This is a genomic window from Dietzia sp. NCCP-2495, assembly GCF_026011735.1.
Classification (GTDB): Bacteria; Actinomycetota; Actinomycetes; order Mycobacteriales; family Mycobacteriaceae; genus Dietzia.
Window position 1 is genome coordinate 115,344 of sequence record NZ_BRVN01000004.1, and the last position, 107,518, is coordinate 222,861.

Sequence of the window (107,518 nt, forward strand, 5' to 3'; positions counted from 1 at the left end):
CGAGCCCGCGCTTGACCTCGGGCAGGCCGAACTTCGCGTGGTCGGCGGCCACCACCAGGTCGCTGGCCAGCGCGAGCTCCGTCCCGCCACCCAGCGCCGTGCCGTTGACCGCGGCGATCACCGGGACGGAGACATAGTGCTGCGCCATGCCGGCGAAGCCCCACTGCCGGTTCTCGGCCGGGAAGATGTCCTCGCCGCGGGAGATCGCCTTGAGGTCGGCGCCCGCGCAGAACGACTGGTCCCCGGCGCCGGTGAGCACCACGACACGGATCTCGGGATCGGTGTCGGCCTCGTGCAGCGCGTCTCCCAGCAGCGTGCTGACCTCGCCGTTGACGGCGTTGCGGGCCTCGGGGCGGTCGATCGTCACGAGCAGGACGTTGCCGCGGCGCTCGCTCCGGACGGCGGGGGACTTCTCAGAATCTGTCATGGGCCCAGTCTCACCCGCCGCGGCGTCTGCCCGCAGGCTCTTCCCGCCTTGCGCCCCGCGCCGGGCCCCCGTCGCCCGCCCTGACCTCCGCCGACCGGGCGCGGGCCGCCGGCGGTCGCGACGGCCCGGACGTCCGGTTCCGGGGGCTGCGCGACGGCGCCGACGGGGACGACGACGAGGGCCGCCGCGGCCAGCGCGAGGGCGGACAGGATGGTTCGCACCTGATCTCCTCCTGGTTGTGGGGCGATCAGGCCGTGGTGGCGCCGGACCGCTCCGGTGGGGCGGTCACCCCCGAGGGGGATTCGTGCGCCCATTTCGGATATATTTGATTTGAATCATGGCTCACGGCGCCCTCCAGTGGTGCTCCTTCTCGTGAAATGAGGTGGCGGACTTGACCCCCACTCGACTCTCCCCGCGTCCGCAGCTCTCTGAGGAGGTCGCCGACCACGTCCGGACCCGCATCATGAGCGGGGAGGTCCGGCCGGGCGACTTCATCCGACTCGACGAGACCGCGGCCGCGCTCGGAGTGAGCGTGACCCCGGTCCGCGAGGCGCTGCTGACCCTCCGCGGCGAGGGCCTGGTGGATCTCGTCCCGCGTCGCGGGTACCTGGTCTCGCCGATGAGTCGGCAGGACATCGAGGACATCTTCTGGCTCCAGGCCGAGCTGACCAAGCGGATCGCCGACCGGGCGGTCGACCTGTTCGACGCCGCGGGGTTCGACGCCCACGAGCGCCTCATCGACGAGTTCGAGGCGGCCTCCGCCAACAACGACACCGACAGCGTGGTGCAGTCGCAGTACGCGATCCACCGGTCCATCAACCGCGCCTCCCGCTCGGACAAGCTGTCACGGTTCCTGTCCAATGCGGCCCGGTACATGCCGTACCGGCTCTACGCCCAGGACCCCGCGTGGCGCGAGCACGCCCTGGTGAACAACCGGCGGATGCTCGAGGCACTCCGCGCGGGCGATCAGCAGACCGCCCACGCCGTGGTGGACGAGGAGTTCACGGCAGGTGCCCGGCTGCTGATCAAGCACCTCGAGAAGGCCGGCGTCTGGGATGAGGTGTCCGAAGACGGCTCACGGCCGGTGACGGTGGCCGCCGCCGAGGCCTGAGGCCTTGCCTCCCGCCGGGGCCTGAGGCCCGGCCTCAGGCCCGGCCTCAGACCAGCGGCCGCCCGGTGCGCACCCGCCACCGCATGTCCAGCAGCAGGAGCCGGTAGGTGATCGTGCGGACCGGCTCGGGGAGAGTCCCGTTAAGCCGGGCGGTCACGGCGAGGAACCTCTCGAACCGGCGCTGGTCCCGTGGCGTCCACGGCAGGCCGATCTCGTCGCGGAACTCGCGGTGCAGGAACCCCGAGGTGATCCACCTGGCGGTCCGACCGAACAGCAGGGTCGCGGGCTGCGGCAGCATTCGCAGCTCGGTCAGCCCCAGCAGGTGCTCGCGGACGGGAGGGTCGAATCGCACGTGGGAGATGCCGTCGCGCCAGTAGTCGTCGAACTCCGCGCGCGTGGCCGGCCACTGGTCCCGTCGCACCTGCAGGGTCGTGCCCAGTGTCGGAGCCGAGGCGTAGAAGGCCTCCCGGTCGGAGTCGGTCATCGGGCCGTGCAGCCACTCGAAGACGTCCTCGAACCCCACATACAGGCAGGCGGCGACCCACATCTGCAGCTTGGGGTCCATCGCGGAGTACTTGACGCGACTCTCGGGCGTGGAGTGCACGAGCTTGTGGACGCGGTCCACGGCCTCGCGATAGAGGCGCTTGTCCTCGTCGGTGCCGATCGTGGCCACCGCCAGGTACTGGAACGTGGTGCGGGCCCGCTTCAGCGGTCGCTTGTAGACGTTGCCGGTGTCCACGCGGCTCTCGCGGACACCCCAGCCCACCTGCGGCCAGGACAGTTGCATGATCACGTTCGCGATGCCGCTGGCGGCGCCGAGTGAGTCGATCGCGTCGGTGAGCTGCGGCGGGGCCGGGCGGGCCACCGCCGGTGCGGGTGCGCGGTGCAGTTCGTCGAGCATGGGTGTGTCTCCTTGGGTGGTGATCGCGCCCGGGTCCGGTGTCCGGCTCAGGCGAGTTGGGCGTCGTCGAGCAGCCAGCGGTCGCCGTCGCGGACGACGGTCACGACCATCCGGCTGGAGTCGACGCGTCCGTCCGGGACGGTGACGTTGGTGACCTCCTGGTCGAGGAAGACCAGCACCACCGCGGTGTCGCCGTCGATGCTCTCGACAGCGGAGTGACTGACGGTCCCCGTCGAGGTGCCCTCCCCGCTGGCCAGCAGGTCACGTAGTCCGTCCGAGACCTCGCGGTACCGGTCGGCGAACCCCGGGGTCGCCTCAGCCACCACGGCGTCGAGGTTGGCGTCCACGTCGGCGTGGTCGTAGGTCGCCAGCTGCACGACCAGCCGCGAGGCCTCCTCGGCGGCGCTCCGACGCAGGTCGTCCTGCCGGTGCTCCTGCTGGAGCAGAAAGCCCAGCACTGCCGCCGCGACGGCGAGGAGGACGACGACGGCGACGCCGACCGTGGCCCGGCCGGTTCGCGGCCGCGCGGTGCCGCCGTCTGAGACAGCAGCCGGGTCGCCGTCCGGGGCTGTGGCCGGGGCGTCGGAGCCTCCGGTTCGGGTATCAGCGTCCATGGGCGTTCAGTCCTTCCATCATCGTGGTCCAGTACGCGGCGATCTCTTTGCCGGTGGGGATGAGCGCCGGGTCCTCGGCCATCTCCGGGCCGATCCGGGTTCCGGGTTCGGTGGCGTTCGCCAGGCCCTCGTCGTTCGGTCTCGGCGCCGCCCGCGAGCCGCGTTGCTCGAGGTCCTCGCCGGGCGGGCAGTACATCCGCAGGTTCGGCTCCCGCCAGGAGTCGTCGGCGATGTCGCGGGGCTCATACGGGTAGACGCAGACGGGTCCCTGCGTGGCGACCAGCTGGAAATCGGCCCGCCCGTTCCGCACCGTGCCGGCCAGGGACCGCAGTCCGCGCTCACCCTGGGTGAGGCCGGCCTCCCACGCGGGTCCACGCTCGGCGAACACCGGCGTCACGACCAGTGTGTTGGCCAGGAGCCCGGCCGCGTTCTCGCGGTTGGCGTCCAGCAGTCGTTGGGCCCGCAGCATCGCCTCGGGCGAGGTGTCGAGCAAGTAGACGAGGGTGTCCTCGCGGCGGGCGAGCTGCCCGGTCACGTCGCGGGCGACCGTCGCCGCACCCGTGGCCGGAGCGTCGCGTTCGGCCAGCGCTCGCACGGTGACCAGTCCGTCGTCGACGATCCCCCGCAGGGTCGGCGCGGTGTCGGCCAGGACCGTGGACAACCGTGCGGTGTCCTCGATGATCTGCCCGAGGCGTTCCCCGTTGCCCGCGAGCGCCTCGGCGTTTGCCTCACCGATCGTGGCCAGGGCCGCCGGATCGATCGCCTTCAGGGAGGTCTCGATGTCCGCGATGAGGTGCTCGAGCTTGGCCGGCTGGTCCTCCGGCCGGATCGTCAGCACGTCCCCGTCCTGTAGGTATTGCCCGGCATCGCTGACCGGTCGCACGTCGAGTCGGTTATCGCCGAGGGCGGTGCTGGTCACCACCTGGGCCGGCGCCTCCGCGGGGATCCGCGTCCCGTCGACGATGCGCAGGTGGAGGTCGACCCCACCGGAGCCGTCCAGAACCGCGTCCTGGATCACGCCCACGTCGACGCCGCGGTACGTCACACGCACGCCGGGACCCAGGCCGCGGGCGTCCTCCATGTGGGCCATCACCTTGAATCCGCGGGCGACGTCGGCGTCCTCAGCGATGTAGCGGATGCCGAACCCGATCGCGACCACCGAGATGATCGCGAAGAGCACCACTTGCATGGCGACGTGTCGGTTCACGGCGCACCTCCCTGTCCCGGACCGGCGGGCGGCTGCCCCACCGGCGGTTGGGCGTCCGGCGGGCCGGTCGCGCCGAGCGGCAGCGGCCGACCGGCCCGCGCCTCACCACCGGTGCCGAGCGCGTCCAGGGAGCCGGGCAGGTCCAGGGCGCCATCGAACATCATCTGGTCGCCGCGGACGGCCTCGTCGAAGTAGCCGACGAACGACTCCAGCGCCGCCAGCGTCGGGGCAACTTCGTCGCCGAAGCCCTCCATGTCCTCGAGCAGGACCCTCAGCGTCGCAAGCGACGGGGCGATCCGGCCGTCCGTGCCGGTCGTGAACTGCTCGACCTGCACCGTCAGTGCGGCGGTGGTGTCCATGAGCGCGAGGATGGTCTCGCGGCTGGCCGCCGCCTCGGAGACCAGGTCGGCCGAGACCTCCATACCGCGGTCGATCAGATCGCGCCGCGCCGCGAGCGCGGAGTTGACTCGGTCGAGCGCCACGACCGTCCGGTCGATGTCGTCCCTGTGCAGTTCGTACAGCTCGAGCGCACGGTCCCCGCGGTCGCGGATGCGGCCGATCTCCTCGCCGCGCCCGTCCAGCGCGACCGTCAGCTCCTCCATCACGGTGCCCAGCTGGTCGATCCCGCTGCCGTTGAGCAGCAGGCCGAGCGAGGCCAGGCTCGACTCGAGGTCGGGACCCACCCCGGTGTGGGACAGCGGCACGAACCGGGTGTCCTCGAGCAGCCCGGAGGACTCCTGCGACCGCTGCTCACTCGGCGGGGTCAGTGCGATGAACGGGCTGCCCAGCGCGGTGGGCAGGCGGATCTCGGCGAACACGCCGTCGGGCACGCCGGTGTCGCCGGCGAGCCGCACGCCGATCACGGCGTCTGAGCCGTCGGTGTCCACCGAGCGGACGCGCCCGACCAGGCTCTCCCCGTATCGGACCTCGGCGCCGGGCGCCAGCCGGTCGGCACGGGAGAAGCGCATCTCCACATCTGCCGATCCCTCGCCGGTGTCCATGCCCAGCGGCACGGCCTGCAGCGACAACCGCGGCGAGTTGAGCGCGACAAGGGTCGCGAGCACGAGTAGCACCACCCCGACGAGCACGAGCGCGCCCCGCCGCACGTGGGGCGCCACCCTGGTCTCACGCATCGTCAGCCACCCCCGGTGATCTGCTCGAGTGCACCGACGACCCCGATCGGATCGTCCTGTTCGACGGGGAACATGAGCGGGTTGGTCAGTCCGGCCCCCGTGCACAGCGGCAGGGGCTGGCGGGCGCACAGCTCGCGGCCGCGCGCGAAGTGGGTGATGTTGGAAGAGACGTCGAGCCGGATCCGCGCCCGCCCGTCCGGCCCGATGCTGTCGGCGAGATTGCCCATCATCAGCGGGTACAGGTCGAGGAACTCGGCGAAATCCGTGCGATGCTCGGCGTACAGGGCGGTGACGTCGCGGGTCGCGTCGGTGGCGGCGGTGATGTCCTCCCCGCGTTCGGCGACGATCGCGTCCAGTTGGTCGAGGATCACCCGCAGGTCCTCCGCCGGGGCGGCCACGTCGATCTGGTCCTGCCGGATCTGGCGACCGAGGTCGTCCAGGCCCAGCACGAGGTCGCGCATGGTCTCGTCCCGCGCGCCGGCGGCGTCCATGAGCACGGCGATCTCGGTGATGATCGCCTCCAGGTCCTCGGCCCGGTCGCCGCCCACGGCCGAGACCGTCGACAGGTTGCGGATCGCCCGGTTGAGCGTGGCGCCGCGGCCGTCGAGCGCCTCGGCTCCCCGGTCCAGTCCGCGGGCGATCTCGTCGGCCCCGGGCGCGAACGCCGAGCTCAGGGTGTCGATGCTGGAGACGAACTCGTCAAAGGCGAGCGGCGCGCGGGTCCGCTCGGCGGGGATGGTCCCGTCCGCGGGGAACTCGGGACCGCCCTGGTAGGCGGGGGTCAGTTCCACGAACCGGTCGGCGATGACCGCGGGGTTCATGACCACCGCGCCCACGTCCTCGGGGAGCGTGGTGCCGGGGTCGAGCGACAGCTGCACCCGGACCACGTCGCCCGCCGGCTCGACCTGCTCGACCAGCCCCACCTCGACGCCCACGATCCGCACCTGGGAGCCGACGTACACGCCGTCGGCGTTGGTGAACTCCGCCGTCAGTCGGACGCGGTCGTCGGTGCGCGCACCGGACAGGAGCCAGGCCAGGACCACGACGGCGACGACGACGACGAGGGACAGCACCGACAGAGCCCGTGTGCGTGTCAGTTGCATCCGTCCAGCACCCCCAATGCGCAGAGCGCCGAGTCCGGGATGGGGCCCGACGGTGCGCCGACGTCCGTCCACGCGCCGTTACCGGTCGCATCGGTGACGGCACGCAGGCCGGGCGGCATCCGGGTGAGGACCTCGTCCATCACGTCGATGTTGCGCTGATAGGTCTCGCTGATCGAGCGCATGTTCACCAGTAACTGGTCCACGTCGGCGGACTCCTCCTCGAGCAGCGAGCGGACCCGGACCGCGAGGTCCTGCAGGGAGGTGACCATCGCGCTGAGGGCCTCGCGTCGCTGGGTGAGCACGGTGACCAGCACCCGTGACTGGTCGGTCAGAGCGTTGATGCTGGCCTCCTGCGAGACCAGCACACGGGTCAGCTCGCGCGTGGTGGTGACGACCTCGGACATCCGGTCCCCGTCGCGGGCCATCAACCCGAGCGCGGCGGAGATGTCGTCGATCGCCTCGCCGGTGCCCTCGGCGTCCTGGGGCAGGATGCTGTCGAGGTTGTCGATGAGGACACTGACGGCCTCCACGTCGAGCCCCTCGGCGAAATCGGTGAGCTCTCCGCCGATGTCGTCGATCATGTACGGCGAAGTGGTGCGCGCGACCCCGATACGCCGCTCCGGCCCCAGATCGCCGCCGCCGGCCGGGACCACCGCGAGGAAGCGGTTGCCCAGGACCGACTTGAGGCCGATCGTCGCGGTGCTCGCCTCGCCCAGCTCCTGGCCCCGGTCCAGGCGGAACTCCACCACGGCCAGGCCGCCGCCCATCGACAGGGAGTCCACGCGGCCGGTGGGGACGCCGGCCACCAGGACCGGGTCGCCGGCGCGCAGGCCGCCGGCATTGTGGAACTCGGCCGAATAGTGCTGGGTCCGCAGCGTGTACCAGAGTCGGGGCAGGGCCAGGCTGGCCCCGAACAGGGCGATCACCAGCAGGATGGACACCGCCCCCACGAGGACGGTGTTGCCCCGCCGCTCGTGTCGGGGGTCGCGGAACAGGTCGACCAGGCTCTCGCGGATCAGGGTGACGGTTCTCATCGGCAGGCCTCCGAGTTCCGGTAGCCGAACAGGCTGGTCTCCCAGTCGTCCCACTTCACGGTGAAGTTGCACATGTAGAGGGCGAGGAACCCACCCTTCTGGGACATGGCGTTGACCTCCCGCGCGAACACCGGCGCCTGCCGCAGCGCGGCGTCGAACGCGGGCGTGTTGGGGATCCAGCCGTCGGTCGTGTGGCGGGTCGCGCTGACGCTCGCCCGCAGGTCGGCATCGGTCTCGTCCAGCATCGCGGCCAGCGTCGCTGCGGAGCTTCCCCCGCGCTCGATGAGCAGCGCCAACTCCTGCCCGTCACCGTCGGCCAGTGCACCGGAGACCGTGTCGAGACCGCGGATGAGTTCCTGCAGGTCCGCGCCGCGGTCTGTGAGCGTGGTGTTGAGGGCCTCGATGTTGTCGGCCAGCCGGACGTAGACGTCCTCGCGGCCCACGATGTCCCGGCTCAGCAGCGCCAGCCTGGACAACAGGACGTCCATCGCGCCGGGCTCGCCTTGGAAGGCGGCCACGACGGTGGTCGACAGGCTGTTGACCTCCTCCGGTTCCACCGCCTCGAACAGGGGCTTGAATCCGTTGACCAACGCGGTCAGGTCGACGGGGTCGGTGGTCCCGTCCAGCGGGATGGTCGACCCCTCGGCCAGCTCCGCGTGGCCGCCCACCGCGGGCTCCCCGTCGGCGGTGGGGTCCAGCGACAGGTAGCGGATGCCGAGCATGTCGCCGTAGCGGACGGACGCGCGTGCGCCGTCGGTGACCGGGTGGGTGCGCTCCACCTCGAAGTCCACCACCGCGATCACGTCGCCGTCCGGACCGAGTTCCCGACGGACGCCCTGCACCACACCCACGCGGACACCGGCCACCGTGACCTCCGAGCCGGCGCCCATGCCGCCGACGTCGGTGAACTCGGCGCTGTAGGTACGCGAACCCCACCCCACGGGCGGGCGCAGCGTGTTGACCACGAGGACGGTGCACAGCACACCCACGAGGCAATAGGCGAACAGCTTCAGGGCGGGCATCATGCCGGAACGGGAGGTCATCGGATCGTCACCTCGGTCCCCCGCACGAGCGGGGCGAGCATGGTCCACGCCGCCGCGGCGGGATCCGCCTCGACGGACGGCGGCACCGGCGAGCCGGGCTCGGAGGCCGCGGCCGACTGCGGCTCCCGAAGGTACTCCCTCTCGGCGGCGGCGTTGATCGTGCGGCTGACCTCGGACGCCGCCCCGGGCACAGGTGCAGGACCCGCCGCGAGCTGGGCCGGGGTGTCGTGCCCGGGATCGGCCCCGGCCCCGGCGGCAGGCGCGGGCGCGCCTGTGCAGGTCGAGCCGTCCAGGCCCGGGTACCGCGGGCAGTCCTGTGGCCCGTAGGGCATCGGGTCCGCGAACGACGGCACGGCGGTGATGTTGAACCGGCCCGTCTGGAACACCGTCGTCCCGGCCTCACCCATCGGCCGCATGGCGTACAGCGTGCGGATCACCCCGTGGGGATTACGCGCGGTGCGGTCGAACACGACCCCGGTGTCGTTGACGAGTCGGATCGCCCCGGGGACGGTCTGATCCGCCATGAGGACACCGGAGCGGGTGGACGCCAGTCCGGCGTCGAGCAGGCGGCTGATCGAGCCGGGCCGGTCGAGGACGATCTGCGACAGCCGCGTGGCCTCCTCCACGGTCGCGAGGATCTCCGGCGTCGCGTCGGCCAGGTCCTCGGTGAGCCTCGCCAGGTCCGGCGAGGCGTCCGCCGCGTTCTCCAGGGCCGGGGACAGGTCGGCACCCGCCCGGTCGGCGTCGGAGATCGTCCGTCCCAGAAGCTCCCCGCGGCCGTCCAGCGCGCGGGCCAGAGCGGTGAGTGTGACCTGCAGGTCCTGCGGCTTACTCGCGGCGAGAAGGTCGCTCGCCCGGGTGAACACGTCGTACAGCAGCACGGCCTCCTCCGAGGTGTCCGCGTGCAGTTCCGCGCCGCTGGTGAGGGGCGCGTTGCCCGTCGCTGCGTCGGGGGAGACCAGGTCCAGCCGGATGTCACCGAACAAAGTCCGCGGCACCACGCGCACCAGCACATCCGAGGGGATGCGCTCGGCGAACTCCCCGCCGATGAGCATCTCGACGCGGGTGCCCGGCACGGTGACGGTGTCGTCGTCGTCATCACCACCACCGGCGACCCCCGACCCGGCGGGAACCCTCGTGCCCTCCGACTCACGGACGTCGCCCACCTTCACACCCAGGTGGTACACGGGCGCGTCCACCGGCACCCGGCCCGCCTCCGCCGGCAACATCACGGTCGCCGTGGCGCCGGTGTCGAACACGCCCGCGCCGCGCCCGACCAGCAGGACCGCCGCCACCACCGCGACCACGGAGAACACCACCCCGCGGACGATCAAGGTCCGCCGCGGGGTCGGCCCCGCCACGCGCCGCCTCACGTGATCCCCAACGCCGGGACCTCGGGCACCAGGCCCCACAGGGCGAAGGTCAAGACGATGTCGAGGAAGCCGATCGCGAGGATCGACGTCCGCAGCGCGCGGCCCGCCGCCCGGCCGACCCCCTCCGGACCGCCCGTCGCGTAGTAGCCGTAGCTGCAGTGCACCAGCACGATCACCGCCGCGAACACGATGGCCTTGATCAGCGAATAGACGACATCCTCGGGGCCGAGCGCGATCTGGAAGAAGTGGTCGTAGGTACCCGCCGAGCCCCCGTTGACGTACACCACCACGACCCGGGTCGCGATGTACGTGGCCACCAGGCCGATCGCGTACAGCGGCACGATGCAGATCATCGTGGCGATCAGGCGCGTGCCCGCCAGGTACGGGATCGTCGGCACGGACATGGAGTCCAGGGCGTCGATCTCGTCCGAGATCCGCATCGAACCGAGCCTGGCGGTGAAGCCCGTGCCGACCTTCGCGGCGAGCGCGATCGACGCCACCACCGGCGCGAGCTCGCGCGTGTTGGCCATCGCCGAGAGCATCCCCGACAGGGTGGTCATGCCGATCAGATCCAGGCCGCGGTACGTCTCGACCCCCACCATGATCGCCGCGACGGCCGACATCGCCAGCACGATCCCCACCGTGCCGCCACCGGCGACCAGCGACTTGGAGCCGAAGCCCACGTCCACGACCTCGCGGAGCACCTGCCCGCGGTAACGGACGAGTGCCGTCGGCAGGGACACCAGGACCTTGCCCGCGAACGTGACGTGCCGGCCGACCTCGGCCATCGCCGTGCCGACCCGGCCCGCCTGACCGGCTGCGCGCATCGCGCGCACGCGCTGCCACGCGGTGGTCTGCGCGACCCCGAATCCCCCCATGGCCCCGCTCCCCCTAATACTTTCCGACCGAGGGCACGACCAGGCCGTACACGGCGGAGAACACCGTGTTGATCACGAACACCGTGACGAAGGCCAGGACAACTGTCTCGTTGACCGCGTCCGCGACACCACTCGAGCCCCCACTCGCGTGCAGTCCCTTGAACGTGGCGATGAGCGCCGAGACGATCGCGAACGCGACCGACTTGACCATCGCCATCCACAGGTCAGACGGCCGGCCGTACGCGCTCAACGTCTGGAGGAACGCGCCGGCCGACTCCCCCTGCCCGTACACCTGGTAGATCAGGCACGCGACCACGCCCATCGCCGTGACCAACGCGCACATCACCACCGACACCAGGACAGTCGCGATCACCCGCGGCACCACGAGCCGCTCGACCACGTCCAGTCCCATGACCTCCATGGCCTCGACCTCCTCGCGGATGGTCCGGGACCCCAGGTCCGCACAGATCGCCGAGCCCCCGACCCCGGCGAGCATCAACGCGCAGACCAGCGCCGAGGCCTGGCCCACCACGACGAAGGCCACCACGGCCCCCGCGTAGCCGGCCGCCCCCAGTCGGCCGGCCATCTCGCCCACCGACACCGCGACCAGCACGCCCACCGGCAGCATGAGCAGCAGGGCCGGAATCGAGCAGACACGGGCGATGAACAGGGCCTGGTCGCGGGTCTCGGTGAGCGAGAGCCGGCCGCGGACCACGGTCGTCACGCACGAGGTCAGCGTGAACACCGAGAACCCGACGAGCGCGCCGACCTGGCCCGCCAGATCGGTGACCGGGCCGCGGCCGGTGGGCAGGTGGAAAGTCATGAGACTGGGCCTGCCCTACCCGGTCAGACGCCGACCGAGCCGTGCTCGGCGCGCAGCGTGCCCTTGACGACCTTGCCGCTGGCGTTGCGCGGAAGCTCGTCCAGGATCACCAGGTGCTTGGGGAGCTTGAAGCCCGCGAGCTTGTCCCGCAGCCAGCCGTTGAGCTCGTCGAGCGTGAGGTCCGGGCCCTCGGTCTCGTTCAGCGCGACCACCGCGACCGGCACCTCGCCCCACTTGTCGTCCTTGCGGCCGATCACCGCGACCTCGCGGATGGCGGGGTGGCCGGCGATGATGTTCTCCACCTCGGCGCAGTAGATGTTCTCGCCGCCGGAGATGAGCATGTCCTTCTTGCGGTCCACCACGTAGACGAAGCCCTCGTCGTCCATACGGACCAGGTCGCCGGAGTGGAACCAGCCGCCCTCGAACGCCTCGGCGGTCTCGGCGGGCTTGTTCCAGTAGCCGGACATCATGGTGGGCCCGCGGTAGACGATCTCGCCCACCTCACCGGGGGCGACCTCGTCGCCGAGCCCGTCGATCACGCGCGCCTGGACCGTGGGGATGACCTTGCCGACGGAGCCGAGCTTGCGGATCGCGTCGTCGCCGTCGAGGGCGCAGGTGATGGGACTCATCTCGGTCTGGCCGAACACCGCACAGTTGAGCGCGTCGGGGAAGGTCTCCGCCATGGCCCGCAGGATGGTGTCGGTCGACGGGGCGGCACCCCAGGAGATGTTGCGGAGCTCCAGGCTGCGCGGGCGGGCCTGCTGCTCGGCGCAGACGGCCTGCCACTGCACCGGGACCAGGAAGATCGAGGTGATCTTCTCGGCCTCCAGGGTGTCCAGCAGGGCGGCCGGGTCGAAGGCCTGCAGCGGGTGGATGACGGTGGTCCCGCCCAGCTGGAGGCTCGGGGCGATGGATCCCAGGGCCGCGATGTGGAACATCGGGGCCGCGCACAGGGCACGGCCGTCCTCGTCGAAGAGCCGGAACACGCGGATGCAGGTGAGCGACTGGGCCGTCAGGTTCTCATAGGAGAGCATCGCGCCCTTGGGGCGGCCCGTCGTGCCCGAGGTGTACATGATGAGCGCGGTGGCGTCCTCGCGGACGTCGACCGGCGGGTGCGCCTCGGGGTGGGCCTCGAGGGCCTCGGCGTAGGTGGTCTGGTCTGCCGTCCCCGGCTCTCCGCCGATCACGATGTGCTCGCCGGGTTCCTCACCCTGGGCGCGGATCGCCCCGACGAGCGGCGCGAGCATGGCATCGGTGATGACGACCGTCGGCGAGCAGTCGCTCACCAGGTAGGCCAGCTCACCCGGGGTGAGGCGGAAGTTCACCGGGACGGCGATCGCGCCGAGCTTGTTGATGCCCAGCACCGCCTCGACGAACTCCGGGTTGTTCAGCGTGATGAGCATGACCCGGTCGCCCTCACCCACGCCGCGGGAGGCCAGGGCCGCAGCGAACCGGCCGGAGCGCTCGTCGAGCTGCGACCAGGTGGTGGTCTGGCCGAGGTAGCGCAGCGCCTCGCCCTCGGGGTTCATCTCGGCGTGAGTGGCCACCCACGTGTTCCAGTTGTTGCGTCGCGCCGCGTGCAGCTCGACGATGGGATCAGTGGCAGTGCTCATGATCTCGGCCTTTCGGAAAATGCGGTGTGAGCGGGGGTCGACGGGTCAGGAGAAGGTGGGGCGGCGTTTTTCGAGCATGGAGGCGACGCCTTCGGCGAAGTCGGCGGATTGGAGGAGTTCGACCTGGCCTTCGTGTTCGCGGGCCAGTGCGGCGTCGAGTTCGGCGAGTGTCGCGCCGGTGACGGCCTTTTTGGTCAGTTCCAGTGCGCGGCGTGGGCCGCGTGCCAGGCGGCGGGCGGTCTTGGCGGCCGCGGCGCGCAGCTCGCCTGAGGGCAGCACGTCGATCGCGAGTCCGACCTGCTTCGCCTCGGCGGCGGAGACGGCGTCGCCGCGCAGCAACATTCGGGAGGCCACCGACCGTCCGACCTGAGCGGGTAGCAGGACGCTGGCGGCGCCGTCGGGCATGAGGCCGATGTTGGTGAACGCGAACAGCAGGTAGGCGTCCTCGGACATGAGCACCAGGTCTGAGGCCAGGGCCAGGGACACGCCGACGCCGGCGGCGGGGCCGTTGACCGCGGCGATCACCGGCACCGGCGTGGTGAGCACTGCCCGCACGAGTGCGGCGGCGTTGTCCATCGTCTGGTCCGGGGTCGGGGCGTCGTCGCCGGCCTCGGCGATCGCCTGCAGGTCTGCGCCGGTGGTGAACGCGGGGCCTTCCCCGGCGAGGACGATGACCCGGGTGTCGGGGTCGGTGCCGTGCCCGGTGATCAGCTCGATCAGTGCGGTGACGGTGGGGGCGTCCAGTGCGTTCATCCGGTCGGGGCGGTTGATGCTGATGGTCACCACCCCGGCGTCGTCGGTGTCGACTCTGAGCGCGTCGGCTCCTGTGGGGGTCATCGTGCTGCCTCCTTCGTGGCGACCATCCCGGCCAGGCGGGAGGTGATGATCTCTTCGGCCTCGTCGATCATGCGGTCGACGAGCTGGGCGGCGGTCGGGATGTCGTCGATGAGGCCCTGGCACTGCCCGGCGGTCCAGATCCCGGCGTCCAGGTCGCCGTCCTCGAAGACCTTGCGGCCGCGGGCTCCGGCCACGAGGTGCGCGATGTCGGAGAACTCGACACCCTCGGCCTCGCGGGCCACGACCTCGGTGGAGATGGCGTTGGCGGCCACGCGGGCGGTGTTGTGCAGGGTGCGGAAGATGAGCTTGGTGTCCAGCTCGGTGTTGGCGACGATCTGCTCCTTGACGGCCTGGTCCACGGGGGATTCGACCGTCGCCATGAAGCGGGTGCCCATGTTCGCCCCGTCGGCGCCCAGTGCCAGGGCGGCGACCAGGCCGCGGGCATCGGCGATGCCTCCGGAGGCCAGCATCGGGATGGACAGTTTCGCCGCGGCGGCGGGGATGAGGACCAGGCCGGGCACGTCGTCCTCACCCGGGTGGCCGGCGCACTCGAAACCGTCGATCGAGACGGCGTCCACGCCCAGTTGCTCGGCCTTGAGTGCGTGCCGCACCGAGGTGCACTTGTGGATGACCTTGATCCCGGCCTCGTGGAACACCGGCAGGTGCTCCTTGGGGTTGGATCCGGCGGTCTCGACGATCTTCACGCCGGACTCGACGATCGCCTGCCGGTACTCGTCGTACGGGGGCGGGTCGATCGCGGGCAGGATCGTCAGGTTCACCCCGAACGGCTGGTCGGTCAGCTCCCGACAGCGGGCGATCTCGCGGGCCAGGTCCTCCGGGGTGGGCTGGGTGAGTCCGGTGAGGATGCCCAGCGCCCCGGCGTTGGAGACGGCGGCGGCGAGCTCGGCCCGGCCGACCCACATCATCCCGCCCTGCACGATGGGGTGCCGGACCCCGAACTCCTCGGTGAATCGGGTGCGCATCACGGCTGGACCTCCTCGTAGGTGCCACCGTTGGCGGCCTTGTCGCGCAGGGAGGCCGGCGGGGTGAACCGCTGGCCGTAGGCGGCGGCGAGTTCGTCGGCGCGCGCGACGAATCCGGGCAGTCCGCCGGGGTACTGGTCCATGTAGCGGGCCACGCCGCCGGTCCAGCCGGGGAAGCCGATCCCGAGGATGGAGCCGACGTTGGCGTCGGTGGTGGTCTCCAGCACGCCCTCGTCCAGGCACTTGACGGTCTCGATCGCCTCGGCGAACAGCATCCGGTCGATCGCGTCCTGCAACGGGATCTCGGTGGCGGGGCCGAACGCCTCGGCCAGGCCCGGCCACAGGCCGGCGCGCTTGCCGGCCTCGTCGTACTCGTAGAACCCGGCGCCGGTGGAGCGGCCCTTGCGGTCGTGGTCGTCGATCATCCGGTCCAGGACCGTGTCAGCGGGATGGGCCGGCAGTGGCGTCCCCTCGGCCTCGGCGGCCTGTCGGGTCTCGTCCCGGATCTTGCGCGGCAGGGTCAGGGTGAGCTCGTCCATCAGCGCCAGCACCGGGGCCGGGTATCCGGCCTGCGAGGAGGCCTGCTCGATCGTCGGCGCCGGGACGCCCTCGGCCAGCATGGCCATGCCCTCGTTGGTGAAGGTGCCGATCACGCGGGAGGTGAAGAAGCCACGCGAGTCGTTGACCACGATCGGGGTCTTGCCGATCTGCGCGACCAGCGCCAGCGCCCGACCGAGAGCATCCTCGGAGGTCTTCTCGCCCTTGATGATCTCGACCAGCGGCATCTTGTCCACGGGCGAGAAGAAGTGCAGGCCGATGAAGTCCGCCGGCCGGTCGACGCCGTCGGCGAGCATCGTGATGGGCAGGGTGGAGGTGTTGGAGCACAGCAGCGCATCCGGGGCGATGTGGGGCGCGATCTCCGCGAACACCTGGGCCTTGACCTTCGGGTCCTCGAACACGGCCTCGATCACGGCGTTCGCGCCTGCAGCGTCCGCCGGGTCGGTGGTGGGCGTGATGCGGGCCAGCAGGGCCTCGCCCTTGGCCTGCGCCTTCTGGCGCGCCTCGCCCTCGGCGGCCCGGGACACGGTCTTGGCGACCAGCTTCTCCGAGTAGCCCTTGCCCCGCTCGGCGGCCGCGGAGTCGATGTCCTTGAGCACCACCTCCATGCCTGCCTTGGCGCACACATAGGCGATCGCGGCGCCCATCATGCCGGCGCCCAGGACGACCACCTTGCCGACCGGCTCACGCTCGGCGGAACCATGCTTCTTGGCCAGACCGTTGGCCTTCTGCAGGTCGAAGAAGAACGCGCGGATCATGTTCTTGGCGGTCTGACCGGTGGCCAGCCCGGCGAAGTAGCGGGCCTCGATCGTCGAGGCGGTGTCAAAATCCACACCGGCGCCCTCGACGGCCGCCGACAAGATCGCCACCGGCGCCGGGTAGGGCGCGCCACCAAGTTGCTTGCGCAGCATCGCCGGGAACGCCGGCAGGTTGGCGCCGAGCGACGGGCTCGACGGCGTGCCGCCGGGCATGCGGTAGCCCTTGCGGTCCCACGGCTGGGTGGCCGCCTCCGGGGTGCCGGCGTTGGCGGTGATCCACGCCTTGGCCGCCGGCAGCAGGTCCTCGGCTGATGCGACCAGTTCGTCGACCAGGCCGATCTCCAGTGCCTTGCCCGGACTCAGTCGCTTGCCCTCCAGGAGGACGCCCATCAGTGCGTTGGCCACACCCAGCATCCGCACGGTGCGGATGATCCCGCCGCCTCCGGGCAGCAGGCCCAGGCCCACCTCGGGCAGGCCGAGCTGGATGGCCGGCGAATCCACCACGATGCGCCGGTGGGTGGCCAGGGCGATCTCGAGGCCACCACCCAGGGCCGCACCACCGATCGCGGCCACGACGGGCTTGCCCAGGGTCTCCAGCCGCCGCAGCGGGGCCTTGGCCCGATCCACTGTCGCTATCGCCAGATCGGCCCCGTCTGCGGGAATGGACAGGATGTCGCCCAGATCGCCACCGGCGAAGAAGGTCTTCTTCGCCGAGGTCAGCACCACGCCGGTGATGTCGTCGACCTCCGCCTCCAGGCGGTCAACAGTCGCCTCCATCGAGGCCAGGTAGTCGGCGTTCATGGTGTTGGCGCTCTGGTTCGGGTCGTCCAGGGTCAAAACGACGATGCCGTCGGCATCGCGCTCGTAGGAGATGGTGTTGGTGAATTCACTGCTCATGGAAGTCGTGTCGTCCTTCGTGAAAAATCTGCGGCCTGGGCGGATCAGAGGCGTTCGATGATGGTGGCGATACCCATGCCGGCACCCACGCACAAGGTGGCCAGGGCGTATCGGGCGTCGCGGCGTTCGAGCTCGTCCAGCGCGGTGCCGAGGATCATCGCGCCCGTGGCACCCAACGGGTGGCCCATGGCGATGGCGCCGCCGTTGACGTTGATCTTCTCCATCGGCACGCCCAGGTCCTTGGCGAACTTCATCGGCACGGAAGCAAACGCCTCGTTGACCTCGAACAGGTCGATGTCCTCGATCGACAGTCCGGCCTTGGCCAGCGCCTTCTGCGCGGCCGGGGTGGGCCCGGTGAGCATGATCGTCGGCTCGGAACCCACCACCGCTGCCGAGACGATCCGAGCCCTCGGCGACAGGCCGTTGCGCTCGCCGGCCGCGGCATTACCGATCAGCATCGCGGTGGCACCGTCGACGATGCCCGAGGAGTTACCGGCGTGATGGACGTGGTCGATCTTCTCCACGGCGTGGTACTTCTGCAGCGCCACCGCGTCGAACCCGGCCTGCTGCCCCAGAGCCGCGAACGAGGGCCGAAGCCCCGCCAGGTCATCCGCGGTCGTGCCCCGACGGATGTGCTCGTCGTGGTCGAGCATCACCTGACCGGCCGAATCCACCACCGGGACAACCGAACCGGCGAAAAGGCCCGCATCCCACGCCGCAGACGCGAGCTCCTGCGAACGGGCCGCGAACTCGTCCACATCCCGCCGGCTGAAGCCCTCGATCGTGGCGATGAGATCCGCGCCGATGCCCTGCGGCACGAACGACGTGGAGTAGTTGACTCGCGGGTTCTGCGCCCACGCGCCGCCATCGGACCCCATCGGCACGCGCGACATGGACTCCACACCGCCGGCGATGACCAGATCCTCCCAACCAGCGCGCACCTTCTGCGCAGCCAGGTTGACCGCCTCCAGACCCGACGCACAGAAGCGGTTCTCCTGAACCCCGGCGACCGTCTCCGGCAGACCCGCCGCGATCGCGGCGATCCGCGGCAGCACCGCGCCCTGCTCACCCACCGGAGCCACGATCCCCATCACCACGTCCTCGATCTGCGCGGGATCGAGGCCGGAGTTGCGTTCCACCACCGACTGGAGCACACCGACCGCGAGATCGATCGGCGCGACGCTGTGAAGCGAACCGCTGGACTTGCCCCGTCCTCGGGGCGTACGCACCGCGTCGTAGATGTAGGCCTCAGGCACTGACATGTGGAGGGATTTCCTTTCGGGTGGACGTGTGGTCGTCTCCGTCGTCACCACGCTGGCATCTTGGATTCGATCACATATATCTGTGAATTGGGGTTTACTATGGCCACTGTAACCGGTGTTGTCAACATCACAATGCCGTTCCGCCGATCCCGGGAGCCCCTCGTCGTGACCGCCACCCCGACGCACCGCCACGACCCCGCCGCACCGCTGAGGGTGCCGGAGCCGGGCTCCCGACGTGCAGAGATCGCCCTGGTGGCGGCAGAGGAATTCTCGCGTCGCGGCTATCACGCGACCCGCGTCGAGCACATCGCCGAGCGACGGTCGGTCACGGCCGGCGCGCTGTACCGCCACGTCCCGAGCAAGTACGAGATGTTCCGCGATGCCGTCGCCACGCTGGCCGCTGAACTCGACGTGGCGTCGTCGTCCCCCGCCGGCCCCGGGGCGGACGGCACACCCGGCGCAGGCGGCGCTCCCACACCGAACCGCTCCCCCACGCCGCTCGGGGACCTCGTCGCCTCGATCACCCGCATGACGCTGCGTCACCGCACGCGCGCGGCCCTCTACCGGTGGCAGAGTCGCTATCTCACGGCGGAGGACCGCGCCGCGGTGAACGAGGTGGACGCGAGGGTGCGGCGCCGGCTCGCCGACGCGATCAAGGAAGAACGACGACGACAACGACCACACACCGACGGGACCCGCGCACCGGGCGCGGGATCGGCCGCGGCGGCGATCCTGTCGTGCATCGCCTCGCTGGGCCATCACCGGATCGCGGTCCCGGATGCCGACGTCGTCGCTCTCATGACCTCGATCGCAGACGAGCTCGCGTTGGCGGTGCCGCCCCCGCGCCCGGACCCGGCCAGCGATCCCGTGCCGGAACAGAATGTGGCGCCGGCCCGGACACTTCCGCCGCCTGACGCGACACCGTCGACACCGGCCCCATCCCGCCTCCGCGGCGGTGCTGCCACCCGCGAGGCAGCGATCGTCGCCGCGGTCGCCCGGTTCCGCTCGCAGGGCTACGAGTCAGTGACGATGGAGGCGATCGGCGCCGACGTCGGCGTGGCGGCCTCCGCGCTGTACCGGCACTTCCCCGGGAAATCCGCACTACTCCTGGCCGCGGTCGACCGCACCGCGCAGCTGGTGGAGGAACTGCTGGACGATCACGCCGTACTCGACGCCGCCGGCCTTGGCGCAGACACCGGAACCGACTCCGAGCCGGGAGATCTGCTCGCCGCCCTGCTGGGCCAGTACGTCTCTATCGCGTTCTCCCACGGGCCGGACCTCATGCTCTACCACTCGGAGCTGGGCTCACTCGCCCCTGAGGACCTCGCGCGACTGCGGCAGTCCCAGCGCCGGCAATTGCACCGGTGGGCGAGTCTGGTCGTCCAGGCGACGCCAGCCACCCCGGACACCCCGGCCGCACCGGGCGCACCCCGTTCCGACGGCCGCCCCGAGGCCGAGTCCCTCGCCCGCATCCGCGTCCACGCCGCACTCGCGGCGGTGCTCGACGGCGGTCAGGGCACGGCATTCGATGAGGCCGTGGCTCCGCGTTTCGAACAGTTGGCCGGGATCATCCTCATCCCACACTGACCGGCCGCCATCGGCGGAGACCTGGACGGGCCGGGACTGCGGAGGTCGTGTGAACCGTCCGCGGCCTCGCACCCGGTATCAGCGACCTAGGCGCCCCCGTGCGGAACGGGACAGCCCCCGACCGCGCCACCGTGCGGCACGGGGCACCCGCCGGCCCCCGCCCGGTCCCTCGGGATGATGGGATGCGCCCCCAGGTCCGCGGGCCGGTATCCGTTCGGGTAGCCGGGGTAGGTCCGGTTCTCTGTCCCCTCCGTACTCAACGCCCGTCGGCGAATCGGGAACCATCGGATGACGCGCGACCGTGCCCGGATGGCGGCGTAGGCGGCATTCCGCAGTCGAGGCGACGGCGCCGGGAAGCCGAACGCGCGGGCCATGTCGTCGTCGAGGATCGACATCACCCCCTTGCGCACCGCCGGCCGGATCGGCTTCGGGAACCACGAACACATGAGCTCGAGCGTGTACGTACCGATCTCGTGGTTGGTGTCCGCGTAGCGGAACACCCGTGCCTCGTAGTCGTCCCGCCACCGCCGGAACTCCGCCATGTCCTCGGGGATATCCGCGATGTTCATCCGGTTGCCCACCGCTCGGTAGAAATTGAAGGCGGCGAGTCGCTCGTTCGGGTGCAGGCGGCGCCACCCGTGGGCGTCGATCCACTCGAGTGGCTCGTAGATGAACGTCGAGAGCACGTACAGCATGTCGTCGTTGGTGATGTCGTACATGGAGTGCTGCCGGTTGATCACCCGCAGCGACTCCTTGCCGCGGGTCGAGTCGTACCCGTACTCCACGAGCTCAGCCATCAGCAGTGCCGTGTCGTCGTATCGCTGCTGCGGCTTGTCCCTGAAATTCCCCGCCTCCGACAGCACAGCCGAGACCGACGGCACGCAGTACGTGCGGTACAGCGCCAGCTCGAGCGCCCGTTGGTAGTCCCACGGGAACTCGTACGCGGCGGTGATGCGGTGGATCTCGGCTGCGTCCGCCACAGGGTCGAGGGTGGCGACCAGGTCCCGCCAGTAAAAGCGCCCGCCCCTGCGCGGGGCATGTGCGGTGAGCGGGTGCGCCCGGTCAGCGTCGATCACCATGTCGGTGGGGATCGGTCCGAAGACCCCGGGAACCGTGGGCTTCGACGAATCCGCCGTGGTCGTCGTGGTCGACGGCGACGGCGACGTGGGCGTCTCCTCCGCGGAACGGTGAGGGGTGGTGGCGGTCATGTCAGATCACAACTTTCCCTGAACGTTGGTGAGCATCCACTTGACGATCTTGATGTCGCGCGGCTTGCGGGTCATGGTCATGAGATTGAGCGGGGCCGAGAACTTCTCGACCGTGATCGAGCGCGGGCGCGCGAACTCCCGCAGGCCGTCGGCGCCGTGGATGCGGCCGAAGCCCGAGTCACCCGAACCGCCGAACGGCAGCGCCGCGATGCCCGCGAACGCGAGGAACGAGTTGACCGACACCATGCCGGCGTCGAGCTTCTCCGCCAGGGCCAGGCCGCGCTTTTTGTCGCCCGTGAAGATCGCGCTGCCGAGCCCGTAGTTGACCGCGTTGGCCTTCTCGACGGCCTCCTCCAGGTCGCCCACCTTGTTGATCACGACGGTCGGACCGAAGGTCTCCTCGGTGATCGCGGTCGAGTCCTCGGGGACGTCCACCAGCACGACGGGCTCGACGACCCGCTCACCCACGGACTCCTCGCCACCGACCACGGCCCTGCCGCCTCGCGCGAGTGCGTCCTTCACGTGGCGCCGGACGATGTCGACCTGCGTCGGCAGGGTCATGGGGCCGTAGCTCGCATCGTCGGCGACACCCGGAGTCAGCGCGCGGACCTTGGCGGCGAACTTGTGGACGAACGCCTCGTGGACGTCCTCGTGCACGTAGATCCGCTCGACACCCGCACAGGTCTGGCCGGCGTTTCCCATGGCACCGAACACGGTCTGATCGGCGGCGGCGTCCAGATCCGCATCCTTGTCGATGAGCACGGCGTCCTTACCGCCGCCCTCGATGACGACGGGAGTGAGGTTCTCGGCACACGCGGCCATGACCTTGCGGCCGGTCGCGGCGGACCCGGTGAAGGCCAGCTTGTCGACGCCGGACGTGCACAGCGCGGCGCCGGTCGAGCCGTCGCCGGTGATGGTCTGGATGATCGAGTGCGAGGCTCCGAGGGAATCCCAGACCTCGGCGAGCCACACGCCGACCCCCGGGGTGAGCTCGCTCGGCTTGAACACGACCGCGTTCCCGGCCGCCATCGCATACGACAACGTGCCCATCGGCGTGAAGACCGGGTAGTTCCACGGACCGATCGCGCCGACCACGCCGAAGGGCTGGTACTCGACGTACGCGGACTGGTTGGACATGAGCAGGCCGGCCGAGACGGAACGACGACGAAGGACCTTGTTCGCGTTCTTGGCCGCCCACTCCAGATGGCCGACCGCGAGCATGACCTCGAGCGTGGCGTCCTCGTCGGGCTTGCCCGTCTCCAGCGAGATCAACGAGGCCAGCTCCTGGGCACGGGAGGCGATGGCCCGCTTGTACTCGAGCAACCACTCTCGACGACCGCGCGGTCCCTGGGTCGCCCACCACCGCGACGCCGCCCGCGCGCGCTCGACGGCCAGCGCCACCTCTTCCGGACCCGCGATGGGGTACTCGGCGATCACACTTCCGTCACGCGGGTCCAGGCTGGCGAAGGTGGGGCCGGTCTTGCTCGGCTCGGTCGTGGTCATCGGTGGGGCCTCCCGTTTCAGATCACATATATTTGATGTAGCGTACGGTGATACCGGCCACACTAGTCCACCGCGGCCGATCCTGACACCCCCAAACACCACGACGGAAGGTCACACGTGTTCGACATCCTCACCGAAGAGCAGCGAGATTTCGCCGCGTCGATCGACGACTTCTGCGCCCGGGAGGTGGGCAGCGTCGAGAAGCGCGCCGAGCTCACCACCGAGGGCGGGACCCACTCCCCCGAGATCTACGCCAAGATGGCCAAGCTCGGCTGGCTCGGACTCACCGTTCCCGAGGAGTACGGCGGCTCCGCCGCCGGCGCGGTGGAACTGTGCCTCCTGCTCGAGCACTCCCTGCGGGGCCTGGCGCCCATCGGCGGCATCGGCCCCACCCTGATCACCGCCGCCGCGTACCAGAAGTTCGGCTCCGAGGAGCAGCGCAAGCGCGCTCTCGAGCTCACCGTGGGCGGCGGCACGCTGTCCATCTCGATGTCCGAGCCCGGCGCCGGCTCCGACGTCGCCGCCCTGCGCTGCAAGGCCGAGCGGGACGGCGACGAGTGGGTGATCAACGGCCAGAAGACGTGGTGCTCCAACGCCCACTTCGCCGACCGCATCCTGCTGGTCGCCCGCACCGACTCCTCGGGCAAGAAGCACGAGGGCATCACGATGTTCGACGTCCCGGCCGACATCGACGGCCTGCAGATCACCGGCATCGAGACCATGGGCGGCAAGGAGGTCAACGACCTCTACTTCACCGACGTCCGCCTGCCTGCCGACGCCGTCGTGGGCGAGGTCGGCGGCGGCTGGAGCCAGCTCATGACCGGGCTCAACACCGAGCGGCTCATCCTCGCCGCGATGCAGCTCGGCGTGGCCCAGCGCGCGTTCGACGACTGCCTCAAATTCATCCGCGAGCGCGAGCAGTTCGGACGCCCCGTCGGCTCCTTCCAGGTGATCCGCCACCGCATGGCCGACCTGGCCACCGAGATCGAGGCCACCCGCCTCCTCATCTACGCCGTGGCCAAGAAGGTCGACGACTCCAACCCGGAGGACCTCTTCCCCCGGGAAGCCTCCATGGCCAAGCTCAAGGCCACCGAGCTGAGCAAGCGCGTCACGCTCGAGTGCATGCAGTCCATGGGCGGCTACGGCTACGCCACCGAGTACGGCATGGAGCGACTCGTCCGCCAGGCCGTGGTCTCCACCATCTACGGCGGCACCAACGAGGTCCAGCGCGACATCATCGGAAAGACGCTCGGCCTGTGAGCGCCGACGGAGTCGCCTCGAAGCTCGCCGCCGAGCGCGCCACCGAGGCCCCTTCCGAACTCGCCGCTGACCTCGCAGCCGAGCTCGCGGAGATCCGCGCGCTCGACACCGTCCCGTCCGAGCGGGTCTCGGCCCTATGGGACCGCCTCAGTCCCGCCCGCGTCGACGACATCGCCGGCAGTCGCTGGAAAGGCACCGGCCTGGACACCGGGCACCCGATGTTCGCCATGCTCGGACAGATGCGGTGGTGGGGCAAGGACTTCACCGACGCCCGCAAGGTCGACCCCATCCTCGTCACCGACGACTCCGGCGACGTGGTCCCGGATACCTCAGCGACGGGCGGTGGCGGGGCATCACTGTGGGAGGTCTCGTTCCGGGGACGCCCGACCGCGTCCATGGTGTACGACCGGCTGCCGGTGATCGACCACTTCGTCGTCGTCGACACCACCACCGATCCCACCACCGGCGCGTCACGGCCGTCCACCCTCCTCGCGGTGATGAACGGACGCGGCACCGTCTCCGACGGCGAGCACTTCTGGTTCCTCCTCGACCGGGAGGACTGACCGCCGCCCGGGCGGGCCCGGCGTCGAGAATCGGGGGGTTCTCGAACCCGGCCCGCCCACGGAGCGATTCGGCGCGGGATCGGCTGCGCCGCACGACGCACGGCCGCACAATGGGCACATGTCTCCCGCCGATCGACCTATCCGCATCGCCGTCCAACTCCAACCGCAACACTGCCCCGACTACGGACAGCTGCGCGACGCCGTGGCCAGGTCCGAGGACGCGGGCGTGGACGTGGTGTTCAACTGGGACCACTTCTATCCCCTCTACGGCGAACCCGACGGCGCCCACTTCGAATGCTGGACCCTGCTCGCCGCGTGGGCGCAGCAGACCGAGCGCGTGGAACTCGGCGCGCTCGTGACCTGCAACAGCTACCGCAACCCCGACCTGCTCGCCGACATGGCCCGCACCGTCGACCACATCTCCGGCGGACGCCTCATCCTGGGCCTGGGCAGCGGGTGGTTCCAGCGGGACTACGCCGAATACGGCTACGAGTTCGGCACCAAGGGCTCGCGACTCGACGACCTCGGTGGGTCGCTGGAGCGGATCGAGAAGCGATTCTCCGCGCTCAACCCGCCCCCCACGCGCGACATTCCCGTCCTGCTCGGCGGCGGCGGTGAACGCAAGACACTGCGGCACGTCGCCCGGCACGCCGACATCTGGCACTCGTTCGTCGACGTGGAGACCTACCGGCACAAGGCGCAGGTGCTCGCGCGGCACTGCGCTGACGTGGGGCGCGATCCTGCGGAGATCGAACGGTCCACCGAGATCGGCGGCGCGGCCTCGCCGGACGACGCGCGGCGGACCGCGGAGGCGCTCCACGCCGAGGGGATCACGCTGTTCACCGTCGGACTGAACGGTCCCGACTACCCACTCGACCTGGTCGAACCGCTGGTCGCCTGGCGCGACGGGCGCTGAATTCGCCTGGCGCGACGGGCACCGAGCCCGCTGGGGCCGGGCGCTGGGCCCCTTCGGGGGCGGAGGCTCAGAGGCCCTTGACCGCGCGATCGGCCCGGCGCCACGCCCGGTACGTCAGCCAGGACAGGACGAGCATCCCCAGCAGGACCACCGACGCCAGCATCGACGGCCGGCCGGTGGCGATCAAGCCGACCGCGTTGACCACCGCGAGCAGCGTGAAGAAGCCGACGAACCCGGCGAGCATCTCCAGACGCTGACGGGTCGCCAGCGCGTCGGCCCCACCGCGCCCCGTGCCCCGTGCCACGCCCCGATCAGCTCTTCAGGCCGCCGGCGGTGAGGCCGGAGACGATGCGCCGCTGGAAGATCAGCACCATGATCACGAGCGGGATGGTCACGAGCGCGCCGGCCGCCATGATCGCTGCATACGGCTGGGTGAACGGGTCGTTCCCGGCGAAACGGGCGATGGCGACGGTGACCGGCTCGGTGGACTGGTTCGACAGCTGACTGGAGAGCATGAACTCGTTCCAGGTCATGATGAACGCCAGGATCGCCGTGGTGAACAGGGCCGGCGCGGCCAGCGGCAGGATGATCTTCATGAACGCCTGACCGCGGGTGGCGCCGTCGACACGAGCCGCCTCCTCGAGCTCCCACGGCAGGTCGTTGAAGAACGACGTGAGCGTGTAGATCGTCAGCGGCAGGGCGAACGAGACGTTGGGGATGATCATCGCCTGGTAGCTGCCGATCCAGCCGATGTCCGTGAACAGCTGGAACAGCGGCGTGACCAGGGCGACGCCGGGGAACATCGACGCCGCCAACACCACGCCCGAGACCAGGAACTTGCCCCGGAAATCGACGCGGGCCAGCGCGTAGGCGGCGAACACGCCGAAGATGATGGCCGCGAGCGTGGTGACCACGCTGATGAGGACGGAGTTGCCGATCGCCGCCAGGAAGTCGTTGCCGCCAGAGGTGTCGAGGGCCTGCTTGAAGTTGGCCATCGTCAGGTGCGACGGGAACGGGTTCTTCGAGAACGTGTGGACGTTGTCGCGGAACGCGGTGACGACCATCCAGTAGAACGGCGCCAGGCCCCACACGAGGATGAACAGGGCGCCGAGGTAGGTGCGGATCTGCGGCCAGATCGGCTGCCGGGGAGCGGCGATCGGGGGGCGCTCGGCGCCGGACCGGGTCGTGGATGCGGTGGGAGCGCTCACCGGATCTCCTCCTTCTTACCGGTACGGTCCTCGACGACATTGGCGCCGAGCCACTTCACCATGACGAACGCCACGGCGAATATCAGCAGGAACACCAACGTGGACAGAGCGGACGCGCTGTTGAACGCGCCGGTCCGCATCTGGTTGACCACGAGCTGCGAGATGGTGGCCGTGGGTGAGCTGGAGTTGGCGCTGATGAGGATCACCGGCAGGTCGTACATGCGCAACGCGTCGAGCGTGCGGAAGAGGATCGCGACCATGAGCGCGGGGCGGACCAACGGGAGGGTGATCTTGACGAACTGCTGCCACTTGGTGGCGCCGTCGACACGGGCCGCCTCGTAGACGTCCCCGGGGATCATCTGCAGGCCGGCGAGGATGAGCAGTGCCATGAACGGCGTCGTCTTCCACACGTCCGCGATGATCACGGCGACCTTCGAGTAGAAGGGGTCGGTGGTCCAGGCGATGTCGCGCCCCAGGATCGAGTTGACGATGCCCTCGGGGGAGAAGATGAACGCCCACAGCTTGGCGGTGACCGCGGTGGGGATGGCCCACGGCACGAGGACCGCTGCACGGAGGAGGGCGCGGCCCCAGATGTTGCGGCCCATGACCACGGCCATCCAGAAACCGAGGACGGTCTCGATGGACACGGTGACGACGGTGAACATCGCAGTGTTGCGCATCGCCGGCCAGAAGTCGGTGGCGATGTTGCCGGGGGCACACGGCACGGAGACGCCGCTGTTGCTCGTACAGGTCTGGTTGAGCCAGTAGATGTAGTGCGAGAGCGTGCCGAACGCGCCGTCCTCGAACCGTCCGGTCTCCGGATTGAGCCCGGCGTCACCGACGAACGACAGGTAGACCGCGCGCACGATCGGATAGCCGATGACGATGGCGAGGATGACCAGCGGCGGGCCGACCATCCACACCGGGCGCCAGTCGAACTTCTTCTTGACGAGCACCGGCGGGGAATCCGACGTCCGCCCGTCACCCGGCGGGGAAGCATGACCCGTCGAGAATTCCGGGATCTGGGCTGTCATCGTCCCTCCTGCTCTCGAAGTGATGCGGTGCGCGGACGACGAACCGGCCGGCACACGGGATCGTATACCCGTGCACCGGCCGGTCGACGACGGTCCGGCGAAGTGGGCCGGGGCTCACGGGCCCCGGTCGCCACGTCAGAACCGTCGATCTGTCAGTTGCCGGCCTGCTGGATGGCCGCGGCCATGTCTGTCGTGGCCTGCTCGACGTCCTTCTCACCCTTGAGCGCGGCGTGCGTGTTGTCCTGCACGGCCTTGGAGACGGCCGGGTAGAACGGGGTCACCGGACGCGGCTTGGCCGCCTCGAGCGCCGCCTTGAGCGCCGTCATGTACGGGAACTCGGCCTGCAGGGCCGGGTCGTCGTAGATCGAGGCCAGCACCGGCGGGAACGACGCCTGCGCGAAGCCCATCTGGACGTCCTCGCTGATGATGAAGGAGACGAAGTCGACGGCGGTCGCTTTGTTCTCCGAGTAGACGTTGATGGCGTTGTTGTAGCCACCGAGGGTCGACGCACCGGCGCCCTCCGGGCCGACAATCGGCGCGACGTCGAAGTTATCCGCGACCTCGGGGCCGGCCTCGGTCTTGGCCTTGTCGTACATGTACGGCCAGTTGTACGAGTACATGGTCTCGCCGCCGAGGAAGCCGAGCGCGGTCTCCTCCTCCGAGAAGGCGTCGGTCTTCTTGGCGATGACGTCGTCCTGGTAGCCGTCGACGAGGGCCTGCAGGCCGGCGCGCGACTGCTCGGACTCGACCTCCGGGGTGGCACCGTCCTCGCCCACCACGGAGCCGCCCCAGCTATTGATGAACTGGCTCGCCGCCACGGTGGCCTGCTCGCCGAGCTTGAGCGGCATCTGGAGGCAGTCGACGTTTCGCTCGACCGCGACGTTGCACGAGTCGACGAGGGCCTGCCAGTTGGCGGGGGCCTCGGGAACCATGTCGGTGCGGTAGTACAGCAGCTGCGCGTTGGTGTTCTGCGGCACGGCGTAGAGGGTGCCGTTGTAGGTGGCCGACTCGACCGCGGCCGGGATCAGCCCGGAGGTGTCGACGGAGGTGTCACCCTCGATCGCCTGGACCCAGCCGTTCGCGGCGAAGTGCGCGGTGTCGGTGATGTCGAGGGCGAACACGTCGTAGTCGCCGCTCTCGGCCTGGAGCGACTGGACCAGCGTGTCACGCTGGGCGTCGGCGTCGCCGGGCAGCTCGTGGAGGGTGACCTGCTCGTCGGGGTGCTCGGCGTTCCACTGCTCGACGGCGGGCTCGAGCGTCGCGATGTCGTTCTTGCCCATCGCGAAGGTGATGGGACCGCGCGAATCGGTGCCGGACTGAGCCTGCTCGTCCGAGGCGGCGGAGTCGCCACCGTCACTCGAACACGCCGTCACCGAGAGCGCCACGATCGAGGCGACCGCCGCTCCCTTGAAAATCCTGCCGAATCCGGCCATGTGCATTCTCCTACTGTCATGTCTCGACGCCCCCGCCGATGCGTATGGGCGGGATCAGCGATCCGTCATGGTTGTGACTCACATCTCACTGAGGACCAGCTGAGCGTATCCCACTTGCCAGCCGCCATTTGGAAGCCCCGCCACACGGGCGAACATGGTCGAGATCCAATCATGAAACATCAGTCACACAAGACACTCTAACAACATCAACATCAGTGTGACACCTCTCACCCCAGGCATGTTCCGCACTAGCTGTCGAGGTGGATAGTTAGGTTAGGCTGCCCTCATGAGTGTGAAGCGCATGAAGCCGGACCACGCCACGACCATTCCCGTCACCCTGTCCGCCCGCGCAGAGGTGAGCCCGTCCTTCCTCCGACTGACGGTCACCGGTGCCGACCTGGACAGCTACCAGCCGATGGGAGCAGACCAGTGGTTCCGCCTGTTCCTGCCCTCCGGTGGCGGACTAGCCGCGGACGTCGCCGGAGACACCGGTAACGCAACCGGAACCGGGGTCGGGGCAGGTGAACCCAGGACCCTGCCCGACATGAGCCTGCGCAGTATCGCCAGCTACACGCTCACCCGGCCGTCCCGCAGGCCACTCATCCGCAACTACACGACGGTCGACTTCCGACCCGGCGACCCCGCCGCCGGGCGTGCCACCGCAGAACTCGACTTCGACGTGTACGTGGACGACTCACACGAAGGACCGGGCCTGACCTGGGCACGCGATGCACCCCTCGGATCCGCCGCCGCGCTCCTCGACGAGGGCCGACTCTATGCCCCGCCCGAGGACTCCACCTGCGAGCTCCTGGTCGGCGACGAATCCGCCCTTCCCGCCATCGCCGGGATCCTGTCCGGCGCCCCGGAGACGATGACCGGGCTCGTCGTCGTCGAACTCGGGAACACCAACGACATCCGCGACCTTCCCCGGCCCTCCGGCGTCGAGGTGGTGTGGACAGAACGAGGAGACACCGAGCCCGGCGCCGGCGCGCTCGCCGAGGTCCGGCGACGCGGAGCCCCGGCCGACCTGAGCTACGCCTACCTCGCCGGCCCGTCGTCCATGGTCACCGGACTGCGGCGGTTCCTCGTCCGCGACTGCGGCGTCGCCAAGGACCTCGTGTCCTTCACCGGGTACTGGCGCTGAGCGAACGCCCGTAGGCAGCGCGGGCGGTCGCGTCAGCGCAGGCGGGTGAATCAGCGCAGGCGGTCGCCCGTCTCGGCGTCGAAGAAGCGCACCTGCCCCTCCTGCGCGACCAGACTGACCTGGTCGCCCTTGCGGGGATGATCGGTCGACTCGGCGCGGTAGACGAGCGGATTACCGTCGGGCGTGGAGCAGTGCAGGTAGCTGTCCGCGCCGAGCTCCTCGACCAGATCCACCACCGCGGACATGCCCTCTTCGCCCGCCGTCGTCAGGCGCAGGTGCTCGGGCCGGACCCCGATGGTGACCGTGCCGTGCGCCCCGGCGGGCACGGGATTGCGCATGCCGTCGAGATCCACGACGCCGTCCACGACACGCGCGTCGAAGAGGTTCATCGCCGGGGAGCCGATGAAGCCGGCGACGAACGCGTTGCCCGGGTTCTCGTACAGCTCACGCGGCGAATCCACCTGCTGCAGGACCCCGTCCTTGAGCACCGCCACCCGGTCGCCCATCGTCATGGCCTCGACCTGGTCGTGGGTCACGTACAGCATCGTCGTGTGCAGCTCACGCTGCAGCTTGGCGATCTGGGCACGGGTGGCCACGCGCAGTTTGGCGTCGAGGTTGGACAGCGGCTCGTCCATGAGGAAAACCTGCGGATTCCGGACGATCGCCCGGCCCATGGCCACGCGCTGACGCTGGCCGCCCGACAGTTCCTTGGGCTTGCGGTCGAGGTACGGCACCAGGTCGAGCATCTCCGCGGCCTTCTGGACCCGCTCGGCGATCTCCGACTTGGGCTTCTTCGCCAACTTGAGCGCGAAACCCATGTTCTCGCGGACCGAGTAGTGCGGGTACAGCGCGTAGTTCTGGAACACCATCGCGATGTCGCGGTCCTTGGGCTCGAGGCCCGTGACGTCCTTGCCGCCGATCGTGATCCGGCCAGCGGCCACTGGCTCGAGGCCGGCGAGTGACCGAAGGATCGTGGACTTGCCGCAGCCCGACGGGCCCACCAGAACGAGGAACTCGCCGTCCTCTATACGGAGATCCAGGCCGTCCACGCTGGGGCGGGACGCCCCCGGATAGACGATGGACACGTTCTCGAAACTGACACCGGACATCGCTGACTCTTCCCTCCACCGGCAGGAACGTGCCGGACGATCCGAAATATAAGGGTGACCACGTCGACTGTAGCGACCGGCCGGAGAGTTCACCTGCACTGTGCCCGTGGTTCATCAGTTGGTGGCCGCATCTCTGCCGCCCCGACTCCCTGAGTTCCTACGGTCGCAGCGATAGCTCAGCCGTCTCATGGCCAGTACCGCACTTGCTCTCAGGGAGAAATATGTCGATCCGCAACCTGCTTCCGCTCACGACCTCCGGCGGTGCCGCTCCCGGCATCTCCAACCGCCAGCACATCACCTGCCTCTACAAGTGCGGTGACCAGTGTTCCCAGCCGGTGCCCAACACCACCGACAACCCGTACTTCGGTGACATCGCCGCCGGCATCAGCCGTCGCGGCGTGCTCAAGGCGGCCGGCGTCATGACGCTCGCCGCGGGTGCCACGCAGATGCTCCCCTCCACCGCCGCCGCGCAGATCTCCGGCCCTCTCGGGTCCCTCGGCGGCGCCGCGGGCTCGCTCGGTGCGACGGTCGACACCACGTTCACGCCGGTCGCACCCAACACCGACGACGCCGTGAGGGTGCCCGCGGGCTACCGCAGCGACGTGGTGATCCGCTGGGGCGACCCCGTCCTGCCCGGCGCCCCGGAGTTCGACTTCGAGAACCAGACCGCCGCCGCCCAGGCCATGCAGTACGGATACAACTGCGACCTCGCGGTCATGTTCCCGATGGACGACCGTGACGACCGGTTCCTGTTCATCGTCAACCACGAGTACACGACCGAGCCGTCGATGTTCCGTGGCTACGACGAGGCCGCCCCGACCCGCGAGCAGGTCGAGATCGCCTGGGCCGCCCACGGCCTGACCGTGGTGGAGCTGGCCGCTCGCCCGACCGACGGCGGCCTGAGCCCGGTGATGGGCAGCTACAACCGCCGCATCACGGCCACGACCCCGTTCGAGCTGCGCGGCCCCGCCGTCGGCGCCCTCACCCGCACCGCGGCCGACTCCACCGGCTCCCGCGTGCTCGGCACCCTGAACAACTGCGCCGGCGGCCACACCCCGTGGGGCACCGTGCTGTCAGGCGAGGAGAACTTCAACCAGTACTTCGGCACCGCCGGTTCCGTCACGGACGCCGCCCGCCTCGAGGAGCTGCGCCGCTACGGAATCGCGGCCGAGCCGTCCGGACGCCTGTGGGAGAACTTCGACTCCCGCTTCGACCTGGCCGCCGAGCCGAACGAGGTCCACCGCTTCGGCTACGTCGTGGAGGTCGACCCGTGGGATTCCACCTCGACCCCGGTGAAGCACTCCGCGATGGGCCGCTTCAAGCACGAGGGAGCCAACATCCACGTCACCGCGGACGGCACGGTGGTGGCCTACTCCGGCGACGACGAGCGCTTCGACTACCTCTACAAGTTCGTCTCCAGCCGCAAGATCAACCCCGGAAAGACTGCCGAGGCCCGCCGCGAGAACATGCGGATCCTCGACGAGGGAACGCTCTACGTGGCCACCTTCACCGGAAACTCCCCGGAAGCCGAGATCGACGGCAGCGGCACGCTGCCCACCGACGGCGCGTTCGACGGCACCGGGACGTGGCTCCCGCTGATGACGGTCGCGGCCGACGGCAAGGCCGTCTCCCACGTGCCCGGCATGACCCCGGAGCAGGTCGCGGTGTTCACCCGCGTGGCGGGCGACAAGGTCGGCGCCACCAAGATGGACCGCCCGGAGGACGTGGAGCCCAGCCCCACGACAGGCAAGGTCTACATGGCACTGACCAACAACAGCCAGCGCGGCACCGCCGGCAAGGCAGCGGCCGACGAGGCCAACCCGCGCCACAACAACAAGCACGGTCAGGTCCTCGAGCTCACCGACGATCACGCGGGCACCGGCTTCGGCTGGAACCTGCTGCTCGTCTGTGGCGACCCCGCTGCGGCCGACACCTACTTCGGCGGGTTCGACAAGACCAAGGTCAGCCCCATCTCCTGCCCGGACAACCTGGCGTTCGAACCGGCCGGCGGCCTGTGGGTCTCCACCGACGGCAATGCGCTCGGCTTCAACGACGGCCTCTACTCGGTGGCCACCTCGGGCGCGAACCGCGGCGAGACGAAGCTGTTCCTCACCGTGCCGATCGGCGCCGAGACCTGCGGCCCGCTCGTCACGGATCACCGCGTGATCGTCAACGTCCAGCACCCGGGCGACAAGGACGGCGCCACGATCGAGGCCCCCGCTTCGCACTGGCCCGACGGCGGGACCTCGCAGCCGCGTCCGTCGACCGTCGTCGCGTGGCGCGAGGGCTACCTCGGTGCGATGGGCTCGCTGGCGGGCGGTTCGCTCGGGAGCTGACCCCCGTCTTGCCGGACGCTGACCCGGTAGGGCGACCGCGCTCGGCGCACGGCCGGCCCGGTCGCCCTCGGCGCACGGCCGGCCCGGTCGCCCTCGGCGCTCTTTTTGACGCCGTCACGGCGGGAATCTGGCCCGGATCCCGCCGTGACGGCGTCAAGAATCGCCACCATGGCGGCAAGCTTGAGGGCTGGCGAGGGGGCCGCGCCCGGGGAGGGCGACATGTAGGCGCCGACCCGTTCAAAGCGAGGGGGTCCGGCTCAACCCGCGAAGGGATCCGGCACGACCCGCGAGGGGCCCGATTCAACCAGCGAGGGGGTCCGGCTCAACCCTCGAGCAGGTTCAGCTCAGCACGCAAGCGAGCGCAACTCAGCCTGAGAGCGCGGCCTGCTCGCGTTCGTGGTCGAGACTGCGCTCGTCAGCCAGTTCTCGCTCGCGGGCCAGACCTCGCTCGACAGTGGCGGCGATCGACGCGGCCACGCCTTCCGGGTCGTCCGACATCGGCACGTGCCCGTCGCGGGACACCTCGATCCTGGCCTGCGGGAACAGCAGTGACGCCAGCCTGCGCTGGGCAACCGGGAGAACGAGGTCGAACCTGCCCCAGCGAATGGTCAAAGGCATGTCCTCGTCGACGGGCGCGGAGAACACGAATGCGCGGCGGTCGGCGCGGTCGAGGACGGTGTTGGTGATGATCGCCTCGCCGTCGATCGCCGCGGCTTCTGCCGGGTATTTCCAGGGCCGGGTGCAGAACGCGCCCATCAGGACGGCGCGTCCGGCCGCCCGCTGCGATAACGCGGGGATGTAGCGGCTGACCCTGCCGGCGGTCTTCTGCAGGCTGTGGAAGACCATGAGGGTGTACTTCCAGTCGGCATTCGAGCGGAAGAACCCGGCGGGCGAGAGTGCGGTGGCGCTGTGCGCGTGGCCGCGAGCCGCCATCTCCAGCGCGAGGAACCCGCCGAGGGAGTTGCCGGCGATATGCGCGCGCTCCCCGGGCTCCAGGATGCCGTCGAGCAGGGTCGTGAGCTGGTCGACCATGTATTCCAGCGGGTCACCGTCGATTGGGAGGTCCGGCGAGTTCCCGTGCCCCGGCAAGTCGACGATCACCAGCCGGTACCGGTCGGCGAGCAGCGGCACGACGGGATCCCAGGCGTGTCCGCGGTGGCAGACCCCGTGGATGAGGACGATCGTCGGGCCGGTCCCTGTCACGCGGTGATACAGATCCATCGCTTAAGTATCACTCATGTGCCGGGGTGACGCCCCACGACGGGAAAAGTTCGTGCTTACATTCGGGTCGACGTGGTTTCGGGGGAAGCCGGTGTCGAGGGGGCTGGAGTAGATGGAGACGACGACGACGGGCGGACCCGCAGTCGCCCATACCCGGGCAGAGGTGGATCTCCACGTCCTGGACCCCGGTCCCGACCTGGGGCTGGCGACCCAGTTCCGTCCGATCATGTTGCGGCTGGACCTGTTGGTCCGCCGGCAGAACTCCCAGTACGCCCTGAGTCGCGCCCAGACATCGATCCTCCATACGCTGGCCTGCCACGGCCCGCTCAGGATGTCCGATCTCGCCCGGCTCGAGAACGTGCGTGTCCCCACGACCAGTAACTCGGTGAGCGTCATCGAGTCGATGGGCTATGTGGAGCGTGTGCCCGACGAGGCGGACCGCCGCGGTGTGTTGGTGCGGCTCACCGACCTGGGCCGGGACTGCATCGAGAAGGTGCTGCAGGACCGCGACCGGGACTTCGCCGGTCACCTGGCCGCGCTGAGCCCCGAGCACCGAGACCGGCTCGCGGACGCGGTGCCAGCCCTCACCTCGCTGCTCGACGCATTCGACAGCGAGTAGGACGCGACGGACCGGCGAGTAGGTCTCGCTCGATCGCGAACTGGCGGACCACGCCGTTTCCCCGGCGCGAATAGGCGGTCGATCGCTGCGACCGACCGGGCCGCCGCGATCGACCCGCTTCCCCGGGGCACGGAGGTGGACTTCTCCCCGCACCCGGTGCGACTAGCCTCGGCGGACATGAGCACTGTCGTCATCACCGGCGCCTCTCGCGGGATCGGCGCCGCCACCGCCCGCGCCCTGTCCGCCGACCACGACCTCGTCCTGGTAGGCCGCGATGCCGACGCCCTGCGGGCCGTCGCCGGGGACTGTCGCTCCGCCCGGGTCGTGACCGCCGACCTCACCACCGCCGACGGTCCCGCTCTGGCCGCCGCCGGGATCGCCTCCCTCGACGGGCTCGTCCACTGTGCCGGGATCGCCGAGCTCGGGAGGATCGCCGACTCCAGTGCTGACCAGTGGCGTCGCTCGTACGAGGTCAACGTGGTGGCGGTGGTCGAACTCACCCGCGTCCTGCTCCCGGCGCTGCGCGCGGCGAGCGGCCACGTCGTCGTCGTCAACTCCGGCGCCGGACACACCGCCAAGGCTGGCTGGGCCGCCTACGCCGCCTCCAAGTTCGCGGCGCGCGCGGTGACCGACGCACTGCGCGAGGAGGAACCGACCCTGCGGGTCACCTCCGTCCACCCTGGCCGCGTGGACACAGGAATGCAGCGCGCGATCGTCGCCGGTGAGGGTCGGGAGTACGACCCCCGCGCGTTCCTGCGCCCGGAATCGGTGGCCACCGCCATCCGGCAGGCGCTCGAGGCGACCGACGACGCGCACCCCACCGAGGTCGTCCTGCGGCCGCGGCCTCACTGACCTCCACCCCGGCACCTTTCACCAACTCTGACCGCCGACGCAGGCGACCTCCGACGACCCGACACCCACTCGCGCCGATCGGCGCACCCCGGGCCCGCGCGTGTCGTAATGTGAACACCATCATGACCAGCCCGAACACTCCCTCGCGCATCACCGTGATCGGCGCCGGCAACGTGGGCTGCTACCTCGGCGGCCGGCTGGCCCGATACGCGGACGTGACCCTCGTCGGGCGCGCGCACGTGCTCGACCCGATCCGGGCCGTCGGCCTGACCGTCGAGTCGCGTGACGGAGGCGTCGACCGGCTCCACATCGCCCCGCACGAGCTCACGCTGACCGAATCGTGCGAGTCGGTCCGGTTGGCCGACGTGGTGCTGGTGTGCACCAAGGCCGGCGACACCGCGGCCGCCACCAGCGAGTTCGCGCCCTACCTGCGACCCGGTACGCTGGTCGTGGGCCTGCAGAACGGGCTGCACTCCGCGGACTCGATCCGCGACGGTGTGGACGGCTCCCCCGTGATCGCCGGGGTCATCCCGTTCAACGTCGCCCGGACCGGGCCCACCACCTTCCGGCGCACGTCGGCCGGTGAGGTCCGCATCGGTCGGCACCCCAAGGCTGGTCGCCTGCTGCGCGTGCTCGGAGAATCCGGACTGGCCGCACGATCGAGTGAAGACATCCAGGCCGTCCTCCACGGAAAAGTGCTGCTCAACCTCAACAACGCCGTGCAGGCACTGTCCGGCCTGCCGCTACGTTCCGAGCTCCTCAACCGTGACCTGCGACGCTGCGTGGCGATATGTCAGGCCGAGGCCAACCGGGCCTTCATGGCGGCCGGTGTCGTGCCCCAGGTGCCGATCGCGGTTCCGGCCCGAGTGTTGCCCGCCGTCCTGCGGCTGCCGACCCCGGTGTTCACCGTGCTGGCCCGAGCCATCCTGCAGGTCGATGCCGACGGCACGTCCTCCATGCACGACGACCTCTCCCGGGGACGACCCACCGAGGTGGACATCCTCCAGGGCGAGGTGGCGCGGATCGCGCGGCGGGTCGGGCAGCACGCCCCGGTCTGTGAGCGCGTCGTCGAGTTGGTGCACGAGGCCGAGAAGGCCGGCGAGCAGCGTCGTCGCTGGACCGGAGCCCAGCTGTTGGCCGAGCTCCGGAGGGCGCAGCTCCGCGCGAACCGGGCGGCACGGGCCGCGAGCAGGTAAGGGCTCGGGCAAGAGCTCGTCAGTCCTCGTATCCGATCGAGAACGCGGCCTCGAGATCGTGCTTGGACTGGGCACGGAACGCGATGTGCGTCTCCGTCTCCGTCACGCCGGGCACCTTGTTGAGCCGGTCGGAGACGATGTCGGCGATCTGCTCGTTGTGGCGGGCGCGCACCAGCACGATCAGATCGATGGTGCCGGTGACGGAATAGACCTCGGAGACACCGTCGATCTCGGCGATCGCGGAGGCCACCTCGGGGATCCGCGCTGTCTCGGCGTGGACGAACACGATTGCGGTGATCATGCGACCCAGGCTAGTCGAGCACGCGGCGCACCCACCGTGGGATCCGTCCCTGCCGCGCGGTACCGAGGCCGGGACCACCCGGGATTTTATCTGACTACGTATGTTGTTAAATGAGCCACGTGGCGGCCTGCGCACGAGTAGCTTCTGCGGAACCCGGACGGCCTGGGAGGCACGACACACGAAGGGATTCCCCCATGGACCTGTTCCTGCAGAGCGTCGGTTCGGCCGGCGACGTGCCGGTTCTCAGCTTCCTGCTTGCCGGCGTCGCGGCGGTATTCGACGTGGCGTCCTCCGCCTCCTGACCTCGCTCGGTCTCCGCACACCTCCGCCGAACCCACACCCACACCCACGCCCACGCCCACGCCCACGCCGACGAAATCCGCTACTCCCCCTGTAGATCTGCTGCCCTTCGGCGGGTAGCGGATCCGCAGCGGGAGTAGCGGATTTCGTGCGTGAGCGGGCCCACGTGGGCGGGCCGACGCCGTCAGCTCATGTTCTCTGGCCCCCAGAAGGCGCGCATCGAGGTGACCTTGCCCTCGTCGTTGTGGATCATGTGGTCCCACACGTTGATCGTGGCCGAGTTCTCGGCGTCGAAGTGCGTGGTGATCTCGAAGTTGAACAGTAGCTCGTTGCCGCAGGCGCGAGCCTCGAGCACCTTGCCGTCGATTTTCAGCGCCACGACGCTGGCGTAGAACTCGCGCACCGCGGCCGCGCCGGTGTGGATGGTGCCGCCGCCGACCGGGTCCTCGACGGTGGCGTCCTCGGCGTAGAGGGCCATGACGGCGTCCAGGTCACCTGCCTCGAGGGCTGCGATGTAGGAATCGGCGGTGGCGCGGATCTGTTCGGGTGACACGCTCATGGGTGGGGACCTTCCGGTGACGACGACGACAACTTCAACAAGGTGCCCCCAGCGTAGAACGTGTTCTCGTTCTGTGGGTTCATCCCGTCCGTTTTACTGCCTGCTTCGACCGCTGCCCGCCACGTCCACTGCCCGTCTCGACCGCTGCCCGCCACGTCCGCTGCCCGCCGGGACCACCCTTCTGCCGCTTGCACGGCCCGGGCGGTATCACGCCGCGTCGTCGGGAGTCCGCACCAGGCAGTACAGGTCGGTCCGCAGGTCGGCGGGGTCCATGTCGGGCGACGGCTCGGTCACGTAGCTCTCCCAGAACGGGATCCCGGGCGCCCGGCCCATCGCGCCGATCTCTCCGAAGAACTCGCCCCACGCCCGACCCAGCCCGTCGAATCCGCCGAGGTGGCTGGTCACGGCAACCTCGCCGGCGGGGATCACGGACGCCACCAGTCGCATGCCGTCGATCTCCACCGCATCGTCGTCGAGCTGCTCGATCAGCGGCCCGTCCAGGGGAAACCCGATTTCCACGTCCGCAGCGGCGTCGGGGCCGTCGGTCAGGCGCGTGTACAGGGCAAACGCGGGCCCGGCGGGCGTGAGTCCCTGCTCAAAGGCGGCGGGAAAGAGTTTTCCGAACACCGCGTCGAACAGCCCCGCGATAGTAGCCATCGGCACGTCAGCGGCCTGCACCACTGTCGGCACGGCCGGCGCGCGCAGGATCCGCACCCCGTCGACGGGCTCGGCGCCGAGCGCCGGGTAGCCGCCCGGCGCGTTCTCGGCGGCCGCGGGGCCGCGCCCCACGGAGGTGCCGTCCGGAGCGGTACCGTCCGGGTCCGCGGGTGAACCGTCCGGTGACGGATGTGACGACGACGACATGGTGTGCCTTCTTCCAGTGACGGATACCTGATTCCCAGTGTGCGCCCATTTCCCACCTCACCCCCGACCTTTGCCTCTCGCGAGGCCCGGCCTGCCCGGCCACGGCGGGACCGACCGGTGCGGATGCATGATCGGTCGGTGAGGCGGACACTCGGGGCATGTCCACGTATCGATTCCGCACTCCGGACCGGACCATCGAACTGGGCGAGTTCGGCACCGCCCAGGAGGCACTCGAGGCCGCGGTCGACCTCCACCGCGCCGGCAACGACGCCGACGGCCACGACGGCGGCCACCACGACACCGCCCGCCGCGACCGGGACTCCGCCCCCACCGACGGCACCCTCGAGGTGCAGGTGGGAGGCGAATGGCATCCGGTGGACCTCGAGGGGGACATGGCGTGAGCGACCACGTTCAGTGCGCGACCTGCGGCGTCGAACGGGCCCGGCCGCTGCCCGAGGTGTGCCCGATCTGTGCTGATGAGCGCCAGTTCGTGCCGCGCTCCGGGCAGCGGTGGACGGGTCCCGCCGAGGCCGCTGAGCGTGGTGCCCGGCTGGAGTTCGTCGATCTCGAGCCGGGTGTCGTCGGCGTGACGCAGCGCGACTGCCCGGGTATCGGCCAAAAGCCCGCACTCATCCGGACCGAGCACGGAAACGTGATGGTGGAGGCGCCGAACTTCATCGACGACGCGGCCGTGTCCGCCGTGCGCGAGTTGGGCGGCATCTCGGCGATCATCGCCTCGCATCCGCACATGTATGGACTGCAGTCGGTGTGGTCACGGGCGTTCGGCGACTGCCCGGTCTACGTCTCCGCCGCCGATGAGCACTGGCTCGGGGTGCGCCCCACCAACACGGTGGTCTGGGAGGGCCGCCGGGCGGAGATCGAGATTCTGCCCGGCGTGCGGGCCAGCCAGCCGGGCGGACATTTCCCCGGCAGCGCGGTGGTCCACTGGACGGCGCCGGATGGTCGCGGGGTGCTGTTCAGCGGGGACACGATCGGGGCGACCGCCGATCCCCGCTGGGTGACCTTCATGCGCTCGTTCCCCGTGTGGATCCCGCTGTCCGGGTCGGTGGTGCAGCGGATCGCCGATCACGTCGAGCGGTACGAGTTCGATCGGCTGTACGGCAACTTCGGTTCCGGCATTCCCGATGGTGCGCAGGACGCGGTCCGGCGTTCGGCCGAGCGCTACGCGGACTGGGTCGGCGGCCGGTACGATCACCTCACCTGACGGTCTCGGCTCCGAATCCAGGACGAGGGCCAAGGCAAGAGCCGGGCCGTGGCCACCGGCCGGGACCCGTGCGGATTCAGCCCTGATCGCGGGCCTTCGCCTCTGCCAACTTCCTCACCTGCGACAGCCGATCGTCCCAGCCGCGTGAAACCGCTCCGAGTAGGTCCGAGACTTCTCGAATGCGAGCCGGGTCGACACTGTGCACGCGTCGCCGCTGTTCGGTACGCACGGTCACGAGCTCTGCGTCGACCAGTTGACCCAGGTGTTTGGCGACAGCCTGGCGGCTCACCCCGAGTTCGCGGGCAACGGCGCCGGCATCGTCGGGCTGCTGCACCAACCGGACCAAAATCCGGCGGCGGGTCCGGTCCGCCAGCGCGGCAAAAACGTCGTCGGCTTCGTCGGTGAGAAGTCCCGCGGCGACATCGTGGCTCACAGGGTTCACGTCGCTCCCTCGGCGCGTCGACGGGCCACGTCGAGTTCGATTCCCCAGCCTTCAGAATTCTCTTCGAATCGCCTCCGCCGCTCGATCGCGTCCGCGTCAAGGGCGGCGAAGCCGGTTTCCTTGACCGTCAGCACCACGCCGTCTCCGTCCGGGCGGATGGTGAACTCGACCGTGTTGGCGGGCGTGTCCTCGAGGGCTCCCACCTTGCCTCCCAGCCATCGGAAGACCGCGCGGTGCGGAGGATCCAGTTCAACCGTGCCGATGTGGAACTCCCCGTGGACGGGGTCGACGACCCGGGAAACGTCACCATCGGTGGTGACCTCGTGGTCTGTCCATTCTCCGTCGTTGATGAACCATCCGGGCTCGGAGACGATGTCCCACACAGTGGCCGCATCAGCCGCGATGTGGATGCTGCGTGTGATCTCGTCCGGCACGTCCTCGGTGGTCACCTGTGCGTCTGCATCGGTCATGTCCTCGCACCTCCTGCCGCCAACGGTCGCACACAATGACTGCTAAGGCAACCATTTAGTTGCAGTAGCAGCTCCGTCGCCGCTCCGGCGAAACGTGTACACGCCTTCGGCACCTCCGAAAAACGTGTACACGAAATCGCGTTTCGTGTACACGTTTCGGCTACTGACCGACCCGCGCGATCTCCGCCTCGGCGAGGTCCCAGTACCGCTCGGCGAGCGCCGGATCCGATGCCTGCTCACTGCGACCGATGAGCGTGGGCATGCCTCGCAGATGTCCCATCGCATCGGGACCGACGTAGCTGCACGGCGGCAGCGGGCGGGTCGCGGCGAACATCGTCGTCAAGGCCGCCTGCGACGCGGGCTGCGCGAAGACCGAACACACGCCGGTGATCACCCGATCGAGCACAGCGTTGCCGGTGGCGTTGGAGATATTGGTGGCCGCCCAACCGGGGTGCGTGACCTGGACGTCCACGCCGGGTGCGCCGGCCGTCGCACGTCCGTCGCGGAGCCGGCGGTCCAGCGCGAGCCCCCACAACAGGTCGGCCAGCTTGGACTGGGCGTACGCGGCCGCCGGGCTCCACCGACGCCGGCGGAAGTGGGGGTCGTCACAATCGATCGCGCCGCTCTTGTGCGCGTTGGAGCCGACGACGACCACCCGCCGCCGCACGAGCGGGAGCACCAGGTTGGTGAAGAGGAATGGCCCCAGGGCGTTGACACCGAGCACCATCTCGAAGCCGTCCTCGGTCTCGCGGCGGCGCGGCGTGATGCCCCCGGCGTTGTTGACCAGCACGTCGATCGACTCGTCGGGCCCGGTGAGCAGGTCGTCCGCGGCGCGGCGCACACTCGCCAGCGAGGCGAGGTCCAGCTCCACCACCCTGGCCTCGCCGGGCAGTTCGTCCGCCACCTGCCTGCCGCGGTCGGTGTCGCGGACGGCGAGGATCACCCTGGCCCCGTTCCGGGAGGCGGCCCGCGCGGTCTCGAGTCCGACGCCGTTGGTCGCGCCGGTGATCAGCCAGGTCTGACCGCTCAGGTCAGGGATGTCGATGCTTCGGGTGGACACGCGCCCAGAGTAACGTCCGGCACCACCGTTCACCGGTGCCCGGCGCGTGAATGATTAGGCTCGACCCCGTGTGGTCACGCCTGAACCGCCTCTTCGACGCCGAGGATCCGTGGATCCGTCCACTGCCGCCCGGCTATCTCCGCGCGGACATCACGCTCGCCGTGGTGATGTTCGCGTGCTCGGCGTTGGGCATCGAGATCCTGCGGAGCATGGGCGTCCTGGCGGGCGAATCCGCCCCGCTGTGGGCCCAGTACCTGTCGATGGCCACGGCCGCGGCGATCCTCGCCATCCGCCGCCGCTTCCCGCTGACCACCGGCATCGCCGCGACTTTACATCTGCTGATCTTGGGCAGCGTGATGCCGCTCGTCATGGGGCAGGTGTCCCAACAGGTGTTGTACTTCGTGGCGGTCTACTCGTCGGTGGCCTGGGCCCGGGACCGCCGCGTGCTGGTGGGGGTCGCCACGGGCATCGCCGCAGCGCTGGGCGTGTGGCTGGCCTGGTATCTCGCGCTCGGGTCGGGGATGCAGCAGATCCTCGACGCGGTCTCCGAGACCGAGCCGGGCAGCGGCCTGTTCCCCGCGGTGCCCTCGTATCTCGTCTACACCGCGCTGATCAATATCGTGTACTTCGGCGGCGCGGCGGCGCTGGGTATCGCCGCGTGGCGGTCGGCGCACCGGCAGGCCGTACTGGCCGAGCAGGCGCGGACGATCGAGGTCCAGGCCGAGTCGCTGAGGGATGCCGCGGTGGTCGAGGAGCGCCTACGCATCGCCCGCGAGTTGCATGACGTGGTGGCTCACCACATCGCGGCGATCGGGGTCCAGGCGGGCGCAGCCCGGCGCGTCATGGACCGTTCGCCGGAGGCCACCGCCGAGGCTCTGCGCACGATCGAGGGGTCGTCGCGGTCCGCGGTCGGCGAGATGCGGTCGCTGCTCGGAGCCCTCCGCTCCGACGGCCTCGGACCCGGGTCGGACACCTCGGCAGCCACCCGCGACGCCGACTCCGGCACCGGCACCGTCTCGGCCTCACGCACCGCCGACCTCACTGACACCGCCTCCACCTCCGCCTCCGCCTCCCCGACCACCTCACGCACCGCTGGCCACGGCTTGTCCGAGCTACCCGAACTCGTCGCCTCGCACGCCACCGCGGGCTTCACGACCAGCTACGACGTGGCCGCCGATCCCGAACACCCGGTCACGGACGTCCCACCGCTCATCGGCTCGTCGATGTATCGCACGGTGCAGGAGGCGCTGGCCAACGTGCGCCGACACTCGACCGCCTCGCGCGCGAGCGTGGTCCTGCGCACCGGCGAGCGCACCGACCACACGCCGTACGTCGAGGTGGAGATCCTCGACGAGGGCCGTCCGCGCCCCGGAACCTCCGGCAGCGGCCTGGGTCAGCTCGGTATGCGCGAGCGCGTCCGGTCCCACCACGGCGAGTGCCAGATCGGTCCCCGCGTGACCGGGGGGTACCGCGTGCGGGTCCGCCTGCCGTACGGCGCCGACGACTGGGAGAGAAAATGACGACGACACCGCCGCCTCCCCCACCCGAGGTACTGCGCGTCCTTGTCGTGGACGATCAACCGCTGATGCGATCAGGGTTCTCGATGATGCTCAGCGCCGAGGACGACATCACGGTGATCGGCGATGCCGCCGACGGTGCCGCCGCGATCGAGGCGTGCCGCGAGCTGCGACCCGACGTGGTGCTCATGGACGTGCAGATGCCCGGAATGGACGGGATCGAGGCCACCACCCGGATAGTGGCCGAGGGACTGTCCCGCGTGCTCATCCTCACGACCTTCGACCGCGACGACTACCTCTTCGACGCCCTGCGCGCCGGCGCCGGCGGCTTCCTGCTCAAGAACTCCGATCCCGACGACCTGGTGGACGGCATCCGTGCGGTCGCCCACGGGCACGCACTGCTCGCTCCCGAGGTGACCCGCCGGGTGATCGAGAAGATGACCACCTCTCCGAGCGCCCCTACACCTGCAGAGACCACCTCCGGCACAACGCCGTCCGCCACGACATCACCTGCCTCGCCGTCCGCCTCAACTCCGTCCGCCGCAACGCCGTCCGCTTCCTCCCGCGCGCTCGACGTGCTCACCGCCCGTGAGCTCGAGGTCCTGCGCCACGTCGCGCGAGGTCTGTCCAACGCGGAGATCGCCGCGGAACTCGTGGTGGGCGAGGCGACGGTGAAGTCGCACGTCTCGGCCTGCCTGTCGAAACTGCATCTGCGCGATCGCGTGCAGGCCGTGGTCCTCGCGTATGAGGCCGGGCTCGTCCACCCCGGCGACTGACCGCCGTGCCCTGACGACTCCGCACGCCCGCCCGGCTGACAGTTCGGTCAGCCGGCAGTGCGGTCAGCCGTCAATGCGGTCAGCCGTCAGTGCGGTCAGCCGTCAGTGCGGTCAGCCGTCAGTGCGGTCAGCCGTCAGTGCGGTCAGCAAAACCCCTGGTCGGCTTCCGAGAATCCGTACCGGAGTGACGGCTCGCCCCCTTGAGACGGCTCTCCGCCTTGAGGAGGAGACGGGTCCGCAACTCCAGCAGCGGAATTCCGTCTCGCGGCTGATCCGCTCGTCGTCGTCGCCCCATACCGTCAGGGGTGTCATCAGGACGAGGGACCACCGCCCCCACGGGGTGGCCGGTCAGGGAAGGACCACCATGCTCCGCATAGACGGACTGACCAGGCGCTTCGGCGAGAACCTCGCCGTGAACGGCGTCGAGTTCGACGTTCCACGTGGAACCATGACCGGTTTCGTGGGCGGCAACGGCGCGGGCAAGACCACCACCATGCGCATGATTATGGGCGTTCTCCAGCCCACCGACGGGCGCGTGCTGTGGAACGGCCACGAGGCGACCGTCACCGACCGCCGCCGCTTCGGGTACATGCCCGAAGAGCGCGGGCTCTACCCCAAGCAGCCCGTGCTCGATCAGCTCGTCTACCTGGGCCGGCTCCAGGGCCGCTCGGCCGCGGACGCCAAGCGCGACGCGACCGACCTCCTCGACCGCTTCGGCCTCGGCGAGAGGCTGGGTGACAAGCTCGAGTCGCTCTCGCTGGGCAATCAGCAGCGGGTTCAGATCGCCGCCGCGGTGATCGGCAAGCCCGAGCTGCTAGTCCTGGACGAGCCGTTCTCCGGCCTCGACCCGGTCGCTGTGGACTCCATGGTCGACCTGCTCCGCGAGTACACGACTCGCGGCGTGCCGGTGCTGTTCTCCTCCCACCAACTCGACCTCGTCGAGCGGCTCTGCGACAAGCTCGTTGTGCTCTCCAGCGGCCGGGTCGTGGCCCGCGGAACCGTCGATGACCTGCGGCGACGTGGCCGCGTCCTGCACCGCCTGGTCGTGGGCGGCGACGCCGGCTGGGTGCGAGACCTGCCCGGCGTACACGTGGTGGACGTCGACGGCCCCACCGCCCTGCTCGACATCAACGACCCGGCCGCCACGGACGCCGTCCTGCGCGAGGCCATGGCCCGCGGGACCGTGCGCGAGCTCGCCGAGGTCGTTCCCACCCTGTCCGACATCTACCGCGAGGTGACGGTATGAGCACCACCGACCAGTTCCCCTTCCCGACCGCCACCGCCAACGGCAGCGTCGCCGGGTCCGGCCCCGCGGCCAACGGCGATGCCGGATCCGGTCCCGGCACCGGCACCGACGCACCGGCCCCCGAGACGCAGGCGGCGTGGCGGATCGTCGCCGGCCGCGAGATCATGGTCAAGCTGCGGGACCGCAACTTCATCATTTCCACGCTCACCACCCTCGGGATCATGGTGATCGCGTTCGCCGTGTCGTTCGTCATGAGCGGACAGACCGAGTCCAAGACCCTTGCCGTGGCCTCCGCTGACGGAGCGGCGATCGCCCAGCAGGCGACCTCCGAGGGCGGCGCGGCGATGTCCGGGCCGTTCGCCCCGGGAGACGTCGAGGTCACGATCAGCGAATTCCCGGACGAAGCCGCTGCAGAGCAGGCCGTGAGCGACGGGGACGCCGACGCAGCCCTGGTCGGCGGGCCCGGCGAGTGGACTCTCGTCGGCACCGACTCGATCGACAACACACTCGCCGGGCTGATCGGTACCACCGTGTCTGCCGACGCCCTGGCGACCAACGCGGCCGCCGCCGGCACCACGGTCGGCGACCTCACCGCCGGCTCTGAGGTGGGTGAACGACTCCTCGACCCAGACGGCGCAGCCGACGAAGGCGTGCAGTTCATCGCCGGATTCGTCTTCGTGTTCCTGTTCTACCTGGCCGCGATCCTGTTCGGCTACGCAATCGCCAACAGTGTCGTGGAGGAGAAGCAGTCGCGGATCGTAGAGATCCTCGCCGCCGCCATCCCGCTGCGGCAACTGCTGGTGGGCAAGGTCGTGGGCGCCACCGTGCTCGCGATGGGTCAGATGGTGCTGTTCGTCGGAATCGGCCTGATCGGCTTGAGCTTCACCGCGTACACGGCACTTCTCCCGGCAATGGCCGGTGCAGCGGCCTGGTACCTGGCACTGTTCGTGATCGGGTTCGTCGCACTGGCGTGCCTGTTCGCCGTGGCCGGGGCGCTGGCCACCCGCGCCGAGGACGTGCAGTCCACCTCTTCCCCCGTGCTGACGCTCATCATGATCGCCACCTTCGGCGGGCTGTTCGTCTCCGGAACCTGGCAGGTCGTGGCCTCCTACATCCCGATCATGTCGACGGTCACCATGCCGATCCGCCTCGTCGAGGGCACCGCCGCGTGGTGGGAGCCGCTCGTCGCGATGATCCTCTCGCTGGTCGCCGCCGCCGTGGTGATCGGTGTGGCCGAGCGGATCTACCGCCGCTCGATCATGCAAACCGGGCGCAAGCTCACCTACCGGGAGGCGCTCAAGCTGGCCGAGTGAATGCCCCCCCCGAGTGCGCACATGTACCGGCCGTCGGTGGATCTTCCCCCGGCGGTCGGCCCATGTTCGAGGCGATCAGGGATGTACTGACCGGGACTCGCTCGACCGGCCGGCGTCGAGGTGCGCCACGTCGCTCAGTCGCAGGGGCGTGAATGTCCCCTCGGTGTGCGCCGAGAGCACCCGAGTGGTGAAGCAGGCGTGGTCGCCCCCGTCGTCGAGCATCGCGATTCTCTCGACCACCATCCGGTTGGGGCAGTACCTGAGCAGCGGCAGGCCGTGCTCGTCGGTGTCCGTCACGCGTCCGTTGGCACCGCGACCCGCGAACTTGTCGGTCGTCTCCCCCGTCCGGGTGCCGAACCACTCGGCGACCGCGTGATCGGTTTCGGTGAGGAAGTGGATCGCAAAATGCGTCGCACGCAGCCCGGTCCGGTAGGTGTGATTGGCCTTGGACAGCCACAGGCAATAGTGCTCGGCGGAGATACTCGACTGCGCATGGAAACCGACGAGACATCCCGCCGGCTCGTTCTCCGCGACCGTGGTGACCACGATCATCGCCGGATCCGCCGACGCCATCAGCCCGCCGAAGGCGTCCGCACTCATCGGTCGGACCTGTCGTCAGTCTCCGCCCGGCCGGCCGGGGCCTCGTACCGGAGGAAGATCGTGCCGCCCTCGGCCATGACGCCCTTCAGGTCGAACCTGGCGATGCCGGTTCCGGGAGGTGTCACGGACACGGGCAACGGGTCGCCGCCCATCATCGGGGAGATGGACAGCAGCAACTCGTCGAGCCGGTCGGCCGCCACGAGTTCGCCCAGCCAGGTGGGGCCGCCCTCGCAAAGCACGACGCCGTGCCCGCGGGCGGAGAGCGCGCGCATGGCCTGCTCCGGCTCCACACGCTCGTCGCCGGCCAGGATGACCTCGGCGAACTCCTCGACCTCCTCGCGGCGCCCCGGATCGGCCCCCGCACAGGTGATGACCACCGTCGGGGCGTGCTCGGGAGCATCGGCGAACACGCTGGCCGCCCCGTCCAGATTCAGGCTCCTGCTGACCACGGCGACCGGCGGAGTGGCCGGCTTTCCCAGCTCTTGCCTCCGTGCCTGCGCGTCCTCGGACAGCCGCACCGGCCCATATCCTTCGCGCCGGACCGTCTCGGCCCCGACCAGAACGACGTCGGCCATCTGCCGCATGCTGCGGAACAACGCCTGGTCCGGGCGGGTGGACAGCGCGCCCACCCGGCCGCCGACCGCGGCCGTGCCATCCAACCCCGCGACCATGTGCCCGGCGACCCAGCATTCGTGCCGGGGCGAGGACCGATCCACCTCCAGGTACGGGGCCAGCGGGTCGGGGACATCTGCGCCGATCTCGAGTACGTGCATGACGGCGATCCTAGGTTCCGTCCACAGCGCCGGACACCGGTCGATTCCCCACCGGAAGCCAGGCGCCTGTGAGCGGGATTAACGACGGAATACACTCCGCCTATGAACTCCCTCACATCACGAGGCAAGACGCGCACCGCGCAGATGCTCACGTCAGCTGCGGCTGCCGTCGTCGTCGTCGCCTCTCTCACCGTCCCCGCGGCGGCCGAACCGGCGGCCTCGCCCAACCCCGCGCCCACGTGGTCCGGCCTGGACACCCGGCAGTGGACGGCGCCGATCCCCGCACCCGGCGGCGTGGCCGCCACCATGCCGCTCGACCCGGCGCTCTCGCTGCCGCAGGCCGGACGGGCGGTGCGACAGGTCTACGGCACCATCGACCAGCACGGACAGCCCGCCATTTCCACCTCCGCGGTGTTCCTCCCGCACGGCGAGGCACCGGACGGCGGCTGGCCCGTCGTGGCGTGGGCCCACGGCACCACCGGCCTCGGCGACGACTGCGCGCCCTCGACCCAGCCGCGCTCCGACCGCGACGCCGAGTACCTCGGCCACTGGCTCGACCAGGGCTACGCCGTGGTGGCCTCCGACTACGTGGGGCTGGGCACCCCCGGCCTGCTCAGCTACCTCAACGGGCCGGCCACCGGGCAGGCGATCGTCGACTCCGTGATCTCCGCACGAAGCTCCGACCTCCCCCTCTCGCCGACGTGGGCACTGGTGGGTCAGTCGCAGGGTGCCGGCGCCGCGCTCAACACCGCGGTCCGCGCGACAGAGCTCGGTGCGCCCGCCGGACTGGACTACCGCGGCGTGGTGGCCACCGGCGCGCCGGCCAACATCGAGCACATCTTCCAGTGGGGCGGGCCCGGTTTCCCGCCGGTCAACCTGCCCACCGGGCTCAACCTGTACGCGTTCTACATCCTCGCCGGGTTCCGCGACCAGCACCCCGAGCTCGACGTCAACTCGCTGCTCACACCGGCGGGCCGAGACATGGTCGACTCCGCCGAAACCCTCTGCTACGCCGCGATGAGGGACAAGGTCGGCGGCTTCCAGGTCTCGCAGGCGCTCCAGCGCCCGCTCAAGGACATCCCCGACGTGTTCGGAAAACTGCAGCGCTACATGGGCACCCCGACCGTCGGTTACGACCGGCCGGTGTTCCTCGGCCAGGGGCTGCTCGATCTCGACGTGCCGGCGCCGGCCGCGCTGTCGCTCGCGGCCGAGATGACGCTGAACCGCCAGCCGCTCGAGCTGCGGGTCTACCCCGACCAGGATCACAGCGGGACCGTGTACGCCGCGACGCCGGACGCCACTGCGTTCCTCGCGCGCGTGATGGGCTGATCCTCCCCGGCATCCGGGAGATCAACAGCAGCCGCGCGGTCCGAAACAGACGTCCAATTGGGCCCGGCCGCGCCGCTGCGGGTAGGCGCACGTCTGACATGTCACGGATGTGATACGAATCATAATTGTTACGTACTTGTCACCTGAGGATTTTCTAGTATCGTCCACGACATCGCCGCGCGGGGATGTTTCAGGGACTCCCCGCGCGGCTGACTTCATTTCGGGACTAGGGGCCACGTCCGGCATCAGCTGGGCACCTAGAACGTGTTCTAGTACCCTGAGGGCATGAGCGCCCTCGACTTCGAGTCCACCAGCACGACCATCACCGCCGGCCGCTTCGAGCTGCACTACCACGAGGCAGGCGAGGGCAGCGTCGCCGAACCCGAGAACTCCGTGCCCGTCCTGTTCCTCCACGGCTCCGGCCCCGGCGTCACCGCGTGGTCCAACTTCGCAGGCAACTTTCCCGTGTTCGCCGAGCAGTTCCATACGATCCTGCTGGACATGCCCGGCTTCGGGAAGAGCTCCGACCTGGAGTGGGAAAAGGCCTACCCCCTGATCGCGGCCGAGGCGATCGACGCGTTCTGCGAGGCCAAGGGCATCGAGAAGGTCGACATCGTGGGCAACTCGATGGGCGGCAACGTAGCCTGCGAAACCGCCCTGGCCTACCCCGACCGGGTCCGCAAGATGGCCCTCATGGGCCCCGGCGGCCTGGCCGCGCCCCTGTTCACCCCCGAGCCCAGTGAGGGCTCGCGTCGCCTGTTCGACTTCCTCGCCGACCCCACTGACGAGAAGATGAGCGCCTGGGTCGACACCATGGTCGGCAACAAGAAGGTCGTCTCCCCCGAGCTGATCCGCGCCCGCACCGAAGCCGCCACCGCGCCCGGCGCCGTGGAGCGCATGTACACGATCTTCGGCTCGATCCTCAAGCGCGAGAACGCCTACACACCGCTCTACGCGCGCGCCTCGCAGATTCGTCAGGAAACACTTCTCATCTGGGGCCGCGACGACCGCATGCTCCCCTACGAGCAGGCCCACTTCGCGTTTCGCCAGCTGCCCAAGGCCGAGCTGCACGCCTTCTCCCGCTGCGGCCACTGGGCCATGATCGAGCAGAAGGACAAGTTCGAGCGCCTGGTGATCGACTTCTTCCTCAACTGAACAGGCCCGATACAGTCAGGGCATGAGCACCCCGGAGCCTGCGGCCCCCGTCGACCCCGTGACCGGCGAGGACCTGTCGTGGAAACACACGCCCGTCACGTTCGTCCTGCTCGACCGGGCCGCGCCGGACCACCGGGAAATCGGCGAGCTCCTGGCCGAGGTGTTCGAGGGCGGTTACGAGGTCGAGCAGGGGGACGACGACGATCCCGCGGTCACCGTGGCGATCGAGGACGCCACCGTGATCGTCACCGCGATCGACTCGCCCGTGGCGGACGGCGAGGCCTCCCGGTACGCCCGCGACCTCGCGATGTGGAACGGTGGTGAGGCCGTGGTGGACACCCACCGATCCCAGGTGATCGTCGCGACGATGCGGTTCGGCCCCGAGGGGGACGACGGCGAGCCGACCGCGCCCGAGTACCTCGACCCGCGACTCGAGACCCTGCGCTGCGAGCTCGCCACCGCGACCGTGTCCGCGGCCCTCACCGCACTGCCCGGGGTCGTGGCCGTGAGCGTGGGCGGGTCCGCCGCGACCCTCCCGGCGCAGCCGTACCGCGACCTCGTCGCCGGGAACCCGATCCCCGTGCCCGCGCTCGTGGGCGTGCGCGCCGGGATGCAGTCCGAGTCCACCGCGTGCGTCTACACCACCGGGATGGGCCGGTTCGGCCGCATGGACCTCGAGCGCCTCGACGTCGCGGCGCCCCCGGGGCAGCTGTACGGGCAGATGTGCGACCTCGTCGCCTTCGCGCTGGGGTCGGGCACGCGCTTCACACCGGGCCAGACGCTCGAGGTGGGCGGGCCCGCGCCGCTGGTCACCGAGACCGCGGTCTCGCCGTTCACCGGCCAGGAGGTCCTGAGGCTCACCGAAGGCGCGCCACACGGAAACTGAGACGCGTGTCAACGCCGGGCCGGGCGCCAGGCGGGCCCGGGGCGCCTCTCCGGCCGTTCGCGGGCGCCCGGCGGGCGAACGGGTGACGTTTCGACAAGGTAAGCGCGCGGCCGGTCCCCGAACCGTTTCCGGCGCAGTTAATTTCGTCAATGTTTCGGCTTCTTTACTTCTTGTCGAAGCTGCCATATCAGCTTGACGCGCCTCACGCTGGGAAACAATAGTTCCTGACATGCAACAACGTTCCGGCGTCGCCCCCTGCCGCCCTCTCCCCCGGAGGGCCGCGCGATGCATCTGACCCCCAAGGAAGAAGACCGGCTCCTGCTGTTCCTCGCGGCCGAACTCGCGCGCCGCCACCGGGACGCGGGCCTCAGGCTCAGCTACCCCGAGGCCCGGGCGCTCATCGCCGACGAGGTCGTCGAAGCCGCCCGCGCCGGCAAATCCGTCTCCGAAGCCGTGAGCGTCGGCGCGCACCTGCTCACCGAGGACGACGTCCTGCCCGGCGTCGCCGACCTGATCGGCACCGTCCAGGTCGAGGGGTTCTTCGACGACGGCCAGAAACTCGTCACCGTCCACGACCCCATCCGGCCCGGCGCGCCGTCGGCGACGGCCGAGCCCGCCGTGGTCCCGGGCGAGGTGATCGTCGACGACGGCGAGATCGAGCTCAACGCTGGGCGCCCTACCGCGACCCTGACCGTGACGAACACCGGCGACCGTCCCGTCCAGGTGGGGTCACACTTCCACTTTTTCGAGGCCAACCGCGCCCTCGAGTTCGACCGCCGGGCGGCGTACGGCATGCACCTCGACATCGCCTCCGGCACGGCCGTCCGCTTCGAACCCGGCGAGGAGAAGGCGGTGCAGCTCACCTCCTTCGGCGGCACCCGAGAGCTCTACGGGCTCAACGACATGACCAACGAGGCCCTCGGCGACCACCCCTCCGACTCGCTCATGGCCGCCCTCGACGAGGCCGGCTTCCGGTCCTCCCACTCCTGACACACACCCGGAAGAGAGGTTCACCGTGTCCGTCCGCGTATCGCGACGTCACTACGCCGAACTGTTCGGCCCCACCACCGGCGACCGGGTCCGCCTCGCCGACACCGAACTGCTCGCCCGGGTCGAGGCCGACGACACCGTCTACGGCGACGAGGCCGTCTTCGGCGGCGGCAAGACCATGCGCGAGGGGATGGCCGTGCACAACTCGGTGACCAACGCCGAGGGCGCCCTCGACTTCGTCATCACCAACGCCCTGCTACTCGACCCGGTCCTCGGCATCCGCAAGACCGACATCGGTGTCAAGAACGGCCGGATCGCCGGGATCGGCAAGGCCGGCAACCCCCGGCTCATGGACGGTGTGCACCCGGACCTCGTGATCGGCGCCGGCACCGACGTCCGCGCCGGCGAGGGGATGATCGTCACTCCCGGCGCGATCGACGTCCACGTCCACTTCGACAGCGCAGGCCTCGTCGACGAGGCGATCTCGAGCGGGATCACCACCATGATCGGCGGCGGCCTCGGGCCGGTCACCGTCGGGATCACGAGTTCGGGCCCGACGAACCTCGCCCGCATGCTCCGGTCCGTCGAACACTTCCCGATGAACTTCGGGTTCCTCGCCAACGGCAGCGCAGCCCACGTCGCCCCGCTGATCGAGCAGGGCCGGGCGGGCGCGATCGGCTACAAGATCCACGAGGACTGGGGCGCGACGCCGGCCGCCATCCGCGCGTCGCTCGACGCGGGGGACGAGCTCGGGCTACAGGTCCAGATCCACTCCGACACCCTCAACGAGGCGGGGTTCTACGAGGACACCATGCGCGCCATCGACGGGCGCGTCATCCACACGTACCACGCCGAGGGCGCCGGCGGCGGGCACGCTCCCGACATCATGCAGGTGGTCGGCGAATCGTACTGCCTGCCGTCGTCGACCAACCCGACCAACCCCTACACGGTCAACACTTTCGACGAGCACCTCGACATGGTCATGGTATGCCACCACCTCAACCCCCGGGTCCCCGAGGACGTCGCGTTCGCCGAGTCCCGGATCCGCCGCGAGACGATCGCCGCCGAGGACGTGCTCCACGACCTCGGTGCGATCTCCGCGATGGGCTCGGACTCGCAGGGCATGGGACGGATCGGCGAGACCATCGCGCGGACCTGGCAGCTCGCGTCGCACATGCGGGCCACGCGCGGTGCGCTGCCCGAGGACGCCGGGACCGGGGCGGACAACCACCGGATCCTGCGGTACCTCGCCAAGATCACGATCAACCCGGCGCGCATGTTCGGGATCGACCACGAGGTGGGCTCCCTCGAGCCCGGCAAGCTCGCCGACTTCGTGCTGTGGGAGCCCAAGTTCTTCGGGATCAAGCCCGAGGTGGTGTTCAAGGGCGGGTTCCCGACCTGGTCCGTCATGGGTGAGGCCAACGCCTCGCTCATGACCTGCGAGCCCCTGCGGTACCGGCCGCAGTGGGCGGCGTTCGGGAAGACCCCGTCCGACGTGTCGGTGAACTTCGTCGCCGGCGCCGCGGTCGACGACGGGCTCGGCGACCGCCTCGGACTGGCCACCCCACTCGTCCCCTGCGTGGGCGCGAGGACGAATACCAAAGCCGACCTGCTGCACAACGACTACTGCCCCGACATCCGCATCGACCCGGACACCTACCGGGTGGAAGTGGACGGCGAACTCTGCACGAGCACACCGATGACCTCGGTCCCGCTCGGGCGCGGATACACGATCAAGTAAGAGATGGAGAACGACATGACCGGAGCACTCCGTATCGGCATCGGCGGACCCGTCGGCTCGGGCAAGACGCGTCTCCTCGAGCGCCTGCTCCCGATGTTCCGCGACGCGGGCATCGAGATCGCCGTGATCACGAACGACCTCATGACCGACGAGGACGCGCAGCGCGTCCGTCGCAGTGGACTCATCGACCCGGACCGCGTGCGCGCGATCGAGACCGGCGCGTGCCCGCACACGGCGATCCGGGAGGATCCGTCCGCGAACCTCACCGCGGCCGACGAACTCGAACTCGCCCACCCCGGCGTGCAGGTGATCCTCATCGAGTCGGGCGGAGACAACCTCGCGGCGACCTTCACCTCCGACCTGGTCGACTACTGGATCTTCGTGATCGACACCGCCGCCGGCGACGACATCCCGCGCAAGAAGGGGATCGGGATGCTGCAGTCCGACCTCCTGGTGGTCAACAAGATCGACCTGGCCCCGCTCGTCGGTGCGGACCTCGGACGCATGCGCTCCGACGTCGCGGACGCCCGGCCGGACAGGCCGTCGGTGTTCACCGACCTCCGGTCCGGCGCAGGCCTGGACGAGACCTTCCGGCACGTCGTCACGGGCGCGATGCTCGCCGACCCCGCACCCATCCGGTGAACCACGGGACCGGTGCCGACACCGTCACCGGGAGCAGGCTCGAGTGCACGCTCGTGGCGGGTCGCGGGGGGCGGACCCGGATCGCCTCTCTCCTGCAGGAGTTCCCCCAGCGCGTCACCGTGCCCATGTACGCGGACCCGGGGTGCGCGTCGACGGCGTTCGTCTGCGTGCAGAACCCCACCGCGGGAGCGTTCCCGGGAGACGACCTCACCACCCGGTTCACCGTAGGCGGGGACGCGCGCCTGTTCCTCACCCAGCAGGCTGCGACGCAGGTCTTCGCCGGCGGGGCGGCGGCGACGCAGACGACCGTGCTCGACATCGCACCCGGGGCGGTCGTGGAGTACGTACCAAAGACCGTGATCCCCCACGCCGACTCCGAGTACCGCCAGCGGACCGAGGTCTCGGTCTCGGACTCGTCGGTCTTCCTCGGCTGGGAGGCGTTCGCGGCGGGCCGGATCGGTCACGGCGAACGCTACGCCTACCAGGGGATCTCGTCGCGGACCGACGTGCGGTACAGCGGCCGGCTGCGGGCGAGGGAGTCGTTCCGCCTCGCTCCCGGGGAGGCGGATCCGGACGACCCGGGGCTGCTCGGGGGCCACGACTACGTCGCGTCGATGCTCGTCGTGGCGCCCGGTCGCGAGCTCACCGGGTTGATCGCTGAATTCCACGCCGGGATCGACGCGACCCCGGGCGTCACCGGCGCGGCGAGCACACTCCCGGACGGGATCGGCGTCTCCGTCAGGCTCCTCGCCGATCGCGCCCCGGACCTACACCGGGTCCACGACCTGCTCTGGAGCACCGCCCGCCGGTCGGTGCTCGACCTCGGCCCCCTCACCTCAAGGATGTGACATGAACTCGACGACGATCCTCGGCACCGCCTCCGATCCCGGGTACGCGACCCGCGAGGTCGACACCGTGCCGATCCCGTGGGGCGACGCGCGAAAGCACCGGCAGCTCCTCACCACCGCCACCGGGCGAGACGTCGCGCTCGCGCTCCCGCGCGGGACGTTCCTGTCCGAGGGCGACGTCGTGGCCGACGACGGGACGAAGATCGTCGTGGTCACCCGGCCCCCCGAGGACGCCGTGGTGGTGGACTTCGCCGACAACACCGGGACCGACGCCGTGCGGCGGGCCCTCATCCTCGGCTACGTCCTGGGCAACCAGCACGCGCCGCTTGACGTCTCCGTGGACCGGATGCGGACACCCCTCATGACCGGACCCGAGACCGCCGAACAGATGCTGCGGGACCTGCACCTGGTCGGGAGGGTCGACCGGGTGCCCCTGGCCGCGCGGGGCTGGACCAACACCTCCGCCGACCACCACCACTCGCACGCGCACTCCCACGACCACGCCCATGACCATTCGCACGGACACGGGCATGCGCACTGACCCGCTCGTCGCCGAGCTGACCTGGCTCCATCTCCACGACAGCGCGTTCCCCTCGGGCCGGTTCGTCCACTCGAACGGTCTCGAGGCGTGGCTGCGCGACCGCCCCGACGCCACGGACGACCAGATCCGGGCGGTGGCCCGGGCCTACGTCGCCGGGAGCGTGGCCACCCTCGACGCGGTCGCCGTGGGCCACGCCTGGTCCACCCCCGATTCCGAGGCGCTGGTCGAGCTCGACCTCCTCGTGCGGGCGTACAAGATCACCGAGTCGGCCCGGACGTCCTCCGAGGCATGCGGGCGGCAGCTCGTCACCACCGCACGCCGTACGATGCCGTCGGTCGCCGGCCTCGGGTACCTCGGGCACGTGGCGGCCGGGCGGACACCGGGCTCGCTCCCGGTCGTCGAGGGCGCGCTGCAGCGCGCGCTCGGCATCGACCGGTCGCGCGCCGTCGCCGGCACCGTCCGGTCGGGGTACGCCGGGGTGCTCTCCGCCGCCGTCCGACTCGGCCGCCTCGGCCCGATGCAGGTGCAGCGTGCCCTCTTCGACGACGTCCAGTGGATCACCGACCTCGTTCGGGCCGCGGAGTGCACGCCGCTCGAGGACGTCACCGCCTTCTCCCCCGGACTCGACATCGCCGCGATGCGTCACGAGACCTCCTCCGCGCGGTTGTTCAGTACCTGACCGCGACGCCGCACCCCGCGGCTCCCACGAGCCGGCACCGCCCACGGTGCCTGTCCCCACCCCTGTCACACCCCGCCCCGAAAGGTTAGCAATGTTAACATCTCGACGCCCGTTGTGGGCCACCACCACCGCCGTCACCATGGCGGTCCTGCTCACCGCATGCGGGAGCAGGGTCGACGACGACGCGTCGGCCTCCGCCGCCGAGTCCTGCGTCGACACCTCCGGCGACACCGTCAAGGTCGGCGCGGTCAACTCCCTGTCCGGGGCCACGGCCATCAACGAGACGGTGATCGCCGACGCGATCACCCTCGCGGTGGACGAGATCAACGCCGACGGCGGCGTCCTGGGTAAGCAGCTCGACCTGATCGCCGAGGACGGCGCCTCCGAACCCACCGTCTTCGCCGAGAAGGCGGAAAAGCTGGTCGGCTCCGACTGCGTGGCCGCCGTGTTCGGCGGCTACACCTCGGCGAGCCGCAAGGCGATGCTGCCGGTGTTCGAGGACCGGAACGCCCTCCTTTACTACGGCCAACAGTACGAGGGCCTGGAGTCGTCGCCGAACATCTACTATACCGGCGCGACCACCAACCAGCAGATCATCCCCGCCCTGGACTACCTCAAGGAACAGGGCGTCGAGTCGCTCTACCTCGTGGGCTCGGACTATGTGTTCCCGCAGACCGCGAACCGGATAGTCAAGGAGTACGCCGCGGCGAACGGGATCGAGATCCTGGGCGAGGACTACACGCCGCTCGGCTCCACGGACTTCTCAACCATCGTCAACAAGATCCGCACCGCCGACGCGGACGCGGTCTTCAACGTCGTCGTCGGCGACTCGCTCATCGCGTTCTTCCGCGAGTACTCCAGCGCGGGACTCACCGCCGAGGACATGCCGACCATCTCCATGGCGGTCGGTGAGGAGGAGGTCCGCTCCATCGGCGCCTCTGGCCTCGAGGGCCACCTCACCTCGTGGAACTACTACCAGACGGTCGACAGCCCCGAGAACGCCGAGTTCGTGGCCGCCTTCAAGGAGGAATTCGGCGAGGACCGCGTGACCTCGGACCCGATGGAGTCGGCGTACACCGCCGTCTACCTGTGGAAGGCCATGGTCGAGGAGGCGGGCAGCTTCGACGTCCCCGCGATCCAGGAGGTCGCCGGCGGCACCACCATCACGTCCCCCGAGGGCACCGTCACGGTCGACGGCGAGAACAACCACGTCACCAAGACCGCCCGGATCGGCGAGATCGGCGCCGACGGCCAGATCAACACCGTGTGGGACTCCGGCGAACCGATCGAACCCGATCCCTACCTCGAGGGCTACGACTGGGCGACCGACTTCTCCGCGAACTGAGCGCAGGGGCCTGGTTGGGACGCCTTTCGGAAAGCGCGGTTCTGATGATCGGGTAGCGGTCGGACGGGTATCGGATAGCGGAGTGCACCCGTCCGACCGCCGCGCCGCCAATCCGCCACTCCCCCACAGGGTTCGCTGGGCCGACACGGCTAGCGGATCCTGCAGGAGAGTAGCGGATCGCGGGGGTGGGGTAGGCGGGGAGTAGCGGATTGCCGGGGGTGGAGGGTGGTGGGGTCAGATTGCCATGGCGGCGGCGACCTCGGGGGCCGCGGTTTCGTCGGAGACGCCGGAACGGCTGATCCGCCCGGACTCCAGCACGTAGTACGTGTCCGAGGCGCGGAGCGAGAATCCCACGTGCTGCTCCACGAGCAGCACCGAGAGATCCGAGCGCGACGCGAGGTCCACGATGATCCGCTCGATCTCGGCCACGACGTTGGGCTGGATGCCCTCCGTCGGCTCGTCCAGCACGAGCAGCCGCGGCTCGGTGATGAGCGTCCGCGCGATCGCCAACTGCTGCCGCTGACCGCCCGAGAGCAGCCCGGCACGCCGGTCGAGGAGCCCCCGCAGCGCGGGGAACAGGTCGAGCGACTCGTCGATGAGCGCCCTGCCCCGCTTGCGGCCGTCCGCCACCACCTGCAGGTTCTCCGCCGTGGTGAGCTGGGTGAACGAGAGCTGCCCCTGAGGGACGTACCCGATCCCCCGCTGCACGCGCGCGTGCGGCCGCATCGACGTGACGTCCTCGCCGTCGAAGGTGATCGTCCCGGACATGCACGGCAGCAGTCCGACCGCCGTGCGCAGCAGCGTCGACTTGCCGGCGCCGTTGTGTCCCATCACCGCGGCCACGCCTCCGGTCGGCACCTCGAGGTCGACCCCGTGGACGACCTCTGTCCCGCCGTAGCCCGCGACCACTCCCGACATCTGTAGTAGTGCGCTCACCGGGGGTCCTCCTCGTCGTCGTCAGAAAATTCGGGTCCTGACACGGCGTCCGCACCGGGCGCGGCCTCGTCGGACTCCAGCTCCGTCCCTGCCGCGGCGGCCGTCCCCAGGTAGACCTCCTGGACGCGCGGGTCTGCCTGGATCTCGGCGACGGTGCCCTCGGCGAGGACCTTCCCCGCCGCGAGCACCGTGACGGTCGTGGCGAACGCGCGCATGAACTCCATGTCGTGCTCGACCACCACGACCGTGCGGTCCTTAGCGATCCGCTGCAGCAGCTCGCCGGTGGCCTGCCGCTCCTCGGCGCCCATGCCGGCCACGGGCTCGTCGAGCAGCATGACCTCGGCGTCCTGCACGAGCAGCATGCCGATCTCGAGCCACTGCTTCTGACCGTGCGCGAGCACGCCCGCCCTGGTCTGCGCCAGGTGCTCGAGGCCGATGGTCTCCAGCGCCTCGGCGACGGCGGCCTCCCGCCCCTTCCGGCGACGCAGGAGGGTGAGCAGCCCGCGGCCGGCGCCGGCGGCGATGTCGAGGTTCTGCTCGACGGTGAGGTCCTCGAACACCGACGCCGTCTGGAACGTGCGGCCGATGCCCATCCGCGCGCGCTTGTGGGTCTTGACCCCGAGGACCGGCTGCCCCGACTTGTCGATCGAGCCGGTCGCGGGCACGAGGCCCGTGATCGCGTCGACGACCGTCGTCTTGCCGGCGCCGTTCGGGCCGATGAGGAACCGCAGGTCGCCCTGGTAGAGCGTGAGGTCCACGCCGTCGACGGCCCGGAACTCGTCGAACGTGACGGTGAGGTCGCGGACCTGGAGGTACGCGCCGTCGGACTGTACGGTCCCGCCGACCGACGGCCCGGGGCCCGCGGCGGTCAGTGTCTTCCCGGTGGTCATCGGGTCTCCTCGGTGTCGGTGGTGGCGCGGCGTCGGCGGAGGGCGAACAGGGAGGCGAGCCCTCCGGGGAGGAATCCGACGACGACGATGAAGAGCACTCCCTGCAGGTAGGTCCACTGGGAGGGGTACGCCTCGGCGAACGTGACCTGCGCCCACGCCACGCCGATGGCGCCGAGCACCGGACCGAGCAACGTGGCGCGGCCGCCGATCGCGACGCCGATGAGGAACGCGATCGACGGCGCGATGCCGATTGCCGAGGGCGAGATGATCCCCACGACGGGGACGAACAGCGCCCCGCCGAGGCCCGCCGCGAACGCCGCCACCGCGTACGCGAAGGACTTGACCAGTGCCGGGTCGTAGCCGAGGAAGCGGACCCGCTCCTCCTGGTCGCGCACCGCGACGAGCAGCTCGCCGAAGCGCGAGAACATGAGCTGGCGCACGAGCAGCACCACGGCGACGAGCACGCCGCCGGTGATGAAGTAGAGCATGAGCCGGTTGGCGGGGTCGTTGAGTGCGAAACCGAAGAAGCCGGTGAAGCGGTTGAGCCCGTTCGAGCCGCCGAGGTCCGCGCGACTCACGAGGAAGATCGCCGCGGCCGCCGCCAGTGCCTGGGACAGGATCGCGAAGTAGGCGCCCTTGACCTTGCGGTTGAACACGAGGTAGCCGAACCCGAACGCGAACAGGGCGGGGACGAGCAGGATCACCGCGAGCGCGAAGCCGGGCGAGGCGAATGGGGCCCAGTAGCCGGGCAGTTCGCGCATGCCGGCTATCTGCATGAAGTCCGGGAGGGCGTCCGGGCCGCCCCGGCCCTGCGCGTCGGCCATCTTGAGGTGCATCGCCATGGCGTAGGCGCCGATCCCGAAGTACACGCCCTGGCCGAGCGTGAGCATGCCGCCCCGGCCCCACGCGAGGCCGATGCCCGTGGCGACGAGGGCGAAGCAGAAGTACCGGGCGAGCTGGCTCAGGCGGAAGTCGCTGAGTACGGCGGGGGCGACCGCGAACACGAGAAGCACGGCCACGGCGAGGCCGGCCCAGAAGACCCACCGCGGCCGGCCCGACGCCCCGGGGGCGGTGAGGCGGGCGCGCAGTCCGGCGGGTGCGGAGGTGGCGGCGGTGTCGGAGGCGGCTGCGGCGCCGGAGGTGGTGAGGGTGTCGGTCATGCCAGGCTCCTGGTCTTGACGGCGAACAAGCCCTGGGGCCGGACCTGGAGGAAGATGATGATCGCAACGAACACCAGGACCTTGGCCACCGAGGCGGTGGTCGAGTACTCGAAGAACGACTGCATGACCCCGAGCGCGAACGCGGCGATCACGGCGCCGCGGAGGTTGCCGAGTCCGCCGATCACCACGACGAGGAACGCGTCGATGAGGTAGGACTGCCCGATCGTGGGGCTGGTCGAGCCGATGAGGGTCAGTGCGACGCCGGCGACGCCGGCCAGGCCCGAGCCGATGAAGAAGGTCGTGAGGTCGCTGCGCCGCGAGTTGATGCCCGAGGCCTCGGCGAGGTCGCGGTTGAGGGTGACCGCGCGGATTCGGCGGCCCATCGGCGTGAAACGCATCGCGGCCATGAGAGCGGCCACACAGGCGACGGCGAGCACGAGGATGAACAGGCGCGTGTAGGGGACGGACGCGCCGAGGATCTCGACGTTGCCGCGGAGGAACGCCGGGACCTCGACGTTCACCGCGGGGGCGCCCCAGATGTCGCGGGCGATCTGCTGGAGCACGAGGCCCACACCGAAGGTCACCAGGAGCGTGTCGAGGGGGCGGGCGTACAGGCGCCGGATGAGCACCACCTCGATGAGCACGCCGAGGAGGCCGCCGACGACGAACCCGAGGACCAGCGAGACCAGGAGGCTCACGCCCGAGGCGGAGAGGATTTGCTGGGTGACGTAGGCGGTGTAGCAGCCCGCCATGATGAACTCGCCGTGGGCCATGTTGATCACGCCCATCTGACCGAAGGTCAGGGACAGGCCGAGGGCGGCGAGCAACAGGATCGAGCCGATGCTCAGGCCCGTGGCGAGTTGTCCGATGAGGACTTCCACATCGTTTCCTTTCTTCTGGATGCGCACCCCGGGCCGCGGCGCCCGGTGGTGGGCCGGGGCGCCGCGGACGCCGGGTGAGGGGAACGGGCCGTCAGTTGCCGGAGAGCTCGCCGGCCCAGTCGTAGGTCTCGAGGTACGGGTCGGGCTCGATCGGCTCGCCGGAGCTCCACACCTCGTAGATCAGGCCGTCCGGGCGGATCTCGCCGATGAGGGCCGTCTTGGAGATGTGGTTGTTCTCGCCGTCGATCGTGACCGTGCCCTCGGGGGCCTCGTAGCTCACCCCGTCGGCGGCCTCCTGGACTGCGGGGACATCGAAGCTGCCGGCCTTCTCGACCGTGTTCTTCCACAGGTAGACCGAGGTGTACGCGGCCTCCATCGGGTCGGAGGTGACCCGGTTCTCGCCGTACTTCGCCTTGAACGCGTCGACGAACGCGGTGTTGGCCGGTGAGTCGATGGTCTGGTAGTAGTTCCACGACGTGAGCTGACCGACGATGTTCTCGGCCCCGATGCCCTGGACCTCCTCCTCGGCGATCGACACGCTCACGACCGGGGTGTCCTCGGCGGCCAGGCCCGCGTTGGAGTACTCGCGGAAGAACGCGACGTTGGAGTCGCCGTTGAGGGTGTTGAACACCGCGTCGGGCTGGGCGGTGCGGACCTTGTTGACGATCGTGGAGAAGTCGGTGGAGCCGAGCGGCGTGTAGTCCTCGCCGAGGATCTCCACGTCGTTCGCGTCGGCCCACGCCCGGATCACCCGGTTGGCGGTCTGCGGGAACACGTAGTCGGAGCCGACGAGGTACAGCGACTCGATGTCGCGCTCCTCCTTGAGGTAGTCGAGCGCGGGGACGATCTGCTGGTTGGTCGTGGCGCCGGAGTAGAAGATGTTCGGCGACGACTCGAGGCCCTCGTACTGGACGGGGTAGTAGAGCAGCGCGTTGTTGTCCTCGACCACGGGGAGCATGGCCTTGCGGCTCGACGAGGTCCAGCCGCCGAAGACCGCGGCCACGCAGTCGGCGGTGATGAGCTTCTCGGCCCGCTCGGCGAACACGGCGGGGTCGGACGCGCCGTCCTCGACGATCGGCTCGATCTGCTTGCCGAGCACGCCGCCGTCGGCGTTGATCTCCTCGATCGCCAGCGCCACGGAGTCGCGCACGGTCTCCTCTGAGATCGCCATGGTGCCCGACAGGGAGTGCAGCGAGCCGACCTTGATCGTGTCGCCGGAGGTGTCGACACAGGACTCGGCGGCGGCTGCGGACTCGTCGGTGGTGCGGCTGCCGCACGCGGTGAGGGCGCCGACGCCGAGCGCCAGGAGCGCCGCGGCGGCCACGGCCCGGCGCGGGCGGGTGGTTCCGGTACGGAAGGGGGTGCTGGTCACGATGGATCGTCCTCGATGTCTCTTCGCGGCTGTCGTGACTTCCCGGGGCCCGGGGTCCGAAGCTCGATGAGAAGTAAAGGTATGGACGCCGTGTGCGCCGCAGGGGTCAACCGTGTTTCGGCCGTGTTGCCCGGCCCGGCCGCTCGTGAAGGTTGTGTGTCGCGCGCCGTCGGCCTGTGCCGCGTGCCGGGTGCCGGGTCAGCTCTTGCGCAGGTCCGGCGCGGGGGCGCCGAGGACGTGGGTGCGGCTCGCCGACCACGCGGCACGGACCGCGCCCTCGACCTCCTCCTGCCCGTCCCCGACCAGGCGGACCCACGCACCGGCGCCGTCCGGGAGCGTGCTCACGCCGGCCCGGCACCCGGGGGCGTCCGCCGTGGCGTCGCGGAGGACCCCGGCGAGCTCGGCGGCGGGTCCGGGGGCCACGACGAACAGCGTGCCCATGGCCCCCGCGGCGCCCACCACGAGGGGGTGCGCGGCCTCGGCGCCGACGATGCGGGTCGTGTCGACCGCGACCGGGTCCCCGCCGGGGCGGACGATCTCGACGGTGGACACGAGCGCGTCGAGGTCCCACCGCTCCCCGCGTGCCACGCGGCCGGCGGTGAGCACGTCGGCGGCGACGAGCACCGCGTCGTCCGGCACCTCGGCGACCAGTCGCTGCTGGAAGCGGCTCCCCGCGTACGGGATGAGGGGATCGGGCACCCACTCGCACACCGCGCCGCGTTCCAGGGTCAGGGACACGGTCTGGGTGCCGTACCCGACGTCGGTGCGGTGGACTCGTGTCGCCGCCTGGGTGGTGACGACGACGTGGGCACCGTCTGCGACCCTGATGCCCGTGTCGAGGCGGTCGCCCCCGACCACGCCGCCCCCGGTGGACATGACGTAGGTGACCGGGACGTGCGGGAGTGCGGGGTCTACGTACAGCGGCCGCATGACCTGGAGCGGGGACTTCTGGTGGCGCCGGGCGAGGACCGTCCGGCCGCCGGGGTCTTTACGAAAGTCGAGGTCGAGCACGCCCACCTTGCCCGGCGAGCCCACGGGCAGCGCGCCGGGCCCGGTCTCCGGGCCCGCGGCCACCTCCGGCCAGACAGGCCCGGGGTCGGCCGCGCGGGTGAGCCGGGTTCCGGGCCGGGTCATCCGGCGGGCAACAGGTCCGCGCGCCGGGACTCGAGATGGTCGAGCACGTCGTCGATCCCGGTGCCGCTGAGGCAGTCGGTGAGCGCGACGGGCCGGCCGGAGCGGACGCGATCGGCGTCGGAGGCCATCACGTCGAGGTCGCACCGCACGTATTGCGCGATGTCGATCTTGTTGATCACGAGCAGGTCGCACTCGGTGATGCCCGGGCCGCGCTTGCGGGGCATCTTCTCTCCCTCGGCGGTGTCGAGGACGAAAAGAAAGAGGTCGACGAGCGCCGGGGAGAACGTGAGCGTGAGGTTGTCGCCTCCGGACTCGAAGATGAGGGTGTCGACGTCGGGGTGCTCGTCGAGCATCTCGGCTCCCACCGCGAGGTTCATCGTGGGGTCGTCGCGGACGGCGGTGTGCGGGCACGAGCCCGTCTCCACGCCCACGACGCGCGCGGGGTCGAGCACGCCGGCCAGCGTGCGGCGCACGTGCTCGGCGTCCTCCTGCGTGTAGATGTCGTTGGTGATCACGGCCGGGGTCCGGCCGCGCTCGATGAGGGCGGGGACGAGCGCCTCGATGAGTGCCGTCTTCCCGGAACCCACGGGTCCCCCGATTCCGATCCGCAGTACCTGTCGCCCGAGTGCCATGGTGCCGACGCTACCCCGCGCGTGTTTCGGGGCCGTTGCGCACCGTTCCGGCGATCGATCGCATCTCGTGAAAATCGATCACATTCCTGGCGAGACCTACTCAGCCGATGCGGCATAAATGCGATCGATCTGGGAGGGCCGCGCCCGGGGCGGGTCAGCTCGCGAAGAGCCGGGCCTCCGCGTGCTCGTGGCGACACGAGGCCAGGTCGAGCCCGGGCGCGGAGCCGCCGATCCACTCGAGGGGCCGCCGCAGCGCCGCGTCGGTGACCTCCTCGATCACGGGCGCCGCGCCGCGGACCAACGCCTGCGCACTGCGGTGGTCGGCCAGACGCAGCCGGAGCGCGGCCCCGGCCATGCTGATCACCACCGCGGTGAGATCCGCAGCCACCGCCTCGCGCCGGGTGAGCCCGCCCCGCGCGTAGACCACTCCCATGACGACGGACTGCGAGCCCGGGGCCCGCTTCGCCCGCACGTGCGCGTTCCACGCGTCCACCACGGGGTCGTCCAGGATCTCGGCGGCCAGGTCGAGGACCTGACGGCCGGTGCGGGTCGCTCCGTCGCGGAACTCCCTGGTCAGTCGCGTGGCGTGGAGGCGCCGGTCGATGCGCGTGAGGGCCGCCAGGAGCTCGGTGGCGCCGCACCCGCTGGCGTCCGGCCCGGCCTCGCCCGGCACCGCTCCGCCTGGCACCGCCATGTCGCCGTGCTTTCCCGGTGCCGCCCCGCCGCCGTGCTCCGCGACCGCCGACCACGCGAGCGCGAGCGCCGTCGCGTCCGCCGGCCCTGTGGAGTGCCGCAGGATCCCGTGCACCATGTCGGCCAGCGAGTCCGCGTCGACCCGCCCCTCCTGCGCGAGCCCCTCGAGCCCGTGCGAGAGCGTGTACATGCCCGAGGGGAACGACGAGTCGGTGAACTGCAGCGCGAGCAACAGCCGCCCGAGCCCGGCCTCCGGAACTGCCCCCGTCATGCCAGGTAGTGGAGCTGCGCGAGCGGCAGCGTGGTGGCCGGGGCAATGGTCGCGGGCTCGCCGTCGACGGTGACGACGTACGTCTCGGGATCGACCCCGATCTCGGGGCAGCGGTCGTTGCGCACCATGTCGGCCTTGCCGATCCCGCGGCAGCCGCGGACCGGCAGGCACGGCGAGCCCAACCCGAGCTGGTCGGGTACCCCGGCCTCGATCGCGGCGGCGGACAGGAACGTCACGCGCGTGGCCTGCAGCGCCCGGCCGTACGCCCCGAACATCGGCCGGTAGAGCACGGGTTCGGGCGTGGGCAGCGACGCGTTTGGGTCGCCCATCGGCGCCCAAACGATCATCCCGCCCTTGATCACGGCGGACGGCTTGGCGGCGAACGAGTCGACGGGCCACACCACGAGGTCGGCGAGCTTGCCCGGCTCGACCGACCCGAGGTGCTCGGCGACCCCTGCGGCGATCGCCGGGTTGATCGTCATCTTGGCCAGATAGCGCAGGACGCGCTCGTTGTCGTTGCGCGCGCCGCCGGCGCCGTCGGGGGACGCGGCGACGTCCTCGGGCAGCGGCCCGCGCTCGAGGCGGCAGTGGTGGGCGGTCTGGAACGCGCGTATCCACGACTCGCCGATCCGCCCCATGGCCTGGGAGTCGGAGGAGAAGATCGAGATGATCCCCTCGTCGTGCAGCACGGTCTCGGCGGCGATCGTCTCGGCGCGCACCCGGGAGTCGGCGAAGCTCACGTCCTCGGGGATGTCGTGCGACAGGTGGTGGCACACCATGACCATGTCGAGCAGCTCGTCGACCGAGTTGACCGTGTACGGCAGCGTCGGGTTGGTCGACGCGGGCAGCACGTTGGGTTCGCCGCACACGCGGAGGATGTCGGGCGCGTGCCCGCCGCCGGCGCCCTCGGAGTGGAACGTGTGGATGGTCGAGTCGCCGATCGCGGCGCGCGTGTCCTCGTAGAAACCGGACTCGTTGAGCGTGTCGGTGTGTATCGCCACCTGCACGTCGTGGGCGTCGGCGACCTCCTGCACGCAGCGGATCGCCGCGGGGGTCGTGCCCCAGTCCTCGTGGATCTTGAGCCCGGCCGCGCCGGCGACGATCTGCTCGACCGCCGACTCCGGCTGCGACGTGTTGCCCTTGCCCAGCAGCCCGACGTTGACCGGTAGCCCGTCGACGGCCTGCAGCATGCGGCCGATGTTCCAGGCGCCGGGCGTGCACGTGGTGCCCTTGGTCCCCTCCGCCGGACCGGTGCCACCGCCGAACAGGGTGGTCACGCCGTTGGACAGCGCCTCCTCGGCCTGCTGGGGCGCGAGGAAGTGGATATGGGTGTCCACGCCGCCGGCGGTGACGATCTTGTGCTCGCCGGCCACGACCTCGGTGCCCGGGCCGATCACGAGGTCGGGGTGCACGCCGTCCTGCAGGTGCGGATTGCCGGCCTTGCCCACGGCCACGATCCGCCCGTCCCGTACGCCGATGTCGCCCTTGACCACGCCGATCACCGCGTCGAGGATCGTCGCGCCGGTGATCACGAGGTCGAGCGCCCCCGACGCCCGCGTCCCGGCGGGGTCCTGCGCCATCCCGTCGCGTATCGCCTTGCCACCCCCGTACACGGCCTCCTCGCCGTACCCGCGCGAGCCGTCGTGGGTCTCGGCGTTGTGGTCGCGCGTCACCTCGATCGTCAGCGCGGTGTCGGCGAGCGTGAGCCGGTCGCCGACGGTCGGTCCGTAGATGTCGGTGTAGGTCGCGCGCGGCAGGACGGTCGGCGGCCCGTCCGGCTCCCCCGCCGTCCCGTCCCCGTCCGGCCGGGGTTCGTCGCCGAACCCGCCGGCGGCCAGCCTCTCGAGGGCCCGCGCGCGCACCTCGTCGTCGTCCAGTGGGCCGTTCACGAGCCCCGAGAACCCGTGGCAGACACGGGCTCCCGCGTAGTCGACGAGCCGTACCGTCCGCGTCTGCCCCGGCTCGAACCGCACCGCGAGCCCGGCCCCGATCGCGAGGTGACGGCCGTAGGCGGCCCGCCGGTCGAACCGGAGCTCCCGGTTGGCCTCGAAGAAGTGGTAATGCGAGCCGACCTGGACGGCGCGGTCGCCGGTGTTGGTCACGGCGACCTCGACGGTCGGGCGTCCGGCATCGAGCGTGACGTCACCGTCTCCATAGGTGTAGTGGACTGATGCGGACATCGGGACTCCTCGTGCGTGACTAGTGCGAGTGGCTGTAGAGGGTGCCGTCGGCGGCGACGTGCGAGTGGGCGTAACCGTGACCGTCCTCGGCCTCGAGCGCCGCGTCGATCCCGTCCCGGCCGTGCTCGAGTCGGTGCACGGCTTCGGCGGCGCGGGTGTCGAGCACGCTGCGCACGACGGCGGGCCCGAACAGCGCGGTGCCCTCGCCGGGGAGCCCGTGTCCGGTCACCGGGGCGGGGGCGAGGGTCGCCGGCACGATCACCGGCCGCGCGACGCCGAGGGCCGTCAGGCGCGCGAGCCCCCCGGCGAGGTCGGGGTCGGGCTCGACGCCGCCGTCGAACGCCACCTCGACCAGCGCGGGACGGCCGTACTGCCGGGCCAGGCGCGCGACGCGGAACAGTTCGGCGTCGGCGAACGGGTCGATCCCGGGGCTCACGACGAGCGCGCCCTCAGCGTCGGGGTGGCGGCGCAGAGCCGCCCGCAGGCGAGTGACCAGCATCGACGGGTCGCCGAAGGGGTCGGCCAGGGCGAGGCGGCCCGGCCCCAGCCGGGGCCGGAGGTCGCGGAGAGTGCGGGAGCAGTCCGCGATCACCGCGGGGGACCGACCGAAAGAGAGGGGGACGACGACGACGAGGTCGTCAGGAGCACCGGTCGCCAGGGCCTCCACCACGTCGCCGAGCGCGCGGCCCGGCCGGGCGGTGGGCACACCGGGATCGGGCATCCCCTCGGCCTCCGGACCGACGGCCGCGACGACGTGCACCGCGGACGGGGGGCGGTGCGCGGGGGAGTGCGTGTGCGCGCCGGGGCGGGTGTCGCTCATGCCCGCGTCTCTACCGGGCCGACCGGGTCGTGGACGGTGACGAGCTTGGAGCCGTCGGGGAACGTGGCCTCGACCTGGATCATGGCGAGGCGTTCGGGGACCCCGGGCATGACCTGACCCACGTCGAGGACCTGCCGGCCGAGGTCCATGCACTCGGCGACGGTCCGTCCGTCGCGGGCGTGCTCGACGATCTCCCACGAGATGAGGGCCGTGGCCTCGGGGACGTTGAGCAGCACTCCGCGGTCCAGCCTGCGGCGCGCGATCTCGGCCGCCGTGAACAGAGTGAGCTTGTCCGTCTCACGGGGGGTGAGTTTCATCCGGCGTCCTCTCGTGGGGTGGGGTGCCGCGTCGTGCCCGCGGGGCGTGCCACGCCGTCGCGTGCCCGTGGGGCGCGTCGTTCCCGGCGCGATATGACACACGCTAGCGCCGGCGTGTGTCGGGCGTGTTTCGTCGGCTCGGGCCGCGGTCAGTCGTGCCGCGCGCCCATGAGGTGCAGGATGCGGTGCACCGTCTGGTCGACGAGCGAGTACCGTACGACGCGCCCGTCCGCGGGGTCGCGCTCGGCCGTCACCCACCCCTGCTCCCGCAGCACGCGGAGGGCCTGCGACGCGGCGTTGCCAGTGATACCCACGGCGGCCGCGAGGTCCGTCACGGTCGCGGCCCCCGGGCCCCGCTCGTGCATGTGCGCGAGCAGGCCGAGCCGGGTCGGGTCGGCGAGCAGGTCGAACCGCAGCGCCCAGTCGTCCAGATCCATCGCGACGTGCTCCTTTACATCGACGACACATCGGGTCCCTACGCTCTGGGTCATGTGTCCGGCCGGACACGTACCGCCCCGGCAGGAAGAGTCGCCGTGCCCCTGTTCTACCCCTCCCCCCGCGCCCGTGGTCCCGTCTCCGCCGCGGTCGCGGCCGGTCTGGCCCTCGCATTGACCGGCTGCGTCGCGCCCGGGTCGGCCGCCCCGGAGGGCACCCGTCTCGTCCTCGCCGACGGCGCGGAACTCGGCGAGTTCAACCCCGTCTCCGGCTACGGCTCGACGGGCGTCTCGCCGCTGTACGAGGGACTGCTCCGACCGGACGCACCCGACGACTCGTCGCTCCCCGAGCTGGTCCCCGCGCTCGCGGCGGCCGAACCGGAGGTGAGCGACGATGGCCTCGCGTGGACCGTCCGACTCCGCGAGGGCGTGCGCTTCCACGACGGCAGCGCCTTCGACTCCGCCGACGTCGCAGCGACGTACGCCGCGGTGACGGACCCCCGGTCCGGGTCCCCGATCGCGTCGGACTACGAGACGATCGAGCGCGTCGGCACCCCCGACCCGTTCACCGTGACGTTCACGCTCGCCGCGCCCGACCCCGGCTTCCCGGCACGGCTCCTGCTCGGGATCGCCCCGTCCGAGCTCCTCGCGCCCGGGCCCGCGGCGGCGTCGCCCCTCAACACCGCGCCGGTCGGGACGGGCCCGTACCGGCTCGAGAGCCTGTCGGCGGGCGAGGCCGTCCTCGTGGCCGACCCCGCGTACCGCGACGGGCCCGCCGACGTGGAGACGCTCGTCCTGCGTTCGGTGCCGGACGAGAATGCGCGCGCCCAGATGGTCCTCACCGGGGAGGTCGACGGGACGGTCCTGCCGCCCCGGCTCGCCGCCGGCCTCGCGGACCGGGAGGGCGTCGAGCTGGTCTCGGTTGCGACCGCGGACTGGCGCGGCGTCTCGCTCCCCGCCGCGCACCCGTTCACCGGGGACCCCGAGGTCCGACTCGCGCTCGACACCGCGCTCGACCGCGACGCCCTGGTCGAGCACGTCCTGGGCGGCCACGGCGAGCCCGCGACGAGCCCCGTCACCCCGGCGTACCCGGAGTTCGAGTCCACCCGACCCGCCGGCGGCGGCACACCCGTAGAGAACCTGGAGGCGGCCGCCGCGCGGCTCGAGGCGGCGGGATGGCGCCCGGACCCGGACGGGGTGCTGCGGCGCGGAGCGGACCGCGCGGAGCTCGAGCTGGCCTACCCGGCCGCGGACTCGCTCCGGCGCGAGCTCGCCTCCGCGGTCGCCGACCAGCTGTCCGGGCTCGGGGTGGCCGTGGAGATCCGTGGCGGAACCTGGGACGAGATCGAGCCGCGCGCGGCGGACGTGGCGATCCTCCTCGGCGGCGGGGACAACCCCTACACCGTCGACACGCAGGCGTACCGCGCACTGCACTCCCGCTCGGAGCGGACCGCCCCGCTCGACAACCCGGGCGGCTACGCGAACCCCGACGTCGACCGCGCGCTCGACGCCGCCCGCGCCGCGACCGACCCGGCCGACCGTACCGAGCGGTACCGCGAGGCCCAACGGGCGTTCGCGCTCGACCCCGGATACCTGTTCCTCGCCACCCTCGAGCACACCTACCTCGTCCGCGACACCGGCGCGTCCGGCCCCGCACCGATCCTCGAGCCCCACACGCACGGGGTCACGTGGGGGCCGTGGTGGTCACTACACCGGTGGGAATCCACCCCGTGAGGCGCCGCCTCCGCGAGCGCCGCGACGACCTGGTCCGTCTCGCCGTGCGACGGGCCTCCGTCGCCCCCCTCGTCGTGCTCGCGGTGACGCTCGGGACCTTCGCGCTCGCCGCGGCGTCGCCGGTCGACCCGCTCGCCGCGGGACTCGGCGCCGGCTACGAGCGGACGACCGGGGCCGAGCGCGCCGCCGCGGCCGCCGCCCTCGGGCTGGACGTCCCGTGGTGGCGGGCGTGGTGGGACTGGCTCACCGACCTCGCCGCGGGGGACGCCGGCTACTCGTTCGTGTTCCGGCAGCCGGTCGCCGACGTGGTGGCCGAGCGGCTGCCCTGGACCGTCGGGCTCTCCGCCGCAGGCCTGGCGATCGCGCTGGCGGTGACCGTGCTCGCCGGACTCGCCGCCGCCCGGCGCCCGGGTGGACTCGTGGACCGCGGGTCCGCTGCACTCGCCGTCGCGACGAGCGCGGTCCCCACCTTCGCCCTCGCCCTGGGCTCGGTTGCGGTGTTCTCGGTCGCCCTCGGCTGGCTCCCCGTCTCCGGCGCGGCCCCTCCCGGGACCGCCCCGACCGCGCTCGACGTGCTCCGACACTCGGTCCTGCCGGTCCTCGCGCTCGCCGCGGGCCAGGTCCCGTGGCTCGTGCTCGCGTTCCGGCGCGCGGTGCTCGAGGCGGGGGCCACCACCGCCGTCGCCGAGGCGCGCGCCCGGGGCCTGGGCGACCGCACCGTCCTGACCGGACACGTCGCACCGGTGGCGTGGGCCCCGCTCATCGCGCTCGCCGCGGCACGGATCCCCGAGATCATGGTGGGTTCGCTCGTGGTGGAGACCGTGTTCGCGTGGCCGGGCCTGTCCGCCGCGACGGTCGACGGCGCCCTCGAGGCCGATTTCGCGCTGCTCGCCACGGCGACCGTACTCGCCGCCGTGTCCGTCCTCGCCGCGACGTGGGCCGCCGACTCCCTCCAGCTCGTCGCCGACCCGAGGGTGCGGATCGATGCGTGAGCACCTCACCGCCCGCCGGGTGGGTGCCGCCGCGGTCCTCGCCGCGCTCGTGGCGTTCGCCCTGCTCTGGCCACTGCTCGCCCCGGCGGCGCTGCACGGCTCGGACTACACCGCCGCCCACCTCGCGCCCTCGGTCACGCACCCGTTGGGGACCGACTCCGTCGGTCGCGACCTGTCCCTCGTCGTGGCCGGGGCGCTCCGCGCGTCGCTCACGATCGCCCTCGGGTCGGCCCTACTCGCGACCGTCCTCGGTGTGCTCGTCGGCGCGACCGCCGCCGTGTCGGGACCGCGGACGGACGCCACGCTGATGAGGGCCACCGACACGGTGGCGGCGGTCCCGCACCTGCTCGCGACCCTCGTCGTCGTCGCGCTGTTCCGTGGGTCCCTCACCGCCGTGGTGGCCGCACTGGCGCTCACACACTGGCCCACGGTCGCCCGGATCGTCCGCGCCGAGGGGCGGCGGGTCGTCGCGGCGCCCTACGTCGCGGCGTCGCGCGCCGCCGGCGCCGGGCCCCTCGCGCTCGCCCGGCACCACGTGCTGCCCGCGGTCGCCGGCCAGGCCGCGCTCGCGCTGGTACTCATGATCCCGCACGCGGTGTGGCACGAGTCGACGCTGTCGTTCCTCGGGATCGGACGGCCCCCGGAGGACCCGAGCCTCGGCACGCTCGTCGCGCTGTCCCGGCCCGGGCTGCTGCTCGGCTACTGGTGGCCGCTCGTCGTCCCGACCGCGGTGCTCGTCGCGGTGACCGTCGCCGTCACGCTCCTCGGGCCGCGGCGGCCTGCGCTCCCGCGGGCGCTGCCGCGGGCCCGGGCGCTGCCGTGGGCGCGGGCGGCCGTGGTGGGCGGGGCAGCCGATCGACCCGCGGCCGACGGAGCCGTGGCTGACGCTCCGGTGACCGACGCCCTGGTCGTCGACGCGCTCACCGTCGACGTGGGCTCGGGCGCCGATCGGGTCCGCGCAGTGGACGGGGCGTCGGTGCGGGTGCCCGCGGGGTCGGTCGTGGCGGTGGTCGGACCGTCGGGCGCCGGCAAGTCCACGCTCCTCGCCGCGTGCTGCGGTCTGCTGCCGGCGGGTGCCGCGGTCTCGGGCGACCTCCGCCACGGCCCCCGCGGCCGCGCCGCCCACGTCCCCCAGGACGCCGCCGGAGCCTTCACCCCCACGCGACGCGTCCGCGAGCAGGTCGAGGAGTCACTGCGCACCGCCCGCGCCCGCGGCGCCCGGCCGGAGAGCGTGGACGGGCTCTGCCGGCGGGTCGGCCTCGACCCCGCGCTCGCCGACCGCTACCCCCACCAGATCTCCGGCGGGCAGGTCCGGCGCCTGGCGATCGCCCTCGCGCTGAGCACCGACCCGGGCGTACTCGTGGCCGACGAGCCCACGTCCGGGCTCGACGCCGACGCCGCGCGAGCCGTCGTCGATCTGGTCCGCGACCTCGCCGACCGGAGCGGGGTGGCGGTGCTGCTCGCGACCCACGACGTCTCGGTGCTCCACGCGAGCGACGCCGCCGACCGGGTGCTCGAACTCCGGGCCGGCCGCCTCGCCGACCTCAGGCCTGCGTCGTGACGCTCGCGGCGCGCGGGGTCTCGGTCCGCCACCCCGGGGAGTCGGGCTGGGCCCTGCCGCCGACCGACGTGGTGGTCCGGCGCGGGGCGATCACGGCGCTCGTGGGCCCGTCGGGGATCGGAAAGTCCACGCTCACACGGGTTCTCGCAGGGGTCCAGGCTCCGGACGCCGGCCGGGTGACGCGCGACGGCGAGCCGGTCGGCCCCCACCGCGGCCGGCTGCCCGGGCACACCGCGCTCCTCGCGCAGGACCCGTACGCCGCGACCGACCCCCGCCTGACCCTGCGTCGCACGATCAGCCTGCCGGCCAGGCTCCGGCGCGCGCCGGTCGACGTGCCCGCCCTCGCCCGAGAGGTCGGACTCGACCCGGCGTTGCTGACCCGGCGCCCCCACCAGGTCTCGGGTGGCCAGCTGCACCGGGCGTGCCTCGCGCGAGCGTTGGCCCAGCGGCCGGACTACCTGCTCGCGGACGAGGTCACCGCGCACCTCGACCCGGACGCCACCGCGGCGGTGGGCCGCCTCCTGCGCGACCGGGCCTCGGGCGGGCTGGGCATCCTGCTGGTCACCCACGACCTGCGCCTCGCCGCCGCGCTCGCGGACGAGGTCGTGGACCTAGGGGCGGCGGCCTGAGGGCGAGGGGCCGTGACCGGCGGCCGGGACACCGGGCGCCCACCCGGGCGGTCAGCCCCCGGCCCGGGGCGGCGCCCGGCCCTCACGGCCTCCGGTGGGCCGTGCGCTCCACGACGAGCCGCGTGGTCGCGGCGAGTTGGAACGGCCGCTCGACGGGCTCAATCCGGCAGGTCAGCCGCGCCTTCTTGAGCCGTGAGATCATGCTGCGGATGAACTCCGGCATCGGGTTCCCGGAGTGGTCGACCAGCGGGTAGACGCGCACCTCGGGCGCCACCCGCGCCATGTCGACGAGCGAGGCCACGTGCATGTCGAAGTCGAGGATGTCGGCGTACGTGAACAGCAGGTGGGAGCACAGGACGAGGTCCGCGGAGTCCGACGCGAGGGGCAGCGACGGCAGCGCGCCGGCGACGTACTTCTCGGGCCGCGCGCAGAGGTCGTCGAGCATGGTCTCGGCGGCGGCGCGGCGCATCTCCTCGTGGCCCACCACTCCCCCGCGGACGTCCCAGTCGTAGTCGGGGTGTCGGCGGCGGGACTCGGTGACCGACCGCTCGACGTCGGCGAGCACCCGGGCCCGCAGTTCGTCGGCGCCGAGCGAGTACTGGGGGTCGACGGCGATCGCGTCGCCGCCCGCGGCGCCGAGTTCGGCGACCGCGCTGGCCGCCCCGCCGGGGCAGTCGACGATCCGCGACGCGCGGTCGCGCTCGTCGAGGCCGAACATGTCCGTGTACTCGGCGAGCGACCGCGCGCTCACGAGGACGTCGGCCTCGAGCTGTGGTGGATAGGTGGGGAAGGGACTCGCGGTCACCGGATCTGCTCCTGGAGTCGGGACGGGCTCGCGGTGTCGAGCCCCGGGTGTCGGTGGGTCGGACCCGGGTTCCGGTGTGGACCGTCCTCGCGCCGTGCGGAAGAGCTCACCGGTTCCCGGTGGGCCTGTGGCGTCTGTCCTGGGAGTGTCAGGGCATTACGGTGTCGGCGCACGGGGGCCCGTCGGGGCACCACGTCCGCCAGCACATCAGCACGTCGTTTCGCACGGCTCCACCGTAGCAGCGCCCCCCCGACACCGGTGTGGTGTTCACATCGGACTCACAGGCTCACAGGGCCTCTCGGTGGAAGGCCTGTTCCTGGGATAACTCCCGGATGCGCCACCCGTCCGCGGTCCGCACGAACCCGAGCCGGTACCACAGTCCGTAGAACAACATCCGCTGCTCCTTCTCGGTCACCGGATCGAGCGCCATCGGGTTGAAGCACATGCAGCGGCCGGTGGCGGCGTCGCCGTCCAACCGCACCGCGAGGTTTCCCATGAGGTGCTGCGTCGCGGCGAAGATCGGCAGCATCTCGGCCAGCCAGGCGCGGATCGCTGGGTAGGCGTCGTCGGGCCCGCCGGACGCAACGAAGCTCACCCGCGCGTCCGGGGTGAACACGCGGTCCAGCCCGTCGAAGTCGCGGGAATCGATGCAGGTCGCGTACCGCGTCATGAGGTCCTGCAGGTCCCAGCGGTCGGATAGTTCGACCAGTGTTCGGCTCATGCTCCCTACGCTAACGTGACCGGTATGGACTACGAGGTCGAAGCCCGCGCCCGAGACGCGATCGAGCAGCTCAAGTACCGCTACTGGCGGGCCTGCGACGCCAAGGATCCCGCCGGCTTCCGTGAGTGCTTCGTGGCCTCCGGCGGTCAGCTCGACTTCGGCCCCCTCGGTCGGACCGATCCCGACACGATGGTCGGCATCTTCAAGCACATCGCGCTGGCCACCGCGTCGGATGGCGGGCCCCGCATCCTCGACATGCACCACGGCTTCATGCCCACTATCGATGTAGAGGAGCCGTCCGGAGCAGACGAGCCCACCCGGGCGACGGGCACCTGGACACTGCAGTTCCGCCAGGTCGACCGCGACAAGGGCACCGAGACCGTCTCCACCGGCGAGTACGCCGACGTCTACGTGGTCGAGAACGGCCGGTGGGTCATGTCCGAGTGCCTGTTCACGCCGGGCTGGTCCATCACGCGCGACCTCACAAGTACCACCGTGACCTACCCGGAGCCCGTCGCCGAAGGAGCCGACAAGTGACCGACGAACACACGACGACGGACGCACACGCGACGACCGACGCACACGCAACCCCCCGCGTCGCCCTGGTCACCGGCGGCAGCCGCGGCGTCGGCAAGGGCGTGGCCACCGCGCTCGCCGCCGCAGGCTGGACCGTCTACGTCACGGGCCGCTCCGCCGAGCGACTGCAGGCCACCGTGGACACGGCCGCGGCCGACGGGGTCCCGGGCGAGATCCGGGCCCTGGAATGCGACCACGGACGGGACGAGGAGATCGTCGTCGTCGTCGAAAAAATCCACGCCGACACCGGACGCCTGGACCTGCTGGTCAACAATGTCTGGACCAACCCCAAGGGCTTCATGGGGTTCAACGGCAAGTTCTGGGAGCGGCCCGCCGACGACTGGGACGCGCTGATGGGCATCGGCCTGCGCGCGCACTACGTCGCGTCCGTCGAGGCCGCCAAGATCATGGTGCCGCAGGGTTCGGGCCTGATCGTCAACATCTCGTCGTTCGGCTCGCGCGCGCCGTTCCACACCGTCCTCTACGGCATGAGCAAGACGGCGCTGGACAAGATGGCCTCCGACATGGCGCACGAACTCGTCGGCACAGGCGTCTCGACGCTCTCGCTGTGGCTCGGCCTGATCCGCACCGAGCTCATCCTGTCGCTGGGCATGGACGACTTCAACGGCTTCCCCCTCGACCGCGCCGAGGACCCCACGTTCGTCGGCCGCGTCATCAACGCGCTCAGCGAGGACCCCGACCTGGGTGCGATGAGCGGGTCCACTGTCATCACCGCCGAGTACGGGCGGGCGAAGGGATTGAAGAACGACGACGACGCCGAGCCGCTCTCCCACCGCGGGGCGTTCGGCGGCGGCCCGCTGTTCCCGCCGGTGACCGATGAGCAACTCGGGATCGACACGGTCGACGAGGTGGCCGAGGCGGGCGGACACAACGGTTTCGCAGAGGAGTGAGTGATGGCCGCGGCTGATTACGACGAGCTGGAGGACCCGCTCGAACGGCTCGAGCGCAACGAGCGCCAGGGCACGCTGGCCCTCCGGTTCTTCGCGCTGTCGGCGGTCGCGGTGGTGGCCGTGCTCGTGCTGGTCATGGTGCTGACGGGCGTGGCGGGCGGCGCCGGTGACGAGTGCGCTGAGGGCTCGGGCGGACTGTGCATGACCGCCGGTCGCGTCGAGCTGGTGGTGATCCCGACCCTGCTGTCGCTGGTGCTGGCGGTGTTCTGTGGGTGGAAGACCTATCAGAAGTGGTCGAGGCACATCCGGTGGCGGCCGTGGCTGTTCGCGACCTACGGGATGTGGATGCTCACCACCGCGTGCCTTCTGGGCACCTCGACGATCGCGTTCGTCGAGATCGGCTGAGGTCTCGTCCCGCCCGCGCCCACGCCCGCGCCAAAACCCAAGAATCCGCTACTCCCCCTAGGGATCCGCTACCGCTCTAGGGGTAGCGGATGCGGAGGGAGAGTAGCGGATTCGGGGCAAGGGCGGAAAAAGGGCGGGCCGGGCGGGGTCAGGGGACGATGTTGACCATCTTGCCCGGCACCACGATGACCTTCTTGGGCGTCGCGCCACCGAGATTGTCCTGGACCTTCGCGTCCGCGAGGGCGGCGGCCTCGACGTCGGCCGGGGAGGCGTCGGCGGGCACGGTGATCCGCGAGCGGACCTTGCCCTTGATCTGCACCGGGTACTCGACGGAGTCCTCGACCAGGTAGGACTCGTCGGCCTGCGGGAACGGACCGTGGGACAGGGACTCGTCGTGACCGAGCCGCGACCACAGTTCGTCGGCGATGTGCGGCGCGACGGGCGCCACCATGAGCACCAGCGGCTCGACGACCGATCGCGGGGCGCCGGGGCCCGAAGTAGGGTACGCCTTGGTCAGCGTGTTGACGAACTCGATGAGCTTGGCGATCGCGGTGTTGTCCCGCAGGCCGGCGTAGTCGTCGCGCACTCCGGCGATGGTCTTGTGCAGCGCCTTGAGCACGTCCTCGCCCGGAGCCTCGTCGGTCACGCGGACCTCGCCGGTCTCCTCGTCCACCGCCACACGCCACAGGCGCTGGAGGAATCGGTGCGCACCCACGACGTCCTTGGTCGCCCAGGGGCGGGAGGTGTCGAGCGGCCCCATGGACATCTCGTACACGCGCAGGGTGTCGGCGCCGTAGGAGTCGCAGATCTCGTCCGGGGATACGGCGTTCTTGAGGGACTTGCCCATCTTGCCGTACTCCTGGAACACCTCGATCTCGGAGCCGTCGGCCCCGTCGCGGTGGTCGGCCCAGTAGAACTTGCCGTCGCGCTCCACGACGTCCTCCGCCTCGACGTAGACGCCGCGCGAGTCGGTGTAGGCGAACGCCTGGATGTAGCCCTGGTTGAACAGGCGGCGGTAGGGCTCCTCGCTGGTGACGTGGCCCAGGTCGAACAGGACCTTGTGCCAGAAGCGCGAGTAGAGCAGGTGCAGCACGGCGTGCTCGACGCCGCCGACGTACAGGTCGACACCGCCCGGGTCCTCGGGGCCGTGGAGCTCGGGGCGGGGCCCGGTCCAGTACCGCTCGTTCTCCAGCGAGCACAGCTGCTCGGAGTTGGTGGGGTCGATGTAGCGCAGCTGGTACCAGCTGGAGCCGGCCCAGTTGGGCATGACGTTGGCGTCGCGCGTGTAGGTCTGGAGTCCGTCACCCAGGTCGAGCTCGACGGACATCCAGTCAGTGGCCTTGGCCAGCGGCGGGGACGGCACCGAGTCGGCGTCGTCGGGGTCGAAGGAGACCGGCTTGTAGTCCTCCACCTCGGGCAGCTCGACGGGGAGCATCTCGTCGGGCAGGGCATGGGGGACGCCGTCGGAGTCGTAGACAACGGGGAACGGCTCACCCCAGTAGCGCTGCCGGGCGAAGAGCCAATCTCGGAGCTTGTACTGGACGGTTCCCTCGCCGCTGCCGTGGCCCTCGAGCCAAGCGATCGTGGCGGCCTTGGCCTCGTCCACGCCGAGACCGTCCAGGGACAGCCCCTGGTCGTTGGCGGAGTTCACCGCGGTGCCGTCGCCGGAGTAGGCCTCGGCCTGCACGTCGACCCCGGAGCCGTCGGCTGGGGCCACGACCTGCGTGATGGGCAGACCGAAGGCGGTGGCGAACTCGTGGTCGCGAGCGTCGTGGGCGGGCACGGCCATGATCGCGCCGGTGCCGTAGCCCATGAGGACGTAGTCGGCCACGAACACCGGGACCTGCTCGCCGTTGACCGGGTTTACCGCGTAGGCGCCGGTGAAGACGCCGGTCTTGTCCTTGTTCTCTTGACGCTCCAGGTCGGACTTCTGGGCGGCCTTGCGCCGGTAGTCGGCCACGGCCTCGGCGGGCGAGGAGTGGCCGCCGGTCCAGCGCGGGTCGAGCTCGCCGGACGGCGCCGCTCCCGTGGCACCGGGCTCGCCGGCTGACACCTCGGGCCAGAACGGTCCGGCCAGCTCGTCGACCAGCGGGTGCTCGGGCGAGAGGACCATGTAGGTGGCGCCGAACAGGGTGTCGGGACGGGTGGTGAACACCTCGATGGACTTGTCCGCCACGGTGAAGCGGACGCGGGCGCCCTGGGACCGCCCGATCCAGTTGCGCTGCATGGACTTGACCTTGTCGGTCCAGTCGAGCCGGTCCAGGTCGTCGATGAGGCGGTCGGAGTACGCGGTGATCCGCATCATCCACTGCGAGAGGTTCTTGCGGAAGACGGGGAAGTTGCCGCGCTCGGAGCGGCCCTCGGCGGTGACCTCCTCGTTGGCCAGCACGGTGCCCAGGCCCGGGCACCAGTTGACCGTGGAGTCGGACAGGTAGACGAGCCGGTGGGAGTCGAGGACCTTCTCCTGCTCGGCGCGGTCCAGGTCGGCCCAGTCGCGTCCGGCGAACTGCTCGGGCAGCGCGCGGGTGCCGGCGACGAACTGCTCGCGCAGCTCGGAGATGGGCCGGGCGCGGCCGGTGCGGGTGGCGTGCTCGGTGCCGGCGGTGGTGAGAGCGGGCGCCTCGGTGTCGTACCAGGAGTCGTGGATCTGGAGGAAGATCCACTGGGTCCAGCGGTAGAAGTCGGTGTCGGTGGTGGCGAACACCCGGCGGCGGTCGTGGCCCAGGCCCAGCCGGCCGAGCTGCCGCTCCATGTTGGCGATGTTGGCCTCGGTGGTCACACGCGGGTGCTGGCCGGTCTGCACGGCGTACTGCTCGGCGGGCAGGCCGAACGCGTCGTAGCCGAGGGTGTGGAGCACGTTGGCCCCGAGCATGCGGTGGTACCGCGCGAACACGTCGGTGGCGATGTAGCCCAGCGGGTGGCCGACGTGCAGACCCGCACCGGAGGGGTACGGGAACATGTCCTGGACGAACAGCTTGTCGACGGGCGGCTCTGAGCCGTCCTCGGCGGCGAGGGGGCCGACGGGGTTGGGCGCCTCGAAGGTGCCGCGCTGCGCCCATTCCGACTGCCAGCGCGATTCGATCTCGCCGGCCAGTGCCGCTCCGTAGCGGTAGGACGGTCCGTCGGCCTGCACACCCGTGCCGGTCTGATCGCTGCTGCTCACGTCGTCTGCTCTCCCTGGTCTCGCCGGTGCCCACACGTAGGCCGCATTCAGCCTAAACCCTGGAGCCGCGACGGCCACGTCAGCGTGGGGGGCGAGGTAGATCGAGGTAGGGGGCGAGGTGGGGGGCGAGGTAGGGCGCGAGCAGGCGCTGAGCCGGAAATGCGAAGAGCGCCCCACACCCGGTTCCCGTGAGGGGGTGCGAAGCGCTCTCGCGATGTGGGGGCCGACTTGAGTACGGACCGACCGAAGTACGTACAGCCCGACGGCGGCGCTGGCGTCAGGCCTTGGCGGCGCGACGGCCGGCGATGAGGGCGTCGAGGGAGAAGCGGCCCGGGCCGACGAGGCCGAACACGACGGTGGCGAGTCCGATCACGGCGACGAGCTCCCAGCCGTTCTCGGCGGCGTAGATGCCGTTGGCCTGATGCACGTAGAAGTAGGCACCGGCCATGACGATCGCCACGAACACGGAGACGGCCGGCGTGAGGAGGCCCAGGACGAGCAGGATGCCGCCGACGAGCTCGACGGTGCCGGCGAACCCGGCGAAGAAGGTCGCGGCGGGCACGCCCACGGACTCGAAGAACGCGCCGGTGCCGGCGACGCCGTTCGAGAACAGCTTCTGGCCGCCGTGGACGATCAGCACGGCGCCGAGGAGGACGCGGGCGATGAGGAGCCCGGCGTCGCGGACGACGGCGGGCAGGGGCAGGACCTGCGACGCGGCCACGGAGTCGGCGGTGCGGGCGGTGGTGGTGGCGGCGGGGGCGGTGGTGGTCATCGGAACATCCTTTGTGTCGTGTCAATCTTGTACGTGATACGTCACAAAGTTCTATCCAACGGCTATGTGCCATGTCAACTAAGGGCTATGATGGAGTCATGACTGAACAGGTGAAGTGGCTCAATGAGCAGGAAAAAGCCCTGTGGGGGTCGTTCCTCGCGATCGAGGGACACCTCCACCTCGCGATCCAGCGAGACCTCAAGACCTCCTCCAATCTGACCGAGCCGGAGTTCGAGGTCCTCGTGCATCTCAGCGAGGCGGACGGCCCGGTGCGCATGACCGCGCTCGCCGACGCGCTCCAGTGGGAGCGGAGTCGCGTGTCGCACCAGGTCACCCGCATGACAAAGCGCGGGCTCGTGCAACGCACGAGTTGCCCCGAGGACGGACGTGGCGCGTTCGTGTCCACCACCGCCGAGGGGATGAGGGAGATCGAGAAGGCGGCGCCGGACCACGTGCGGACCGTGCGGCGCGTGTTCCTGGACCGATTGGACGACGACGACAAGCGTGAACTCGCCCGACTCCTGGCCAAGGTGGAGAGCGGATTCGACGTGACTCGGACTTCCGCGCCCTCCGGCGTACCCTCGAAGTCGTGAATGCAGTGCTCGTGGTGGTCGTGGTGCTCCTCGCCGGGCTCGCCCTCGTCGTGGGCGCGACCGGTGCCCTCGCGATGGCGGGCAAGCTCCCCGGCAACGACATCCTGGGAGTGCGCACGCCCGAGACCCGTAAGTCCCCGGAGGCGTGGGACGTGGCCAACCGGGCCGCCGGCCCCGCCTTCCTCGGATCGGGCCTGACGCTCCTGCTCGGAACGGTCGCCCTGCCACTGGTCGGCGGCTGGGTGGGCGGGATCGTCGTCGTCGTCGCCGTCGTCATCTCCTTCGCACTGCTCAACGTGGCCGGCATCGCCGGGGCACGCGCGGCGGCGATCTGGGACGACGCGCAGCCCGACGAGGGCGGCTGCGGCTGCGGCCCCGACGGCTGCGGCGGCCACCCCGGCGAGTCCGAGGCGGGCGGCTGCTCCCCCGCCGGTGACGCGGGCGCCGGCCATGCGGACGCCGGGTGCGAAGGCGGCGCCGCGGACCCCGCGAGAGATTGCGGCGTGACCGGCGGCTGCGGCTCCTGCGCACTCCAGAGCATGTGCGAGACGGGGACCGCCGGCCGCTGAGGGGACCCTCCGGTGGCCGGCGGCAGCGCGCGCTCCTACGGTGTGAATCCTCACCACCCCCAACCGTGAAGGGATTCGCCATGGCCCAGAAGGACGTCATTGAGGTCCTCACCGCCGACCACCGCGAGATGATCGGACTCCTCGAACTGATCGAGGAGACCACCGACCCCGCCGAACGGCGCGCACTCGCCGATGCCGCGACCGCCGAGATCGTGCGGCACTCCGTCGCCGAGGAGCTGTTCGTCTACCCCGTGTACACGCGGGAGGTCACCGACGGCGCGGACGAGGTCGAGCACGACAAGGAAGAGCACCAGGAGCTCGAGGAGACGCTCGTCAAGCTCGAGGGCGTCGACGCGGAGGACGCCGAGTTCCTGCGACTGGTCCGCGAACTGAAGGGCCAACTCGACCACCACGCCGACGACGAGGAATCCGACCAGTTTCCCAAGCTGCGGCGGGCCGTCTCCGCCGAGGAGCTGGTCGACCTGGGCCGCAAGGTGGAAGCCGCCAAGAAGGTCGCCCCGACCCGGCCCCACCCCGGCTCACCCCACTCCGAGCTGTTCCACATGACGGTGGGGCTGGGGGTCGGGATGGTCGACCGGCTGCGCGACGCGCTGAGCGGTCGCATCGAGAACACCTGAGCCGGCCCGGCGCGGACTATCAGCCCAGCGCCTGCACCAGCACCGCGGCGAGCCCACACGCGGAGATCACGATGATCATCGCCACCAGGCCCACGTTGTAGAGCGCCTGCGTCTGCTGGACCTCACCGGCACGGACGAACCGGCCCACGCGCCTCTCGTGCCCTCGCTGCACCCGGAGCAACGCGAGTAGCGGGACCACCGTGAGCAGGGAGAACGCTGACGCCCACAGCCACGAGAACTCGCCCACCAGCTTGGCCACGAGCGTGATGTTGACCCCCACCACGGCCCAGGTGCGGGCCCAGGACAGACTCGTGCGCTCGGCCTGCAGGCCAGCATCCGGCGGGACCGCCGTGGGCGAGATACCGATCACCCGCGGGCGCCGGCGCGGCTGTGGCCGGGGGTCGGTCATGTGAACGTGCCGCTGAGGATCGCGACGATGAGAACCACGGCGCCGATCGAGATCCCCAGCGTCAACAGGATCGACGCCTGGGGCATGGGCAACGGCTGCTTGTGCCGCATGGCGAACTCGATCCGGATCCAGCGACGGAAGGCCACGATCGCCAGCAGCGCCGCCAGCACCAGCAGGATGCAGGCCAGTGGCGTGCGGATGATCTCGGGGATCTCGTCTCCGGCGAACGCCTCGAGCGCCACCGCGCCGGCCGTCAATCCGAGACTCGTGCGGATCCATGCCAGGAAAGTGCGCTCGTTGGCGAGGGTGAACCGCGGGTCCGGCTCGCGGCCGTCCCTCAGTGCTCTGGGCCGCCAGCCCGACCCGCCGCTGTCCGTCATGTCCCCGAGCCTATCCGGCAGGCGTCGTCGTGGGAGGAACCGGCGAGCACCGCCCGACTCGATGCCGGCCCCCGCACCCCGAGGTGGTCCAATGTCTTCCATGGAATTCCTGCGTCGCCTGCGGATCGAGCCGTTCATCCTGGCGATCCTCGCCGCTGTGATCGTGGCCGCCATCCTGCCCGCCACGGGTGGCGCGGCGGAGGCGCTGGACTGGGTGACCGCCATCGGGATCGCAGTGCTGTTCTTCCTCTACGGTGCCCGTCTCGAGCCGCGCGAGCTCCGCGTCGGCCTGCGGCACTGGCGGCTGCACTCGGTGGTGCTTGCCGCGACGTTCCTGGTGTTCCCGCTGCTCGGGCTCCTGGGCCAGTGGGCGCTCACTCCCCTGCTCGGCGCCCCGCTGGCGGCGGGTTTCCTCTTCCTCACGCTGGTGCCGTCGACGGTGCAGTCGTCGATCACGTTCGTGTCCATCGCTCGCGGGCACGTCAGCGCGGCGGTCGTCTCGGCGTCGGTGTCCAACCTGTTGGGCGTGTTCGTCACGCCGCTGCTGGTGTTCGCGCTCATGACGACCGACGGGTCCGTGACCATCACCTGGGAGTCGGTCGGCACGATCGCGCTGCAGCTCCTCCTTCCGTTCGTGCTGGGCCAGGTCTTCCGCGACCGGATCCTGCCGATCACCTCGAAGATCAAGCGCCTGGCCCTGTTCGACAAGACGGTGATCGTGCTGGTGGTCTACGCGGCGTTCTCGGAGGGTGTGGCCGAGGGGATCTGGACGATGGTCGGCGTGCCGCAGGTGGCGATTCTCATCGGCGCGTGCCTGGTGTTGCTCGCGGTGGTGCTGGGTCTGACGGAGGTCGCGGCCCGCGCGTTCGGTTTCGATCAGCGTGACAAGCGAGTGGTGCAGTTCTGCGGGTCCAAGAAGTCGCTGGCCACGGGCCTGCCGATGGCGGCGGTCCTGTTCGTGGGCCAGCCGCTGGGCCTGCTGGTGCTGCCGTTGATGCTCTTCCACCAGATCCAGCTCATCGTGTGCGCGTGGCTGGCGGGTCGCTACGGCCGGGCGGAGGAGACGCCGGTGGCCGCCTGAGCGGTCGCCATCTCCACGACCTTGTCGGGGTCGCCGAGTCGCGGCCCGAGGATGACCAGTACCGCGAAGACGCCCGCGGCGACCAGTGCGAGTCCGATCCAGACCGGGTAGAGACGGCGCCCGGCGAGGCGGGCGATCACCGCGCCCACTCCGGCGCCCACCGCGTTGAAGAGCAGGTCGGAGACGTCGGAGTGTCCCAGGGCGAAGAGGTACTGGAGCGTCTCGACGGTGGCGCTGGCCAATAGTCCGACGACGACGACAAGGGCCATCGCCCGCCTGCGATGCTCCAGCAGGATGTACAGGAGTACTCCCACCGGGACGAAGAAGGCCATATTGCCGAGGTAGTCGAACAGGGGCCCGAACCAGGTGGTGGAGTCCCGGTAGAGGGCGAACGGCACCCATTCCAACGAGCGGTTTCGCTGGGCTTCCGGTCGCCACAGCATGCCGATCACGAAGAAGGCCTTGAGCATGGTCAGCGCCACCACCACGGCGCTGTAGGCGACGAGCGCCACCGCCGCCCCGGTCCGGAGGCGCGAGTTCGTCGGTTGCGTCACCGATCCAGTGTCGCAGCCGGAAGTGCAGAGGGGCTGCCACGGCCCCGAGCACGGCATTTCGGACTCCTCGCCACATTGCTGTACTTTTGTACGCGTACATTTGTACAACAACGAGAGGAGCCCCGTGACGAGTGCCGGACGCACCCGCGACCCCGAGGAGCGGATCCGTGAGATCGGTCGTGCCGCTGCCGAGTTGATCACCGAGAGCGGGCCCGCTGCGCTGACCCATCGGGCGGTCGCCGCGCGCGCCGGAGTCGCCGTGGGGACCACCACGCGGTACTTCGCCACGATTGATGACCTACGCAAGCACGCGCTCGAGTTTCTGGCCGAGGAAATCGAGAACGACCTGGGTGAGCTCGCCCGCGATCTGGCCGAGGCCGCCGATCCGGTCGCCTACCTCGCCGTCGCCGTCGCCGAGAGCCTGACCGACCGTCAGGCCGTTCTCGCCGAATGTTCCCTGGTGTTCGCGGGACTGTTCGAGGACGACCTCCGGGAACTGAGCCTGCGGTGGTACGCCGGGGTGACCGAGGTCCTGACCCCCTCCTTCGGCAGAGCTCGCTCCGAGATGCTCGCCATGTGCCTGGACGGTGCCAGCATCAACACCGCGCTCACCGGAACCGCACCCACCGCCGCCCGACTCGAGGCCCTCATCCGGGCGATCTCGACCATGCCCGAGCCTTCCGACCCTTCCCGTGAGGACCCCACCGCATGAGCGACACCGCCACCCCCGCTGCCCGGAGCGAGCTACGGGCGGACCCGCACATCGTGGGCCCGTACGATCCGTCGCGTCGGTGGCTCGGCCTGGCCACACTGACGTTCTCCCTGCTGGCCATCACCACGGACATGACGATCCTCAACGTGGCGATCCCGCAGATGTCCGCGGACCTGCAGCCCAGCGCGTCGCAGCAGTTGTGGATCATCGACGCGTACTCGCTTGTCATGGCCGGCCTGCTCATCTCCATGTCGTCCATCGCCGACCGCTGGGGCCGCAAACGCATGCTGCTGTTGGGCTACGCACTCATCGCGCTCGCGTCCGTGCTCGTCCTGGTGGCGCACTCCCCCGGTGTCGTCATCGCGTTGCGCGTCCTGCTCGGCATCGGCGCGGCAATGGTCATGCCGTCCACCCTGTCGTTGTTGCGCGTGACGTTCACCGACACCCGCGAGCGCGCCACCGCCTTGGCCGTGTGGGCGGCGGTCGCCGGCATCGGCGCCGCGGTGGGTCCGCTTCTCGGCGGTTTCCTGCTCGAGACGTTCCACTGGCAGTCGGCGTTCCTGGTCAGCGTCCCGATGATGGCCATCGCCTTCGCCAGCGCCATTTTCACGATTCCCGAGTCCCGCGTCCCCGAGCCGGGCCCGTGGGACCCCGTCGCCGCCGCCCTCACGCTGGTCGGCATGTCCACCACGATCTGGGCCATCAAGAAGTTCAGCGAGGAGGCCTCGCTCGGTTACCTTCCCGCGTGGATCGCGTTCGCCCTCGGAGTGGGCGCACTCTGGCTGTTCGTGCGGCGGTGCCTGCGGTCGGACTCTCCCCTGCTCGATGTGACGATGTTCCGTCACCGCATCTTCTCGGCCGGGGTGCTGGCCGCCCTCATCGCGAGTTTCTCCATGTCTGCCGGGCTCCTGCTGCTGGCGCAGTGGCTGCAGCTCGTCAACGGCGCGAGCGCGCTGGAGTCCGGACTGCAGCTCATGCCGCTGGCACTCGCCGCCGCCGTCACCTCGCTGCTCGCGCCGGTTCTCTCGGAGCGCATCGGTATGCGCTCCACCATCTTTCTGGCCCTCTTCGTGGCCGGCGCCGGGATGCTCTACCTCGGCATCCGAGGCGAGAACCTCGACCTGACCTCGGTGTTCATCGCTCTCGCACTGATCGGCGCCGGAATCGGCGCGCTCGCCCTGGCCTCGTCGATGATCATGGGCGGCGTCCCGCGCTCGAAGGCCGGCAACGCGGCGGCCATGGAGGACACGTCCTATGAGTTCGGCGCCGTGCTGGGAATCGCGATCCTGGGCTCGCTCGCCTCATTCCTCTATCGGCAGAACCTCGGCGTCCCCGCCGAGGCGGCCGCACTCGGCGCTGACGCCACGGAAGCCGTGCGCGATTCGCTCGGTGGCGCCGTCGCCGTGGCCGAGAGTGCGGGGCTGCCGGACCTGGCTGCGCGCGCAGGCGAGGCCTTCACCTCCGGCCTGGGCATGGCCGGCCTGATCGGCGGACTCATCCTGGTCGCCTTCGCGTTCGTGGTGTTCTTCCTGACCCCCGAGGGCACGATGCTCGCCGATCTCGAGCACTGATCGCGTAGGTGCTGCGCCCAGGAGCCGCCCCAGAATCCACCAATCCGGCGCCGCACCGGCGCGAGCCAATGTGATCTCCGACTCGTTTCTGAGCTATCCAAGTATATCCTCATGTTAATGGTGATGCACCAACAAGTTAACGGCCGTCCAGTGTCACCTGTGCGTATCAAGTAGCGCTTATCAACTCCTGCTCATTCCGGGTGATTCGCTCTGCGATTCGCGATTTTGGTAAGGCAGCGAAACTGTTGCCGACGGACTCAGGTGACTTTAATGTTCCCGCCGTACGCGCCGCTCCGGCCGTATGGCGGCGGGTCGACTCTCGTCGTGTAGACCAGTCACCCGGGGGGTCGGAACGTGTCAGACAGCTTCTCGCGGCGTGCTCTCGGTCCGGTCCCCACCACTGTGTTGGTGCTCGCCGGACTCGCCCTGATCGGCTTCACCGGTGGCGCTAGCACGGCACTGGCGATGGGGTCGGGAAGCTCATCTGACTCTCAGGACGTGACCATCGCACAGACCTCCGGCCAGGCGGGTATCGCCGCGACGGACGAGCCGTCTCGCCCGGTGGCAGAGAAGTCCACGACCACCAACCCATCGACGTCGACAGCTCCGGCGAAGTCCGAGTCCCTGCCGTCGTCGACGAACGCGCAGCCCCGCCCGGCCGCAGAGCCGGACACTGCGCCGCCGCCGGTCCGTGTCCCGGTTGCATCACCACGGCCAGTCAACCCCCAGCCGTATCGGCCTGCGCCGGCACCAGCACCCGCACCAGCAACGGCACCGGCACCAGCGCCGGCACCGGCTCCAGCGCCGGCACCACTCGTCATCGACCTCGGTGGCCGCGGGGAAATCATCCCGCAGGCACCCATCAAACCAATCGAACTGCACATTCCCTGACCACACTCGGTCGAACCACAACAGAAGGAAGAAATCACATGCTCGCTGCAGCTACCGCCATCTCCGGCTTCGTCCTCTCCCTCCTCGCCGGACTCGGCCCCATCGCCGCCCCCATCATCGGCGCCGCCACCATCGCTGGCCCCGTTGCCACCGCCGGCACCGCTCTCGCCGGCCTCGCCGGCACCGGCTCCGCCGCCGGCGGTTCTGCTGCGCTCGGCGGCGGTGCTGCCGCCGTGGGCGCCAACCCCCACGCCCAGGTCGGCATCCAGAACGGCATCAACGACACGCTGAACACCGCGAAGGAGAACTTCGCCGGCTCCGTCAACGGCTTGAACATCCCCGGCGCTCCGCAGATCACCTTCAACTGATCTCCTGCGCGATCACCCCGGTGATCTGCTGCAACTGATTCAGTAGACTGAGGCCCTCGGACTCCCACCAGATTGGGAGTGCGAGGGCCTCGGTGTTTCACTTACGCCATGACCAGCGTGACCTTCCTGCAGCAGACCGCCGCGAGCCAGCTCCGGCCGTCTGCGCCTGCGAACGTGACGATCGCTCGCGTCTCCCCTGCCGAGCCCGAGTTCAACGCACGGATGTACCGGGAGATCGGCACAGACTGGAACTGGGGCGACCGCCTCTCCTGGTCCGACGACCGGTGGGCCACGTACTGCGCGGACCCCTGCATCAGCACACTCCGGGCCACGGTTGACGGCGACGTCGTCGGCTTCGCCGAGCTCCGCACGAATGTCGGTGCTGCGCTGAAAGTCGGTGCGGCACTGGATGCCGATGCGGCAGCGAACGTGGATGTAGATATGGAGCTGGTCTACTTCGGCATCCTGCCCGAGTTCACCGGCCGTGGCCTGGGCGGATGGTTCCTGTCCGAGGTTTGTCGCATCGCGTGGATGGTGCCCGGATGTCGCCGTGTGTGGCTGCACACCTGTGACGACGACTCCCCCGCGGCGATCCCCAACTACCTCGCCCGCGGCTTCGAGGTATACGCCCGGTCAGACTCCGGATGCGCCGCATGTAGCGATTGACTTATTGCGAGACCAGCCGGACCAGGGAGCGCCCGCTCATCCGGGAGATCAACTTCTCCGACAACGCGCCGAACGTCTGCAGCTCGTCGTCGTCGAGGCCCTCGAACAGCCATTCCGCCAGGGCGACGCGCGCCGACACCACCTCGTCCACGATGCGCCGCGACTCCTCGGTGAGATCAATCAACCGGACCCGCCGATCCTCCGGTGACAGGTGCCGTTCCACGTGCCCACTCGACTCCAGACCGTCGACGAGGGCGGTCACCTGACGAGGGGAACAGTCCAGGTAAGAGGCCAATTCCACTTGCTTGCACCGACCCTGCAGGCCCAGCACGAACAGTAACTCCAGGCGCGGAACGGTGAGTCCGTAGTTCGCGGCCGCACGTGCGATCGATCCGGACATCTGTTCAGAAAGCATCAGAGCCCGGTCGAGAATCTCACTCGAAGATAGTGCCACCTGTATATAGTTACCACCATTCACGGTTTTGGTCCGTCGGGGGAGGCGGACCAGTAGGTAGGAGGAACCATGGACGTGACCATTCCAGCAGGGTTCGACTTCACCGATCCCGAACTGTTCGAGAAGCGGCTCCCGCATGAGGAGTGGCGGCAGCTCCGGAAGTCAGAGCCGATCCGACGCGTCGAGAAGCGCCGCGGCAGTGACGGTTTCGACGACGACCACTACTGGTTGCTCACCAAGCACGCCGACGTCAAGGAGGTCTCGCGCATCACCGGCGAGAAGTTCTCGGCGGGGGAGAACACCATGATCCCGCGGTTCGCCGAGGGCACCGACCGCTCGATCATCGAGGCCCAGCGCGAGATGCTCGTCAACGAGGACGGCGAGATCCACAAGAAGCACCGCCGGATCATCTCGCGCGGCTTCACCCCGCGCGGCGTGGCCGGCATGCGCGACGAGCTGGCCGAACGCGCGCGCCAGATCGTCACCGAGGCCGCCAAGAACAACGCGGACGACTTCGTGACCGCCGTGGCCTCCGAGCTGCCGCTCCAGGCGATAGCCGAACTGCTCGGCGTGCCGCAGGAGGACCGCCACCAGATCTTCGAGTGGTCCAACACCATGACCAGCTACGACGTGCCCGGCGGAATGGACCTCGCCGCAGTAGCATCGATGCAGCTCATCGACTATTTCCAGAACATGGCCAACGAGCGGGCCGCGAACCCGCAGGACGACATCGTCTCCAAACTCGTCCAGGCCGACATCGACGGTGAGCACCTCTCACCCGAGGAGTTCGGCTGGTTCGTCACCCTGCTGGCCGTGGCCGGCAACGAGACGACCCGCAACGCGACCACCCACGGCATGGTCGCGATGCTCGATCATCCCGAGCAGTGGAAACTGTTCAAGTCCGAGCGCCCCGAAACCGCATACGACGAGATCCTGCGGTGGGCCTCACCCATCACCCAGTTCCAGCGCACCGCCATGGAAGACGTGGAGATCGGGGGAGTGACCATCCGCAAGGGGGAGCGGGCGCTGCTCTGTTACGCTTCCGCGAACTTCGACGAGGACGTGTTCGAGGACCCGTTCACCTTCAACATCCTGCGAGACCCGAACCCGCACGTGACCTTCGGCGGCCAGGGCCCGCACTACTGCATCGGCGCCAACCTCGCGAAGATGCAGCTCGAGCTGATCTTCAACGCGATCGCGGACTACTTCCCGGACCTCACCGCCCTCGGCGAACCCACGCGCCTGCGCTCCGGCTGGCTCAACGGCCTCACCGAGTGGAAGGTCGACCTGGGACGCTGCCCCGTACTGAGCTGAGTCGGGAACGATTGGCTGACCGGAGGTGGGCCGCTCGGCTGACCAGGGGCGGGGGACTGCCCGCCCCTGGTCAGCCGGAGCCCAGGTAGATCTCCTGGAGCAGCTCGCCGTCCCGGTAGTCCTCGGGCGGGCCGGAGGACACGATCCGGCCCGAGTCCAGCACGGCGACCCGGTCGGCGACGTCCAGTGCCACGTCGACGAGCTGTTCGACGACGACCACGGCCAGACCTTCGTCTCGCAGCTGCCGCACGGTCCGGAAGACCTCCGTGCGGACTGCCGGCGCCAGGCCTGCGGACGGTTCGTCGAGCAGCAGGACCGACGGTTCCGCGGCCAGGGCCTGGGCGATCGCGAGCATCTGCTGCTGCCCACCGGACAGCCCACCGGCGCGATCCGAGCGCTTCTCCTCCAATACCGGGAACCGGTCGTAGGCCGCGGCGAGCGCCTTTTTCCGCGCCGGGGACCGCATGGACCAGCCCGCGGAGGAATAGGTCCCCAGCAGAAGGTTCTCCTCGACGGTCCGACTGCGGAAGACCCGCTTGCCCTCCTGGACCAGCCCGACCCCTGCGGCAGCTCTCCTGTGGGCGGGCAGCCCGGTGATGTCGCGGCCGTCGATGGAGATCGTGCCCGATCGGACTGTGGGCAGCAGACCGGCGACAGCTGACAGCAGTGAGGTCTTGCCGGCACCGTTGCGCCCCAGCACCACCTGCAGGCTGCCGGCCCCGACCTCGAGATCAATGTCCTGGAGGACCGCCAAGTCCCCGTATCCGCCACCGAGTCCGTGCACTGTCAGCATCGTCACCGGGTTCCTCCGTTGCTCTCGGGTGTGGTGCCCAGGTATTCGGTGGCCACGTCGTCATCGTCACGGATCTCGGCGGGAGTGCCCTCCACCAGCGTCGTGCCCCGTGAGAGCACGTGCACGTGGTCAGCCAGGCGCATGACCAGTGGGAAGTTGTGCTCGACCAGGATCACCGTGACGCCTGCGTCGCGGATGCGCAGGAGCAGCTCCTCGAGCCGCGACAGGTCGCCCTCGTCGAGACCGGAACCGACCTCGTCGAGCAGGAGCACGGAGGGGGAGGCTGCGAGGGAGCGGGCCACCTCGACGAGTCGCCGGTTACCCAGCGGGAGTGCGTCGACGTTCGCGTGCAGCACGTCACCGAGTCCGAGAGCGGTCAACAGCTGTTCGGCGCGGACCGTGGCCTCACGAACGCGCCGGCGGTGCGCGGGCAGCCGCAGGACGGTCTGGCCCAGCGAGACGGGATCGGTGAGGTACCCCCCGAGCGCGACGAAGTCGACCGTCGTCACTCCAGCGGGCATGATCGGCGTCTGGAACGTGCGCATCACCCCGGCCCTGGCGACGGCGTCGACGCTCATGGAGCTGATCGTTCTGGCGTCGGGACCGTCGCCCAAACGTACCGAGCCCGAGTCGGGGCGCAGGAAGCCGTTGATCATGTTGAGCACGGTCGTCTTGCCGGATCCGTTGGTGCCGATCAAGGCGGTGATCTCACCTGGTCGTGCGGTGAAGCTGACGCCCCGGACCGCATGGTTGCCCCCGAAGGACTTCTCCAGGCCGTCCACCACGAGCGCGGCACCGGAGAGCGTGTCGAGCTGCAGCGCGTCATCGGTGTGAGACCCCTCGGTCACGAGGCGGCCCGGCGCGGGCAAGAACCGGGACAACCAGCGGCGGAGGAGGCCGACCACGCCGTCGGGCAGGGCGATGGCCAGCACGACGAGAAGGAGCCCGAAGATGATCAACTGGTACTGGTTGAACCCGGTCAGGGAACTCTCGGTGAAGTGCAGCACCGCCGCGCCCAGCAGCGCGCCGTAGATCGAGGTTCCTCCACCGAGGACGGATGCGGCGAGCAAGGTGATGGCCAGTCCGAAGGTGAACGAGTCCGGGGCGAGGAAGCCGTCCATCCAGGCGAAGAGCGCTCCGCCGAGTGCCGGGGCGATCGTGCCGAGGACGTAGACCTTGAGCTTGGTCCGGTAGACGGACATGCCCAGGGCACCGGCCAGTTCCGGGCTCTGGCGCAGTACCAGGAAGCCTGTGCCGTGCGGGGACAGGATGATGTTGCGAACGACGAGGAACCACACCGCGGTGACCACCACCACGACGATGTAGTACCCGTACGCGCCGAGCTCACCGCCGAAGAATGTCGCGCGATCGACTGCCATTCCCTGGCCGCCGCCGGTCCAACGGCCGAAGATCTCGATGAGGTTCGGGACGATGAGGACGAGGAAGAAGGTCACCATCGCCAATGGCCAGCCGGACAGTCGCAGACTCGGGACACCGGTGATCAAGCCGACGATCACCGCGCCGATGATCACCGCCACGAGTCCGATCAGCAGGTCCGTCTGTCCGAGCGACATCCCCACGAATCCGGCGATGTAGGCGCCGATCGCGTAGAACGCGACCTGGCCCACCGCTAGCTCGCCGGCGTAGCCGAGCACGAGATTGAGCCCGGAGACCATGAGGGCCAGGACTGCCACGAGCATGATGTCTCGGGCGGCCACCGCTCCGATCAGGCCGAACGAGGGCCCGATGAGGAGCAGCGCCAGGAGCAGGACCGGAACGGCCGGTCCGAATCGTCTCATCGTGGTCACGTCAGACCGTCCTTTGCGCGGGGGCCCCGAAGAACCCGCTGGGCTTGACCAGCAGGATCACCAGGAGCAGAACGAACACAGCCACTTGCGCGTACTCGGCACCCAGGTAGCGGCCGGCAAGTGCACTGAGCAGTCCGGCGATGAATCCGCCGATCAGGCCCCCGAGCTGGTTTCCGGCGCCACCGATGACCACCGCGACGATGCCGAGGACCGCCAACGAGTGGCCGAGGTTGGAGTCGGCGTAGGTGTTCCCGGCGACGAACAGTCCCATGCCGCCGGCGACCGCGCCGGACAGGGCGAACGCCCCCATGCCGAGACCGCGGGCGTTGATCCCCCGGGCGCCCGCGGCGTCCGGGTCCTCGGCCGAGGCCAGGGCCCCGAGTCCGACCATGGTGCGGGTCATCGTGAGGTGGAGGACGACGACGACGAGGATGACCAGCGCGATCAGCAGTAGATCACTGGGCCTGACGATTCCTCCGAACACCCGGATGGTGTCGCTGGAGATCACGGTGGGCACCGAGAGCGGCCGATCGCCGAAGAGGACCTTGACCACGCCTTCCAGGATCTGGCTCACCCCGATGGTGACGATCAACGCCGTCAGGTGCCGGTGGTCCGCGATCAGTGTGCGCAGCGCAGCCCGTTCCATGAGCAGGGACAACACAGCTACCAGCACTGCGCCGATCAGCACACCCAGCGGCCAGGGCAGTCCCCACTCCACGGTCACCACGTAGGCGGAGTAGGTGCCCGCCATGAGGAACGTCGCGTAGGCGAAGTTCACCATCCCGGCCGAGAGCAGGACGATGTTGTACCCGGTCGCGATGAGTGCGTACAGACTGCCCAGGACCAGTCCCTGCCAGATCGTGGTCACGACCGCTTACCCGGCACGTACATGCCGCCGTCGTCGTACATGCCGGGTTCGATGTAGAGGAAGATCTCCGGCGGGCTGAAGGGGAAGTGGGTCTCCTCCGAGTAGTGGTAAGGGTTGGGGCCCTTGGAGTCGGTCACCCACGGGGTGGCGTCGCCTCCCTCCTCGGGGAGGTCGTTGTAGAAGGTGTCGACGATGGACTCGGTGTCGGTCGCACCACCGTTCTGTTCCACGGCCCAGGCGGTGAGCTGCACGGCCGCCGCGGACACGGCGGGGAGACGCACGCCGGTCTGATGCAGCGTGTCGCCCTCGGGCATCTCCTTGACCTTGTCGATGAAGCTCGCCATCTCGGCCGGAGTCTCACCCTCGTTGACCGTCCAGTTGGACTGGATGACCCGGACCGCCTCAAGCTCCTCCTCGGAGAAGTCGTTGACGAACGGGTACGTCGACGAGGTCTGCGTCGAGAAGCTGGGGATATCCCACCGCATCCCCGAGCGTGAGCGCATCAGGTACTGGACGGGCGTGCCGTAGCCCTCGAAGATCAGGGCGTCAGGGTTCTGCGACCGCAGTTGCTCGAGTTGCGGGGTCATGTCCAGCGCGTCGGGCTGGTAGCCAACGGAGACGAACTCCAGGCCCGCGCCCTCGACCTCCTCCCTGTAGGCCGCTTCGGCCGCCTGACCGGTGGGATTGTTACTGAAGATCATCGCAACCTTGGTGAAGTCGCGTTCCTCGGCGATCTGCACGAACGGCGGGACGTAGGCGTCGGTCAGCTCGGCGGTTCCGAAGTGGTAGGGGAATTTCTCCGGGTCGTTGAGCTGCGAGGCGACGGTGGCGCCGATCGTCAGGATCTCCTCGCGCGTGGTGATCGGGAGCAACGAGAGCGACACAGCGGACGATCCGCCGGGGTAGACGAGGTCGGGCTTGTTCCCCGAGTTGATCTGCTCCTGGAGTGCGCTCACCGCACTGGTGGGATCGTTCTGGTCGTTGTTCTCGACAAGGACGACTTCACGTCCACCGATTCCGCCGGCAGCGTTCGCGTCGTCGACAGCGACTTTGATCCCGGACAACAGTGCGCGGTTGAGTGTCGACGTCGCACCGGTCATGTCAGCGGTGAAGAACACGCGGAACGGGCCGTCCGAAGAGGACTCCTCGCCCAGCTGCTGTCCGCCACACCCCGCGAGCACGAGCGGCAGCGCCAGGGCACCGGCCAGGACCTTGGATACAGGACGATTCACGAGCGCCACCTTTCGGGAGATGCCAAGCAAGCGTTCAGTTGGTTTCTCTTGTATACCTGTGTCGTGCGTCACTTTCAACCGATGGCGGAGGCTACCCATCACCAGTCGACACCGCAGGGGCGTCGGGTAAGGATGTGCAAATGACCACCCGTCGGAGCCAGATCAAACGTGTTGCAGCGAAACTGTTCGTCGAGAGCGGGGTCGCGGGCACCAGCGTGCGTGATATCGCCGACGGCGTAGGGCTCCTCTCGGGCAGCCTCTATCACCACTTCCCCTCCAAGGACGCGATCGCCTTCGCGATCATCGATGACTTCCTCAGGGATCTGATATCGCGGTATGAGTCGGTCCATCCCCACGTCCACGGCATGCGGGCGGAGCTCCGGGCACTCGTCCACTCATCGATCGAGATCGCGACCAGACACCCGTACGCGACCGAGATCTACCAGAACGAACGCTTCTACCACGGCCCCAACGCCCCCGCCCCGATTGCCGCGGCGGTCCAACGCGCCCACGAGTTCTGGCTGGATACGGCCTTCAGAGCACGCGATTCCGGCGAACTCCGTGCCGAGCTCGATCCACCCGAGTTCGCACGCATGGTCCGCGACGGCGTGTGGTGGTCAGTCCGTCACCACCGAGAGTCGCTGGCCGAACAGGGGGCGAGCATCGCGGACACCCTCCTCGCGGTGTTCGTCGACGGTGGGGCCGTCCCTGCACCGACGCAACAGTCCGGACCGGAGGCGTCGCACGACATCCGGTCACGCCTGGCCGTCCTCGAGGCCCGCGTGGCCGCATTGGAGAACGGGCCTGACGAGTGAACCGGTAGTCCGCGTTAACCAGCCCGCGCCTACCGCTCCGCGTGAGCCAGTCCGCGTGAGCCAGTCCGCGTGAGCCAGTCCGCGTCGATCACCCCTCGTCGGCCGGCCGTCGTTGACAACCTGCGTGCCGTAGATCACACTGCCTAGCATCCGCTTGTTTCTGCCCGAGCAAATGCTTGCCTAGTGGAGGCTTCATGCAGAGATCACGCCTGAGTCGCGCACTCACTGCCGTACTCGTCCCGCTGCTCGCGGCCGCGGGCTGCGCGTCCGTGGTCAGTCCCGTCGAGGACTACATCGTGATCGGAATGGACGAGGATTCGACCGGCCCGGGAGCGTCGTACTCGACGATCGCCGGCTCGACGGTCCGAGCGACCATCGACCGGATCAACGCCGAGGGCGGGATCAACGGCCGCGAGGTGCGACTCGTGGTGGAGAACGACGAGAGCAGTCCCACCAACACCCCCTCGATCATCCGAAAGCTCATGGACCGGGGCGCGGCAGCGGTGATCCTGTCCACGGGCAGTGGCGCGGCCCTGCAGGCCAAGCAGGTCTCGGAGAGCTCCGAGATCGTCACCATCGCGCCCACGGCTCTCACCGATGCCGTCGCCGGACCCCCGGGGAACCAGTACGCCTACATGGTCCCCAACCCGTTGGCGCAGTACGCGGACGTGTACTGCGGCGCCTTCGAGCAGACGGGAAAGACGCGGCTGGGGATCCTCGCCGACGCGAGTCCGGCGATCTCCGGCATCCTCGCGACACTCGATCCGAAGCTCCGGGAGTGCATCGAGGTGGTCGACACCCAGAAGGCCGCGGTCGATTCTGCGGATCTCACGGCTGGAGTGAGTCGCCTGCTCGCCGCCGAGCCCGACGTGGTTCTGGTCGCCAGCGTCGGCGGAAGCTTCGAGTTGCTCGCGCAGAACACGCTGCACCGCCTGGCACCGGACGTCCAGCGCTACTCGCTGGCCTCGATCGGCAATCAGCCACAGGCCTGGGAACTCGCCGACCCCGGGTCACTCGACGGGCTCGTCTACATGGGCAGCCTCAGCACCGACAATCCCCGGACCGACGAGCTCGAGCGGTGGCTGCGGACGATCAAGGGCCCTTCCTACTCCCTGACCGCCTATGACGCCCAGGCCTACGACTCGGTGATGCTCATCAAGCGGGCCATCGAGATCGCCGGGACCCACACGGACCCACAGAAGCTGAACGAGGCGATGCAACAGGTCCGGGATGTCCCCGCCAGTTTCGGCCAGGAGCCGCTGACCCTGTCCCTCACCCCGGACAAGCACATCGCCCCGGACTCCGCCTGCGGCCTGGTGCTCATCGAGTTCGGACCGGACAACACACCGTCGGGCCCGTGGTCCGAGTACCAGCCTGAATGCACACCCGAGGAGGCACAGCCGTGAGCGATCCCCAACTCTGGCTGGCGGCGGCCGAGATCGGCTGTTTCTTCGCCCTGGTCGCGCTGTCCATCTACCTCGTCGTGGTGGGCGCGGACTTCTTCAACTTCGCCGCGGGCCCGTACGCCATGGCCGCCGCGATGCTCACCGGGTATGCAGCAGCGTCCTGGGGGCTCCCGGTCCTCGCGGGCGCGGCATTGGGCGTCCTCGTCGGTGTCGTGATCGCGATCGCCACCGAAATCGTCATCGTCCGACCCGTCCAACGTCGATCCGGGGGAGCAGAACTCCCCGCCCTGGTGGCGGTCACGGCCACACTGTTCGCCATCCAACAGTTGGCCGGGACGGCGTTCGGCCGCACCCCGGTCCCGGTGGACAACCTCCTGCCCGTCACGGATTTCCGGATCGGCGGCCTCTCGGTGCAGGGATCGACCGTCACGATCCTCCTGGTCGCGGTCGTGGTGCTGGCGGCGACGATCCTGTGGCTGCGGCTTTCGACGACGGGCCAGCTGCTCCGGGCGGTCGGGGACAACCCCGGGGCTGCGCAGACCATCGGTGTCGGGGTGAACCGGGTACGGCTCTGGGCGTTCGGCGTTTCGGGGGCGGTCGCCGGCATCGCCGGGATCGTCTTCGCAGCGAAATCCGGGGTGCAGTTCACCAGCGGACTGTCCTGGACCCTCACCGGATTCCTCGCCCTCGTCATCGGCGGTACCGGCAAGCCGTGGGCCCCGCTCGTCGGGGGTCTGCTCCTCGGGTGCGTCCAGGTGTTCGGCGGATTCTATTTTGGCGCGACGGGAAGCTCGATCGCCATCTTCCTCATCGCCCTCGTCTTCTTCGCCTTCCGCCCGGAGGGACTGTTCCAGCGAAAGGTGCGTGTCTGATGAGCACCACCGACCTGACCCGCGCATCGCATCCTCCAGCGACGTCCACCGCGAGTCGGCACACCCTGCGGACGGTGGCCGGCGAGGTGCTCACATGCCTGCTCGTGGTGGCGGGCGTACTGGTGTGGATGGGACCGAGCCTCTACCGCCAGGACCTTGTGTTCCTCACCGCCACCTACGCACTGATCGCCTTGGGCATGTACCTCCCGTTCGTCCTCGCCGGCTCGCTGTCGATGGCCTACAGCGCCTATGCGGCGATCGGCGCCTACGCCGTGGCGTATCTCTCGGTCAAGCAGAACCTGTCCCCGTGGTGGGGCTGGCTCGTCGGGGCGGTGATCGCCGCGGTCGTCGCCGTCGTCATCGCGCTCGCCACCAGGAAACTGTCGGGCTTCTACCTCGCCGCGGTCACCCTGCTGTTCGCCCTCGCCTTCGAGCACTGGCTCGGCGACGCCACCACCATCACTGGCGGCGCGTCCGGGATCTCGGCGATACCGGTTCCGACGCTCTTCGGCTGGGAACCCCCGCGATACTCGCAGGTCGTCGCAGCGATTGTGCTGGTCTGCGTGATCGCGGTCCTCATGGACCGGCTGCGCCGCTCGTCCTGGGGGCTGGCGCTGTCGACCGCCCGGGAGAGCATCCCGGCGGTCCAGTCCGCGGGAATCTCACCCACGCACCTCAGTGTCGTGGCACTGGCGGTCGGGGCGGCCATCGCCTCCCTGGGCGGCGCGGTGTTCACCGCCTCGGTGCAGGCCGTGACACCCGAGACGTTCGGCCTGGACCTGGTCTTCCTGGCGATCTTCATGCCCATCATCGGCGGCCGCGGTTCGGCGTGGGGCGCGCCCCTGGGGGCGCTCATCGTCGTGGCGGTCACCCTCAACATGCCGGGGTACCAGGGCTCGGGCGAACTGCTCCTCGCCGTGGTGGTGCTGGTCATCCTGCTCCTGGCCCCCGGAGGGGTCATCGGATGGGCGCGTCAGGCACTCTCCCGTATCCGCGGAAGGAAGTGAGCTCCATGCCGACCACACCCGCGAACCGCGATGTCCCGGACGGGGAGGCCCTCCTCACGGTCTCCGGGATGACCAAGACCTACGGCGGCGTCACGGCGGTCGACGACGTCGGTTTCTCTCTCCCGGCGGGCTCGGTCCTCGGCCTGGTGGGACCCAACGGTGCGGGCAAGACGACCCTCGTGGACTGCATCGTGGGCACGCAGACGGCGACCGCCGGCACTATCGCGGTGGAGGGGCGGATCCTCCGGTCCGGACCCACGGTCCGTGCCCGCGCCGGGCTGGCTCGCACGTTCCAGCACCCCCAGCTTGCCCTGGACCTCAGCCCGGTGGAGAACATCGTCCCAGGCCTGGTGGGAAGTCGGATCGGCTCCTACGCGGCCTCCGTCCGCGCCATGGTCCGTGGGCTCGCCGGCACCCCGCACGACGTCCTGGCGCAGGCCGCGCGGCTCGCCGCGGAATACGGTGTGCCCGAGGTCGAATCGACCGGTGACCTCGGTCTCGGGGCGCAGCGGCTCGTCGAGATCGCCCGCGCCATGGCCGCACGGCCGAGGGTGCTGCTGCTCGACGAACCGTTCGCGGGCTCGGATCCGGACGGGATCGCGGCGATATCGCATGCGATCGGGCAGGTCCGTGACTCCGGACGATCCGTGGTGCTCGTCGACCACAACGTCGATCTCATCGCGGAGCTCGCGGACGCCGTGGTGCTCCTCGCCGAGGGCAGGGTCGCCTTCGCCGGCGATCCGGACGAGTGTATGCGCAGTCCCGAGATGCAGGCCGTCTACTTCGGCACCACGCCGTCAACGAAGGAGGCCCGATGATCTCCGCGTCAGGGATCACCGTCCGCTACGGCAGTGCTCTCGCCGTTCGGGAGGCGTCGCTCACCGCCCCTGCCGGCACCGTCACCGCCGTCGTCGGTCCGAACGGCGCCGGCAAATCCAGCCTCATGTCCGCCCTGCTCGGCTCGGTCCCGGCCGCCGGCTCGGTCGAAGTGGGCGGCGTCGACCTCAGCTCCGTCCCGTCCGGGAAGCGCCTCCGGTCCGGGCTCGCCTACGTCCCGCAGGGGCGTCAGCTCTTCCCCCGACTTACCGTGCGGGAGAACCTCGAGATCGGTGCCCGACTCCTCGGCCGGCGCAACGACGTGCTGGGCACCGCATTCGACCGGTTTCCCATCCTGCGAACCCGCCAACGGAGCCTCGCCGGCGTGCTGTCCGGTGGCGAGCAACAGATGCTGGTCCTGGCCCGCGCCTTGTTGGTGCAACCGAGCACCCTGCTCCTCGACGAGATGACCACCGGCCTGTCGCCCAAGATCGGCGGTGAGCTGCTCGACCTGGTCCGCGCACTGGCCGACTCCGGGGTGACGGTCGTGGTGGCCGAACCCGCTCTGCACCGGGTGGCCCGGATCGTCGACCGCGGTTACGTGATGATGCGCGGCGGCCTGAGCGAGCCGTACCCCGACGCGGAGTCCCTGGACTCCGCCTACCGGTCCGCGATGGGCCTCCTGGAGGAAGCGCTGTGACCGACTCCGCATCCGTTCCCGTCGGCGACAGCCTCGACGATTTCACCCTCGCACCCGAGAAGTTCGCCGAGGTATCCGTGAGCGGAATGGTCCGCCATTGGGCCCGCACCCGCGCTGACGACCCGGCCTATATCGACACCGAAGGCATCCTCAGCTGGTCGGGCTACGACCGCGCCGCCGATCTCGTATACGCTGCCCTCGTCCCGGAGGACGGATCAGACGCGCCGGGCTCGGCGGCGGTGTACCTGCCCGATACCGCCGGATTCCACATCGCGCTGGTCGGCGCCTACCGGGCCGGTGTACGGGTCGCGGCCATGGGAGCGCGCTCGGGGCCGGCCGAGATCGCCCACATCATGTCGACCGCCGGTGCCCGGGTCCTCGTCACCGCTCCGTCCATCCGCGGCCGCTCTGTCGGAGAACTACTCGACGACCTCGAGTCCAGGGGGCTGGGCCTCGACGCCGTGATCATCGTCGACGGCACCGAGATCGTCAGCGGTCACGGACCCGTTGTCAGACGCGAAGTCGACCCCTCCCGTGCGTTCGGGGTGGACGAGATCTCGATGCTCAACAGCACCTCCGGGACGACGGGACGTCCCAAGCTGGTCACGCAGACACAGCGCAGGTGGGTCGCCTTCGCGGGCGTGGCCTGCCGGAAGGGCGAACTGGATCGTGACGAGACGATCGCGGCGTTCGTCCCCGCGCCGTTCGGCTTCGGGCTCTGGACATCACACTTCCTTCCCGCCCTGATGGGTCGGCCGACCCTTGTCATGGACCGCTTCGACGCCTCGGTCGCCATCTCGTTGATGCGTGACCACGGTGCGACGGTGCTCGCGTGCGTGAGCACGCAGTTCCGGATGATGCTGCACTCCGAGCATCCCCCGCTGAGCGAGCACACCTCCCTTCGCGTGATGTACACCGGTGGCGAAGCCGTGCCCACCACGGAGGCCAGGAGGTTCGAGGAGATCACCGGCGCCCGGGCCCTCCAGTTCTACGGCTCGAACGAGACCGGGGCCGCCAGCGCGACCTCGATCCACGACGACGACGAGACCCGCCTCGCCACAGGGGGTTACCTCCTCCCCGAGATGCAGGTCCGCGTGTTCGACGGGGGTCGGGAGATCCCCGGACCCGGCCTCCGTCGTGGGCAACCGGCTGTGCGAGGACCGCTCATGTCCCGGGGCTACTGGAACGACGATGCGGCCAATGCCGAACTGTTCACCGACGACGGGTGGATTCTGCTGGGCGACGTGGTGGAGGTGGACGAGTCGGACCGACTCAGAGTCGTGGGCAGAATCGCGGACCTCATCATCCGGGGTGGCAAGAACATCTCCGCGGTGGAGGTCGAAGATCACGTCCGTGAGCATCCCGCGGTCGCGATGGTGGCGGCGGTGGGAGTGCCGGACCCGCTTTTCGGGGAGCGCCTGTGCGTCGTCGTCACGCTGCGGAGTGGGGCCGATGACCTGTCCCTGCCCGACCTCACCACATGGCTCCGCGATCGCGGCGTGACGCGGGAGTATCTTCCGGAGCGCCTCCTCGTCGTCGACTCCCTGCCCACGGCACCGGGCGGGAAGATCGCCAAGGGCGAGGTCCGCGGACTCGCCGAGGCGGCGACCACCGACGCCACGGCCACCGACGCCACGACCACCGAGTCGGGTGATCTCTGATGCCGCGACGCGAACAGGACCTCCGGGGCAGGACCGCCCTGGTGACGGGCGCCGGGCGCGGGCAGGGTCGGGCCGTCGCCGTCGCCCTCGCACGTCGGGGTGCCGTGGTCTGGGCCACCGATCTGTGTGCCCCGTCGGGTACCGCGCCGTACCCTCTCGCGGAGCCGGGCGACCTCGACGAGACCGCACGGCTGGTCTCATCCGAGGGAGGAGAGTGCCATCCCGAGCTCCTCGACGTACGGGATCCCGAGGCCGTGAATGACCTGGTCGGACACGTCGTTGATAGCACCGGAAGCGTCGACATCCTGGTGACCTGTGCGGGGATCGTGGGCTTCGCCCCCACCGCCGAGCTGCGCGACGAGCAGTGGGCCGACATGATCGCCACAAATCTCACCGGCACGTTCCATTGCGTCCGAGCCGTCCTGCCTGGGATGGCTGACCGTCGATCCGGGAGGATCGTGGCGATCTCGTCGATGAGCGGTCGACAGGGCACGCCGAACCTCGCGCACTATTCGGCGTCCAAATGGGGCGTGATCGGACTGATCAAATCGGTCGCCCTCGAGTACGCGCAGCAGGGGGTTACCGCCAACGTGGTGTGTCCGACCAACGTGGACACCCCGATGCTGCACAACCCCGCCCTGTACTCGTTGTTCGCCCCTGACCTCGACAATCCGTCCCGGGATGACGTGGAACCGAGGTACGCCGCGATGAGTCCGATGCGGATCCCGTGGAGCCCGCCCGAGGCCATAGCTGACGCGGTCGACTACCTCGTCGGTGCCTCCGGTGATTACGTGACCGGATCTGTGCTCGACGTGGGCATGGGTTCCGCGGCGAGGATGCCGTAGGGCAACATCACTCGTCCCGCATCGGGGTCAGCCGTCAGAGTCCACTGTCAGAGTCCACTGTCAAAGTCACCGTCCGAGTCAGACGGTCAGAGTCAGACGAGCCAGAGTCAGACGAGCCAGGCCCGAAGGAGCATGTACGCGGCGGTGCCCACAACAATGCTCGCCGCCGTACGCCGAAAGGCGAGGTGCACAGCGAGAGTGAGAGCCAGTGCGCCGGCCGCAGGGGCCCACGAGGAGAGCTCTGCGGTGGTGTCGCGCAACGTGTAGACCACCAGCAACACCATGATCCCGGCCGGCATCGCGCCGCCCAGGTACCGCATCACCGCCGAGTCCCGCAGCCGGGTCAGGGCCACGAATGGCGCGGCGCGGAGCGCGACGGTCACCAGGAACATCACGCCCAGCCCGGCCAGCAGGTACCCGATCGAGGGCAGAGTCGAGGGGAGTGCGGGGCTCACGTCTCACCCCGCGCGCTCCGGGACTGCACGGCGAACCGCACGAGTAGCGCCGCCACGAAAAGGCAGAGCCCCACGAGCAGCATCTGCTCCGGCGCCACCACCAGCGCGATCAGCCCGCAGATCAGTCCCAGCACGGGGGACGGGAGGTCGCCGGAGGCACGCCAGGCGTCCACCGCGAGTACGGCGAACAGGGCCGTCAGGGCGAACTGGAGCCCGTCCAGCCCGGGCGGCAACGCCGCACCGATCAACCCTCCGACCACGCCCGGCAGCACCCAGCTCAGCTGGCAGACCACAGCGATGGTCAGGGTCCGGGCACCCGTCATCTCCGAACGCGGCTTGGTCGCCGTGATGGCGTACACCTCGTCGGTCAGGGAGTACACGGCGTACGCCTTGCCGAGTCGGGACCGGATCGACTCGATGGGGAAGCTCAGCCCGTAGAACACGTGCCGGAAGTTCACCAGGAAGGTCGCCGCGGCCAGCGAGTACAGCGGGGTCATAGCGGCGAGCATGCCAATCGCCAGGAACTCCATCGACCCGGCGTAGATCACGATCGAGAAGACCGGCGCCCACCACCACGCGAACCCCGCTTGCGTGATGAGCACGCCGAAGGCGATCCCGAGCGGGACCATGCCGATGGCGACGGGTACGGCGTCGGCGACGCCCTTGCGGATCTCGTCGCGAGTGGGGGACAGGGGTGGCACGGCG

General features: G+C 70.1%; 110 protein-coding genes (1 of these 110 running past the window's edge). 50 read left to right on the forward strand and 60 right to left on the reverse strand.

All coding sequences use genetic code 11. The annotated features are described in order from the left end of the window. Both OPF83_RS05955 and OPF83_RS05960 read right to left on the reverse strand, forming a co-directional pair. On the reverse strand, positions 1-427 hold the 5' portion of the coding sequence (locus OPF83_RS05955) for a crotonase/enoyl-CoA hydratase family protein (RefSeq protein ID WP_264886323.1). The gene continues 374 nt to the left of window position 1, outside the view; 427 of the gene's 801 nt are visible here — the first part of the coding sequence; its start codon is at positions 425-427; the stop codon falls past the left edge of the window. Beyond that, positions 424-648: a hypothetical protein gene (locus tag OPF83_RS05960; RefSeq protein ID WP_264886324.1), complete on the reverse strand. Its 225-nt coding sequence runs from the start codon at positions 646-648 to the stop codon at positions 424-426. Before OPF83_RS05960 ends, OPF83_RS05955 begins: the two co-directional genes overlap by 4 nt. A gap of 161 nt (positions 649-809) precedes the next feature. Between OPF83_RS05960 and OPF83_RS05965 the strand changes: the two genes are divergently transcribed. Continuing rightward, positions 810-1,538 carry a GntR family transcriptional regulator gene (locus OPF83_RS05965; RefSeq protein WP_264886325.1) on the forward strand — a complete coding sequence of 243 codons (729 nt, stop codon included), beginning with the start codon at positions 810-812 and terminating at the stop codon, positions 1,536-1,538. A gap of 46 nt (positions 1,539-1,584) precedes the next feature. Here OPF83_RS05965 and OPF83_RS05970 read toward each other — a convergent pair whose 3' ends face one another. The 15 genes from OPF83_RS05970 to OPF83_RS06040 all read right to left on the reverse strand — a co-directional run bounded on the left by OPF83_RS05970 (position 1,585) and on the right by OPF83_RS06040 (position 18,555). Continuing rightward, complete coding sequence (locus OPF83_RS05970) at positions 1,585-2,439, reverse strand: oxygenase MpaB family protein (RefSeq protein ID WP_264886326.1); 855 nt, start codon at positions 2,437-2,439, stop codon at positions 1,585-1,587. Between the two features lie 47 nt (positions 2,440-2,486). After that, positions 2,487-3,053, reverse strand: a complete 567-nt coding sequence (locus OPF83_RS05975; RefSeq protein WP_264886327.1) for a hypothetical protein — start codon at positions 3,051-3,053, stop codon at positions 2,487-2,489. Next, positions 3,043-4,260 (reverse strand): MlaD family protein, encoded by a 1,218-nt coding sequence (locus OPF83_RS05980; RefSeq protein ID WP_264886328.1) that lies wholly within the window; start codon positions 4,258-4,260, stop codon positions 3,043-3,045. The genes OPF83_RS05975 and OPF83_RS05980 overlap by 11 nt, the downstream gene beginning before the upstream one ends. Beyond that, on the reverse strand, positions 4,257-5,393 hold the full coding sequence (locus OPF83_RS05985; protein WP_264886329.1) for an MlaD family protein: 1,137 nt from the start codon (positions 5,391-5,393) through the stop codon (positions 4,257-4,259). Before OPF83_RS05985 ends, OPF83_RS05980 begins: the two co-directional genes overlap by 4 nt. Positions 5,394-5,395: 2 nt before the next feature. Further along, entirely contained in the window at positions 5,396-6,496 is a 1,101-nt protein-coding gene (locus OPF83_RS05990; protein ID WP_264886331.1) for an MCE family protein, read from the reverse strand. Further along, positions 6,487-7,530: an MCE family protein gene (locus OPF83_RS05995; RefSeq protein WP_264886332.1), complete on the reverse strand. Its 1,044-nt coding sequence runs from the start codon at positions 7,528-7,530 to the stop codon at positions 6,487-6,489. Before OPF83_RS05995 ends, OPF83_RS05990 begins: the two co-directional genes overlap by 10 nt. Then, on the reverse strand, positions 7,527-8,573 hold the full coding sequence (locus OPF83_RS06000; RefSeq protein ID WP_264886333.1) for an MCE family protein: 1,047 nt from the start codon (positions 8,571-8,573) through the stop codon (positions 7,527-7,529). The genes OPF83_RS05995 and OPF83_RS06000 overlap by 4 nt, the downstream gene beginning before the upstream one ends. After that, positions 8,570-9,934, reverse strand: coding sequence for an MCE family protein (locus tag OPF83_RS06005; RefSeq protein WP_264886334.1), 1,365 nt, complete (start codon positions 9,932-9,934; stop codon positions 8,570-8,572). The genes OPF83_RS06000 and OPF83_RS06005 overlap by 4 nt, the downstream gene beginning before the upstream one ends. Positions 9,935-9,942: 8 nt before the next feature. Further along, positions 9,943-10,773: an ABC transporter permease gene (locus tag OPF83_RS06010; protein ID WP_264886445.1), complete on the reverse strand. Its 831-nt coding sequence runs from the start codon at positions 10,771-10,773 to the stop codon at positions 9,943-9,945. A gap of 64 nt (positions 10,774-10,837) precedes the next feature. Beyond that, the gene (locus OPF83_RS06015; RefSeq protein ID WP_264886335.1) at positions 10,838-11,647 is read right to left on the reverse strand and encodes an ABC transporter permease; all 810 of its coding nucleotides are present in this window, start codon (positions 11,645-11,647) and stop codon (positions 10,838-10,840) included. Between the two features lie 23 nt (positions 11,648-11,670). Beyond that, positions 11,671-13,260 carry a fatty-acid--CoA ligase FadD5 gene (gene fadD5 / locus OPF83_RS06020; protein WP_264886336.1) on the reverse strand — a complete coding sequence of 530 codons (1,590 nt, stop codon included), beginning with the start codon at positions 13,258-13,260 and terminating at the stop codon, positions 11,671-11,673. Between the two features lie 45 nt (positions 13,261-13,305). Continuing rightward, positions 13,306-14,097: an enoyl-CoA hydratase-related protein gene (locus OPF83_RS06025; protein ID WP_264886337.1), complete on the reverse strand. Its 792-nt coding sequence runs from the start codon at positions 14,095-14,097 to the stop codon at positions 13,306-13,308. After that, positions 14,094-15,080, reverse strand: coding sequence for a nitronate monooxygenase family protein (locus tag OPF83_RS06030; protein ID WP_264886338.1), 987 nt, complete (start codon positions 15,078-15,080; stop codon positions 14,094-14,096). Before OPF83_RS06030 ends, OPF83_RS06025 begins: the two co-directional genes overlap by 4 nt. Next, the gene (locus OPF83_RS06035; RefSeq protein ID WP_264886339.1) at positions 15,080-17,293 is read right to left on the reverse strand and encodes a 3-hydroxyacyl-CoA dehydrogenase NAD-binding domain-containing protein; all 2,214 of its coding nucleotides are present in this window, start codon (positions 17,291-17,293) and stop codon (positions 15,080-15,082) included. The genes OPF83_RS06030 and OPF83_RS06035 overlap by 1 nt, the downstream gene beginning before the upstream one ends. A 44-nt stretch (positions 17,294-17,337) precedes the next feature. Beyond that, positions 17,338-18,555 (reverse strand): acetyl-CoA C-acetyltransferase, encoded by a 1,218-nt coding sequence (locus OPF83_RS06040; RefSeq protein ID WP_264886340.1) that lies wholly within the window; start codon positions 18,553-18,555, stop codon positions 17,338-17,340. Positions 18,556-18,720: 165 nt separating this feature from the next. On the opposite strand from OPF83_RS06040, the gene OPF83_RS06045 reads away from it, so the two are divergent. Continuing rightward, complete coding sequence (locus OPF83_RS06045; protein ID WP_264886342.1) at positions 18,721-20,142, forward strand: TetR/AcrR family transcriptional regulator; 1,422 nt, start codon at positions 18,721-18,723, stop codon at positions 20,140-20,142. 86 nt (positions 20,143-20,228) lie between these two features. On the opposite strand, the gene OPF83_RS06050 is transcribed toward OPF83_RS06045, so the two are convergent. Then, entirely contained in the window at positions 20,229-21,221 is a 993-nt protein-coding gene (locus OPF83_RS06050; protein ID WP_264886344.1) for an oxygenase MpaB family protein, read from the reverse strand. A 135-nt stretch (positions 21,222-21,356) separates the two neighbouring features. Then, entirely contained in the window at positions 21,357-22,853 is a 1,497-nt protein-coding gene (locus OPF83_RS06055; RefSeq protein ID WP_264886346.1) for an aldehyde dehydrogenase family protein, read from the reverse strand. A 117-nt stretch (positions 22,854-22,970) separates the two neighbouring features. Here OPF83_RS06055 and OPF83_RS06060 point away from each other — a divergent pair, with 117 nt between their 5' ends. The 3 genes from OPF83_RS06060 to OPF83_RS06070 all read left to right on the forward strand — a co-directional run bounded on the left by OPF83_RS06060 (position 22,971) and on the right by OPF83_RS06070 (position 25,592). Further along, on the forward strand, positions 22,971-24,113 hold the full coding sequence (locus OPF83_RS06060) for an acyl-CoA dehydrogenase family protein (protein ID WP_264886348.1): 1,143 nt from the start codon (positions 22,971-22,973) through the stop codon (positions 24,111-24,113). Continuing rightward, complete coding sequence (locus OPF83_RS06065; RefSeq protein ID WP_264886349.1) at positions 24,110-24,676, forward strand: DUF4334 domain-containing protein; 567 nt, start codon at positions 24,110-24,112, stop codon at positions 24,674-24,676. Before OPF83_RS06060 ends, OPF83_RS06065 begins: the two co-directional genes overlap by 4 nt. A 118-nt stretch (positions 24,677-24,794) precedes the next feature. Beyond that, positions 24,795-25,592 (forward strand): LLM class F420-dependent oxidoreductase, encoded by a 798-nt coding sequence (locus OPF83_RS06070; protein ID WP_264886350.1) that lies wholly within the window; start codon positions 24,795-24,797, stop codon positions 25,590-25,592. 67 nt (positions 25,593-25,659) lie between these two features. Here the strand turns inward: OPF83_RS06070 and OPF83_RS06075 are convergent, their stop codons facing one another. From OPF83_RS06075 to OPF83_RS06090, 4 genes are all read right to left on the reverse strand, one after another. Further along, positions 25,660-25,896: a hypothetical protein gene (locus OPF83_RS06075; RefSeq protein WP_264886458.1), complete on the reverse strand. Its 237-nt coding sequence runs from the start codon at positions 25,894-25,896 to the stop codon at positions 25,660-25,662. A 7-nt stretch (positions 25,897-25,903) separates the two neighbouring features. Continuing rightward, positions 25,904-26,749, reverse strand: a complete 846-nt coding sequence (locus OPF83_RS06080) for a carbohydrate ABC transporter permease (RefSeq protein WP_264886447.1) — start codon at positions 26,747-26,749, stop codon at positions 25,904-25,906. A gap of 47 nt (positions 26,750-26,796) precedes the next feature. Further along, positions 26,797-27,717 (reverse strand): carbohydrate ABC transporter permease, encoded by a 921-nt coding sequence (locus OPF83_RS06085; RefSeq protein WP_264886448.1) that lies wholly within the window; start codon positions 27,715-27,717, stop codon positions 26,797-26,799. Positions 27,718-27,986: 269 nt separating this feature from the next. Beyond that, a complete protein-coding gene (locus OPF83_RS06090; protein ID WP_264886351.1) occupies positions 27,987-29,267 on the reverse strand; it encodes an ABC transporter substrate-binding protein in 1,281 nt (426 codons plus the stop codon). Between the two features lie 286 nt (positions 29,268-29,553). On the opposite strand from OPF83_RS06090, the gene OPF83_RS06095 reads away from it, so the two are divergent. Continuing rightward, positions 29,554-30,411 (forward strand): siderophore-interacting protein, encoded by an 858-nt coding sequence (locus tag OPF83_RS06095; RefSeq protein ID WP_264886353.1) that lies wholly within the window; start codon positions 29,554-29,556, stop codon positions 30,409-30,411. 50 nt (positions 30,412-30,461) lie between these two features. On the opposite strand, the gene OPF83_RS06100 is transcribed toward OPF83_RS06095, so the two are convergent. Next, positions 30,462-31,520, reverse strand: a complete 1,059-nt coding sequence (locus OPF83_RS06100) for an ABC transporter ATP-binding protein (RefSeq protein WP_264886354.1) — start codon at positions 31,518-31,520, stop codon at positions 30,462-30,464. Positions 31,521-31,741: 221 nt separating this feature from the next. Here OPF83_RS06100 and OPF83_RS06105 point away from each other — a divergent pair, with 221 nt between their 5' ends. Further along, a complete protein-coding gene (locus OPF83_RS06105) occupies positions 31,742-33,856 on the forward strand; it encodes a PhoX family phosphatase (RefSeq protein ID WP_264886355.1) in 2,115 nt (704 codons plus the stop codon). Positions 33,857-34,222: 366 nt separating this feature from the next. Here OPF83_RS06105 and OPF83_RS06110 read toward each other — a convergent pair whose 3' ends face one another. Beyond that, a complete protein-coding gene (locus OPF83_RS06110; protein WP_264886356.1) occupies positions 34,223-35,077 on the reverse strand; it encodes an alpha/beta fold hydrolase in 855 nt (284 codons plus the stop codon). Between the two features lie 112 nt (positions 35,078-35,189). On the opposite strand from OPF83_RS06110, the gene OPF83_RS06115 reads away from it, so the two are divergent. The 3 genes from OPF83_RS06115 (at position 35,190) to OPF83_RS06125 (ending at position 37,744) form a co-directional block, all read left to right on the forward strand. Next, positions 35,190-35,696 (forward strand): MarR family winged helix-turn-helix transcriptional regulator, encoded by a 507-nt coding sequence (locus OPF83_RS06115; RefSeq protein WP_309297745.1) that lies wholly within the window; start codon positions 35,190-35,192, stop codon positions 35,694-35,696. A gap of 177 nt (positions 35,697-35,873) precedes the next feature. After that, positions 35,874-36,548, forward strand: a complete 675-nt coding sequence (locus OPF83_RS06120) for an SDR family oxidoreductase (RefSeq protein ID WP_264886357.1) — start codon at positions 35,874-35,876, stop codon at positions 36,546-36,548. Between the two features lie 122 nt (positions 36,549-36,670). After that, positions 36,671-37,744, forward strand: a complete 1,074-nt coding sequence (locus OPF83_RS06125) for a 2-dehydropantoate 2-reductase (RefSeq protein ID WP_264886359.1) — start codon at positions 36,671-36,673, stop codon at positions 37,742-37,744. 19 nt (positions 37,745-37,763) lie between these two features. Here the strand turns inward: OPF83_RS06125 and OPF83_RS06130 are convergent, their stop codons facing one another. The 3 genes from OPF83_RS06130 to OPF83_RS06140 all read right to left on the reverse strand — a co-directional run bounded on the left by OPF83_RS06130 (position 37,764) and on the right by OPF83_RS06140 (position 39,768). Continuing rightward, the gene (locus tag OPF83_RS06130) at positions 37,764-38,045 is read right to left on the reverse strand and encodes an Lrp/AsnC family transcriptional regulator (RefSeq protein WP_264886360.1); all 282 of its coding nucleotides are present in this window, start codon (positions 38,043-38,045) and stop codon (positions 37,764-37,766) included. A gap of 484 nt (positions 38,046-38,529) precedes the next feature. Continuing rightward, a complete protein-coding gene (locus OPF83_RS06135) occupies positions 38,530-38,904 on the reverse strand; it encodes a nuclear transport factor 2 family protein (RefSeq protein ID WP_264886361.1) in 375 nt (124 codons plus the stop codon). A gap of 207 nt (positions 38,905-39,111) precedes the next feature. Further along, positions 39,112-39,768, reverse strand: a complete 657-nt coding sequence (locus OPF83_RS06140) for a GyrI-like domain-containing protein (protein ID WP_264886362.1) — start codon at positions 39,766-39,768, stop codon at positions 39,112-39,114. A gap of 158 nt (positions 39,769-39,926) precedes the next feature. Between OPF83_RS06140 and OPF83_RS06145 the strand changes: the two genes are divergently transcribed. Then, on the forward strand, positions 39,927-40,169 hold the full coding sequence (locus tag OPF83_RS06145) for a hypothetical protein (protein ID WP_182633635.1): 243 nt from the start codon (positions 39,927-39,929) through the stop codon (positions 40,167-40,169). Further along, a complete protein-coding gene (locus OPF83_RS06150; RefSeq protein WP_264886366.1) occupies positions 40,166-40,993 on the forward strand; it encodes an MBL fold metallo-hydrolase in 828 nt (275 codons plus the stop codon). Before OPF83_RS06145 ends, OPF83_RS06150 begins: the two co-directional genes overlap by 4 nt. 76 nt (positions 40,994-41,069) lie before the next feature. Here the strand turns inward: OPF83_RS06150 and OPF83_RS06155 are convergent, their stop codons facing one another. The 3 genes from OPF83_RS06155 to OPF83_RS06165 all read right to left on the reverse strand — a co-directional run bounded on the left by OPF83_RS06155 (position 41,070) and on the right by OPF83_RS06165 (position 42,965). Next, the gene (locus OPF83_RS06155) at positions 41,070-41,435 is read right to left on the reverse strand and encodes a metalloregulator ArsR/SmtB family transcription factor (RefSeq protein ID WP_264886367.1); all 366 of its coding nucleotides are present in this window, start codon (positions 41,433-41,435) and stop codon (positions 41,070-41,072) included. Next, on the reverse strand, positions 41,432-41,905 hold the full coding sequence (locus OPF83_RS06160; protein WP_264886368.1) for an SRPBCC family protein: 474 nt from the start codon (positions 41,903-41,905) through the stop codon (positions 41,432-41,434). The genes OPF83_RS06155 and OPF83_RS06160 overlap by 4 nt, the downstream gene beginning before the upstream one ends. Positions 41,906-42,065: 160 nt before the next feature. Further along, on the reverse strand, positions 42,066-42,965 hold the full coding sequence (locus OPF83_RS06165; RefSeq protein WP_264886369.1) for an SDR family NAD(P)-dependent oxidoreductase: 900 nt from the start codon (positions 42,963-42,965) through the stop codon (positions 42,066-42,068). A 68-nt stretch (positions 42,966-43,033) separates the two neighbouring features. Here OPF83_RS06165 and OPF83_RS06170 point away from each other — a divergent pair, with 68 nt between their 5' ends. From OPF83_RS06170 to OPF83_RS06185, 4 genes are all read left to right on the forward strand, one after another. After that, positions 43,034-44,485 (forward strand): sensor histidine kinase, encoded by a 1,452-nt coding sequence (locus tag OPF83_RS06170; protein ID WP_264886370.1) that lies wholly within the window; start codon positions 43,034-43,036, stop codon positions 44,483-44,485. After that, entirely contained in the window at positions 44,482-45,258 is a 777-nt protein-coding gene (locus tag OPF83_RS06175) for a response regulator transcription factor (protein ID WP_264886371.1), read from the forward strand. The genes OPF83_RS06170 and OPF83_RS06175 overlap by 4 nt, the downstream gene beginning before the upstream one ends. Positions 45,259-45,622: 364 nt before the next feature. Further along, positions 45,623-46,504 carry an ABC transporter ATP-binding protein gene (locus tag OPF83_RS06180; RefSeq protein WP_264886372.1) on the forward strand — a complete coding sequence of 294 codons (882 nt, stop codon included), beginning with the start codon at positions 45,623-45,625 and terminating at the stop codon, positions 46,502-46,504. Next, complete coding sequence (locus OPF83_RS06185) at positions 46,501-47,817, forward strand: ABC transporter permease (protein WP_264886373.1); 1,317 nt, start codon at positions 46,501-46,503, stop codon at positions 47,815-47,817. Before OPF83_RS06180 ends, OPF83_RS06185 begins: the two co-directional genes overlap by 4 nt. Positions 47,818-47,892: 75 nt before the next feature. On the opposite strand, the gene OPF83_RS06190 is transcribed toward OPF83_RS06185, so the two are convergent. Beyond that, positions 47,893-48,417, reverse strand: coding sequence for a flavin reductase family protein (locus OPF83_RS06190; protein ID WP_264886374.1), 525 nt, complete (start codon positions 48,415-48,417; stop codon positions 47,893-47,895). Next, entirely contained in the window at positions 48,414-49,190 is a 777-nt protein-coding gene (locus tag OPF83_RS06195; RefSeq protein WP_264886375.1) for a pyrimidine reductase family protein, read from the reverse strand. The genes OPF83_RS06190 and OPF83_RS06195 overlap by 4 nt, the downstream gene beginning before the upstream one ends. 102 nt (positions 49,191-49,292) lie before the next feature. Between OPF83_RS06195 and OPF83_RS06200 the strand changes: the two genes are divergently transcribed. The 10 genes from OPF83_RS06200 to urtA (OPF83_RS06245) all read left to right on the forward strand — a co-directional run bounded on the left by OPF83_RS06200 (position 49,293) and on the right by urtA (OPF83_RS06245) (position 59,346). Further along, on the forward strand, positions 49,293-50,519 hold the full coding sequence (locus tag OPF83_RS06200; protein WP_264886376.1) for a lipase family protein: 1,227 nt from the start codon (positions 49,293-49,295) through the stop codon (positions 50,517-50,519). A 285-nt stretch (positions 50,520-50,804) separates the two neighbouring features. After that, the gene (locus tag OPF83_RS06205) at positions 50,805-51,674 is read left to right on the forward strand and encodes an alpha/beta fold hydrolase (RefSeq protein ID WP_264886377.1); all 870 of its coding nucleotides are present in this window, start codon (positions 50,805-50,807) and stop codon (positions 51,672-51,674) included. 22 nt (positions 51,675-51,696) lie between these two features. Further along, a complete protein-coding gene (locus OPF83_RS06210; protein WP_264886378.1) occupies positions 51,697-52,560 on the forward strand; it encodes a hypothetical protein in 864 nt (287 codons plus the stop codon). Between the two features lie 285 nt (positions 52,561-52,845). Beyond that, positions 52,846-53,550: an urease subunit beta gene (locus OPF83_RS06215; protein WP_264886379.1), complete on the forward strand. Its 705-nt coding sequence runs from the start codon at positions 52,846-52,848 to the stop codon at positions 53,548-53,550. 25 nt (positions 53,551-53,575) lie between these two features. Further along, positions 53,576-55,291 carry an urease subunit alpha gene (ureC, locus tag OPF83_RS06220; protein WP_264886380.1) on the forward strand — a complete coding sequence of 572 codons (1,716 nt, stop codon included), beginning with the start codon at positions 53,576-53,578 and terminating at the stop codon, positions 55,289-55,291. Between the two features lie 15 nt (positions 55,292-55,306). Continuing rightward, positions 55,307-55,933, forward strand: coding sequence for an urease accessory protein UreG (gene ureG / locus OPF83_RS06225; protein ID WP_264886381.1), 627 nt, complete (start codon positions 55,307-55,309; stop codon positions 55,931-55,933). After that, positions 55,930-56,781, forward strand: coding sequence for an urease accessory protein UreD (locus OPF83_RS06230; RefSeq protein ID WP_264886382.1), 852 nt, complete (start codon positions 55,930-55,932; stop codon positions 56,779-56,781). The genes ureG (OPF83_RS06225) and OPF83_RS06230 overlap by 4 nt, the downstream gene beginning before the upstream one ends. A gap of 1 nt (position 56,782) precedes the next feature. Then, positions 56,783-57,322, forward strand: coding sequence for an urease accessory protein UreE (locus OPF83_RS06235; RefSeq protein WP_264886383.1), 540 nt, complete (start codon positions 56,783-56,785; stop codon positions 57,320-57,322). Next, a complete protein-coding gene (locus tag OPF83_RS06240) occupies positions 57,288-58,001 on the forward strand; it encodes an urease accessory protein UreF (RefSeq protein WP_264886384.1) in 714 nt (237 codons plus the stop codon). The genes OPF83_RS06235 and OPF83_RS06240 overlap by 35 nt, the downstream gene beginning before the upstream one ends. Positions 58,002-58,092: 91 nt before the next feature. Then, entirely contained in the window at positions 58,093-59,346 is a 1,254-nt protein-coding gene (gene urtA, locus OPF83_RS06245; RefSeq protein WP_264886385.1) for an urea ABC transporter substrate-binding protein, read from the forward strand. A 234-nt stretch (positions 59,347-59,580) separates the two neighbouring features. Here urtA (OPF83_RS06245) and urtE read toward each other — a convergent pair whose 3' ends face one another. The 12 genes from urtE to OPF83_RS06305 form a co-directional block, all read right to left on the reverse strand. After that, complete coding sequence (urtE, locus tag OPF83_RS06250) at positions 59,581-60,264, reverse strand: urea ABC transporter ATP-binding subunit UrtE (RefSeq protein ID WP_264886450.1); 684 nt, start codon at positions 60,262-60,264, stop codon at positions 59,581-59,583. A 14-nt stretch (positions 60,265-60,278) separates the two neighbouring features. Further along, positions 60,279-61,172, reverse strand: coding sequence for an urea ABC transporter ATP-binding protein UrtD (gene urtD / locus OPF83_RS06255; protein ID WP_264886386.1), 894 nt, complete (start codon positions 61,170-61,172; stop codon positions 60,279-60,281). Next, on the reverse strand, positions 61,169-62,332 hold the full coding sequence (urtC, locus tag OPF83_RS06260; RefSeq protein ID WP_264886388.1) for an urea ABC transporter permease subunit UrtC: 1,164 nt from the start codon (positions 62,330-62,332) through the stop codon (positions 61,169-61,171). Before urtC ends, urtD begins: the two co-directional genes overlap by 4 nt. Further along, a complete protein-coding gene (gene urtB / locus OPF83_RS06265) occupies positions 62,329-63,213 on the reverse strand; it encodes an urea ABC transporter permease subunit UrtB (protein ID WP_264886389.1) in 885 nt (294 codons plus the stop codon). Before urtB ends, urtC begins: the two co-directional genes overlap by 4 nt. 91 nt (positions 63,214-63,304) lie before the next feature. Then, entirely contained in the window at positions 63,305-64,519 is a 1,215-nt protein-coding gene (gene urtA / locus OPF83_RS06270; RefSeq protein ID WP_375546221.1) for an urea ABC transporter substrate-binding protein, read from the reverse strand. A 264-nt stretch (positions 64,520-64,783) separates the two neighbouring features. Further along, a complete protein-coding gene (locus OPF83_RS06275; RefSeq protein WP_264886390.1) occupies positions 64,784-65,719 on the reverse strand; it encodes an urease accessory protein UreD in 936 nt (311 codons plus the stop codon). Then, positions 65,716-66,351, reverse strand: a complete 636-nt coding sequence (gene ureG / locus OPF83_RS06280) for an urease accessory protein UreG (protein ID WP_264886391.1) — start codon at positions 66,349-66,351, stop codon at positions 65,716-65,718. Before ureG (OPF83_RS06280) ends, OPF83_RS06275 begins: the two co-directional genes overlap by 4 nt. Positions 66,352-66,505: 154 nt before the next feature. Next, positions 66,506-67,315: an urease accessory protein UreF gene (locus OPF83_RS06285; RefSeq protein WP_264886392.1), complete on the reverse strand. Its 810-nt coding sequence runs from the start codon at positions 67,313-67,315 to the stop codon at positions 66,506-66,508. Further along, positions 67,312-69,495 carry an urease subunit alpha gene (gene ureC / locus OPF83_RS06290; RefSeq protein WP_264886393.1) on the reverse strand — a complete coding sequence of 728 codons (2,184 nt, stop codon included), beginning with the start codon at positions 69,493-69,495 and terminating at the stop codon, positions 67,312-67,314. The genes OPF83_RS06285 and ureC (OPF83_RS06290) overlap by 4 nt, the downstream gene beginning before the upstream one ends. A gap of 19 nt (positions 69,496-69,514) precedes the next feature. Beyond that, positions 69,515-70,315 (reverse strand): sirohydrochlorin chelatase, encoded by an 801-nt coding sequence (locus OPF83_RS06295; RefSeq protein ID WP_264886394.1) that lies wholly within the window; start codon positions 70,313-70,315, stop codon positions 69,515-69,517. Further along, positions 70,312-70,632, reverse strand: a complete 321-nt coding sequence (locus OPF83_RS06300) for an urease subunit gamma (RefSeq protein ID WP_264886395.1) — start codon at positions 70,630-70,632, stop codon at positions 70,312-70,314. Before OPF83_RS06300 ends, OPF83_RS06295 begins: the two co-directional genes overlap by 4 nt. Positions 70,633-70,781: 149 nt before the next feature. Next, entirely contained in the window at positions 70,782-71,069 is a 288-nt protein-coding gene (locus tag OPF83_RS06305; RefSeq protein WP_264886396.1) for a helix-turn-helix transcriptional regulator, read from the reverse strand. A gap of 96 nt (positions 71,070-71,165) precedes the next feature. Between OPF83_RS06305 and OPF83_RS06310 the strand changes: the two genes are divergently transcribed. From OPF83_RS06310 to OPF83_RS06325, 4 genes are read left to right on the forward strand one after another with little or no spacing between them, the layout of a single operon-like run. Further along, positions 71,166-72,800, forward strand: coding sequence for an ABC transporter substrate-binding protein (locus OPF83_RS06310; protein ID WP_264886397.1), 1,635 nt, complete (start codon positions 71,166-71,168; stop codon positions 72,798-72,800). Continuing rightward, positions 72,797-73,792, forward strand: coding sequence for an ABC transporter permease (locus OPF83_RS06315; RefSeq protein ID WP_264886398.1), 996 nt, complete (start codon positions 72,797-72,799; stop codon positions 73,790-73,792). Before OPF83_RS06310 ends, OPF83_RS06315 begins: the two co-directional genes overlap by 4 nt. Next, positions 73,785-75,353: an ATP-binding cassette domain-containing protein gene (locus OPF83_RS06320; RefSeq protein ID WP_264886399.1), complete on the forward strand. Its 1,569-nt coding sequence runs from the start codon at positions 73,785-73,787 to the stop codon at positions 75,351-75,353. Before OPF83_RS06315 ends, OPF83_RS06320 begins: the two co-directional genes overlap by 8 nt. After that, positions 75,350-75,982: an ABC transporter ATP-binding protein gene (locus OPF83_RS06325; protein WP_264886400.1), complete on the forward strand. Its 633-nt coding sequence runs from the start codon at positions 75,350-75,352 to the stop codon at positions 75,980-75,982. Before OPF83_RS06320 ends, OPF83_RS06325 begins: the two co-directional genes overlap by 4 nt. Before the next feature lie 82 nt (positions 75,983-76,064). On the opposite strand, the gene OPF83_RS06330 is transcribed toward OPF83_RS06325, so the two are convergent. Then, a complete protein-coding gene (locus tag OPF83_RS06330; protein ID WP_264886401.1) occupies positions 76,065-76,787 on the reverse strand; it encodes a hypothetical protein in 723 nt (240 codons plus the stop codon). Positions 76,788-77,073: 286 nt separating this feature from the next. Continuing rightward, positions 77,074-77,508, reverse strand: a complete 435-nt coding sequence (locus OPF83_RS06335; protein WP_264886402.1) for a nuclear transport factor 2 family protein — start codon at positions 77,506-77,508, stop codon at positions 77,074-77,076. 24 nt (positions 77,509-77,532) lie between these two features. On the opposite strand from OPF83_RS06335, the gene OPF83_RS06340 reads away from it, so the two are divergent. From OPF83_RS06340 to OPF83_RS06350, 3 genes are read left to right on the forward strand one after another with little or no spacing between them, the layout of a single operon-like run. Continuing rightward, positions 77,533-78,045 carry a nuclear transport factor 2 family protein gene (locus OPF83_RS06340; RefSeq protein ID WP_264886452.1) on the forward strand — a complete coding sequence of 171 codons (513 nt, stop codon included), beginning with the start codon at positions 77,533-77,535 and terminating at the stop codon, positions 78,043-78,045. Next, positions 78,042-78,995 carry an SDR family NAD(P)-dependent oxidoreductase gene (locus OPF83_RS06345; protein WP_264886403.1) on the forward strand — a complete coding sequence of 318 codons (954 nt, stop codon included), beginning with the start codon at positions 78,042-78,044 and terminating at the stop codon, positions 78,993-78,995. Before OPF83_RS06340 ends, OPF83_RS06345 begins: the two co-directional genes overlap by 4 nt. A 3-nt stretch (positions 78,996-78,998) precedes the next feature. Continuing rightward, positions 78,999-79,400: a hypothetical protein gene (locus tag OPF83_RS06350; RefSeq protein ID WP_264886404.1), complete on the forward strand. Its 402-nt coding sequence runs from the start codon at positions 78,999-79,001 to the stop codon at positions 79,398-79,400. A 148-nt stretch (positions 79,401-79,548) separates the two neighbouring features. Here OPF83_RS06350 and OPF83_RS06355 read toward each other — a convergent pair whose 3' ends face one another. Both OPF83_RS06355 and OPF83_RS06360 read right to left on the reverse strand, forming a co-directional pair. Then, the gene (locus OPF83_RS06355; RefSeq protein WP_264886405.1) at positions 79,549-82,563 is read right to left on the reverse strand and encodes a leucine--tRNA ligase; all 3,015 of its coding nucleotides are present in this window, start codon (positions 82,561-82,563) and stop codon (positions 79,549-79,551) included. Between the two features lie 277 nt (positions 82,564-82,840). Further along, entirely contained in the window at positions 82,841-83,335 is a 495-nt protein-coding gene (locus OPF83_RS06360) for a DoxX family protein (RefSeq protein WP_264886406.1), read from the reverse strand. Between the two features lie 98 nt (positions 83,336-83,433). Here OPF83_RS06360 and OPF83_RS06365 point away from each other — a divergent pair, with 98 nt between their 5' ends. The 3 genes from OPF83_RS06365 (at position 83,434) to OPF83_RS06375 (ending at position 85,135) form a co-directional block, all read left to right on the forward strand. Then, positions 83,434-83,928, forward strand: coding sequence for a MarR family winged helix-turn-helix transcriptional regulator (locus OPF83_RS06365; RefSeq protein WP_264886407.1), 495 nt, complete (start codon positions 83,434-83,436; stop codon positions 83,926-83,928). Beyond that, positions 83,925-84,497 carry an SdpI family protein gene (locus tag OPF83_RS06370; RefSeq protein ID WP_264886408.1) on the forward strand — a complete coding sequence of 191 codons (573 nt, stop codon included), beginning with the start codon at positions 83,925-83,927 and terminating at the stop codon, positions 84,495-84,497. Before OPF83_RS06365 ends, OPF83_RS06370 begins: the two co-directional genes overlap by 4 nt. A gap of 80 nt (positions 84,498-84,577) precedes the next feature. Continuing rightward, the gene (locus OPF83_RS06375; RefSeq protein ID WP_264886410.1) at positions 84,578-85,135 is read left to right on the forward strand and encodes a hemerythrin domain-containing protein; all 558 of its coding nucleotides are present in this window, start codon (positions 84,578-84,580) and stop codon (positions 85,133-85,135) included. Between the two features lie 19 nt (positions 85,136-85,154). Here OPF83_RS06375 and OPF83_RS06380 read toward each other — a convergent pair whose 3' ends face one another. Together OPF83_RS06380 and OPF83_RS06385 are read right to left on the reverse strand one after the other, a co-directional pair. Continuing rightward, positions 85,155-85,544: a hypothetical protein gene (locus tag OPF83_RS06380; RefSeq protein WP_264886411.1), complete on the reverse strand. Its 390-nt coding sequence runs from the start codon at positions 85,542-85,544 to the stop codon at positions 85,155-85,157. Continuing rightward, positions 85,541-85,924 carry a YidH family protein gene (locus OPF83_RS06385; RefSeq protein ID WP_264886412.1) on the reverse strand — a complete coding sequence of 128 codons (384 nt, stop codon included), beginning with the start codon at positions 85,922-85,924 and terminating at the stop codon, positions 85,541-85,543. Before OPF83_RS06385 ends, OPF83_RS06380 begins: the two co-directional genes overlap by 4 nt. A 100-nt stretch (positions 85,925-86,024) precedes the next feature. Here OPF83_RS06385 and OPF83_RS06390 point away from each other — a divergent pair, with 100 nt between their 5' ends. Further along, positions 86,025-87,005 carry a bile acid:sodium symporter family protein gene (locus OPF83_RS06390; RefSeq protein ID WP_264886454.1) on the forward strand — a complete coding sequence of 327 codons (981 nt, stop codon included), beginning with the start codon at positions 86,025-86,027 and terminating at the stop codon, positions 87,003-87,005. Here OPF83_RS06390 and OPF83_RS06395 read toward each other — a convergent pair. Next, positions 86,969-87,559 carry a VanZ family protein gene (locus OPF83_RS06395; RefSeq protein WP_264886413.1) on the reverse strand — a complete coding sequence of 197 codons (591 nt, stop codon included), beginning with the start codon at positions 87,557-87,559 and terminating at the stop codon, positions 86,969-86,971. The two genes, OPF83_RS06390 and OPF83_RS06395, sit on opposite strands and share 37 nt — an antisense overlap. 124 nt (positions 87,560-87,683) lie before the next feature. Here OPF83_RS06395 and OPF83_RS06400 point away from each other — a divergent pair, with 124 nt between their 5' ends. Together OPF83_RS06400 and OPF83_RS06405 are read left to right on the forward strand one after the other, a co-directional pair. Then, the gene (locus OPF83_RS06400) at positions 87,684-88,271 is read left to right on the forward strand and encodes a TetR/AcrR family transcriptional regulator (RefSeq protein WP_264886414.1); all 588 of its coding nucleotides are present in this window, start codon (positions 87,684-87,686) and stop codon (positions 88,269-88,271) included. Continuing rightward, positions 88,268-89,842, forward strand: a complete 1,575-nt coding sequence (locus OPF83_RS06405) for an MFS transporter (RefSeq protein ID WP_264886415.1) — start codon at positions 88,268-88,270, stop codon at positions 89,840-89,842. The genes OPF83_RS06400 and OPF83_RS06405 overlap by 4 nt, the downstream gene beginning before the upstream one ends. A gap of 491 nt (positions 89,843-90,333) precedes the next feature. Here OPF83_RS06405 and OPF83_RS06410 read toward each other — a convergent pair whose 3' ends face one another. Continuing rightward, entirely contained in the window at positions 90,334-90,516 is a 183-nt protein-coding gene (locus OPF83_RS06410) for a hypothetical protein (protein WP_264886416.1), read from the reverse strand. A gap of 255 nt (positions 90,517-90,771) precedes the next feature. Between OPF83_RS06410 and OPF83_RS06415 the strand changes: the two genes are divergently transcribed. Both OPF83_RS06415 and OPF83_RS06420 read left to right on the forward strand, forming a co-directional pair. After that, positions 90,772-91,101, forward strand: a complete 330-nt coding sequence (locus OPF83_RS06415) for a hypothetical protein (protein WP_264886417.1) — start codon at positions 90,772-90,774, stop codon at positions 91,099-91,101. A gap of 108 nt (positions 91,102-91,209) precedes the next feature. Beyond that, positions 91,210-91,767: a GNAT family N-acetyltransferase gene (locus OPF83_RS06420; protein WP_264886418.1), complete on the forward strand. Its 558-nt coding sequence runs from the start codon at positions 91,210-91,212 to the stop codon at positions 91,765-91,767. 1 nt (position 91,768) lies between these two features. Here OPF83_RS06420 and OPF83_RS06425 read toward each other — a convergent pair whose 3' ends face one another. Next, positions 91,769-92,182, reverse strand: coding sequence for a MarR family winged helix-turn-helix transcriptional regulator (locus tag OPF83_RS06425; protein ID WP_264886419.1), 414 nt, complete (start codon positions 92,180-92,182; stop codon positions 91,769-91,771). Between the two features lie 108 nt (positions 92,183-92,290). Here OPF83_RS06425 and OPF83_RS06430 point away from each other — a divergent pair, with 108 nt between their 5' ends. After that, positions 92,291-93,535, forward strand: coding sequence for a cytochrome P450 (locus OPF83_RS06430; protein WP_264886420.1), 1,245 nt, complete (start codon positions 92,291-92,293; stop codon positions 93,533-93,535). A 70-nt stretch (positions 93,536-93,605) separates the two neighbouring features. Here the strand turns inward: OPF83_RS06430 and OPF83_RS06435 are convergent, their stop codons facing one another. The 4 genes from OPF83_RS06435 to OPF83_RS06450 are packed head-to-tail and all read right to left on the reverse strand — an operon-like array spanning position 93,606 to position 98,236. Then, positions 93,606-94,328, reverse strand: a complete 723-nt coding sequence (locus OPF83_RS06435; RefSeq protein WP_264886455.1) for an ABC transporter ATP-binding protein — start codon at positions 94,326-94,328, stop codon at positions 93,606-93,608. Positions 94,329-94,330: 2 nt separating this feature from the next. Then, complete coding sequence (locus OPF83_RS06440; protein WP_264886456.1) at positions 94,331-96,127, reverse strand: ATP-binding cassette domain-containing protein; 1,797 nt, start codon at positions 96,125-96,127, stop codon at positions 94,331-94,333. A gap of 10 nt (positions 96,128-96,137) precedes the next feature. Next, a complete protein-coding gene (locus OPF83_RS06445; RefSeq protein ID WP_264886421.1) occupies positions 96,138-97,004 on the reverse strand; it encodes a branched-chain amino acid ABC transporter permease in 867 nt (288 codons plus the stop codon). Next, positions 97,001-98,236, reverse strand: a complete 1,236-nt coding sequence (locus OPF83_RS06450; protein WP_264886422.1) for an ABC transporter substrate-binding protein — start codon at positions 98,234-98,236, stop codon at positions 97,001-97,003. Before OPF83_RS06450 ends, OPF83_RS06445 begins: the two co-directional genes overlap by 4 nt. Before the next feature lie 140 nt (positions 98,237-98,376). Here OPF83_RS06450 and OPF83_RS06455 point away from each other — a divergent pair, with 140 nt between their 5' ends. The 8 genes from OPF83_RS06455 (at position 98,377) to OPF83_RS06490 (ending at position 106,358) form a co-directional block, all read left to right on the forward strand. Next, positions 98,377-99,051: a TetR/AcrR family transcriptional regulator gene (locus OPF83_RS06455; RefSeq protein WP_264886423.1), complete on the forward strand. Its 675-nt coding sequence runs from the start codon at positions 98,377-98,379 to the stop codon at positions 99,049-99,051. Positions 99,052-99,245: 194 nt separating this feature from the next. Then, positions 99,246-100,457, forward strand: coding sequence for an ABC transporter substrate-binding protein (locus OPF83_RS06460; protein WP_264886424.1), 1,212 nt, complete (start codon positions 99,246-99,248; stop codon positions 100,455-100,457). Then, positions 100,454-101,329 (forward strand): branched-chain amino acid ABC transporter permease, encoded by an 876-nt coding sequence (locus tag OPF83_RS06465; RefSeq protein ID WP_264886425.1) that lies wholly within the window; start codon positions 100,454-100,456, stop codon positions 101,327-101,329. The genes OPF83_RS06460 and OPF83_RS06465 overlap by 4 nt, the downstream gene beginning before the upstream one ends. Next, positions 101,329-102,336, forward strand: a complete 1,008-nt coding sequence (locus OPF83_RS06470) for a branched-chain amino acid ABC transporter permease (protein ID WP_264886426.1) — start codon at positions 101,329-101,331, stop codon at positions 102,334-102,336. Before OPF83_RS06465 ends, OPF83_RS06470 begins: the two co-directional genes overlap by 1 nt. A 5-nt stretch (positions 102,337-102,341) precedes the next feature. Next, positions 102,342-103,154, forward strand: coding sequence for an ABC transporter ATP-binding protein (locus OPF83_RS06475; protein ID WP_264886427.1), 813 nt, complete (start codon positions 102,342-102,344; stop codon positions 103,152-103,154). Next, positions 103,151-103,852 carry an ABC transporter ATP-binding protein gene (locus OPF83_RS06480; protein WP_264886428.1) on the forward strand — a complete coding sequence of 234 codons (702 nt, stop codon included), beginning with the start codon at positions 103,151-103,153 and terminating at the stop codon, positions 103,850-103,852. Before OPF83_RS06475 ends, OPF83_RS06480 begins: the two co-directional genes overlap by 4 nt. Continuing rightward, positions 103,849-105,513 (forward strand): class I adenylate-forming enzyme family protein, encoded by a 1,665-nt coding sequence (locus OPF83_RS06485; RefSeq protein WP_264886429.1) that lies wholly within the window; start codon positions 103,849-103,851, stop codon positions 105,511-105,513. Before OPF83_RS06480 ends, OPF83_RS06485 begins: the two co-directional genes overlap by 4 nt. After that, positions 105,513-106,358: a mycofactocin-coupled SDR family oxidoreductase gene (locus OPF83_RS06490; protein WP_264886431.1), complete on the forward strand. Its 846-nt coding sequence runs from the start codon at positions 105,513-105,515 to the stop codon at positions 106,356-106,358. Before OPF83_RS06485 ends, OPF83_RS06490 begins: the two co-directional genes overlap by 1 nt. A gap of 107 nt (positions 106,359-106,465) precedes the next feature. Here OPF83_RS06490 and OPF83_RS06495 read toward each other — a convergent pair whose 3' ends face one another. Next, positions 106,466-106,813 carry a branched-chain amino acid transporter permease gene (locus OPF83_RS06495; protein WP_264886432.1) on the reverse strand — a complete coding sequence of 116 codons (348 nt, stop codon included), beginning with the start codon at positions 106,811-106,813 and terminating at the stop codon, positions 106,466-106,468. Continuing rightward, on the reverse strand, positions 106,810-107,514 hold the full coding sequence (locus tag OPF83_RS06500; RefSeq protein WP_309297746.1) for an AzlC family ABC transporter permease: 705 nt from the start codon (positions 107,512-107,514) through the stop codon (positions 106,810-106,812). Before OPF83_RS06500 ends, OPF83_RS06495 begins: the two co-directional genes overlap by 4 nt. Between the last annotated feature and the right edge of the window lie 4 nt (positions 107,515-107,518).

What these genes read in the sequence shown, in the direction of transcription:
- OPF83_RS05970 (WP_264886326.1), bottom strand. Translation starts at nt 2,439, where the DNA reads ATGCTCGACGAACTGCACCGCGCACCCGCACCGGCGGTGGCCCGCCCG.
- OPF83_RS05975 (WP_264886327.1), bottom strand. Translation starts at nt 3,053, where the DNA reads ATGGACGCTGATACCCGAACCGGAGGCTCCGACGCCCCGGCCACAGCC.
- OPF83_RS05985 (WP_264886329.1), bottom strand. Translation starts at nt 5,393, where the DNA reads ATGCGTGAGACCAGGGTGGCGCCCCACGTGCGGCGGGGCGCGCTCGTG.
- OPF83_RS05990 (WP_264886331.1), bottom strand. Translation starts at nt 6,496, where the DNA reads ATGCAACTGACACGCACACGGGCTCTGTCGGTGCTGTCCCTCGTCGTC.
- OPF83_RS05995 (WP_264886332.1), bottom strand. Translation starts at nt 7,530, where the DNA reads ATGAGAACCGTCACCCTGATCCGCGAGAGCCTGGTCGACCTGTTCCGC.
- OPF83_RS06000 (WP_264886333.1), bottom strand. Translation starts at nt 8,573, where the DNA reads ATGACCTCCCGTTCCGGCATGATGCCCGCCCTGAAGCTGTTCGCCTAT.
- OPF83_RS06010 (WP_264886445.1), bottom strand. Translation starts at nt 10,773, where the DNA reads ATGCGCGCAGCCGGTCAGGCGGGCCGGGTCGGCACGGCGATGGCCGAG.
- OPF83_RS06015 (WP_264886335.1), bottom strand. Translation starts at nt 11,647, where the DNA reads ATGACTTTCCACCTGCCCACCGGCCGCGGCCCGGTCACCGATCTGGCG.
- fadD5 (WP_264886336.1), bottom strand. Translation starts at nt 13,260, where the DNA reads ATGAGCACTGCCACTGATCCCATCGTCGAGCTGCACGCGGCGCGACGC.
- OPF83_RS06025 (WP_264886337.1), bottom strand. Translation starts at nt 14,097, where the DNA reads ATGACCCCCACAGGAGCCGACGCGCTCAGAGTCGACACCGACGACGCC.
- OPF83_RS06030 (WP_264886338.1), bottom strand. Translation starts at nt 15,080, where the DNA reads ATGCGCACCCGATTCACCGAGGAGTTCGGGGTCCGGCACCCCATCGTG.
- OPF83_RS06035 (WP_264886339.1), bottom strand. Translation starts at nt 17,293, where the DNA reads ATGAGCAGTGAATTCACCAACACCATCTCCTACGAGCGCGATGCCGAC.
- OPF83_RS06040 (WP_264886340.1), bottom strand. Translation starts at nt 18,555, where the DNA reads ATGTCAGTGCCTGAGGCCTACATCTACGACGCGGTGCGTACGCCCCGA.
- OPF83_RS06050 (WP_264886344.1), bottom strand. Translation starts at nt 21,221, where the DNA reads ATGGTGATCGACGCTGACCGGGCGCACCCGCTCACCGCACATGCCCCG.
- OPF83_RS06055 (WP_264886346.1), bottom strand. Translation starts at nt 22,853, where the DNA reads ATGACCACGACCGAGCCGAGCAAGACCGGCCCCACCTTCGCCAGCCTG.
- OPF83_RS06070 (WP_264886350.1), top strand. Translation starts at nt 24,795, where the DNA reads ATGTCTCCCGCCGATCGACCTATCCGCATCGCCGTCCAACTCCAACCG.
- OPF83_RS06085 (WP_264886448.1), bottom strand. Translation starts at nt 27,717, where the DNA reads ATGGTCGGCCCGCCGCTGGTCATCCTCGCCATCGTCATCGGCTATCCG.
- OPF83_RS06090 (WP_264886351.1), bottom strand. Translation starts at nt 29,267, where the DNA reads ATGGCCGGATTCGGCAGGATTTTCAAGGGAGCGGCGGTCGCCTCGATC.
- OPF83_RS06095 (WP_264886353.1), top strand. Translation starts at nt 29,554, where the DNA reads ATGAGTGTGAAGCGCATGAAGCCGGACCACGCCACGACCATTCCCGTC.
- OPF83_RS06100 (WP_264886354.1), bottom strand. Translation starts at nt 31,520, where the DNA reads ATGTCCGGTGTCAGTTTCGAGAACGTGTCCATCGTCTATCCGGGGGCG.
- OPF83_RS06105 (WP_264886355.1), top strand. Translation starts at nt 31,742, where the DNA reads ATGTCGATCCGCAACCTGCTTCCGCTCACGACCTCCGGCGGTGCCGCT.
- OPF83_RS06110 (WP_264886356.1), bottom strand. Translation starts at nt 35,077, where the DNA reads ATGGATCTGTATCACCGCGTGACAGGGACCGGCCCGACGATCGTCCTC.
- OPF83_RS06115 (WP_309297745.1), top strand. Translation starts at nt 35,190, where the DNA reads ATGGAGACGACGACGACGGGCGGACCCGCAGTCGCCCATACCCGGGCA.
- OPF83_RS06120 (WP_264886357.1), top strand. Translation starts at nt 35,874, where the DNA reads ATGAGCACTGTCGTCATCACCGGCGCCTCTCGCGGGATCGGCGCCGCC.
- OPF83_RS06125 (WP_264886359.1), top strand. Translation starts at nt 36,671, where the DNA reads ATGACCAGCCCGAACACTCCCTCGCGCATCACCGTGATCGGCGCCGGC.
- OPF83_RS06130 (WP_264886360.1), bottom strand. Translation starts at nt 38,045, where the DNA reads ATGATCACCGCAATCGTGTTCGTCCACGCCGAGACAGCGCGGATCCCC.
- OPF83_RS06135 (WP_264886361.1), bottom strand. Translation starts at nt 38,904, where the DNA reads ATGAGCGTGTCACCCGAACAGATCCGCGCCACCGCCGATTCCTACATC.
- OPF83_RS06140 (WP_264886362.1), bottom strand. Translation starts at nt 39,768, where the DNA reads ATGTCGTCGTCGTCACATCCGTCACCGGACGGTTCACCCGCGGACCCG.
- OPF83_RS06145 (WP_182633635.1), top strand. Translation starts at nt 39,927, where the DNA reads ATGTCCACGTATCGATTCCGCACTCCGGACCGGACCATCGAACTGGGC.
- OPF83_RS06160 (WP_264886368.1), bottom strand. Translation starts at nt 41,905, where the DNA reads ATGACCGATGCAGACGCACAGGTGACCACCGAGGACGTGCCGGACGAG.
- OPF83_RS06175 (WP_264886371.1), top strand. Translation starts at nt 44,482, where the DNA reads ATGACGACGACACCGCCGCCTCCCCCACCCGAGGTACTGCGCGTCCTT.
- OPF83_RS06180 (WP_264886372.1), top strand. Translation starts at nt 45,623, where the DNA reads ATGCTCCGCATAGACGGACTGACCAGGCGCTTCGGCGAGAACCTCGCC.
- OPF83_RS06185 (WP_264886373.1), top strand. Translation starts at nt 46,501, where the DNA reads ATGAGCACCACCGACCAGTTCCCCTTCCCGACCGCCACCGCCAACGGC.
- OPF83_RS06190 (WP_264886374.1), bottom strand. Translation starts at nt 48,417, where the DNA reads ATGAGTGCGGACGCCTTCGGCGGGCTGATGGCGTCGGCGGATCCGGCG.
- OPF83_RS06195 (WP_264886375.1), bottom strand. Translation starts at nt 49,190, where the DNA reads ATGCACGTACTCGAGATCGGCGCAGATGTCCCCGACCCGCTGGCCCCG.
- OPF83_RS06200 (WP_264886376.1), top strand. Translation starts at nt 49,293, where the DNA reads ATGAACTCCCTCACATCACGAGGCAAGACGCGCACCGCGCAGATGCTC.
- OPF83_RS06205 (WP_264886377.1), top strand. Translation starts at nt 50,805, where the DNA reads ATGAGCGCCCTCGACTTCGAGTCCACCAGCACGACCATCACCGCCGGC.
- OPF83_RS06210 (WP_264886378.1), top strand. Translation starts at nt 51,697, where the DNA reads ATGAGCACCCCGGAGCCTGCGGCCCCCGTCGACCCCGTGACCGGCGAG.
- OPF83_RS06215 (WP_264886379.1), top strand. Translation starts at nt 52,846, where the DNA reads ATGCATCTGACCCCCAAGGAAGAAGACCGGCTCCTGCTGTTCCTCGCG.
- ureG (WP_264886381.1), top strand. Translation starts at nt 55,307, where the DNA reads ATGACCGGAGCACTCCGTATCGGCATCGGCGGACCCGTCGGCTCGGGC.
- OPF83_RS06235 (WP_264886383.1), top strand. Translation starts at nt 56,783, where the DNA reads ATGAACTCGACGACGATCCTCGGCACCGCCTCCGATCCCGGGTACGCG.
- OPF83_RS06240 (WP_264886384.1), top strand. Translation starts at nt 57,288, where the DNA reads ATGACCATTCGCACGGACACGGGCATGCGCACTGACCCGCTCGTCGCC.
- urtA (WP_264886385.1), top strand. Translation starts at nt 58,093, where the DNA reads ATGTTAACATCTCGACGCCCGTTGTGGGCCACCACCACCGCCGTCACC.
- urtE (WP_264886450.1), bottom strand. Translation starts at nt 60,264, where the DNA reads ATGTCGGGAGTGGTCGCGGGCTACGGCGGGACAGAGGTCGTCCACGGG.
- urtD (WP_264886386.1), bottom strand. Translation starts at nt 61,172, where the DNA reads ATGACCACCGGGAAGACACTGACCGCCGCGGGCCCCGGGCCGTCGGTC.
- urtC (WP_264886388.1), bottom strand. Translation starts at nt 62,332, where the DNA reads ATGACCGACACCCTCACCACCTCCGGCGCCGCAGCCGCCTCCGACACC.
- OPF83_RS06275 (WP_264886390.1), bottom strand. Translation starts at nt 65,719, where the DNA reads ATGACCCGGCCCGGAACCCGGCTCACCCGCGCGGCCGACCCCGGGCCT.
- ureG (WP_264886391.1), bottom strand. Translation starts at nt 66,351, where the DNA reads ATGGCACTCGGGCGACAGGTACTGCGGATCGGAATCGGGGGACCCGTG.
- OPF83_RS06285 (WP_264886392.1), bottom strand. Translation starts at nt 67,315, where the DNA reads ATGACGGGGGCAGTTCCGGAGGCCGGGCTCGGGCGGCTGTTGCTCGCG.
- ureC (WP_264886393.1), bottom strand. Translation starts at nt 69,495, where the DNA reads ATGTCCGCATCAGTCCACTACACCTATGGAGACGGTGACGTCACGCTC.
- OPF83_RS06295 (WP_264886394.1), bottom strand. Translation starts at nt 70,315, where the DNA reads ATGAGCGACACCCGCCCCGGCGCGCACACGCACTCCCCCGCGCACCGC.
- OPF83_RS06300 (WP_264886395.1), bottom strand. Translation starts at nt 70,632, where the DNA reads ATGAAACTCACCCCCCGTGAGACGGACAAGCTCACTCTGTTCACGGCG.
- OPF83_RS06305 (WP_264886396.1), bottom strand. Translation starts at nt 71,069, where the DNA reads ATGGATCTGGACGACTGGGCGCTGCGGTTCGACCTGCTCGCCGACCCG.
- OPF83_RS06320 (WP_264886399.1), top strand. Translation starts at nt 73,785, where the DNA reads ATGCGTGAGCACCTCACCGCCCGCCGGGTGGGTGCCGCCGCGGTCCTC.
- OPF83_RS06335 (WP_264886402.1), bottom strand. Translation starts at nt 77,508, where the DNA reads ATGAGCCGAACACTGGTCGAACTATCCGACCGCTGGGACCTGCAGGAC.
- OPF83_RS06340 (WP_264886452.1), top strand. Translation starts at nt 77,533, where the DNA reads ATGGACTACGAGGTCGAAGCCCGCGCCCGAGACGCGATCGAGCAGCTC.
- OPF83_RS06350 (WP_264886404.1), top strand. Translation starts at nt 78,999, where the DNA reads ATGGCCGCGGCTGATTACGACGAGCTGGAGGACCCGCTCGAACGGCTC.
- OPF83_RS06360 (WP_264886406.1), bottom strand. Translation starts at nt 83,335, where the DNA reads ATGACCACCACCGCCCCCGCCGCCACCACCACCGCCCGCACCGCCGAC.
- OPF83_RS06365 (WP_264886407.1), top strand. Translation starts at nt 83,434, where the DNA reads ATGACTGAACAGGTGAAGTGGCTCAATGAGCAGGAAAAAGCCCTGTGG.
- OPF83_RS06375 (WP_264886410.1), top strand. Translation starts at nt 84,578, where the DNA reads ATGGCCCAGAAGGACGTCATTGAGGTCCTCACCGCCGACCACCGCGAG.
- OPF83_RS06380 (WP_264886411.1), bottom strand. Translation starts at nt 85,544, where the DNA reads ATGACCGACCCCCGGCCACAGCCGCGCCGGCGCCCGCGGGTGATCGGT.
- OPF83_RS06385 (WP_264886412.1), bottom strand. Translation starts at nt 85,924, where the DNA reads ATGACGGACAGCGGCGGGTCGGGCTGGCGGCCCAGAGCACTGAGGGAC.
- OPF83_RS06390 (WP_264886454.1), top strand. Translation starts at nt 86,025, where the DNA reads ATGGAATTCCTGCGTCGCCTGCGGATCGAGCCGTTCATCCTGGCGATC.
- OPF83_RS06405 (WP_264886415.1), top strand. Translation starts at nt 88,268, where the DNA reads ATGAGCGACACCGCCACCCCCGCTGCCCGGAGCGAGCTACGGGCGGAC.
- OPF83_RS06415 (WP_264886417.1), top strand. Translation starts at nt 90,772, where the DNA reads ATGCTCGCTGCAGCTACCGCCATCTCCGGCTTCGTCCTCTCCCTCCTC.
- OPF83_RS06420 (WP_264886418.1), top strand. Translation starts at nt 91,210, where the DNA reads ATGACCAGCGTGACCTTCCTGCAGCAGACCGCCGCGAGCCAGCTCCGG.
- OPF83_RS06425 (WP_264886419.1), bottom strand. Translation starts at nt 92,182, where the DNA reads ATGCTTTCTGAACAGATGTCCGGATCGATCGCACGTGCGGCCGCGAAC.
- OPF83_RS06430 (WP_264886420.1), top strand. Translation starts at nt 92,291, where the DNA reads ATGGACGTGACCATTCCAGCAGGGTTCGACTTCACCGATCCCGAACTG.
- OPF83_RS06435 (WP_264886455.1), bottom strand. Translation starts at nt 94,328, where the DNA reads ATGCTGACAGTGCACGGACTCGGTGGCGGATACGGGGACTTGGCGGTC.
- OPF83_RS06440 (WP_264886456.1), bottom strand. Translation starts at nt 96,127, where the DNA reads ATGAGACGATTCGGACCGGCCGTTCCGGTCCTGCTCCTGGCGCTGCTC.
- OPF83_RS06455 (WP_264886423.1), top strand. Translation starts at nt 98,377, where the DNA reads ATGACCACCCGTCGGAGCCAGATCAAACGTGTTGCAGCGAAACTGTTC.
- OPF83_RS06460 (WP_264886424.1), top strand. Translation starts at nt 99,246, where the DNA reads ATGCAGAGATCACGCCTGAGTCGCGCACTCACTGCCGTACTCGTCCCG.
- OPF83_RS06470 (WP_264886426.1), top strand. Translation starts at nt 101,329, where the DNA reads ATGAGCACCACCGACCTGACCCGCGCATCGCATCCTCCAGCGACGTCC.
- OPF83_RS06475 (WP_264886427.1), top strand. Translation starts at nt 102,342, where the DNA reads ATGCCGACCACACCCGCGAACCGCGATGTCCCGGACGGGGAGGCCCTC.
- OPF83_RS06480 (WP_264886428.1), top strand. Translation starts at nt 103,151, where the DNA reads ATGATCTCCGCGTCAGGGATCACCGTCCGCTACGGCAGTGCTCTCGCC.
- OPF83_RS06490 (WP_264886431.1), top strand. Translation starts at nt 105,513, where the DNA reads ATGCCGCGACGCGAACAGGACCTCCGGGGCAGGACCGCCCTGGTGACG.